The 114,283-nt window shown below is 66.1% G+C and carries 101 protein-coding genes and 1 tRNA gene (1 of these 102 cut by a window edge); 56 read left to right on the top strand and 46 right to left on the bottom strand.

Annotation, left to right across the window (positions count from 1 at the left end; genetic code table 11):
* Positions 1–470: the 5' portion of a translational GTPase TypA gene (typA, locus tag ACE3TH_RS07225; protein ID WP_374598766.1), read on the bottom strand. It extends 1,363 nt beyond the left edge of the window; 470 of the gene's 1,833 nt are visible here — the first part of the coding sequence; the start codon lies at positions 468–470; its stop codon lies off the left edge, out of view.
* A gap of 132 nt (positions 471–602) precedes the next feature.
* Positions 603–2,660 carry an OPT family oligopeptide transporter gene (locus tag ACE3TH_RS07220; protein WP_374598764.1) on the bottom strand — a complete coding sequence of 686 codons (2,058 nt, stop codon included), beginning with the start codon at positions 2,658–2,660 and terminating at the stop codon, positions 603–605.
* 94 nt (positions 2,661–2,754) lie between these two features.
* Between ACE3TH_RS07220 and mutM the strand changes: the two genes are divergently transcribed.
* The 3 genes from mutM to ACE3TH_RS07205 are packed head-to-tail and all read left to right on the top strand — an operon-like array spanning position 2,755 to position 4,602.
* Positions 2,755–3,618, top strand: a complete 864-nt coding sequence (gene mutM, locus ACE3TH_RS07215) for a bifunctional DNA-formamidopyrimidine glycosylase/DNA-(apurinic or apyrimidinic site) lyase (protein WP_374598762.1) — start codon at positions 2,755–2,757, stop codon at positions 3,616–3,618.
* 1 nt (position 3,619) lies between these two features.
* Entirely contained in the window at positions 3,620–4,159 is a 540-nt protein-coding gene (locus tag ACE3TH_RS07210) for a DUF1697 domain-containing protein (RefSeq protein ID WP_374598760.1), read from the top strand.
* Positions 4,159–4,602 carry a hypothetical protein gene (locus tag ACE3TH_RS07205; RefSeq protein ID WP_374598758.1) on the top strand — a complete coding sequence of 148 codons (444 nt, stop codon included), beginning with the start codon at positions 4,159–4,161 and terminating at the stop codon, positions 4,600–4,602. Before ACE3TH_RS07210 ends, ACE3TH_RS07205 begins: the two co-directional genes overlap by 1 nt.
* Positions 4,603–4,605: 3 nt before the next feature.
* Here ACE3TH_RS07205 and ACE3TH_RS07200 read toward each other — a convergent pair whose 3' ends face one another.
* Positions 4,606–5,523 carry an NAD(P)/FAD-dependent oxidoreductase gene (locus ACE3TH_RS07200; protein ID WP_374598756.1) on the bottom strand — a complete coding sequence of 306 codons (918 nt, stop codon included), beginning with the start codon at positions 5,521–5,523 and terminating at the stop codon, positions 4,606–4,608.
* A 115-nt stretch (positions 5,524–5,638) separates the two neighbouring features.
* Here ACE3TH_RS07200 and ACE3TH_RS07195 point away from each other — a divergent pair, with 115 nt between their 5' ends.
* The 7 genes from ACE3TH_RS07195 (at position 5,639) to gyrB (ending at position 14,297) form a co-directional block, all read left to right on the top strand.
* Complete coding sequence (locus ACE3TH_RS07195; RefSeq protein ID WP_374598754.1) at positions 5,639–6,427, top strand: enoyl-CoA hydratase-related protein; 789 nt, start codon at positions 5,639–5,641, stop codon at positions 6,425–6,427.
* 108 nt (positions 6,428–6,535) lie between these two features.
* A complete protein-coding gene (rpsT, locus tag ACE3TH_RS07190) occupies positions 6,536–6,805 on the top strand; it encodes a 30S ribosomal protein S20 (RefSeq protein ID WP_373256991.1) in 270 nt (89 codons plus the stop codon).
* A gap of 472 nt (positions 6,806–7,277) precedes the next feature.
* The gene (gene dnaA, locus ACE3TH_RS07185) at positions 7,278–8,690 is read left to right on the top strand and encodes a chromosomal replication initiator protein DnaA (RefSeq protein WP_374598752.1); all 1,413 of its coding nucleotides are present in this window, start codon (positions 7,278–7,280) and stop codon (positions 8,688–8,690) included.
* A gap of 175 nt (positions 8,691–8,865) precedes the next feature.
* A complete protein-coding gene (gene dnaN / locus ACE3TH_RS07180) occupies positions 8,866–9,984 on the top strand; it encodes a DNA polymerase III subunit beta (protein WP_296165961.1) in 1,119 nt (372 codons plus the stop codon).
* Positions 9,981–10,496, top strand: a complete 516-nt coding sequence (locus ACE3TH_RS07175) for a hypothetical protein (RefSeq protein ID WP_374598750.1) — start codon at positions 9,981–9,983, stop codon at positions 10,494–10,496. The genes dnaN and ACE3TH_RS07175 overlap by 4 nt, the downstream gene beginning before the upstream one ends.
* Before the next feature lie 41 nt (positions 10,497–10,537).
* Positions 10,538–11,668 (top strand): DNA replication/repair protein RecF, encoded by a 1,131-nt coding sequence (recF, locus tag ACE3TH_RS07170; RefSeq protein ID WP_374598748.1) that lies wholly within the window; start codon positions 10,538–10,540, stop codon positions 11,666–11,668.
* Between the two features lie 178 nt (positions 11,669–11,846).
* Positions 11,847–14,297: a DNA topoisomerase (ATP-hydrolyzing) subunit B gene (gene gyrB / locus ACE3TH_RS07165; RefSeq protein WP_374598746.1), complete on the top strand. Its 2,451-nt coding sequence runs from the start codon at positions 11,847–11,849 to the stop codon at positions 14,295–14,297.
* Here the strand turns inward: gyrB and ACE3TH_RS07160 are convergent.
* The 7 genes from ACE3TH_RS07160 to ACE3TH_RS07130 form a co-directional block, all read right to left on the bottom strand.
* Positions 14,294–14,740 (bottom strand): surface-adhesin E family protein, encoded by a 447-nt coding sequence (locus ACE3TH_RS07160; RefSeq protein ID WP_374598744.1) that lies wholly within the window; start codon positions 14,738–14,740, stop codon positions 14,294–14,296. The genes gyrB and ACE3TH_RS07160 overlap by 4 nt on opposite strands.
* A gap of 71 nt (positions 14,741–14,811) precedes the next feature.
* Positions 14,812–16,452, bottom strand: a complete 1,641-nt coding sequence (locus ACE3TH_RS07155) for a TadG family pilus assembly protein (protein ID WP_374598743.1) — start codon at positions 16,450–16,452, stop codon at positions 14,812–14,814.
* Entirely contained in the window at positions 16,452–16,871 is a 420-nt protein-coding gene (locus ACE3TH_RS07150) for a TadE family protein (protein ID WP_374598741.1), read from the bottom strand. The genes ACE3TH_RS07155 and ACE3TH_RS07150 overlap by 1 nt, the downstream gene beginning before the upstream one ends.
* Positions 16,872–17,007: 136 nt before the next feature.
* On the bottom strand, positions 17,008–20,373 hold the full coding sequence (locus ACE3TH_RS07145) for an error-prone DNA polymerase (protein ID WP_374598739.1): 3,366 nt from the start codon (positions 20,371–20,373) through the stop codon (positions 17,008–17,010).
* Positions 20,370–21,944, bottom strand: coding sequence for a DNA polymerase Y family protein (locus tag ACE3TH_RS07140; RefSeq protein WP_374598737.1), 1,575 nt, complete (start codon positions 21,942–21,944; stop codon positions 20,370–20,372). Before ACE3TH_RS07140 ends, ACE3TH_RS07145 begins: the two co-directional genes overlap by 4 nt.
* A complete protein-coding gene (locus tag ACE3TH_RS07135; protein ID WP_374598735.1) occupies positions 21,829–22,623 on the bottom strand; it encodes an ImuA family protein in 795 nt (264 codons plus the stop codon). Before ACE3TH_RS07135 ends, ACE3TH_RS07140 begins: the two co-directional genes overlap by 116 nt.
* Before the next feature lie 139 nt (positions 22,624–22,762).
* Positions 22,763–22,839, bottom strand: a tRNA-Arg gene (locus ACE3TH_RS07130).
* A gap of 161 nt (positions 22,840–23,000) precedes the next feature.
* On the opposite strand from ACE3TH_RS07130, the gene ACE3TH_RS07125 reads away from it, so the two are divergent.
* Complete coding sequence (locus ACE3TH_RS07125) at positions 23,001–24,770, top strand: gamma-glutamyltransferase family protein (protein WP_374598734.1); 1,770 nt, start codon at positions 23,001–23,003, stop codon at positions 24,768–24,770.
* 23 nt (positions 24,771–24,793) lie between these two features.
* Here ACE3TH_RS07125 and ACE3TH_RS07120 read toward each other — a convergent pair whose 3' ends face one another.
* Positions 24,794–25,678 (bottom strand): lipid A-modifier LpxR family protein, encoded by an 885-nt coding sequence (locus ACE3TH_RS07120; protein ID WP_374598732.1) that lies wholly within the window; start codon positions 25,676–25,678, stop codon positions 24,794–24,796.
* A gap of 155 nt (positions 25,679–25,833) precedes the next feature.
* On the bottom strand, positions 25,834–27,795 hold the full coding sequence (locus ACE3TH_RS07115) for a ribonucleoside-diphosphate reductase subunit alpha (RefSeq protein ID WP_374598929.1): 1,962 nt from the start codon (positions 27,793–27,795) through the stop codon (positions 25,834–25,836).
* A gap of 213 nt (positions 27,796–28,008) precedes the next feature.
* Here ACE3TH_RS07115 and ACE3TH_RS07110 point away from each other — a divergent pair, with 213 nt between their 5' ends.
* Positions 28,009–28,746 carry a phosphatase PAP2 family protein gene (locus tag ACE3TH_RS07110; RefSeq protein WP_374598730.1) on the top strand — a complete coding sequence of 246 codons (738 nt, stop codon included), beginning with the start codon at positions 28,009–28,011 and terminating at the stop codon, positions 28,744–28,746.
* Here ACE3TH_RS07110 and ACE3TH_RS07105 read toward each other — a convergent pair.
* Positions 28,743–29,507: a metallophosphoesterase gene (locus tag ACE3TH_RS07105; protein ID WP_374598728.1), complete on the bottom strand. Its 765-nt coding sequence runs from the start codon at positions 29,505–29,507 to the stop codon at positions 28,743–28,745. The genes ACE3TH_RS07110 and ACE3TH_RS07105 overlap by 4 nt on opposite strands.
* A 110-nt stretch (positions 29,508–29,617) precedes the next feature.
* Positions 29,618–30,397: a hypothetical protein gene (locus ACE3TH_RS07100; protein ID WP_374598726.1), complete on the bottom strand. Its 780-nt coding sequence runs from the start codon at positions 30,395–30,397 to the stop codon at positions 29,618–29,620.
* 234 nt (positions 30,398–30,631) lie between these two features.
* Between ACE3TH_RS07100 and ACE3TH_RS07095 the strand changes: the two genes are divergently transcribed.
* Positions 30,632–31,681, top strand: a complete 1,050-nt coding sequence (locus tag ACE3TH_RS07095; protein ID WP_296166774.1) for a ribonucleotide-diphosphate reductase subunit beta — start codon at positions 30,632–30,634, stop codon at positions 31,679–31,681.
* Between the two features lie 18 nt (positions 31,682–31,699).
* On the opposite strand, the gene ACE3TH_RS07090 is transcribed toward ACE3TH_RS07095, so the two are convergent.
* The 5 genes from ACE3TH_RS07090 to ACE3TH_RS07070 all read right to left on the bottom strand — a co-directional run bounded on the left by ACE3TH_RS07090 (position 31,700) and on the right by ACE3TH_RS07070 (position 36,097).
* Positions 31,700–32,458 (bottom strand): molybdopterin-binding protein, encoded by a 759-nt coding sequence (locus ACE3TH_RS07090; protein WP_374598724.1) that lies wholly within the window; start codon positions 32,456–32,458, stop codon positions 31,700–31,702.
* Positions 32,455–33,267 (bottom strand): cytochrome b/b6 domain-containing protein, encoded by an 813-nt coding sequence (locus tag ACE3TH_RS07085; protein WP_374598722.1) that lies wholly within the window; start codon positions 33,265–33,267, stop codon positions 32,455–32,457. The genes ACE3TH_RS07090 and ACE3TH_RS07085 overlap by 4 nt, the downstream gene beginning before the upstream one ends.
* 68 nt (positions 33,268–33,335) lie before the next feature.
* Positions 33,336–33,812 carry a hypothetical protein gene (locus ACE3TH_RS07080; RefSeq protein ID WP_374598720.1) on the bottom strand — a complete coding sequence of 159 codons (477 nt, stop codon included), beginning with the start codon at positions 33,810–33,812 and terminating at the stop codon, positions 33,336–33,338.
* Between the two features lie 105 nt (positions 33,813–33,917).
* On the bottom strand, positions 33,918–35,378 hold the full coding sequence (locus ACE3TH_RS07075; RefSeq protein WP_374598718.1) for a sensor histidine kinase: 1,461 nt from the start codon (positions 35,376–35,378) through the stop codon (positions 33,918–33,920).
* Positions 35,375–36,097 carry a TVP38/TMEM64 family protein gene (locus ACE3TH_RS07070; protein WP_374598717.1) on the bottom strand — a complete coding sequence of 241 codons (723 nt, stop codon included), beginning with the start codon at positions 36,095–36,097 and terminating at the stop codon, positions 35,375–35,377. Before ACE3TH_RS07070 ends, ACE3TH_RS07075 begins: the two co-directional genes overlap by 4 nt.
* Before the next feature lie 119 nt (positions 36,098–36,216).
* Here ACE3TH_RS07070 and rpmH point away from each other — a divergent pair, with 119 nt between their 5' ends.
* Genes rpmH through ACE3TH_RS07045 form a run of 5 tightly spaced genes read left to right on the top strand, consistent with a single transcriptional unit; the run spans position 36,217 to position 40,252 of the window.
* Positions 36,217–36,351, top strand: a complete 135-nt coding sequence (rpmH, locus tag ACE3TH_RS07065; RefSeq protein WP_029414875.1) for a 50S ribosomal protein L34 — start codon at positions 36,217–36,219, stop codon at positions 36,349–36,351.
* Positions 36,352–36,377: 26 nt separating this feature from the next.
* Positions 36,378–36,803: a ribonuclease P protein component gene (rnpA, locus tag ACE3TH_RS07060; RefSeq protein ID WP_374598714.1), complete on the top strand. Its 426-nt coding sequence runs from the start codon at positions 36,378–36,380 to the stop codon at positions 36,801–36,803.
* A 5-nt stretch (positions 36,804–36,808) separates the two neighbouring features.
* Positions 36,809–38,605: a membrane protein insertase YidC gene (yidC, locus tag ACE3TH_RS07055; protein ID WP_374598713.1), complete on the top strand. Its 1,797-nt coding sequence runs from the start codon at positions 36,809–36,811 to the stop codon at positions 38,603–38,605.
* 1 nt (position 38,606) lies between these two features.
* On the top strand, positions 38,607–39,248 hold the full coding sequence (gene yihA / locus ACE3TH_RS07050; protein WP_374598711.1) for a ribosome biogenesis GTP-binding protein YihA/YsxC: 642 nt from the start codon (positions 38,607–38,609) through the stop codon (positions 39,246–39,248).
* 41 nt (positions 39,249–39,289) lie between these two features.
* Entirely contained in the window at positions 39,290–40,252 is a 963-nt protein-coding gene (locus ACE3TH_RS07045; RefSeq protein ID WP_374598927.1) for an alpha/beta fold hydrolase, read from the top strand.
* Positions 40,253–40,515: 263 nt separating this feature from the next.
* Here the strand turns inward: ACE3TH_RS07045 and ACE3TH_RS07040 are convergent, their stop codons facing one another.
* Genes ACE3TH_RS07040 through ACE3TH_RS07030 form a run of 3 tightly spaced genes read right to left on the bottom strand, consistent with a single transcriptional unit; the run spans position 40,516 to position 43,022 of the window.
* Complete coding sequence (locus ACE3TH_RS07040; RefSeq protein WP_374598709.1) at positions 40,516–41,502, bottom strand: LLM class flavin-dependent oxidoreductase; 987 nt, start codon at positions 41,500–41,502, stop codon at positions 40,516–40,518.
* Positions 41,503–41,551: 49 nt separating this feature from the next.
* Positions 41,552–42,490 carry a pirin family protein gene (locus tag ACE3TH_RS07035; RefSeq protein ID WP_374598707.1) on the bottom strand — a complete coding sequence of 313 codons (939 nt, stop codon included), beginning with the start codon at positions 42,488–42,490 and terminating at the stop codon, positions 41,552–41,554.
* A gap of 46 nt (positions 42,491–42,536) precedes the next feature.
* The gene (locus tag ACE3TH_RS07030; RefSeq protein ID WP_374598705.1) at positions 42,537–43,022 is read right to left on the bottom strand and encodes an Lrp/AsnC family transcriptional regulator; all 486 of its coding nucleotides are present in this window, start codon (positions 43,020–43,022) and stop codon (positions 42,537–42,539) included.
* Positions 43,023–43,170: 148 nt separating this feature from the next.
* Here ACE3TH_RS07030 and ACE3TH_RS07025 point away from each other — a divergent pair, with 148 nt between their 5' ends.
* From ACE3TH_RS07025 to ACE3TH_RS06965, 13 genes are all read left to right on the top strand, one after another.
* On the top strand, positions 43,171–44,406 hold the full coding sequence (locus tag ACE3TH_RS07025; RefSeq protein WP_374598703.1) for a 3-methyl-2-oxobutanoate dehydrogenase (2-methylpropanoyl-transferring) subunit alpha: 1,236 nt from the start codon (positions 43,171–43,173) through the stop codon (positions 44,404–44,406).
* Between the two features lie 56 nt (positions 44,407–44,462).
* Positions 44,463–45,530: an alpha-ketoacid dehydrogenase subunit beta gene (locus ACE3TH_RS07020; RefSeq protein WP_374598925.1), complete on the top strand. Its 1,068-nt coding sequence runs from the start codon at positions 44,463–44,465 to the stop codon at positions 45,528–45,530.
* A 1-nt stretch (position 45,531) separates the two neighbouring features.
* Positions 45,532–47,217, top strand: a complete 1,686-nt coding sequence (locus ACE3TH_RS07015) for a 2-oxo acid dehydrogenase subunit E2 (RefSeq protein WP_374598701.1) — start codon at positions 45,532–45,534, stop codon at positions 47,215–47,217.
* On the top strand, positions 47,214–48,611 hold the full coding sequence (gene lpdA, locus ACE3TH_RS07010; RefSeq protein ID WP_374598699.1) for a dihydrolipoyl dehydrogenase: 1,398 nt from the start codon (positions 47,214–47,216) through the stop codon (positions 48,609–48,611). The genes ACE3TH_RS07015 and lpdA overlap by 4 nt, the downstream gene beginning before the upstream one ends.
* A 217-nt stretch (positions 48,612–48,828) precedes the next feature.
* Positions 48,829–48,915 (top strand): potassium-transporting ATPase subunit F, encoded by an 87-nt coding sequence (locus ACE3TH_RS07005; RefSeq protein ID WP_374598924.1) that lies wholly within the window; start codon positions 48,829–48,831, stop codon positions 48,913–48,915.
* A gap of 13 nt (positions 48,916–48,928) precedes the next feature.
* The gene (gene kdpA / locus ACE3TH_RS07000) at positions 48,929–50,632 is read left to right on the top strand and encodes a potassium-transporting ATPase subunit KdpA (protein WP_374598697.1); all 1,704 of its coding nucleotides are present in this window, start codon (positions 48,929–48,931) and stop codon (positions 50,630–50,632) included.
* A 13-nt stretch (positions 50,633–50,645) separates the two neighbouring features.
* Positions 50,646–52,715, top strand: a complete 2,070-nt coding sequence (gene kdpB, locus ACE3TH_RS06995) for a potassium-transporting ATPase subunit KdpB (RefSeq protein ID WP_374598695.1) — start codon at positions 50,646–50,648, stop codon at positions 52,713–52,715.
* A 51-nt stretch (positions 52,716–52,766) separates the two neighbouring features.
* Positions 52,767–53,516, top strand: coding sequence for a TorF family putative porin (locus ACE3TH_RS06990; RefSeq protein ID WP_374598693.1), 750 nt, complete (start codon positions 52,767–52,769; stop codon positions 53,514–53,516).
* 9 nt (positions 53,517–53,525) lie between these two features.
* Positions 53,526–54,101: a K(+)-transporting ATPase subunit C gene (gene kdpC, locus ACE3TH_RS06985; RefSeq protein ID WP_374598691.1), complete on the top strand. Its 576-nt coding sequence runs from the start codon at positions 53,526–53,528 to the stop codon at positions 54,099–54,101.
* Between the two features lie 82 nt (positions 54,102–54,183).
* Complete coding sequence (locus tag ACE3TH_RS06980; protein WP_374598922.1) at positions 54,184–56,787, top strand: DUF4118 domain-containing protein; 2,604 nt, start codon at positions 54,184–54,186, stop codon at positions 56,785–56,787.
* Positions 56,788–56,798: 11 nt separating this feature from the next.
* Positions 56,799–57,488: a response regulator gene (locus tag ACE3TH_RS06975; protein WP_374598689.1), complete on the top strand. Its 690-nt coding sequence runs from the start codon at positions 56,799–56,801 to the stop codon at positions 57,486–57,488.
* A 79-nt stretch (positions 57,489–57,567) separates the two neighbouring features.
* Positions 57,568–58,632, top strand: a complete 1,065-nt coding sequence (locus ACE3TH_RS06970; protein WP_374598687.1) for a substrate-binding domain-containing protein — start codon at positions 57,568–57,570, stop codon at positions 58,630–58,632.
* On the top strand, positions 58,629–58,970 hold the full coding sequence (locus ACE3TH_RS06965; RefSeq protein WP_374598685.1) for a hypothetical protein: 342 nt from the start codon (positions 58,629–58,631) through the stop codon (positions 58,968–58,970). Before ACE3TH_RS06970 ends, ACE3TH_RS06965 begins: the two co-directional genes overlap by 4 nt.
* Here ACE3TH_RS06965 and ACE3TH_RS06960 read toward each other — a convergent pair.
* Entirely contained in the window at positions 58,967–59,224 is a 258-nt protein-coding gene (locus tag ACE3TH_RS06960; RefSeq protein ID WP_292170506.1) for an Lrp/AsnC ligand binding domain-containing protein, read from the bottom strand. The genes ACE3TH_RS06965 and ACE3TH_RS06960 overlap by 4 nt on opposite strands.
* A 68-nt stretch (positions 59,225–59,292) precedes the next feature.
* On the opposite strand from ACE3TH_RS06960, the gene ACE3TH_RS06955 reads away from it, so the two are divergent.
* Positions 59,293–60,096, top strand: a complete 804-nt coding sequence (locus ACE3TH_RS06955) for an alpha/beta hydrolase (protein WP_374598683.1) — start codon at positions 59,293–59,295, stop codon at positions 60,094–60,096.
* Between the two features lie 303 nt (positions 60,097–60,399).
* Positions 60,400–61,074: a bifunctional 4-hydroxy-2-oxoglutarate aldolase/2-dehydro-3-deoxy-phosphogluconate aldolase gene (locus ACE3TH_RS06950; RefSeq protein WP_374598681.1), complete on the top strand. Its 675-nt coding sequence runs from the start codon at positions 60,400–60,402 to the stop codon at positions 61,072–61,074.
* A 42-nt stretch (positions 61,075–61,116) separates the two neighbouring features.
* Here ACE3TH_RS06950 and ACE3TH_RS06945 read toward each other — a convergent pair whose 3' ends face one another.
* From ACE3TH_RS06945 to ACE3TH_RS06935, 3 genes are all read right to left on the bottom strand, one after another.
* Positions 61,117–63,957, bottom strand: coding sequence for a M16 family metallopeptidase (locus tag ACE3TH_RS06945; RefSeq protein WP_374598679.1), 2,841 nt, complete (start codon positions 63,955–63,957; stop codon positions 61,117–61,119).
* A 67-nt stretch (positions 63,958–64,024) separates the two neighbouring features.
* On the bottom strand, positions 64,025–64,873 hold the full coding sequence (locus tag ACE3TH_RS06940; RefSeq protein WP_374598677.1) for a ribokinase: 849 nt from the start codon (positions 64,871–64,873) through the stop codon (positions 64,025–64,027).
* Positions 64,870–65,799 carry a nucleoside hydrolase gene (locus ACE3TH_RS06935; RefSeq protein ID WP_374598675.1) on the bottom strand — a complete coding sequence of 310 codons (930 nt, stop codon included), beginning with the start codon at positions 65,797–65,799 and terminating at the stop codon, positions 64,870–64,872. The genes ACE3TH_RS06940 and ACE3TH_RS06935 overlap by 4 nt, the downstream gene beginning before the upstream one ends.
* A 195-nt stretch (positions 65,800–65,994) precedes the next feature.
* Here ACE3TH_RS06935 and metK point away from each other — a divergent pair, with 195 nt between their 5' ends.
* Together metK and trmB are read left to right on the top strand one after the other, a co-directional pair.
* Entirely contained in the window at positions 65,995–67,185 is a 1,191-nt protein-coding gene (metK, locus tag ACE3TH_RS06930; RefSeq protein ID WP_374598673.1) for a methionine adenosyltransferase, read from the top strand.
* Between the two features lie 82 nt (positions 67,186–67,267).
* Positions 67,268–67,963, top strand: coding sequence for a tRNA (guanosine(46)-N7)-methyltransferase TrmB (trmB, locus tag ACE3TH_RS06925; RefSeq protein WP_374598671.1), 696 nt, complete (start codon positions 67,268–67,270; stop codon positions 67,961–67,963).
* A 6-nt stretch (positions 67,964–67,969) separates the two neighbouring features.
* On the opposite strand, the gene ACE3TH_RS06920 is transcribed toward trmB, so the two are convergent.
* Positions 67,970–68,458 (bottom strand): hypothetical protein, encoded by a 489-nt coding sequence (locus ACE3TH_RS06920; protein WP_374598669.1) that lies wholly within the window; start codon positions 68,456–68,458, stop codon positions 67,970–67,972.
* Positions 68,459–68,647: 189 nt separating this feature from the next.
* Between ACE3TH_RS06920 and rimP the strand changes: the two genes are divergently transcribed.
* The 6 genes from rimP (at position 68,648) to ACE3TH_RS06890 (ending at position 76,583) form a co-directional block, all read left to right on the top strand.
* Entirely contained in the window at positions 68,648–69,193 is a 546-nt protein-coding gene (gene rimP / locus ACE3TH_RS06915) for a ribosome maturation factor RimP (protein WP_374598667.1), read from the top strand.
* 4 nt (positions 69,194–69,197) lie between these two features.
* Positions 69,198–70,937 carry a transcription termination factor NusA gene (gene nusA / locus ACE3TH_RS06910; protein ID WP_374598665.1) on the top strand — a complete coding sequence of 580 codons (1,740 nt, stop codon included), beginning with the start codon at positions 69,198–69,200 and terminating at the stop codon, positions 70,935–70,937.
* Between the two features lie 18 nt (positions 70,938–70,955).
* Positions 70,956–71,627 (top strand): RNA-binding protein, encoded by a 672-nt coding sequence (locus tag ACE3TH_RS06905; protein WP_374598663.1) that lies wholly within the window; start codon positions 70,956–70,958, stop codon positions 71,625–71,627.
* Between the two features lie 78 nt (positions 71,628–71,705).
* Positions 71,706–74,690 (top strand): translation initiation factor IF-2, encoded by a 2,985-nt coding sequence (infB, locus tag ACE3TH_RS06900; RefSeq protein ID WP_374598661.1) that lies wholly within the window; start codon positions 71,706–71,708, stop codon positions 74,688–74,690.
* A 65-nt stretch (positions 74,691–74,755) separates the two neighbouring features.
* Entirely contained in the window at positions 74,756–75,268 is a 513-nt protein-coding gene (locus ACE3TH_RS06895; protein ID WP_374598659.1) for a hypothetical protein, read from the top strand.
* 118 nt (positions 75,269–75,386) lie between these two features.
* The gene (locus tag ACE3TH_RS06890) at positions 75,387–76,583 is read left to right on the top strand and encodes an aspartate aminotransferase family protein (RefSeq protein WP_374598657.1); all 1,197 of its coding nucleotides are present in this window, start codon (positions 75,387–75,389) and stop codon (positions 76,581–76,583) included.
* A 9-nt stretch (positions 76,584–76,592) separates the two neighbouring features.
* On the opposite strand, the gene ACE3TH_RS06885 is transcribed toward ACE3TH_RS06890, so the two are convergent.
* Positions 76,593–77,582, bottom strand: a complete 990-nt coding sequence (locus ACE3TH_RS06885) for a hypothetical protein (protein ID WP_374598655.1) — start codon at positions 77,580–77,582, stop codon at positions 76,593–76,595.
* 163 nt (positions 77,583–77,745) lie between these two features.
* On the opposite strand from ACE3TH_RS06885, the gene argF reads away from it, so the two are divergent.
* On the top strand, positions 77,746–78,660 hold the full coding sequence (gene argF / locus ACE3TH_RS06880) for an ornithine carbamoyltransferase (protein WP_374598653.1): 915 nt from the start codon (positions 77,746–77,748) through the stop codon (positions 78,658–78,660).
* Positions 78,661–78,684: 24 nt separating this feature from the next.
* On the opposite strand, the gene ACE3TH_RS06875 is transcribed toward argF, so the two are convergent.
* Entirely contained in the window at positions 78,685–79,188 is a 504-nt protein-coding gene (locus ACE3TH_RS06875) for a pyridoxamine 5'-phosphate oxidase family protein (protein ID WP_374598651.1), read from the bottom strand.
* A 74-nt stretch (positions 79,189–79,262) separates the two neighbouring features.
* The gene (locus tag ACE3TH_RS06870) at positions 79,263–79,469 is read right to left on the bottom strand and encodes a hypothetical protein (protein WP_374598920.1); all 207 of its coding nucleotides are present in this window, start codon (positions 79,467–79,469) and stop codon (positions 79,263–79,265) included.
* A gap of 243 nt (positions 79,470–79,712) precedes the next feature.
* On the opposite strand from ACE3TH_RS06870, the gene ACE3TH_RS06865 reads away from it, so the two are divergent.
* The 3 genes from ACE3TH_RS06865 (at position 79,713) to ACE3TH_RS06855 (ending at position 84,445) form a co-directional block, all read left to right on the top strand.
* Positions 79,713–82,586 carry a hypothetical protein gene (locus ACE3TH_RS06865; protein ID WP_374598649.1) on the top strand — a complete coding sequence of 958 codons (2,874 nt, stop codon included), beginning with the start codon at positions 79,713–79,715 and terminating at the stop codon, positions 82,584–82,586.
* Between the two features lie 121 nt (positions 82,587–82,707).
* Positions 82,708–83,628, top strand: coding sequence for a sulfite exporter TauE/SafE family protein (locus tag ACE3TH_RS06860; protein WP_374598647.1), 921 nt, complete (start codon positions 82,708–82,710; stop codon positions 83,626–83,628).
* A gap of 10 nt (positions 83,629–83,638) precedes the next feature.
* Entirely contained in the window at positions 83,639–84,445 is an 807-nt protein-coding gene (locus ACE3TH_RS06855; RefSeq protein ID WP_374598645.1) for a TIGR02186 family protein, read from the top strand.
* Here the strand turns inward: ACE3TH_RS06855 and ACE3TH_RS06850 are convergent.
* The 7 genes from ACE3TH_RS06850 to ACE3TH_RS06820 form a co-directional block, all read right to left on the bottom strand.
* Positions 84,432–84,863 (bottom strand): hypothetical protein, encoded by a 432-nt coding sequence (locus ACE3TH_RS06850; protein WP_374598643.1) that lies wholly within the window; start codon positions 84,861–84,863, stop codon positions 84,432–84,434. The two genes, ACE3TH_RS06855 and ACE3TH_RS06850, sit on opposite strands and share 14 nt — an antisense overlap.
* Positions 84,860–85,948 (bottom strand): histidinol-phosphate transaminase, encoded by a 1,089-nt coding sequence (gene hisC, locus ACE3TH_RS06845; RefSeq protein WP_374598641.1) that lies wholly within the window; start codon positions 85,946–85,948, stop codon positions 84,860–84,862. Before hisC ends, ACE3TH_RS06850 begins: the two co-directional genes overlap by 4 nt.
* A gap of 16 nt (positions 85,949–85,964) precedes the next feature.
* Complete coding sequence (locus ACE3TH_RS06840; protein WP_374598639.1) at positions 85,965–86,648, bottom strand: hypothetical protein; 684 nt, start codon at positions 86,646–86,648, stop codon at positions 85,965–85,967.
* Between the two features lie 10 nt (positions 86,649–86,658).
* Positions 86,659–87,708 (bottom strand): DUF2125 domain-containing protein, encoded by a 1,050-nt coding sequence (locus tag ACE3TH_RS06835; RefSeq protein WP_374598637.1) that lies wholly within the window; start codon positions 87,706–87,708, stop codon positions 86,659–86,661.
* Positions 87,709–87,721: 13 nt separating this feature from the next.
* On the bottom strand, positions 87,722–89,569 hold the full coding sequence (gene phnE / locus ACE3TH_RS06830) for a phosphonate ABC transporter, permease protein PhnE (protein WP_374598635.1): 1,848 nt from the start codon (positions 89,567–89,569) through the stop codon (positions 87,722–87,724).
* Positions 89,566–90,360 carry a phosphonate ABC transporter ATP-binding protein gene (gene phnC, locus ACE3TH_RS06825; RefSeq protein WP_374598633.1) on the bottom strand — a complete coding sequence of 265 codons (795 nt, stop codon included), beginning with the start codon at positions 90,358–90,360 and terminating at the stop codon, positions 89,566–89,568. Before phnC ends, phnE begins: the two co-directional genes overlap by 4 nt.
* 139 nt (positions 90,361–90,499) lie before the next feature.
* A complete protein-coding gene (locus ACE3TH_RS06820; protein ID WP_374598631.1) occupies positions 90,500–91,759 on the bottom strand; it encodes a DUF2254 domain-containing protein in 1,260 nt (419 codons plus the stop codon).
* 248 nt (positions 91,760–92,007) lie between these two features.
* Between ACE3TH_RS06820 and ACE3TH_RS06815 the strand changes: the two genes are divergently transcribed.
* Entirely contained in the window at positions 92,008–93,273 is a 1,266-nt protein-coding gene (locus ACE3TH_RS06815; protein ID WP_374598629.1) for a type III PLP-dependent enzyme, read from the top strand.
* A 63-nt stretch (positions 93,274–93,336) separates the two neighbouring features.
* Here ACE3TH_RS06815 and ACE3TH_RS06810 read toward each other — a convergent pair whose 3' ends face one another.
* Positions 93,337–94,512, bottom strand: coding sequence for an acetyl-CoA C-acetyltransferase (locus ACE3TH_RS06810; RefSeq protein WP_374598627.1), 1,176 nt, complete (start codon positions 94,510–94,512; stop codon positions 93,337–93,339).
* A gap of 148 nt (positions 94,513–94,660) precedes the next feature.
* On the opposite strand from ACE3TH_RS06810, the gene ACE3TH_RS06805 reads away from it, so the two are divergent.
* From ACE3TH_RS06805 to ACE3TH_RS06795, 3 genes are all read left to right on the top strand, one after another.
* A complete protein-coding gene (locus ACE3TH_RS06805) occupies positions 94,661–95,377 on the top strand; it encodes a hemolysin III family protein (RefSeq protein ID WP_374598625.1) in 717 nt (238 codons plus the stop codon).
* A 77-nt stretch (positions 95,378–95,454) separates the two neighbouring features.
* Positions 95,455–96,093: a polyhydroxyalkanoate synthesis repressor PhaR gene (gene phaR, locus ACE3TH_RS06800; RefSeq protein WP_374598623.1), complete on the top strand. Its 639-nt coding sequence runs from the start codon at positions 95,455–95,457 to the stop codon at positions 96,091–96,093.
* Positions 96,094–96,096: 3 nt separating this feature from the next.
* The gene (locus tag ACE3TH_RS06795) at positions 96,097–96,450 is read left to right on the top strand and encodes a hypothetical protein (protein WP_374598621.1); all 354 of its coding nucleotides are present in this window, start codon (positions 96,097–96,099) and stop codon (positions 96,448–96,450) included.
* Positions 96,451–96,621: 171 nt separating this feature from the next.
* Here the strand turns inward: ACE3TH_RS06795 and ACE3TH_RS06790 are convergent, their stop codons facing one another.
* Both ACE3TH_RS06790 and ACE3TH_RS06785 read right to left on the bottom strand, forming a co-directional pair.
* Positions 96,622–97,053, bottom strand: coding sequence for a hypothetical protein (locus tag ACE3TH_RS06790; RefSeq protein WP_374598619.1), 432 nt, complete (start codon positions 97,051–97,053; stop codon positions 96,622–96,624).
* Between the two features lie 80 nt (positions 97,054–97,133).
* Positions 97,134–97,862, bottom strand: a complete 729-nt coding sequence (locus ACE3TH_RS06785) for a glycosyltransferase family 2 protein (protein ID WP_374598617.1) — start codon at positions 97,860–97,862, stop codon at positions 97,134–97,136.
* A gap of 114 nt (positions 97,863–97,976) precedes the next feature.
* Between ACE3TH_RS06785 and ACE3TH_RS06780 the strand changes: the two genes are divergently transcribed.
* The 3 genes from ACE3TH_RS06780 (at position 97,977) to ACE3TH_RS06770 (ending at position 102,287) form a co-directional block, all read left to right on the top strand.
* Entirely contained in the window at positions 97,977–99,872 is a 1,896-nt protein-coding gene (locus ACE3TH_RS06780; protein ID WP_374598615.1) for an ArnT family glycosyltransferase, read from the top strand.
* Positions 99,869–100,786, top strand: coding sequence for a hydroxymethylglutaryl-CoA lyase (locus ACE3TH_RS06775; protein WP_374598613.1), 918 nt, complete (start codon positions 99,869–99,871; stop codon positions 100,784–100,786). The genes ACE3TH_RS06780 and ACE3TH_RS06775 overlap by 4 nt, the downstream gene beginning before the upstream one ends.
* 283 nt (positions 100,787–101,069) lie before the next feature.
* Complete coding sequence (locus ACE3TH_RS06770) at positions 101,070–102,287, top strand: RtcB family protein (protein ID WP_374598611.1); 1,218 nt, start codon at positions 101,070–101,072, stop codon at positions 102,285–102,287.
* 40 nt (positions 102,288–102,327) lie between these two features.
* Here the strand turns inward: ACE3TH_RS06770 and putA are convergent, their stop codons facing one another.
* Positions 102,328–105,456, bottom strand: coding sequence for a bifunctional proline dehydrogenase/L-glutamate gamma-semialdehyde dehydrogenase PutA (gene putA, locus ACE3TH_RS06765; RefSeq protein WP_374598609.1), 3,129 nt, complete (start codon positions 105,454–105,456; stop codon positions 102,328–102,330).
* 134 nt (positions 105,457–105,590) lie between these two features.
* Here putA and ACE3TH_RS06760 point away from each other — a divergent pair, with 134 nt between their 5' ends.
* From ACE3TH_RS06760 to ACE3TH_RS06745, 4 genes are all read left to right on the top strand, one after another.
* Complete coding sequence (locus ACE3TH_RS06760; RefSeq protein WP_374598607.1) at positions 105,591–106,676, top strand: glycosyltransferase family 4 protein; 1,086 nt, start codon at positions 105,591–105,593, stop codon at positions 106,674–106,676.
* A gap of 55 nt (positions 106,677–106,731) precedes the next feature.
* On the top strand, positions 106,732–107,082 hold the full coding sequence (locus ACE3TH_RS06755; protein WP_374598605.1) for a ribonuclease: 351 nt from the start codon (positions 106,732–106,734) through the stop codon (positions 107,080–107,082).
* Positions 107,083–107,201: 119 nt separating this feature from the next.
* On the top strand, positions 107,202–107,711 hold the full coding sequence (locus ACE3TH_RS06750; protein WP_374598603.1) for a hypothetical protein: 510 nt from the start codon (positions 107,202–107,204) through the stop codon (positions 107,709–107,711).
* Positions 107,708–108,529 carry a PA-phosphatase gene (locus tag ACE3TH_RS06745; protein ID WP_374598601.1) on the top strand — a complete coding sequence of 274 codons (822 nt, stop codon included), beginning with the start codon at positions 107,708–107,710 and terminating at the stop codon, positions 108,527–108,529. The genes ACE3TH_RS06750 and ACE3TH_RS06745 overlap by 4 nt, the downstream gene beginning before the upstream one ends.
* 14 nt (positions 108,530–108,543) lie before the next feature.
* Here ACE3TH_RS06745 and aguB read toward each other — a convergent pair whose 3' ends face one another.
* The 5 genes from aguB to ACE3TH_RS06720 form a co-directional block, all read right to left on the bottom strand.
* Positions 108,544–109,410, bottom strand: coding sequence for an N-carbamoylputrescine amidase (gene aguB / locus ACE3TH_RS06740; protein ID WP_374598599.1), 867 nt, complete (start codon positions 109,408–109,410; stop codon positions 108,544–108,546).
* Positions 109,410–110,414: an agmatine deiminase family protein gene (locus tag ACE3TH_RS06735; protein WP_374598597.1), complete on the bottom strand. Its 1,005-nt coding sequence runs from the start codon at positions 110,412–110,414 to the stop codon at positions 109,410–109,412. The genes aguB and ACE3TH_RS06735 overlap by 1 nt, the downstream gene beginning before the upstream one ends.
* A gap of 183 nt (positions 110,415–110,597) precedes the next feature.
* The gene (locus tag ACE3TH_RS06730; RefSeq protein WP_374598595.1) at positions 110,598–113,180 is read right to left on the bottom strand and encodes a TonB-dependent receptor; all 2,583 of its coding nucleotides are present in this window, start codon (positions 113,178–113,180) and stop codon (positions 110,598–110,600) included.
* Between the two features lie 166 nt (positions 113,181–113,346).
* Positions 113,347–113,988, bottom strand: a complete 642-nt coding sequence (gene msrA, locus ACE3TH_RS06725; RefSeq protein WP_374598593.1) for a peptide-methionine (S)-S-oxide reductase MsrA — start codon at positions 113,986–113,988, stop codon at positions 113,347–113,349.
* 192 nt (positions 113,989–114,180) lie between these two features.
* A partial coding sequence (locus ACE3TH_RS06720) for a hypothetical protein (protein ID WP_374597933.1) occupies positions 114,181–114,283 on the bottom strand: 103 nt, incomplete at its 5' end.

The following is a 114,283-nucleotide window of genomic DNA, read 5'->3' as shown; positions in this document are numbered from 1 at the left end:
TCCGTCGCGCCGATGGCGGCGAACAGGTCGAAGGCGGCATTGTGGACGCGGTCCGGATCGGCGTGGGCGCGGTCGACCTTGTTGATGCACAGGATGGGCTTCAGGCCCATCTTCAGCGCCTTGGTCAGCACGAACTTGGTCTGGGGCATGACGCCTTCTTCGGCGTCGACCAGCAGGACGCAGCCGTCCACCATGCCCAGGATTCGTTCCACCTCGCCGCCGAAGTCGGCGTGGCCAGGGGTGTCGATGATGTTGATGCGGGTTTCGCCAGCCTCGCCGTTCCACAGCACCGAGGTGGCCTTGGCCAGGATCGTGATGCCGCGCTCGCGCTCCTGATCGTTGGAGTCCATGGCGCGCTCGGTCGTCGCCTCATTGGCTCGGAAGACGCCGGACTGGGCCAGAAGCTGGTCCACCAGCGTGGTCTTGCCGTGGTCGACGTGGGCGATGATGGCGACGTTGCGCAGGTTCATTTGAGTATCACGAATGGGCGGCCGGAACGGAGGGGCCGCTGGGCAGGGGCATAATTGCGGGAAGGCGCGCGCCTCTTAGCGAAGCGCGCGCCGAAAAGCCACCCTATAGCCCGCTTGGGGCGGATTGAAGGCTCAGACCTTGGCCGACTGTCTGCGGACCCACGTATAGAGGGCAAAGGCAAGACCGGCGAAGACCACCAGTCCCGCAATCATGGCGGGCCAGGCCGAGCCCTCTGGCAGCATGGCGAACGGGGCATCATTGCCCGTGCCGACGATGACGCCCGCGGTCATGACCAGGAACAGGCTCTCGCCGACGATCAGGCCCGAAGCCAGAAGCACGCCCATGCGACGGCCGACGTCGGCAAACCGGGTCGTCTTGATCGCCTTGTCGTATATCCAGCCGCACACCGCCCCGATGACCAGCATCGTCGTGACCGCTGCGGGCAGATAGAAGCCGATGCCGACAGCGAGCGGCGGCAGCTTCATCTTGCCCTTGGTGGCGCTGTTCAGAACGATGTCCAGCACAATGATCACCGCGCCGATCACGGCTCCCAGCCCGATCAGGTCCCAGCGCAGATCGCCGCCGATGACCCCGCGCGCGAGGGCCGAGATCAGCGTCGCCTGCGGTGCAGCCAGAGGCTCGTCCGCGATACCCTTGGGTCCGCCCTCGAAGCCGAAGGCGGCGTTCAGCAGGTTCAGGATCAGGGGAATGACGATGGCCCCTGCGCCGACGCCGACGATCAGGGCCGCCTGCTGACGCCAGGGCGTGGCCCCGACCAGTTGGCCGGTCTTCAGATCCTGCAGATTGTCATTGGCGATGACGGCGACGGCAAAGACGATGGCCGTCACGATCAGGGCGAAAGCCACCACCGACGGATCGGCGGGCAGGCCGGCCAGCGCCAGCACGCCCAGCATCAGGACCGAGGCGATGACGATGGCCAGGATCCCCACGCCCGACACCGGGCTGTTGGACGAGCCGATCAGACCGGCCATGTAGCCGCAGATGGCGGCCACGGCGAAGCCGATCAGAATGACATAGATAAGGCCGCCCCCGACCAGCAGCCAGGTCGAGCCGGCCAGCGTCGGATTGCCTTGGGCGAAGAAGGCCAGGATGAAGCCGATGCCGATCAGGCAGGCGACCGACAGACCGGCGACGATGTTGATCGGAATGTCCTGCTCGGTGCGGTCCAGCACCTCGCCGCCCTGACGACGGCGGTTGGCCGCCAGCGCCGAGGTCAGCCCGCCAATCAGCGGACCAGCCAGCTTGATCAGCGTCCAGATCGCGGCCACGCCGATGACGCCCGCGCCCATGAAGCGCACTTCGCGGCTCCAGACGGTCATGGCCAGTTCTTCGGCCGGGGCACCCGGCGGCAGGGTCGTGGCGATGGACGGAATGCCGTTGGCGGTCAGCCAGGCGATGGTGTCCGGGCTGGTCAGGATCGGCACGGCGATGCACCAGGCCAGGATCAGGCCGAACAGCTGCGCCAGGCCGACGCTGAGCCCGATCAGGTGACCGGCCCCCAGAAGCGCGAATTGCATGCCGAAGCCCACGCCGGTCGCTCCGCCACCCAGCGCCGCCGGCAGTTTGATGAAACGCGCCGTCTCGGCGGCGAACACCCGGCCCGCGACCAGAAGGGCATAGCCCGCCGACACCAGCGCACCCGTCACCACGACCCACAGGCCGGCCGCATTTTCACGCACGGCGCTCTCGGTCTGCTCGGCCCCGCGCGAGCCGACGGTCAGCACCTCGGCCGCCGCGACGCCCTCGGGGTAGGGCAGGCCCGCCTCGACGACGAGCGCGCGGCGCAGCGGGATGGAGAAGGTCACGCCCAGCACGCCGCCGAAAACGCAGATCAACACCGACTCCCAGAACGGAAACTCCAGCCACCATCCCACCATGACGAGGCCCGGCAGCACGAAGATGATCGAGCTCATGGCTCCGCCGACCGAGGCGACGGTCTGGACCGTCATGTTTTCCCAGATGGTCGACGTCCTGAACATGCGCAGTATGGCCATCGAAATGACCGCCGCCGGAATGGCCGAGGCGAAGGTCAGCCCGACCTTCAGCCCCAGATAGGTGTTGGCGGCGGTGAACACGACGGCCAGCAGACAGCCCAGTACCAGGGCGCGCAGGGTCAGTTCGATGCGTTTGCCGCCGCTGACGGGCGCGCTCGCGGGTGTGTCTGTCATGGTCGTGGTCCCTCTCCGAACGCGACGTAAACCGAGAATGGTCAGGGTAGCAATCATCCTTCTCCCGCGAATGCAGAGCGGCTATCCCTCTCGCATGCCTGAACTTCCCGAGGTCGAGACCGTCCGCCGTGGGCTGGAGCCCGTGCTGGCCGGGGCGCGCCTGATTCATGTGCGCCAGAACCGGCCCGACCTGCGCTTTCCGTTTCCCGACGATTTCGCGCGGCGGCTGGAAGCGGCGACGGTCCAGCGGATCGACCGCCGGGCCAAATATCTGCTGATGCCGCTGTCGACGGGCGAGACCTGGGTCACCCACCTGGGCATGACCGGGCGCTTTACGCTGGACGGCACACAGCTGGGCGAGTTCGAGGAACCGGCACCCATTTCGGGCAAGCACGAGCACGTCAGCCTGTGTGCCGTGAAGGGCTCGGCCCGCACCCGCATAGGCTTCGCCGACGCCCGCCGCTTCGGATTCATGGGCCTGATCCCCAGCGATGCGGTCGAAGCGCACCCTTGGTTCGACCGCATGGGGCCCGAGCCTCTCGGCAATCATTTCTCCGGCGCGCACCTGGCCGAGGCCTTTCGCAACAAGGCCCAGAACATCAAGGTCAGCCTGCTGGATCAGCGGATCGTTGCAGGCCTGGGCAATATCTATGTGTGCGAGGCCCTGTATCGCGCCCGCATCTCGCCCCTGGTCGCGGCGGGCAAGGTCTCCCGGCCCCGGCTGGAAGTCCTCGCCGCCGTCATCCGCGACGTGCTGAACGACGCCATCGCCGCGGGTGGCGCCACCCTGAGGGACTTCGCCAATGCCGACGGTGGCCAGGGCTATTTCCAGCACCGCTTCGACGTCTATGGCCGCGAGGGCCAGCCTTGTCTCGGTGAGGGCTGCACCGGCACGGTCAAGCGCATCGTCCAGGCCGGACGCTCGACCTTCTACTGCCCGTCCTGCCAGAGGCGCTGAGATGACCCATCGCATCATCCTGTTTCGCGGCATGAACACCGGCGGCGTACGTGCGCCCGTGGACAAGCAGCGCGCCATGGCCGAGGCGATGGGGTTGAAGAACCCGCGAACCCTTTTGGCCAGCGGCAATCTGGTGGTCGAAAGCGGCAAGACTCCCGCCGTTCTGGAGGCCGACATCGAGGCGGCCATGGAAAAGACCTTCGGATTGAAGATCGCCGCCATGGTCCGGACTTCTGAGCAGTGGTCAGACCTGATCGCTGCCAATCCCTTCCCTGCCGAAGCCGCTGCCCATCCGGCCAAGGTCCTGGCCATGGTGATGAAGGATGGGATTAAACCCGGCGCGCTTGAGGCCTGCCGTGAACTGGCTGAGGGTGGCGAGGCGGTCGAGGCCGTGAACGGCGTGCTCTATTTCTGGTTCCCGAACGGGCAGGGCCAGTCGGGCATCTTCAAGAAGGCGACGCCGCGCATGCTGGGCATGGGCACGGGTCGAAACTGGAATACGGTGCTCAAGCTGGTTGAAATGGCCGGAGCGGAGGTCTGATGCGCAAGCTTCATCTCTGGATCAGCCTGATTGTCGGCCTGATCGTCTGGGGCGTCTATTTCGGTCATGTGATCCAGTCGTTCCGGCGCGGCGATCCCGGCAATCTGGCGCTGTGGTTCCTGGGGGCCCTGGCCGTCATCGTCCTGGCCGAGACGGTCGCGACCGGACTGATCGCCTGGCTGTTCCGCCGACGGTCGCGCGCGCTGGACGACGGGCCGACGCTTCAGGCCGCGCTCAAGGCCAGCCATGTCGCCCTGATGATCCTGGTCGCCCTGGTCCTGATCACCGCGGCCGGCCTCGCCGCGGCCAGTCTGTTTGGCTGGACCATGGACCTGTCCGCTGCGCGCACCCAGGTTCTGGCCGCCAATGCCCTGCTGGCCATGGTGGTGGTGGCCGAGCTGTCGCGTGCGGGCCTGACCCTGGCACTCATCCCCCGCCGCTGACGCCTATTTGCGCAGGGCGTGGCCGTCCTGTTCGCGCAGCCAGTTGTGGGCCCTGGTCGCCGCGATCGCGCCGTGGCCCATCGCGACCGTGATCTGGTCCAGCCCCTGCACCACGTCGCCTGCGGCCCACAGCCCCTCGACGCCCGCGCCGAACGGACTGTCCTCCGCCAGGCAGTCACCCTCTCCGCGCCGCGCGCCCAGACGCAGCGCCAGTTCGCTGCGGGGGCGCAGGCCCAGCGCCGGATAAAGGATGTCCACCGTCACCGTCCGGCCCGTCGTCAGATGCACGGTCATGGTGTCCGGCGTGGGCTCCAGCCGGTCCAGCGCGCCGTGCAGCACCGTCACCCCCGCCTGATCCAGCTGCGCCGTCTCGTCCGCTGTCAGCTCGGAGTGGGCCAGCGGCATCAGCGTCACATCGTTCGTATATTGCCGCAGGAACAGGGCCTCGGCCGCGCCATTGGTGTCGGCCCCGATCACGCCCATCTTGCGGTCAGTGCCCTCATAGCCGTCGCAGATCGGGCAGTAGCGCAGCACCCCGTCGGCGATGGCCTTTTCGTGTACCGCATCGGGCAGGTCGACCTCGTTCATCGCCACGCCCGTCGCCATGATCAGGGCCCGCGTCCGCCAGGTCCGGCCCCCGCCGCTCAGCACGAAGCCGTTGCCCGATTGCTGGATATCCTCGACCCGCGCCTCGGCAATCGTCGCGCCATACTCCATCGCCTGACGTTCCATGATCTGCACCAGCGCCTTGCCCGCGATCCCGTCGGGAAACCCCGGCACATTGTGCGCCATCGGCCCGCGCAGCGCCCGGCTGGTCCCGTCGTGCAAGACCAGAACCCGCCGGTGATACCGCGCCAGATACAGCGCCGCCGTCAGGCCCGCGGGCCCCGCCCCGACCACGATCACATCCGGCTGGTCCATCGCGCTTGCCCCCATGCGCACCCTAATGGTCAAGCTGAGGCAAGAGTTCCGACGCCGGGGGTTTCGGCCCGGACCGAGGTCGCGCTAAACCGGGCCAAACGCGGAGCCTGCCCCCATGATCGACACCTATGCCAATCTGCTGATCGAACGCCACGCCGACGGCTATGCGGTGGTCACCCTGAACCGGCCCGAGGCGCTGAATGCCCTGAACTCGGCCCTGTTCAAGGATCTGGCGGACTTTCTCGACGCCATCGAACAGGACGACAGCGTCCGCTGCCTGATCCTGACCGGCAGCGGGGAAAAGGCCTTCGCCGCCGGTGCCGACATCAAGGAGATGGCCGACCAATCCTATGCCCAGATGTACACCGGCAACTATTTCGCCCTGGGCCACGACCGCATCACCCGCTTCAGGAAGCCGATTATCGCGGCGGTCAACGGCTTTGCCCTGGGCGGCGGCTGCGAGCTGGCCATGCTGTGCGACTTCATCGTGGCCTCCGACAAGGCCAAGTTCGGCCAGCCCGAGATTAACCTGGGCGTCGCGCCGGGCATCGGCGGCTCCCAGCGCCTCACCCGCCTGGTCGGCAAGTCCAAGGCCATGGACATGGTCCTGACCGCCCGCATGATGGACGCGGCGGAAGCCGAACGCGCCGGTCTGGCGTCGCGCGTCGTCCCCCACGACACCCTGCTGGACGAGGTCCGCCAGATCGCCGCCAAGATCGCCTCGCAAAGCCCGCTCGCCGTCATGGCCAACAAGGAAATGGTCAACGCCGCGCTGGAGACCACCCTGACCCAGGGCGTCCAGTTCGAACGCCGCCTGTTCCACAGCCTGTTCGCCTTCGAGGACCAGAAGGAAGGCATGGCCGCCTTCGTCGAGAAGCGGAAACCGGTCTTCACGGGGCGCTGAGAGCCGCCTTGCCTCCCCGCGGCCTTTCCGCTATAGCCGCCCGCTCTTGAGGTTCCTGCGCCGGAGACGGACGTTTCCGCAGCGCTTTCGCACGATAGGTTTTGACTGATGGCCAACAACGCCGGCGCCAAGAAGGCGATCCGCAAGATCGCCGCCCGCACCGAAGTGAACAAGGCGCGCCGCACGCGCGTCCGCACCTTCCTGCGCAAGTTCCAGGAAGCCGTTTCGGGTGGTGACGCCGGTGCCGCCAAGACCGCCTTCATCGAGGCCCAGTCCGAGCTGATGCGCGCCGTCTCCAAGGGCGTCGTTCACAAGAATACGGGCTCGCGCAAGGTCGGTCGTCTGGCCGCCCAGCTGAAGAAGATGTCGGCCGCCTGATCCATCGGGCACCGGACGGCCTTTCACGGGCCTGTCATGGTAAAGATGAAGGATTTCAACGGCGAGAGGGCTCAGGCTCTCTCGCCGTTTGCACGTGCGCGGCTAAGCGATTGAGCCCGGAATCGGGTCGCCGGTTATGGTGAACACGGTTTTTTTTCAAGCGGCTTAGGGCTTTAGCGGAGTCAACGATTTTAACTTCAATTCGGTGCGCGAATCAGCGTTGACGCACCCGGCGCGGGGCGTAAGTTTGGGCCTCTGACGCACTTCCATCCCTCACGGATGAAGACGGCGCGAGACCTGATTTCGCGACGGCGTGAGACGCCTTTTCAAGAGTTCGACCCCGCCGTTGAAGCACCGCTTCGAGGGACCGGAGAAGTCGTGCCTTGATCCAGGCGGCTCTGCGAAGCGCGTCCGGTGATGGGTTTTCAATGCGGGTGGCTGACCGATGAGTGGGGGCGTTTTGATGGCGGGGATGACGGATCCGGATCACATCTGGACCGAGGCGGCCAACCGTCTGCGGGCCGAGATCGGCGATGGGCCCTTCAGCTCCTATATTGCGCCGTCGGCCGTGCGGGCCGACGGGGCCGGTCAGTTGATCCTGGTGACGCCGACGGCCTATGCGCGCGACTGGGTACGCAAGAACGCGTTGCGCCGCATGAACGAGCTGTGGCTGGGCCTTGATGGCCTGAACCGCCGTCTGGACGTCCGCTGCCGCGCCGAAATGGGTTCCGTCGCGCCCGCCTCCCAGGTCGCGGCCGGTCGCGCCGAGGGGGCCGCCGTCGTCGCCGCCCCCATCCCCATGCCGACCGTGGCCCCCGTGGCCGATGGCGAGCGCGCCGTCCGCGCCGCCGGCCTGCAGGACCGCCTGACTTTCGACAGCTTCGTGGAAGGGCAGGGCAATGCCTTCGCCCTGGCCATCGCCCGCCAGGCCGCCGCCTGGGCCGACGGCCACTTCAATCCGATCTTCTTCTGCGGCCCCTATGGCTACGGCAAGACCCACCTGCTGAACGCTATCGCCTGGGAGGCCCAGCGCCTGCGCCCTGACGCCAAGGTGGTCTATCTGACCGCCGAACGCTTCCTGTCGACCTTCGTGCGCGCCATGCAGGACCGCTCGACCGCGGCCTTCAAGGAAAGCCTGCGCAGCGCCGACATGCTGTTGATCGACGACGTCCAGTTCGTCGGCGGCAAGGCCTCGACCCAGGAAGAGCTGCTGGCCACGCTCACCTGCCTGATCGAGGACGGCAAGAAGATCGTGCTCAGTGCCGACCGCCCGCCCATGGCCCTGACCGAGATCGAGCCGCGCCTGCGCAGCCATCTGGCCTCGGGCCTGACCTGCCCGGTCGAGCCCGCCGATCGCCAGCTGAAACTGGCCGTCGCCCGCAACCGCCTGCAGGCCCTGGCCCGTCTGGGCGTCGTCTCGGGCGAGGTCCAGGCCGATGTGCTGGAACATCTGGTCGATCGCACCCCCGGCTCGATGCGCGAGCTGGAGGGGGCCGTGAACACCCTGGCCGCCGTGGCCGGTACGCGCCTGTCCACCCTGGGCGTTGACGAGACGCAAGGCTTGCTCGGCTCCGCCCTGCGCGGCGGGCCGGAGCGCCGCATCACCGTCGACGAGATCCAGAAGACCGTCGCCGACCACTTCAGCCTGAAACAGGCCGACCTCTTGAGCGAGCGCCGCACCCGCGCCGTGGCCCGCCCGCGCCAGATCGCCATGTGGCTGTGCAAGCAGCACACGACCCGCTCCTATCCCGACATCGGGCGCCGCTTCGGTGGGCGCGACCACACGACTGTTCTGCACGGCGTGCGCAAGGTCGAGGAACTGATCGCCGCCGACGACCAGATCGCGCGCGACGTCGAGACGCTGACGCGCAAGCTGCGGGGTTAGGGATCAGGTTCCAGGTTCTAGGTTTTAGGGATTGTCCACAGGTGCCCGCGACATCCTCCCTAGAACCTAACCCCTAGCCCCTAGACCCTTCCTTGCTCCCGGCCACCAATCCGCTAGTGTCCAAGGCCCTTATCTTTGCGGCGACGCCTGAGTCGCCGCCGGCGGGCGAGACCACATGCAGCTGACCATCGAACGTTCCGCGCTCCTCAAGGCCCTCGGCCACGTCCAGAGCGTCGTCGAACGCCGGAACACCATCCCCATCCTGTCCAACGTCCTGCTCAGCGCCGGGCGCGACAAGCTGGCCTTCGCCGCCACCGATCTGGACATGGAGATGGTCGACGAGGCCGAGGCCCAGGTCCAGGTCGAGGGTCAGATCACCGCGCCCGCCCACACCCTGTACGAGATCATCCGCAAGCTGCCGGACGGGGCCGAGGTCTCCCTGACCTACAACGGCGACGATCCGCGCCTGACGGTCTCGGCCGGGCGGTCCAAGTTCAACCTGCCGGTCCTTCCCGCGGGCGACTTCCCGGTCATGTCCACCGACACCTCCGGCAGCCGCTTCGCCCTGCCCAAGGAAGACCTGGCCCGGCTGATCGACAAGACCCGCTTCGCCGTCTCGACCGAGGAAACGCGCTACTATCTGAACGGCCTTTATCTGCACACGGTGGCCGAGGCGGGCATTCCCCTGCTGCGCGCCGTGGCCACCGACGGTCACCGCCTGGCCCTGGCCGAGACTCCTGCGCCCGAGGGTGCCGCCGGCAGTCCTGGCGTCATCGTCCCGCGCAAGACTGTCGACCAGGTCCGCCGCCTGCTGGACGACGGCTCCGGCCCGGTCGAGGTGATGGTGTCGCCCCAGAAGATCCGTTTCGAGTTCGGCCAGGCGTCCCTGACGTCCAAGGTCATCGACGGCGCCTTCCCCGACTATATGCGCGTCATCCCCAAGGGGAACGACAAACAGGCCGACATCGACAACGCGGTCTTCGCCTCCGCCGTCGATCGTGTGGCCACTATTTCGGCCGAGAAGAGCCGCAGCGTGAAACTGGCCTTCGATCTGGACCGCGTCACCCTGACCGTGCGCAACATGGAGGCGGGCCAGGGCGTCGAGGAGGTCGAGATCGGCTATTCCGAAGAACCTTTCGAGATCGGCTTCAACGCCCGCTACCTGCTGGACGTCGCCGGCCAGATCACCGGCGAAACCGCCCACTTCAAATTCGCCGACCCGGCTTCGCCTACGCTGGTCCTCGATCCGGGCGATCCCGGCGTTCAGTATGTGCTGATGCCGCTGCGAGTGTGACCGCAGTCGAGGCCGAGGGCGTCGTCGTAAGGGTAGATCGCGGCAAGACTCTGATCTCGCTCTCGATCATGATCGCCCTGGTGCTCTTTCTCGGCGCAAGCCTCTATCCTGTCGCGACTGGTTCAAATGCTGTGGTGTTTGCCGACCTCGGCCGCCCGGTACAGATACTTGTAGTGCTCACGCTCGGCCTGAGCGCCATCTTGATCTCTGCGATTATCGGAGGGCTTGTCGTCAGTCTGTTTCGACCGCCCTATCTGGTGCTGACAGCCGAGGCGATAGAGATATTCGGACTGTTGTCTCGCGCAACCGTAGCCTGGCGGGACATCGAGGCGATCGAGGTCGGCTATGACCGTCGGCGGCATCGGCAGTTTGTCGGCTTCCGCTATCGGCGTGGCGTGGGTCCGCGCGGCTCGACAGATGGGGCCTTGCAACAGGCCATCGGTTTCGGCTGGCCGGGTCGCCCTGAAGACTTCGCAAGCCAGCTCGAAGAATGGCGGCTGCGTTACGGATGATGATCGACGTCTTCGCAATGACAACGTTGTAGGGTCGGCCCTTGATCACCACCCTCACCCTCACCGACTTCCGCTCCTATGCCTCGGCCACCCTGCCGATCCAGGCGGGCACCGTCGTGCTCCACGGACCGAACGGGGCGGGCAAGACCAATCTGCTGGAGGCGCTCAGCCTGTTCACGCCGGGCCGGGGGCTGCGCGGCGCGACAGCGCCCGAGATGGGGCGGCGCGAACCCGGCGAGGCGACCGGTCGGGCCTGGGCCGTCGCCGCGGTGCTGACAGACGGGGAGGGCGAGACCAGGCTGGGCACCGGCGTCCAGTCCGCCGGGGCCGCTCGCCGCATCGTCCGCATCGACGGAGAAACCGCGCCGCCCGGTCGCCTGCTGGATCATCTGCGGCCCGTCTGGGCCACGCCGGAACAGGACCGGCTGTTCTCCGACGCCCGGGCCGATCGGCTGAAGTTTTTTGACCGGCTGGTCTTCGCCGCCGACCCGTCCCATGCCGCCGCCATCTCTGCCTATGAAAAGGCCCTGCGCGAGCGGCTGCGCCTGCTGACCGATGGAGTGGAGGGCGCTCCCGCCGACCCCCTGTGGCTCGACGCCCTGGAGATTCGCCTGGGCGAGGCCGGGGCCCGCGCCGCCCTGGCCCGAGCTGATGCCCTGGCCACGCTCCAGACCGCCATCGACTCCCGCGCCGACCGACCCTTCCCCCAGGCCGATCTGGGCCTGACCGGTGAGGCCGAGCAACTGGCCGCCAGCGGGGCCGAGGCCGACACCATCGCCGCCCATATCCGCGACGGCATGGCCCGCGCCCGCCCGCGCGACGCCGCCGCCGGTCGCTCCCTGTTCGGCCCGCACCGCTCCGACCTGACCGCGCTCCACCGCGAGAAGAACCGCCCCGCCGCCGAGGGCTCCTCCGGCGAGCAGAAGGCCCTGGTCCTGAACCTGATCCTGGCCCAGATCGCGCGCCTGGCCACCGACGCCGCCCCGCCCGTCCTGCTGCTGGACGAGGCCCCTGCCCACCTCGACACGGCCCGCCGCGCCGCCCTGTTCGACGAGATCGAGACCTTGGGCCTGCAGGCCTTCATGACCGGCACGGAGGCCGATCTGTTCGCACCACTGAAGGGCCGCGCGCAGTTTGTCCGAGTGTCTGACGGGCGGTTCGAGGTCGAATAGATCGCTGGAATTGGCTAGGTCCGAACACCCCCGCTTTTCCTCGCAATTCACCCGCAAATTCCTATATATCTCGGGCTGTGGCGCGGATCGGATTCGTGGCCCGAAAACAGTCCGTTCAAGGCGGTTTGGCCGCCGCCTTCAGAGGCCCCGATCAGGGGGCGTTTCACCGACCGATTAGATGACCGAAAACAACGAGACCGCGCGCAACGCCGATACCGCCGAAGAGGCCGCCTACGGTGCCGATTCCATCAAGGTCCTGAAGGGCCTGGACGCCGTTCGCAAACGGCCCGGCATGTACATCGGCGACACCGACGACGGCTCGGGCCTGCACCACATGGTCTATGAGGTGGTCGATAACGCGATCGACGAGGCTCTGGCCGGGCACGCCGATCTGGTTCAGGTCATTCTGAATGCCGATGGTTCGGTCACTGTCACCGACAACGGCCGCGGAATTCCGACCGACATCCACGGCGAAGAGGGCGTCTCGGCCGCCGAGGTCATCATGACCCAGCTGCATGCGGGCGGGAAGTTCGACCAGAACTCCTACAAGGTCTCCGGCGGTTTGCACGGCGTGGGCGTCTCGGTCGTCAACGCCCTGTCGGACTGGCTGAAGCTGAAGATCTATCGCAACGGCAAGCGCCACGAGATGAAGTTCGAGCGCGGCGACACGGTCGAAAGCCTGACCGTCACCGGCGATGCCCCCATCCGTGAGACGGGCGACAAGGCTGGCCAGCCCCTGTCCGGCACCGAGGTCACCTTCTATCCTTCGGTCACCACCTTCAGCCACATCGACTTCGACCTGAAGACGCTGGAGCATCGCCTGCGCGAGCTGGCTTTCCTGAACTCGGGCGTGGTCATCAAGTTGCGCGACGATCGCGGGGCCGAACCGTTCGAGGAAATCCTGCATTACGAAGGCGGCGTCGAGGCCTTCGTGCGCCATCTGGACAAGTCCAAGGCGCCGATCCTGAAGGACGTCATCGTCATCCGCGGCAAGAAGGAGGGGATCGAGCTCGACCTCGCCCTGTGGTGGAACGATAGTTATCACGAGACCATGCTGTGCTTCACCAACAACATCCCCCAGCGGGATGGAGGCACGCACCTGTCGGCTTTCCGGGCCAGCCTGACCCGGGTCATGAGCGGCTATATCGAGGCCGCCGGGGCCGCCAAGAAGGAGAAGGTCTCGGTCTCGGGCGAGGACGCCCGCGAGGGCCTGACCTGCGTCCTGTCAGTCAAGGTGCCAGATCCCAAATTCAGCTCCCAGACCAAGGACAAGCTGGTGTCGTCAGAAGTGCGCCCGGCCGTCGAGGGCCTGTGCACCGAGGGGCTGTCGCAATGGTTCGAGGAACACCCTGCCGAGGCCAAGCAGATCGTCGCCAAGATCATCGAGGCCGCTGCCGCCCGCGAGGCGGCCAGGAAGGCGCGGGACCTGACGCGGCGCAAGACGGCCATGGAAATCTCCAGCCTGCCCGGCAAGCTGGCCGACTGTCAGGAGCGCGATCCGGCCAAGTCCGAACTGTTCATCGTCGAGGGTGACTCCGCCGGCGGTTCGGCCAAACAGGCCCGCAACCGAGAAAACCAGGCCGTCCTGCCCCTGCGCGGCAAGATCCTGAACGTCGAGCGGGCCCGGTTCGACCGGATGCTGTCATCCGACCTGATCGGCACCCTTATCCTGGCGCTGGGCACCGGCATCGGCCGCGACGACTTCAACGCCGACAAGCTGCGCTATCACAAGATCATCCTGATGGCGGACGCCGACGTCGACGGCGCCCATATCCGGACCCTGCTCCTGACCTTCTTCTATCGCCAGATGCCCGAATTGATCGAGCGCGGGCACGTCTACATCGCCCAGCCGCCGCTCTACAAAGTCTCCAAGGGCAAGCAGTCGCGCTACCTCAAGGATCAGGCCGAGATGGACGCCTATCTGATCGAGGAGGGCTCATCGGAGGCCGAACTGGACCTGCCGACCGGCGAGCGTCGCACCGGCATGGACCTGCAGTCCCTGGTGCGCGAGGCCAAGGCGTTCAAGGCGGGCGTCGATCGCCTGTCGCAGCGCGCTCCGGCCTTCGCGATCGAGCAGGCAGCCCTGGCCGGTCTGTTCGATGAGGAGGCGGCCGATCCGGCTCGCGCGGCGGCGCGTCTGAACCTCTATGCCGAGGAAGGCGACGGCGAATGGTCCGGTGCGGCGGGAGCCCAGGGAGCCGTGGTGTTCGAGCGCGTGCGCCGCGCCGTCACCGAACGCATCGTGCTGGAGGAGACCCTGTTGCGCTCGCTGGACGCCCGTCGTCTGGCCGAACGTTCGGTCGCCTTCGACGGCCTGTTCGACCAGCCCTCGATCTATCGTCGCAAGGACAAGTCGGTGACCATCCGCGGTCCGCTGGACCTGCTCGAGGCCGTGCTGGACGCGGGCAAGAAGGGTCTCGCCATCCAGCGCTACAAGGGTCTGGGCGAGATGAACCCCGAACAGCTGTGGGAGACGACGCTGGACGCCAACGCCCGCACCCTGTTGCAGGTCTCGGTCGAGCATCAGGAGGACGCGTCGGACTTGTTCGCCAAGCTGATGGGCGATGTCGTCGAACCGCGCCGCGAGTTCATCCAGGCTAATGCGCTGGACGCGGCCGTGGACGCCTAAAAGTTCGGCAGCACTCGCCCGCCGTCAACAAATGCCTTGATTGAGGGCCAGGTTGGCGGGTCCGCGCGGGCACCCTCACATGCAATTTGTTTCAGGAAATCCGGCAGGGTGTTCGCTCGGGTCTGTTCCCAACTGCCGCCCTCTTCGGGGATGCGGCCTATTTCGGCTCCATCAGTGCCGTATTCGACGATACCGGCAGTTCGCCACTGTCCGGCTCCGCATTTGAATTCATAGGTTTCAACAGAATGGCTGTAGTCCGTAGCCTCGCCGCGACGCGGCACGGTTGCGACAGGCACAACCGTAATCTCGCCCACCGTCGAGACGGCATCCACCTCGACCATAAAGGCATTGTTGGGCGTCCGAGATACGGTGTTCCAATTTTCGGCTACCGCTGGCCCCGCTGAAACCAGCAGAGCCGTTCCAAATGCCAGCGACGCTTTCATGACGATCTCTCCGCTTTCCGAGATATTTGCGCCACATTTTCGCCTTGGCAAGACGTTCACCGCGACAGCGATCAGCCCACCAGATAGGCGGTGCCATGATCAGTCGGGCACCTCGCGCCATGCACCACCACGTCTGCCTCGCCAAAAGACAAACCAAGGGCCTCCAGCACTCTGTTGATCGTGCCATCCAGCGCCGGGCCCAATGGCGAGAGCAAGTTGTTGAGAGATTGAGTCAGATTGCTCAGCCCTAAACCAAGCCCTACGATTTTTACATCCAGATCCATTCGGCTAAGCAGGGAGGATGCCAGGCTGGAAGCAAGCTCGGTGGATTTTACGGTCTGCGGGGTCTGGCTGCCGATCTGCGCGTCGCTGAAAGTCGCAGTTTTGAAACTGCGATCCGCGACCTCAAGGTCTGCCGTCGCCTTGACAACCGCCAGCCCGGCGACATTGACGAGCGAAGCGGACTGAACCACCGGTGCAGACTTGAAGTTGCGCAAGGCCGCGATGTTTGTGGAGCCAATTCTAGCTCTCGCCACACCCGGCCGCACACCGATTTTCACCGACCGTGCGCCTTGGCAATCGATCCGCTCCAGTCGCGCTTCGGACGAGGCCAATTCCACCAGCAAGGGAATTCTGACTTGTGCCAATCCCGACAGGCTGCTTGATGTGCGAGCCTCGACATACAGTCGTGCCTGAGCCGTGCGGATGATGGGTTGACCCGACTTTGCAACGGCCAACCAGGGCGAGCGGTTAGGACGCTCACCGATTGCCAGCCAGACGTCCAGATCGGCTAGCCCAGCCTGTGCTCCCAAATCTAACGCCACCTGACGATCACCGCTAGACAGTTCGAGCATAGCGTTGGTCAGATCTAGGGCCGAAACGCCGACCTCCAATCCACCACGCAGCCCCTGTTCTGCTCCCGCCTCGGCCCCGATCAGTTCACCAATCCGAAAATTCTGTCCATCAGCCGCTTGCGCGAGCCGATTCAGTCCATTGTCGGCACCGTCGGTCAACGACTCCAGAATCCGCAAGGCGGCTCCAGCATCGACCTCCTGACGCAGCAGCGTATCGTAGTCTCCGGCCGTTACGCCCGCATGCGTCGCGAGACTGTCCGTGAATTTCAACAAATCGACATTCGCTTCGGCTAATGCGCGATAGTCCATGATGCTCAGCGATACCTGACTGCCCGTAAGGCCGCTCAGGATTTGATTGGCGAGCCCGCCATCAAGTTTGGCGAGTCTTGAACCAATCGAGAAAGTTGCCATGGGCTGGGTGGAGCGAACCGCCGCGATACCCGTCCGCGATACCTCGACACGAGATCTCCCAAGGACCCATCGTGCGAACCATACCTTTGCCGGCATGACGACTGTAACTTTCGCGGCATTGATGTCGGCATGGCGTGGCCTGAATCTCTGGTCGGGCGCGATGGAAGCGTCTGGCGCATAGCTGCCAAGCATGGTTGTGACCTTCAAGTCCGGTCCGACGTTGGCCACGGCTGTGGCTTGCGCAGCGCTATGAGCGTCGGCCAAATCTCGCGCAGCCGCCAAAGCGCCAAGATCGGCTGCCGTCTGCGCCCTTCTTGCAGAAAGGGCAATCGACCCACCATCAATGATGATCGCAGCAAGCAGGCAGGCGATACCGGCACCGACAGCCGCCATGATGGCAATGCCTCCTCTGCAGTCGATCCACAGGGTCCGAAGCGACCATCGCATCAGTAACCACCTGTTCTTACGACTGCCTCGCGGCGAATCGTCTGCGGGGGTGGTGGCACCAGACCGGCCAATGCCAGCAGGGGGTGGTGGGTGGCATCGTATGTGACGATCACACGTATTGCACTTCCATCGTCGCTCACCGACACATGTAAGGATTCCGGTTCCAGGATTGTGGAGCCGTCCACAGATCCCGTAACCGCAGTACGAGCAAGATCTGCGCGCTCCTCAGCGTTTATGCCCGCTAGCGCGGCGCGAGCGCCCTCTGCCGCGAGGCTCTGAACGCCCTGCGCCATCCACATCCAGCTGCCGTACACAACCGTCGCGATAATCAGAAAGATGAAAAGTGGACCAACCAGCGCAAACTCAACAGCAGCTGAGCCTTGCTCCGATTGATGAGGTAGCGGGTGTCTTGCACGCATGGCTCTCCCCTTTTCATAGAGGTAGAGCTACAACCTCAGCGTTAAATGCACGTAAAGGTCGAAAAATTAAGCGCCGAGCAATGCCCGGTCAGGTTGAGCATGATTGTTCCAGGCTGACCTCGAGCATCAACCTGGTTCAGTGAAAGTCGCGCGATCCAGGCAGTATGCGCGCATTGCGAGGATGGGTGTGGATCGGGCCGCGCGGATACTGTGGCAGGGCGATTTCATCGGCGCGGCTCAGGGTTATCTCGGCGATGTGACCCTCCGATAGCCGGTTCAGTTCGGCGGAACGGTCGAACACCCGGTGAGCCATCAGATGGACCACACCTTCAGGACTTTTCTCGACCACACCTTCCACGCCCATCAATCGAGCGGCCATGACGACCCGGCGGTATTCCTCGAACATCCGTGCCCACAAAACCAGATTGGTCACGCCGGTCTCGTCCTCCAGGGTGATGAAGATGGCATTGCCCTTGCCCGGTCGCTGACGCACCAGAACGACGCCGGCCGTGCGCACCCTGGTGCCGCTTCGTTTCGTCTCCAGTTCGGCGCAGGTCAGCATACTTTCCGCCGCGAAGACTGGCCGTAGGATCGCCATCGGATGAGCCTTCAGCGACAGGCGAGTAGTCTGATAGTCGGCGGCGACATGCTCACCCAGCCGCATACGGGGCAGGCGCGCATCGGCCTCCTCGCCCAGCTCTCGTGCGTCGGCGGCGGCGAACAGCGGCAGCGGCGCGTCGTCTGGCAGGCGCCGCACCGCCCACAGCGCCTCGCGTCGATCCAGCCCGATCGAGCGGAAAGCATCGGCGTCGGCCAGTTTTCGCATCGCCGCTCCCGGTAGGGTCGCGCGTCGGGCAAGGGTCTCCACGCCCTCGAATGCGCGGTCGCGTGCGGCCGTCAGTCGCTCGGCCCATTCCTGCCGGAACCCGTCGATCTGGCGAAAACCCAGCCGCAGTGCCAGCGCCCCCGGCGGCCCTTCCAGCCCGTTGTCCCAGTCGCTGAGGTTGACGTCGATCGGACGGATTTCGACGCCGTGTTCTTGCGCGTCCCTCACGATCTGGGCCGGGGCATAGAAGCCCATCGGCTGCGAATTCAGCAGGGCACAGGCGAAGGCCGCCGGATAGCGGCATTTGATGAATGACGAGATATAGACCAGCTTGCCGAAGCTGGCGGCATGGCTTTCGGGAAAGCCGTAGGAGCCGAATCCCTTGATCTGGTCGAAACAGCGCTGGGCGAAGGCGGTGTCGTAGCCGCGCTCGACCATGCGATTGACCATCCGGCCTTCGTATTTCCAAAGGGTGCCGTCGCCCCGGAACGTGCCCATGGCCTTGCGCAGACCGTTGGCCTCCTTCGGTGAGAACTCGGCGGCGACCATGGCGACCTTCATCGCCTGTTCCTGAAACAGGGGGACGCCCAGGGTCTTGTGCAGCACCTTCTTCAGCTCGTCGGGATCGTGCGGCGGGCCGGGTCGGGAATATTCGGGCTCCTCGATCCCAGCCCGCCTGCGCAGATAGGGATGGACCATGTCGCCCTGGATCGGACCGGGCCGTACGATCGCCACCTGTATCACCAGATCGTAGAAGGTGCGCGGCTTCAGGCGCGGCAGCATGTTGATCTGGGCGCGGCTCTCGACCTGGAACACGCCGATCGAATCGCCCCGGCACAGCATGTCGTAGACGTCGGCCTGCTCGGTCGGGACGGTATGCAGCTCATAGGCCGCATCGTCGTGATCGCGCATCAGGTCCAGCGCCTTCTTGATGCAGGTCAGCATCCCCAGCGCCAATACATCGACCTTCATGAGTCTCAGGTCGTCGATATCGTCCTTGTCCCATTCGATGAAGGTGCGGTCCGGCATGGCGGCATTACCGATTGGGACCATCTCGTCCAGTCGATCCTGGGTCAGGATGAAGCCGCCGACGTGCTGGGACAGGTGACGCGGAAAACCCAGAAGGCGCGTCGCCATCCCGACCGCCCGCATGATCATCGGATTGGCGGGATCGAGCCCGGCCTGTTCGACATGCTTGTCGCCGATCTCGGAGCCCCAGCTGCCCCACTGGCTGGCGGCCAGGCGCGCGGTGACGTCCTCGGTCAGGCCCAGGACCTTTCCGACCTCGCGGATCGCGCTTTTGGGGCGATAGCGGATGACGGTGGCGGCGATCCCGGCCCGATGGCGACCATAGCGGTCGTAAATGTGCTGGATGATCTCCTCGCGCCGCTCGTGCTCGAAATCGACATCGATGTCGGGGGGCTCGCCTCGCTCGTCCGACAAGAAGCGCTCGAACAAGAGGTCGTTCTCGACCGGGTCGACACAGGTGATCCCCAACACGTAGCAGACCGCCGAATTGGCCGCTGATCCCCGCCCCTGGCACAGGATGCCCTTGGAGTTGGCCACGCGGACGATGTCGTGGATGGTCAGGAAATAGGGCGCGAAATCCTGGGCCTCGATGAAGGCCAGTTCCTTGTGCAGCAGGTTCGCGACCTTTGCGGGTATCTCATCGCCATAGCGGGTCCGGGCGAACCGCCACGTCAGGTCTTCAAGCCAGGCCTGCGACGTCCAGCCCGGCGGCGTCGGCTCCTGCGGATAGTTGTAGCTTAGGTCCTTCAGATCGAACCGGACGCGCGCCAGCAGTCGCTGCGTTTCGGCCAGGGCCTCTGGTGCATCGGCGAACAGACGCGCCATCTCGACGGGCGCTTTCAGGTGGCGTTCGGCATTGGCCAGCAGCCGACGCCCCGCCGCCTGAATCGTCACCCCCTCGCGGATACAGGTGAGCACGTCCTGAAGATCGCGTTCCGACGGATCATGATAGAGCACGTCATTCACCGCCAGCAGCGGCACGTCCGTGGCGTGAGCGAGACCCTTCAGTCGTGCCAACCGACGCCGGTCGTCGCCCTGTCGCAACATCGCGGCCGCCAGCCAGACCGATCCAGGGACGGCCGAGTCCAGATCGGTCAGCAAGGGCAGCAAGCCCTCCAGTCGCCGGTCTGGCATGACGATCAGAAGCAGGTCTTGGGGATCGGCAAGCAGGTCGCGCAGGCCGATCTCGCACTGGCCCTTGACCGCCCGTCGGTTGCCGAGGGTCAAGAGCCGTGTCAGCCGCCCCCAGCCCGCCCGAGTCTCCGGATAGGCCACGATGTCGGGGGTGCCGTCGTTGAAGGCCAGACGCGCACCGGTCGCGAGGTGAAAGCCCCTCGCCCGTTCCTTGACGAGGTCCGACAGGGCCGGGTCGTTCATGGGGTCATCAACATAGATGGTCTCGCCGGGCGAGCCGCCGTCTCTGATCTTTTCCGGCGGCGACAACCCCTCTTCACGCAGGGTGTTCAGCGCGCTCCAGGCCCGAATCACGCCCGCGACGGTGTTACGATCGGCCAGTCCGAGACCGGTGTGACCCCTCAGGATCGCCGACAGCACCAGCGACTTCGGATGCGAGGCTCCGCGCAGGAAGGAAAAGTTGCTGGCTGCGACCAGCTCTGCATAGGCGGGCACAGATCGGGGACCGGTCATGCGAACAACCCGTGGATATACCAGCTCGGCTCGCGTTCCTCGCCATAGAGGCCCGCGCGGAACACCCAGAATCGTCGCCCCTGACGATCCTCGAGACGATAGTAGTCCCGCGTGCGGTGACCATGGCCGCGCCACCATTCCGCACTGATCCGTTCGGGTCCTTCGGCACGCACGATCGCATGGGTCACCCGCCGCCAGCGGAAGCGTGCGGGCGGGCCGTCGGGAGCCAGGGAGACGGTCTCGATCGACTGGGGCGGATCGAACATCTGGAACGGGCGCGACGGCGGGGACGCGGGGTCGCGCGCGGGCCAGGCGGTCTGGCCCTGACGTCGTCCGGCCCAGACCAGACGCGCGGCACGTTCGGGCAGATGCGACTCGACGGGCTCGAACCGACCGACAGCTTCGGGGCCGAGCCGCGCGGTCAGACGATCGATCAGCCGGTCCAGATCTTCATGATCCCTTCCCTCGGCCTCGAACCCCGGCTGAACCGGTATCAGAGCCTGCGTGACCGGCACGGTCAGGCGCAGCTGATCGAAGCCGAATCCGGCGTCCAGAGGATTGATCAGGGCCGCCAGCCGCTCCCTGAACAGCCGCATCACGCCTGGCACATCGCGGGTCGCCCGCCCGGTCCGCACCGTGATCCGCCGCGTCACGCCGTCGATCCGGAAGAAGGCCACCGCGAACGCCCGGCCACCCAGACGGCGCTGCTCCAGCCAGGCCATGGCCTCGACCACCAGGTCGCCGATCACCGCCTCGACGTCGGTCATCTCCGTGATCGGCTCGAACAGGATCCGGTCGACGACACAAGGCGGCGGGGGGCGAAGCGGCGTGATCCGCACATCCTCCTGACCCAGGATGCGCGCCAGCCGCACCGGCAGGTCCGTCCCGAAGCGCGCAGCCAAGGGTGCACTCGGTCGATCGTCCAGATCCCCCAGGGTCCGTAATCCCGCCCGCGTAAGAGCTTGATGCTCCCCTTCGTCCAGTTCCAGCGCCGCGATCGGCAGGTCGCGGACAGCTGCCTTGTCCAAGCCGACCGAAACGATTCCACCCGGTCCGAACCGGGCAAGAGCCCGAGCAGCCTGGGGCGTGCCGGCCAGGGCCATGCGGAGGCTCAGGCCGATACGCGCGGCGCGTGTCTCCACCGCTCGGACCAGGCCCGCCTCCCCCCCGAACAGGTGATCACACCCGGTGATGTCCAGGATCAGGCCGTCATCGCCATCGGTTGCCGCCATAGGTGTGAAGCGTCCAAAGTCCTCCAGCACCTGTGCCAGCAGGGTCGCGTCGGCCTCGGGGCGATGCACGACCATGCGCAGGGCGGACGTCCGCGCCTGGGCATCGGCCAGGGTCATCCCCCGCGTCAGTCCCAAGGCGCAGGCCTGAGGGTTCAGCGCGGCGAGCCTGAGCGCGCCTCGGACTTTCTCGACCAGCACGACTGCGGCGGTCGAGCCGTCGTCCTCACCCGGTTCGGCGCAGACCTGCCGCGCTGCCTCGCGCCGCAGCCGATCCGAGGACAGGAACGGAAACCAGATGGCCAGATACCGGCGCGGGCTCGCGGAAGGCCCGGCTCTCACGATCCCACTCCAGCATCCATTCGGTCGGGGGGGACCCCTGTCGACTGCGTGTCAGAGCGGCGACGAAGGCCGGATGTCCCGGAACGCCCGCCTCCAGTTCCATCGAGGGAGCCGTACGAACCGACCAGCGCGTCTCGGCGCTGCTGGGTATGGCTTTGGCCGCCGCGCGCACCATGAAGGCTGTGCCGCCCCCCGCGCGGGCCGCCAAGGACAGACGCCGACTGGCAGTCAGGGTCATGGCCTTCGCCTCGCTCCAGCTGCTCATGAGAACTGCGCCGACCGCTCCACTCTTCAGCGCCTCCTCCCCCGCCGCCAGCAGGCTTGTGGCATCGCGCACCCGTACGATCAGCACGTTTTCTGGATGCAAGCCCCATTCGTGCAGCCCCGACCCATGCAAGTCGCCAGCCTCCTGCGACGCCAGTTTCTGAAATGCCCAGAGCAACGGTCGGTCTCGTGCCGCACGCGACGCCAGACCCAACGCAAAGGCATTCGCGGCCACAGCATCGGCGGCGGTCTCGGCATGAATCTCGTGCAGGCAGTGGAGGCAAGGTCCGGGGTCCAGATATGCATCGACCCTGTCGATCCCGAGCGTAAATCTTTCCGGCTCGCCATCGGTCTCATGACGAGACAGCTTGGCCAGACGAGATTTCAACTGCTCGATCTGAAAGGTCGAAGGCACAAAGCGTTCCTGTTATGTTCTCTTATATGCCTCTCATCCAAGGTCGAGAGTCAAGGTGCTGACCTCAGATTTCAGACGGCCAAATGCCGACGGCTGTTCACTCTGTGAAAGTTGAGATGGGTCACTGATCTGGAAAAAATGGCGCGCCCGGAACGATTCGAACGTCCGACCCTCAGATTCGTAGTCTGATGCTCTATCCAGCTGAGCTACGGGCGCGCATGGCCGCGAACGGCGAGGCGGCTTCCTAGCGGAGGCGGGGGCGGGGGGCAAGGGGTTTGGCGCGGTTTTCGCGGCAAGTTTCCGGCGGGGGGTTTCTAAGCGCCGACGCACGCGCCAAGTTGGGGCGAACCTCCCCCGGTCGCCGCTGCGAGTGCCTGATGCCATCCTCCGTATTCCGACCGTTCAGGCCCCTGGCCGTCGCCGCCCTTATGCTTGGGCTTGCGGCCTGTGCGAGCGACGCCGGGCGGTCCACACAGGATGGTGCCGGGCGGGCCGCGGTCGATGCCGCGCCCGTCGCTCCGGCCATGCCCCAGGCGCGCGGGCCGTTCGTCTCGGCGGCCAATCCGCTGGCGGTCGAGGCGGGCATGAAGATCCTGCGCGAAGGCGGCTCGGCCGTCGATGCGGCCGTGGCGGTGCAGGCGGTGCTGGGTCTGGTCGAGCCGCAGTCTTCGGGTCTGGGCGGCGGGGCTTTCATGATGGTGTTCGACGCAGCGACCGGCGAGGTCACCAGCTATGACGGCCGTGAGACGGCCCCGGCGGCGGCGACGCCCGAGCTGTTCTACGAGAACGGACGCCCGCTGGACTTTGCCGATGCGGTCCTGAGCGGGCGATCGACGGGCGCGCCGGGTGTGGTCGCCATGCTGGGCATGGCGCAGGCCGAGCACGGAGCCTTGCCCTGGAGTGCTCTGTTCGGGGATGCCGAGCGTCTCGCGCAGGAGGGCTTTGTGGTCAGTCCGCGGCTGGCCGCCATGATCGCCCAACCCCGGGGCCAGGCGCGATCCCGTTGGGCCACGGCCTATTTCACCAAACCGGACGGCCAGAGACTGGTGGCGGGCGATACGCTGACAAACCCGGCCTATGCCCGGACGGTGGCGGAGCTGGCGGCGGGTGGACCGGGTGTCTTCTATCGTGGGCGGATCGCCGAGGAGATCGCCGCCACGGTCGCCGAGGGGCCACGCCCGGGGGCGCTGACTACGACCGACATTGCAGACTATCGGCCGATCGAGCGCGGGGCCCTGTGCCGACCCTACCGCGTCTATGTGATCTGCGTACCGCCGCCGCCGTCCAGCGGAGTGGCGGTTCTGCAACTGCTGGCCATGGCCGAGCGGACACCGGCAATCGATGGCGAGGCTGAGGATGCCGAGGCCTGGGTCGCCTTCGCCCAGCTTCAGCGGCTGATGTATGCCGACCGTGATCGCTATGTCGGGGATCCGGCCTTCGTGGGCGTGCCGGTACAGGGCCTGCTGGACGAGGGTTATGTGTCCGAGCGGGCGGCGCTGGCACCGGGGCTGACGGGGGCGGCCGAGCCGGGGACGCCACCTGGCGGGGTCTTCGCCGGGCCCGATGCCACGCGTGAACCGGCGGGTACTTCACATTTCGTGATTGTCGATGCCGCGGGCAATGCGGTCAGCATGACCACGACTGTCGAAAGCCTCTTTGGCTCGGGCCGGATGGCAGCGGGCTTCTTCCTGAACAATCAGCTGACGGATTTTTCGTTCGAGCCGTTGCGCGAAGATGGACAGCCTGCGGCCAATGCGGTGGCGGCGGGCAAGCGGCCGCGTTCGTCGATGTCGCCGGTAATCATCCTTGACCGGCACGGCCGTTTGATTGGGGCGCTGGGATCGCCCGGTGGGTCGTCGATCCTGGCCTATAATGCCAAGGCGCTGATCGCCGTCTTGGACTGGGGCCTGCCGGTCCAGGCGGCGTTCGACCTGCCCAATCTGGTGGCCAAGGGCGACGGGTTCGGCGCGGATACCGAGCGCTTCCCGGCGGCGGTCCGCGACGGCATGGCCGCCGATGGCATCGTCATCCGCCCCAATGCCAGCGAAAACTCCGGCCTGCATGGCGGCCTGTGGCGGCAGGGTGCGGACGGCTGGGGCTGGGACGGCGGCGCGGACAACCGGCGGGAAGGGGTCGTGAGGTTCTAGTGTCTAGAACCTAAACCTCGTACCTATTCCGGCTTGATCGACAGTTGGAACGCGATGACGCCCTCGGACACGTCGGTGTCGACGCCGTTTCCAGCGCGCAGGCCTTCGGTTTCGATTTCGCGATAGACGAGGCCCAGCGAGCCCTGGACGGCGCCCTTGCGCATGGCCACGCCTATGGAGGCGTCGCCCAGGAAATTGCCACTGTCGTGGCTGACGCCCGAGCGGGCATAGTCGCCGTCACGGGTGCGGGCGAAGTTGTAACCGACAGCGCGGCCTGAACCGGCGGCGTAGACATACCAGCGGGGCCGCTCGCCAAAGGCTTCACTACCTTGGGGCACCAGTCGGTCGAGGTTGCGACCAATCTTTAGCGTGGCCCCGGCCTCTGTGGAGTTACCCCGGCTGCCCACGCCGACGCCCACATGCGGCGTCAGGGTGACGTCCAGGCCCGAGCCAGTCTGGCCCAGCGTCTCGGTCCAGCCGCGCACATACGAAACGTCATAGTGTTCGGTATCCCATCCGCCGCGATCCTGAGGACCTGGCGGGACCGGCGCTCCGTCGGCCCGGCGCAGGGAGCCTTCTGTACGCAGGCGCAGCCGATCGTCGAAGCCGCCGCTGGAGAACCAGACGTCACGCTCGGCCACCGCCCGGGGCTCGGCGCGGTCGACGCGTGACACCGCGGCAACCCAGCGTGGCTCGATATCGGTGACGGGGGCGTCGAAGGCGGCGACCGAACCGGTGCGCTCCAGTCGGGTCAGAAGATCAGACACTGTGGTGGGCCGTTCTTCATCCCCGGCAAATGGGTCCGCCAGCCGAACGGTGTCCTGGGCGACAGCAGCGGTCGTCGTAGCCGCGCAAGCCAGGGCGAAGGCCGCAGCGGTCGTCGCTGAAAAGATCGTCGTTTTCCGCATCAACGGGACCTCCCCAGTCCGTTAACGCTTCGACCCTGCACCAAAGGATCTCATTCGCCAACAGACTTCACACGCCACATATCTGGCGGTCGAACGTCGGGGGTGTGGCAGAGTTCCCCTGTGACCGACGTTCGACGGTCGCAGGGATAGTCAGATTACTGACAGGCCAGGCACTCGTCGTAGTCGGTGCGGGCGGCGCTGAAGAGGTCGGGCTGGTTGGGATCGACCTCGGCCTCGGCCTTGTCCTCGGCCCCGGCGAAGGCCGCGCGCTGAACCGATTTGGAGCGCAGGTAGTAGAGCGACTTCACGCCGGTTTCCCATGCCTTCCAGTGCAGCATGTGCAGATCCCACTTGTTGACGTCGCCCGGGATGAACAGGTTGATCGACTGGGCCTGGCAGATTTCAGGCGAGCGGTCGGCCGACAGTTCGACGATCCAGCGCTGGTCCAGTTCGAAGGCGGTCTTGAAGATGCCCTTCTCGTTCTCGTCCAGGGCATCCAGATGCTGAACCGAGCCTTCGTTCTCCAGGATCGAATTCCAGACGGCCTCGGTATTGATGCCCTTTCCGTCCAGCAGACGCTCCAGATAGGGGTTCTTGACCGCGAACGAGCCCGACAGGGTCTTGTGGGTATAGATGTTGGCCGGGATCGGCTCGATGCCCGCCGAGGTGCCGCCGCAGATGATGCTGATCGAGGCGGTCGGGGCGATGGCCAGTTTGTGGCTGAACCGCTCCATGACGCCGCGCTCTTCGGCATCCAGGCAGGGGCCCTTCTCTTCGGCCAGCAGGCGGCTGGCCTTGTCGGCCTCGCGGCGCAGATGCTTGAACAGGCGCATGTTCCACGACTTGGCCATAGCGCTTTCGAACGCCACGCCCTGCGACTGCAGGAAGGAGTGGAAACCCATCAGGCCCAGACCCACCGAGCGCTCGCGACGCGCCGAATAGACGGCGGCCTTCATCTCGGGCGGGGCGCGGGTGATGAAATCCTCCAGGACATTGTCCAGGAAGCGCATGATGTCCTCGATGAAGCGGGGCTCCTCGCGCCATTCCAGGAACATCTCGGCATTGACCGACGACAGGCAGCAGACGGCCGTCCGATCGACGCCCAGGTGATCGCGGCCGGTGTGCAGCATGATCTCGCTGCACAGGTTCGACTGTTTGACCGACAAGCCCAGGTCGCGCTGATGCTGCGGCATCTGGCGGTTCACGGTGTCGGAGAAGATCAGATAGGGCTCGCCGGTCTGCAGGCGGATTTCCAGGATCTTCTGCCACAGGCTGCGGGCGTCGACGGTCTTCATGACCTCCTGGGTCTTGGGCGAGACCAGGTCGAAGGTCTTGCCGTCGCGGACCGCCTCCATGAAGGCGTCGGTGATGTTGATGCCGTGGTGCAGGTTCAGGGACTTGCGGTTGAAGTCGCCCGAGGGTTTGCGGATCTCCAGGAACTCTTCGATCTCGGGGTGGTGAACGTCCAGATAGACGGCGGCCGAGCCGCGACGCAGCGAGCCTTGCGAAATCGCCAGGGTCAGGCTGTCCATCACGCGGATGAAGGGGATAATGCCGGACGTTTGTCCCGCGCCCTTCACCTTCTCGCCGATCGAGCGGACGCCGCCCCAGTAGGTGCCGATGCCGCCGCCGTTGGAGGCCAGGGCCACGTTCTCGTTCCAGACGCTCTGGATGCCGTCCAGGCTGTCGCCGACCGCGTTCAGGAAGCAGGAGATGGGCAGGCCGCGCGCCGCGCCGCCGTTCGACAGCACCGGCGTCGAAGGCATGAACCACAGCCGGGACATATAGTCATAGACGCGCTGGGCATGGCCTGGATTGACGCTCTCGTCGTCGGCGAAGGCCGTCGAAACGCGGGCAAACATGTCCTGATAGGATTCGCCGGGCAGCAGATAGCGATCCTCCAGCGTCTTCTTGCCGAAGTCGGTCAGCAGGTCGTCGCGCGACCGATCGATCTGGATGGAGGGCACGACCGACAGATGGGGTCGACCCGCCTGTTCGGCGAGCGCCCGCGCGTCGATAACCGACTGCAATTCCACTGTCTTAAACGCTTCGCCGCCGGCCATGATCGTATTCGCCCTGAACTTCTGATTGATCGTCAACCGCGCCAAGGACCACATCATCTAGTGGCCCCTTCGCTTCCCCAACCCACATATAGGGCACAGATGGCTAACGAGCCGTCAACGGGGTTGACGATCACTTTCTGGGCGAATCGCATCGATGACAGGGGATGAGCCTGTGGACAGGCCGAGACGACGGCGTGACAGGGCCGGGTCACCAGGATCACGAAACCGTGAGCGGGAACGTCTCGCAAGCGTGACCGTTGGGGCGCCATGACTGCAGACCAGACCGTGACCTTTTTCCGCCGCGCCCTGCGCATCGCCCGTGCCGAGATCGCGGCCGTCAGCGCGCTGTTCATCATCGCCCTGGGCGTCATGACTTTCGTCGAACTGGCGGATGACATGACCGAGGCCGACGGCCAGGCCTTCGACCAGTCCATCCTGAACTGGGTTCAGCCGGTGGCGGGCGAACCGCGCGGACCGTGGTGGATGAAGGAGGCGGCGGCCGACCTGACGTCCCTGGGCGGGATATCGGTGCTGGCCCTGTTCGCGACCATCGCTATCGTCTTTCTGCTGATCCATCGCAAACGACTGTCGGCCTTGCTGCTGGTCGTCGGCCTGGCGGGCGGCGTGGCGCTGAGCGAAGGGTTGAAGGCGATCTTCGAGCGCGAACGGCCCCCTGCGGCCTTTCAGGCGGTTGAGACGATCAATGCCAGCTTCCCGTCGGGCCATGCGCTTCTGGCCACCGTCTTCTATCTCAGCCTGGGCGTCATGCTGACGCGGGCCTTTCCGCGCCGTCACGTGAAGGCCTTCGTGCTGGGCGCGGCCATTGCGATCGCCCTGCTGATCGGCACGACCCGGGTCTACCTGGGGGCGCACTGGGCGTCCGACGTCCTGGCGGGCTGGAGCATCGGTGCAGCCTGGGCCATGGCGCTTTGGCTGGTCGCCTATGCGGTTGAACGCCGACAGATCGCGCATCACTCGCCTTTGCAGGACCAGCCCGCGCCCTAGACTTCGAACACGCGATACGGCGTGTCGCCCAGCGTCTTCAGCACCGGCAGGGCGACGTTATAGACGGGCACCCCCTTGTTGGTCCGCCCCTCGGGCGCGCCGCGATGGGCGTGGCCATGCACGACCAGGCTGACGTTGTCATAGCGGTCGATGGTCTCTGCCAGACGCGACGATCCCAGAAAGGCGTGGATCTCCGGCGGTTCGCCCATGACCGTATCGACCACAGGCGCATAGTGTAGCAGCACCACCGACCGCTCCGTCCGCAGGGACCGGATGGAGGTCTCCAGTACGGTCGCGTCGTCGATCGAGTCTTGCACAAAGGTCTTGACCGAGGCCTCGCCGAACGCGCTCAGCATGTAGCGGCCAAAGCCGCCGACGAATCCCTTGGTGCCGGCAAAGCCGACCCCGCCGATCTCATGGCTGCGCCCGCCCGACAGCATGTGGACACCGGCGTCGCACAGCATGTCCATGACCACATCGGGCTGGCCGCATTCGTGCTCGTGATTGCCCATGACCCCGACCATGGGGATGCGGCACAGGCGCAGGTCGGCGATCAGAGCCTCGACCTCGGCCGTCTTGCCGAAGTTGACCAGGTCACCGCAGAGGCAAAGCACATCCGCGTCGTCGGACACCCGCTCGAACAGGTCGCGATAGTGGGAGGGCCCTTCGCCGACATGCAGATCGCCGACGGCCGCGACGCGCAGGCGTTTAGCCGGTCCGGGCTCCAGACCCGGTTGTGGCGTCTGGGGGTCATCTGCCATGGCGAACATCCGTACTCTCGGCTAGCGGCCCCTCAACCCGGGCGACAGCGTTGCCTGAACCTGAGACGCGCTCAAGCAGCGCGGCTCCGCGAGCCGAGCGATAGCGCACTTCAAATGGGATCATGGCGTTCCTCCAGACCCTTGCCGACAACATCGCCGAAGCCCCATTCGCTGATGTCGGCGATATAGTCGCGCGGGCTGAACAGGCGGCCACGACAGACCTTCACGCGCGGGGCGGGCAGGGCAACCTGGGCCTCCAGCCGCTCGGCCAGTTCGGTCATCAGCCAGGCCGGGATGTTGTCGCGCTCGGTCGGATAGGCGAAGCGGAAGTTCAGCAGGTGCGCCATCAGCACCTCCCAATACAGGTCCATCTGATCCAGCAGCGACTTCCAGTCGATGTTGTCGGCCTGTTTCAGGATCACGTGATTCACGTCCGCACCATCGTAGCGATAGCGGTCCTGGATGAAGACCTTGGACAGGATCAGGGCTGTCGGCGGGGTGATGGTGACCTGATGGCCATAGACGTCGATGGTGTCGTCGCCGAACCAGCTGTCGGATACGGCGATCGTGCCGTTGGACATGGCGAAGATCACGTCGAAGAAATGCTTGTCGTCCTTCCAGACCTTGGCGATCCAGCGCTCGTCCTCGACGTCGGTGCGGTAACCGCGCGCCTGAAAGAAGGCCAGGATCCGGGGGTAGTCCCCGGGCTTGCAGAAGACGTCCAGGTCCTTGGTCGGCCGCTTGATGCCGGTATAGGCCGTCACCGCATAGGTGCCCGATAGCAGAAAGGGGATGCCGCTCTCCTTCAGCAGCTTCAGGCTGTCCTCGTAAAAGGCGACCGCTTCCTTGGGCGGATGAAAGCTGGGATCGAGAACGGTCGTGTCGGACATGGGCAACCCTGGGCGGCGAGGCTTGTCAAACGGCCCCGCCATTGCGGCGGTTCCGGGGACGCTGTCGCACAGACTGTCATCCCCAGGCTTCTCCCCACCAAACTGCGGCGGGAACACCACATCTAGCGGTCGGCGAAAAAGTGATCGCTAAATAGCCGCAATTCGACTTGGCATCATCCGCGTCCCGACGCATGGTCCGGCCCTATTCTTTTCTCCGGTTTCGCGAGTCGCCCGATGAACGCCCACACCATCATCAAGCCTGCCCGCCCCGGCCTGCTGACCCCGTCGGCCGCCTACAAGCCCTTCCGCTATCCGTGGGCCTTCGACATGTGGAAGAAGCAGCAGCAGGTCCACTGGATGCCCGAGGAAGTGCCGCTGGGCGAGGACCTCAAGGACTGGGCCGTCAAGCTGAATGACAAGGAGCGCAATCTGCTGACGCAGATCTTCCGCTTCTTCACCCAGTCGGACATCGAGGTGTCGGACAACTACATGGAAAAATACGGCCGCGTCTTCAAACCCACCGAGGTGAAGATGATGCTGTCGTCGTTCGCGAACATGGAGACCATCCACATCGCGGCCTATGCCCTGCTGCTGGAAACCATCGGCATGCCCGAGAGCGAGTTCGGGGCCTTCATGGAATACGAGGCCATGCGCGACAAGCATGACTTCATGCAGGAGTTCGGGGTCGAAACCGAGGCGGACATCGCCCGGACGCTGGCCATGTTCGGCGGCTTCACCGAGGGGCTGCAGCTGTTCGCCAGCTTCGCCATGCTGATGAACTTCCCACGCTTCAACAAGATGAAGGGCATGGGCCAGATCGTGTCGTGGTCTGTGCGCGACGAGAGCCTGCACTGCGAGGGCATCATCAAGCTGTACCACGCCTTCAACAAGGAGACCGGCGTGGTCACCAAGGCCGTGGCCGACGACATCGTCCAGTGCTGCGAGACGGTGGTGAAGCTGGAGGACAAGTTCATCGACCTAGCCTTCGAGGCCGGCGAGGTTCAGGGCATGACGCCCGAAGACATCAAGAAATACATCCGCTTCATCGCCGACTGGCGCCTGCGTCAGCTGGACCTGCCGGAGCTGTACGGCGGTGGTCGCGAAAACCCGCTGCCCTGGCTTCAGTCGCTGCTGTCAGGCGTCGAACACGCCAACTTCTTCGAGGCGCGCGCCACAGAATACTCAAAGGCGGCGACGCAAGGGTCCTGGCACGGTGCAGACGGCGTCTGGACCGAGTTCGACCGCATGATGGCCCGCCGCGATATGAGTGGCGTGATCGGCTGACGTGATCAGCGGGGGTCGTCAGATCCCCGCGTACCACTCATAGCCGCGGTCTTCCCAATAGCCGCCCTTGCCGCCCCCGATATGGGCGAAGCTTTCGACCGCCTCGATGCGCCGGATATATTTGGCGTGCTTGTAGCCCAGCTGGCGCTCCACCCGCAGACGCAAGGGGGCGCCATGCGGCACCGGCAGGGTCTGGCCGTTCATGGCATAGGCCAGGATGGTCTGGGGATGGCGGGCGTCGATCAGGTCGATGCTTTCGTAATACCGGTCGCCGCCCTCGGTCTGATCCAGGGCGTCGAAGCAGTGGAAGACGATGTATCGGGCCTCGGGCTTCAGGCCCGCCTCGTCCAGCAGGGTTTCCAGCCGCACGCCCGTCCAATCGCCGATGGAGGTCCAGCCCTCGACGCAGTCGTGCTTGGTGATCTGGCTCTGGGCCGGGCGGCTGCGCAGGTCGGCCAGCGACAGCGACAGGGGGCGTTCCACAAGACCGTTGATGACCAGCCGATAATCGGCAAAGCCCCCTGTCTTCAGCGCCACATAGTCCGCCGCCGCCGGATCGATCGAACCGTTGGCGCGAAAGTCGGGCGAGATTTGCGACCGGTCATAGGTGGGGGCCAAGGCCTCGCGCGGGATCAGCAGCCTCTGGGTACGCCGGGTCAGACCCTCGCCCATGCGCCGTGCCTGTTCGGCCAGGCTGATCCGCGCCTGGTCGCAGGCCGACAGAGCCGAGGCCAGCAGGGTCGCGGCCGCTCCGGTCAGCCAGTGTCGGCGGTTCATGCGTGGTCTCCCGCGTCATCCGAGGCCTTGCGACGTCCGCCCGGCCCCGCCACCGATCCCGGCGGCTCTATCACGAACCAGCCCGTGACCATGGCCCGCATGTTGTTGAAAAGCCCCGTCCAGATCACCAGGCCGACATGGATGACGACGAAACCGACGATCAGGATCGCCGAGATGAAATGCAGGGTCCGCGCCGACTGTCGCCCGCCCATGATCTCCAGCAATATGCCGCCGATGGCGTTGAACCCCGGCGACATCGACAGGCCGGTGATCAGCATCATCGGCAGGACGATCGCGATCATGGCCAGATAGGTCAGCTTCTGGATCACATTATAGGTGCGGGCGTGGTCGTCGGTCGGGAAGCGGAACCGCGCATGCTCGACGACCGCAGCGCCGATGCCCTTCAGGTCCGCGGCCGTGGGAGCCAGCCGCCGCCCGAACCGCCGCGTGATCAGCCCGAAGGCCAGATAGATCAGCCCGTTGATCACGAAGATCCAAGCGAACAGGAAGTGATAGTTCCGCGCCTCCGCCAGATTGCGCCCCTGCGGGATCAGCAGCCAGTTCGGCATCTTGGGCGTGCTGACCCAGGGATCGGCGAAGGTCGAGGTCAGGCCCCAGTACAGATGTGGATGCGCCGCCAGGATGTTCAGCCCGCTCATGATCAGCACGACCACCGCCACGACATTCAGCCAGTGGGTGATCCGCACCCAGACGGGATGACGCCAGGTCAGGGTGCGGCCGCGGGTCAGAGTGCGGTCGGTCTTCGCAGACGGCAGGTTGACAGGCGCATCATCTCCATTGTCGGTCATGCTGCGCCCTTCTGCCGTCCAGCAACGGTGTCATGGTAACACCGACTGCGCAATCGAACGACGAAAGGTTACGGCTTGACCCGGCAGTTGCGCCCACCGGCCTGTTCGCAGGCTCGCACACTCTGCTCGTATAAGGCCATATCGCGCTGATAGCGCTCCTGAGCCGCGGCGTTCTCGGCGGCAATGCGGGCGTTGTCGGCTTCGACCCGGGCGGTTTCGGCCTGCCAGGCTTCGCGGGCCGCGTCATTGGAGGCGATGATGGCCGCTTCGGCCTGGGCCGCTGCTTCGTTCTGAGCGACGATTCCGGCATTCAGCTTGCTGGTCGCGGCCACCTCTGCCGGATCTTGGCGGCTGTCGGGGACAGCGCGATAGGTTTCGCCGCGCTGACGTTCCCACTCTTCCGACCCTGGCACGGGCGTGTCGGCAGGGGCGGTGCTTTGGGCAGATGCGGATGTCGGTTTCGTCTGCTGGGCAGAGGCAGGAGCGCCGGTGACGGCGGCGATCACGGCAGCCACGGCGACGATCGATGAAAGCGGACGGGACATGCGGTCTCCTTCAAAACTTGGCTTAAGGTCGGGACAAGCCGGCCCATTGCGCGGGCCTTCGATGGGTCTAAACGCGAACAAGCCTTGCCGGATGCGACGGACGGCTCAATCCGGCAGTCGCAGGGCGAAAATCGTCCCCTCAGGCCCGGTCTGAATCAAATCCAGCGTCCCGCCATGCGCCGTGGCCAGTTCGCGCGAGATGGTCAGGCCCAGACCTGTGCCCTCCGACGCGCGCCCGCTGACGAACGGATCGAAAAGCTGTTCCGAGACCTTGGCGGGAATGCCCGGCCCGTCGTCGGCGATACGGATCAGCCAGCCGTCCGCTTCCTGCACCGCCGTAACCGTCACGGTGCCGCGACGCGGAGGCTTGCGTTTCGCGTCACCCTGGATCGCCTGGCGCGCATTGCGCATCAGATTGACCAGAATGCGGTGCAACTGGTCCGGATCTGCCTGGATAGTGGCGCGAGCGGGCAGGGTCTTGGCCAGCTTCACGCCGTCGGCGCTGAGGCCTGCATCCTCGGCGGCGACGGTGACGGCGGTGGCCAGGGGCACGGCGATGCGCTGAGGCTCCGGCTCCTCGCTGCGGCCATATTCCAGCACATTGCGGGACAGGGCAGCAGCGCGGCCAAGGGCGCGCTCCAGCCGGGGCAGGACGCGAGCCACCTCCGGGTCGGGCGATTCAGCCAGCCGCTCGGACGCCAGCTGGGCCGAGGTCAGCATGTTGCGCAGGTCGTGATTGATCTTGGCCACCGCCTCGCCCAGCGCCACCAGACGCGCGCGGGACCGCAGCGACAATCGCACCTCTTCCTGCATGCGGGCCAGTTCGCGCTCGACGCGGCCGATCTCGTCATGGCGACCGCTGGGCGGCTCGCCTTCGGCCTCGGGATCGCGGGCGAAGCGCTCGATCGAACGTGTCACGCGGCGCAGCGGCTGCAGCACCAGAAAGGCCAGACCGGCATACAGCAAGGCACCAGCCACGATCGAGACCAGCAGTGAAACCAGCAGGCTGTTCAGCAGGAAGGTGCGCAGTTCGGCCTTCAGGGGCTGGGCCAGGGTCACGATCTCGATGAAGTCGCCGGTGCGATAGCGCGGGCGAGCCTGGACCCGGATCGAGCGGTCCGGATGGCCGAACAGGGTCCGCCACGGGTCGATCAGGCGCGAGACCGGCCGGCTCTCGCGCAGATCGATCAGGTCCGGTGTCCGCGACAGGTTCGGAGCCTGCAACAGCAAACGCCGCACGCCCTGGTCGCCGACGACCACCGCCTGCACGCCGCCGATGGCCAGCAACTGTTCGGCTGTGTCGTCTTCCACCGCCGAATAGGGCAGGGCCTCGACGGCGACGGACGCCAATTCGGCCGATTGCAGCCGGTCGGTCAGCCAGCGCTCGTGGAAGCTGGCGACGCTGGGGGTGATGATCAGGATTTCCACCGCCACTGCAAAGGCCATGGTCAACAGCATCAGCCGCCTCGCCAGGGCATCCGGCGGGTTCAGCCCCAGCCGTCGCCTCAGGCCTTCAGGCACCCAGGTCCACAGGCGGGCTGGCGTCTGCGGCGCGACCTCCGTCATGTCGCCGCCTTGCGCCCGAGCGCGCCCTGCAGCGCCTTCAGCGCGACAGGCAGGACGACGGCCAGCACGAAGACACCCGTCATCGGGGCCCAGAACTGGCCGAACAGGGCCTGGAAGTCCGGATCGGGGTCATTGACCAGCAAGGTATTCAGTCGCGCCCCGATCCAGCAATAGATGGTGTGGGCTGGTAGCAGGCCGATCACGGTCGCCAGCGTATAGGGCTTCAGCCGGGCGGAGATGACGCCCGCAGCGATATTGATCATGTGAAACGGCACCACGACCGCCAGCCGGCTGGCCAGCACATACCAGAAGGTGTCCTTGTCTATGGCGGCACAGACTTTCTGCATCAGACCGGCGTCCCGCTCGGCCTTGTCGCGCAGGGACTGGCCGAGGGCCGTGCGGGCGACCGCATAGACGATCAGGGCCCCGATGGTTGCGGCGATGGAAGTGGCCACCCCGCCGACCCACGGCCCGAACAAATAGCCGGCCGTGATAGTCACGAAGAAGACGCCCGGCACCACGCTGGCCGTCAGGATGGCGAAGACGGCCATCAGGATCAGCAGACTGAGGATATAGTTGTCGGCGGTGAAGGCGCGGAACGCCTGGCCGTGGTCACGGATCGTGTCCAGCGACAGATAGCGATTCCAGCCCATGCCGAAGATCAGCGCGATGACGCCGGCCAGCAGGATCAGGGGCAAAAAGCGTTTCAGACGGTCCATCTTCACTCCAAACGCACCGGCATCGGCGTTGACACCGCCAGCCCCTGCGCTTATACGCCCGCCCTTCCCGCGACGGACGCTCTTGTCCGCCGCCAAACACTCAACACTGGGAGCCGACCGTGAAGCGGACCTATCAGCCGTCGCGTTTAGTGCGCAAGCGCCGTCACGGCTTCCGTTCGCGGATGGCCACCAAGAACGGTGCAAAGATCGTTGCGCGTCGTCGCGCCAAGGGCCGTAAGCGCCTGACGGCCTGACCCGTCAGGCGTCCGTCTGCGGACGCATGACCGATTTACCAGATATCGAACGTCTGACTTCGCGGCCCCAGTTTCTGGCGGCCGCGAAAGGCGTTTCAGAGGCCCGTGGTGCCGTGGTGGTCCAGCGGCTGGATCGACGCGACGACGACCCCACCATCCGCCTGGGTTTCACTGCCACCCGCAAGGTCGGTGGCGCGGTCGTACGCAACCGCGCCAAACGCCGTCTGAGAGAGGCCGCACGTGCCTTGGCACCGCAGTTTGGTCGCCCGGGTAGCGACTATGTCTTCATCGCCCGCATGGGCACGGCAAACCGTCCCTGGGACCGTTTGCTTGACGATGTGAAATCGGCGCTTACAAGGCTGGCGACCCCACGGTCGGCGGCGCCGAAGCCAACGACTGCGCCGACCCCGCCCGCGCCCATTCCGCCCGCCACCGCCGGCCAGGATTCCTGATCTCCATGCCTCCCCAGAATAACAGCAAGAACACCATCATCTTCATGGTGATCGCTGGCCTGATGCTCCTGGCCTACAGCTTCTTCGTGATGCAGCCGCAGGCCGAGCGCCAAAGGGCGGAGCGTGCCGCTGCGGAGCAGCAGGCGGCGGCGACGGCGGCATCCGGACCCTCCGGTGCGGCCGCAGCCCCTGTGTTTGTGGAGGATCGTCAAGCAGCCCGAGCCCAGGCCGGACCGCGTGTCGCTATTCGAACCGACACCGTTTCGGGTTCGCTATCCCTGCGCGGGGCGCGCATAGATGATCTGTTCCTGACGCGCTACAAGGAAACTCTGGCCCCGAACTCTCCTTCGGTCGAGCTGTTCCGCCCCGAGGGCATGCGGCACGGTTATCAGGCCCTGTTTGGCTGGGACGGCCCCAATGTCCGCGGCGGTGTGCCCGGCAAGGATACACCCTGGCAGCTGACGCAGGGCACGGAGCTGACGCCCACCACCCCCATTACGCTGACTTGGGATAATGGCGCAGGCCTGCGCTTCACGCGCCGGATCGCCATCGACGACCAGTACCTGTTCACCGTCACCGATACGGTCGCCAACTTCAGCGGTCAGCCGGTACAGATCGCTCCCTGGGGCCGCGTCGAGCGCCGGGGCATTCCCGGCGATCTGGGACGCAACCAGATTCTGCACGAAGGCGGCATCGGCACCTTTGGATCGGAAGGCGACTACGCCACCCAGCAGTTGAAGTATCAGGCCTGGGCCAAGAAGCCGTCGCAGTCCTTCGCCTCCACCGGCGGCTGGATGGGTATGACCGACAAGTACTGGCTGGCTGCCATGATCCCGGCCCAGGACGAAAAGATTGACGCCGGCTTCTTCGTTACCGAACAGGCCAACTACGAGACCCACGCCGTGCTGATGCGCGGCGAGGCCCATACCATCGCCCCCAACGCCCAGATCAGCGAGACAACCCGTCTGTTCGCCGGTGCCAAGCGCAATGAGATCCTGGCCGGTTACGAGAAGTCGCTGGACTTGCCGCGCTTCATCTATGCGATCGACTGGGGCTTTCTGTTCTTCCTGACCCGCCCGATGTTCTTGGTGGTCGAGTTCTTTTTCGGCGTTCTGGGCAACTTCGGCCTGGCCATCCTGGCCCTGACCCTGGTCGTGCGCCTGATCATGTTCCCGCTGGCCAACAAGAGCTACGAGAGCATGTCGCGCATGCGCACCCTCGCGCCCAAGCTGGAGGAACTGAAGAAGAAATATCCTGACGATCCGGCCAGCCAGCAGAAGGAAATGATGGCGCTGTATCAGAAGGAGAAGATCAATCCGCTGGCAGGCTGTCTGCCGCTGCTGATCCAGATCCCGTTCTTCTATGCCGTCTACAAGATGCTGACTGTGACCATCGAGATGCGGCATCAGCCCTTCTTCGGCTGGATCCGCGACCTGTCGGCGGCGGACCCCTCGACCATCTGGAATCTGTACGGCCTGATCCCGTGGGATCCGTCGACGGTGCCGGTGATCGGGACCTTCCTGACGACCAATGCCTCGCTCAGCGTGCTGGCTATCGTCTACGGCCTGACCATGTGGCTGCAGATGGCCATGAGCCCGCCGGCGACCGATCCGATGCAGCGCCGCATCTTCCAGTTCATGCCCGTGGTCTTCACCTTCATCATGGCCACCTTCCCGGCGGGCCTGCTGATCTACTGGGCATGGTCGAACGTGCTGACCATCTTCCAGCAGTACATCATCATGCACCGGCTGAAGACGGAGAACCCGATCGACACCTTCTTCGCCCGGTTCAAGAAGGCCTGATTTGGAAGACTTCACCCTCGAGGAACTGGAGCAGGGCCGCATCCTGTTCGCGCGGCCCGCGACCTTCGTCATGGGGTGCGCCAAGATCGAGCAGTTGCCGGAGCCGGACCTGCCCGAAGTGGCCTTTGCGGGCCGGTCCAATGTGGGCAAGTCCAGCCTGATCAACGGCCTGGTCGGCATGCACAAGCTGGCCCGGGCGTCGAACGAGCCGGGCCGCACGCGCGAGGTCAATTTCTTCGACCTGGACGGCAAGATGCGGCTGGTCGACCTGCCCGGCTATGGCTGGGCCAAGGCGTCCAAGACGACGGTCAAGAAGTTCCAGGACCTGGGCCGCGATTATCTGAGGGGTCGGGTGACGCTGAAGCGGGTCTATCTGCTGATCGACAGCCGTCACGGCCTGAAGAAGGTGGACGACGAGGCTCTGGATGCGCTGGATCTGGCCGCCGTCAGCTATCAGATCATCCTGACCAAGGCCGACAAGCTGAAGAAGGGCGAGGCGGAAAAGGTCCAGGCCGCCACCCTGAAGGCCATCGCCAAACGCCCCGCCGCCTATCCGGCCGTGATCGTCACATCGGCGGAAAAGGGCGACGGCATGCCCGAGCTCCGCGCCGAGATCATGCGCACAACCGGGGCGGTGCTTTAGGGCCCTTGCGGACTGCGCCACGGAGTGGTCGGGTGGCGGCCATGCAAACGCGCCTGATCCAGACCGACACCCTCGCCCAGTCGATCCTGGAGGCTGGCACTGGCCCGCTGGTCCTGTTCATTCATGGCTTTCCCGAGTTGGGCGTCAGCTGGCGTGCGCAGGTCGAGGCCTTTGCGGAGGCGGGCTATCATGCCGTCGCGCCCGACATGCGCGGCTATGGCGGCACCGACAAGCCGGAGGATGTCGCCGACTATTCCATCCTGCATCTGGTCGGGGACATGGTCGCCCTGGTGCGGGCGCTGGGCGAGACTCAATGTGTGGTCGTGGGCCACGACTGGGGCGCGCCGGTGGCCTGGCACTGTGCCCTGTTGCGGCCCGACATGTTTCGCGCGGTGGCGGGTCTGTCCGTGCCGTTCCAGCCGCGGCGCCCGGGGGGTCCCCCGACCCCGGCCATGGCCGCCATCGCCAAGCGGGCGGGACTGGGCGAGCTCTATATCAGCCAGTTCCAGGCACCAGACGCCCACGCCATCTTCGAGGTCGATGTCGCGGCGGGTCTGCGCAAGGGGTTCTATGCCTATGACGGGGCGACGCCGGATGCGAGGCAGTCGACCGGCTTCATTCCGGCGGGTCAGGACTTTCTGTCAACGGTCGCGGACGATGCGACCCTGCCGCCGTGGATGAGCGCCGAGCATTTTCAGGAGTATGTCGACGCCTTTACGAAGGGCGGCTTCAAAGGACCGATCGACTGGTACCGCAGCCTGGACCGCAACTGGGCCCTGACGGCGTTTCTTCAGGATCAGCTCATCCTTCAGCCGGCGCTCTTCCTCGTCGGCGAGCGCGACCCGGTCCGCCACTATGCGGGCCAGCATGAGGCGGGATTGAAGGACTGGGCCCCAGACCTGCGCGGTACGCATGTCCTGGCCGGAGCGGGGCACTGGCTTCAGCAAGAGAGGCCCTCCGAGGTCAATGCGCTGCTGCTGGCGTTTCTGGCCGACCTCGACTGAAGGCGCGGATGGATGCGGACCGCGCTGCGGCAGCCCAGCTTTCTCGCCTCGCGGCAAAAGCGTTTGGCCAGGCGCACGGCCTGACCGCGTGTCGGCAGACGGGCCTTGCAGCCGCGCACCTGAACGACCCAGTGGTCTTCTTCCGGCAGGACTTCATACAGTCGGGGGGCGAGGATGTGTTCCATGCCCGCCAGGATGCGCCCGGCTCGCATAAGGGCGCGATATCGAACAAACGGATGCGCGTAAGGGGCGCGTAAGGCGGCCTAAAGCCTCGCCACCGCCTCGGCCGTGATTTCCAGGCTGCGGATGCGGTCGTTCAGGTCGTAGACCATGCCGGTGACCATGACCTCGTCGACGCCGGTCTGGTTGGCGAAGGCGGCCAGCCGGTCACGCACCGTGTCGCGCCCGCCGATGGCGGCATAGGTCAGGCGGCTCTGCACCGCCGCGATCTGGCGCGGGTCCAGCACGGTGGTGATGTCGTCCACTGGCGGCTTGACCCGGCCCGGCTTGCCGGTGACGACGGCCGCGAACGCCTGCTGCATGCTTGTGGACAGGCGCAGCGCGGCGTCGTCGGTCTCCGCAGCGAAGACGTTGGTCACCGCAAGACTGTGCGGCTGATCGAGCACCTTCGACGGGCGGAAACCGGCGCGATAGGTCTGCAGGGCCTGCATCAGCAATTCGGGCGCGAAATGGCTGGCGAAGGCGAAGGGCAAGCCCAGGTGCGCGGCCAGTTCGGCGCTGAACAGGCTGGAGCCCAGCAGCCAGATCGGCACCTTCGTGCCCGCGCCCGGCCAGGCGGTGACCCGCTGACCCTCCACGGGATCGTCCAGAAAAGCCTGAAGCTCCAGCACGTCGCGCGGAAACTGATCCGCCGCCTCGAAATAGCGGCGCAGGGCGCGGGCCGTCTCGCCGTCCGTGCCGGGCGCGCGACCGAGGCCCAGATCGATCCGGTCGGGATAGAGGGAGGCCAGGGTCCCGAACTGCTCCGCGATCACCAGCGGCGCATGGTTGGGCAACATGATCCCGCCTGAGCCTACGCGGATCGTCTTCGTCGCCCCTGCCACATGGCCGATCACCACGGCGGTGGCCGAGCTGGCGATGCCCGGCATGTTGTGATGCTCGGCCAGCCAGAACCGCTTGAACCCCAGCCGGTCGGCGGCCTGGGCATAGGCAGTGGTTTCCGCGATCGCACGCGAGGCGTCACCGCCCTCCACGATGGGCGACAGGTCCAGCACTGAGAAATCGGTCATGGACGCCAGATCGGGTCGAGGGCGTTGTCAATCAAGACCTACGGGTGGGTCAGACCGGATGTGTAGGCTCAGGCTTTGGAGCGGGCTCCGGCGTTGACGGCTCATTGGGCAGGGGGATGAACTCCAGCGAGTCTTCGTCAGGCAGAGTCATCCGCCCGGCCTTCCAGTCGGCCTTGGCCTGATCCAGACGGGCTTGGCTGGACGAAACGAAGTTCCACCAGATCAGTCGCTCGCCGACCGGTTCTCCACCCAGCACCATGACGCTGGAGGGCCGGATGGCCTTGATGGTTGGTTCGGCGTTCGGCTCCAACACGACCATCTGTCCCTCGTGGAAGGTGCGGTCGCCGACTTCGATCTCGCCCTTGGCGACATAGAGGGCGCGTTCCGAATAGCCGCCTGAACCGACGAAGCTCTTGCCCGGTGGCGGTGCGGTGCGCACGCCCTCGGCTAGTTCCCAGTGGATGTAGAACAGGGGCGACGACGTCTTCACCACCGCCTTGGCCCCGTAGGCCTCGCCCGCCACCAGCCGTGCGAAAAGGCCGTTGTTGTCATAGGTGGGTTGGTCCGCCTCGCCATGGTGGTGAAAGCTGGGATCGACCTCCTCGGCCTCGTCGGGAAGGGCGATCCAGGCCTGCATGCCGTGCATGGGGCCGCCTTGAGCCTTCTTCAGCGGGTCGGTGCGTTCGGAATGTACGATGCCCTTGCCGGCCGTCATCCAGTTCACCTCGCCGGGGCGAATGGCCTGGGTCGCGCCGGTATTGTCCCGGTGCATGATCTCGCCCTCGAACAGATAGGTCAGGGTTGACAGACCGATGTGAGGGTGAGGGCGGACGTTGATCGCCTCTGACCCCGGCGCGAACTCCGCCGGGCCCATCTGGTCCAGAAAGATGAAGGGCCCGACCATCCGGCGGCTGTGGAAGGGCAGCACCCTCCCGACCTCGAAACCGCCCAGATCCTTGCGCCGTGCATCGATCACCATCTCGATCATGTCAGTTCCCTCCGATCTGAAATTTGAGCGGATCCGGGCCGTACTATCAAACGTGCGGGGTCACGATGCCAAGAGGCAGAGTGGTGACGTTCTTCACGCCGCGCGTGACGATGTGGCTTTCGCAGTCCGAGACGATGCCCAGGCTGAGCAGCTTGTTCCTCAAAAACTGGTCGAAGGCATGCATGTCCGAGGTGATGATCCGCAGGACATAATCCTCGCGACCCGTGATGGTGGCGCACTGCACCACTTCGGGCCACTGGGCGACGGCGGCCTCGAAGATGTTCAGGTTTTCGGTGGACGGCAGGCTGAGCTTGACGATGGCATAGACCTCGAAATCCAGGCCCAGCAGGGTGGCGTCCAGCAGGGTGACGCGCTTTCTGATGAAGCCCGTGTCCTCCAGCCGCTTGATCCGGCGCCAGCAGGGCGAGGCCGACAGGCCGACGCGCTCGGCGACTTCGGCGACCGACAGTCCAGCGTCCTGCTGAAGGATATCCAGGATGCGGGCGTCGACGGGATCGAGATCGTCAGCCAATGCGTTTCTCCCATTGTTGTTATAGGGCAATAAAATACCCGTGAACCGCAGAGTGCAAGGTGAAATTGGGCGAGCCTTGGCCAGCGCCCCATGCTAACACGGCAATCACGAGGAAAACGCGGTCGGATCAACCGGACAGCAGGACGGAATGAACAAGCCCAATAGCCAACCCCTGTCGTTGCGCGTGCCGGAGCCTTCGGGTCGTCCGGGCGACCCCACCGACTTCAGTCATCTGAAACTGGACGAGGCCGGAGCCGTCGATCGACCCGAGGTGTCGACCGCGCCCTATGACATGCGCGATCACGCCTTTCGCCTGGTGCGGGTCCTGGACGATCAGGGACAGGCCGTCGGGCCGTGGAATCCGCGCCTGGACGCCGAGACCCTGAAGAAGGGCCTGAAGGCGATGATCCTGACCCGCGCCTTTGACGACCGGATGCACAGGGCCCACCGTCAGGGCAAGACCAGCTTCTATATGAAGTGCACGGGCGAAGAAGCCATCGCGGTGGCGCAGGGCATGATCCTGTCGCGCGAGGACATGGGCTTTCCGACCTATCGCCAGCAGGGCCTGCTGATCGCGCGCGGCTATCCGCTCGCGACCATGATGAACCAGATCTATTCCAACGCCGAGGATCCGATCAAAGGCCGCCAGCTGCCGATCATGTATTCGGCCAAGGACTTCGGCTTCTTCACCATCTCCGGCAACCTCGGCACGCAAGTCCCGCAAGCGGTCGGCTGGGCCATGGCCAGCGCCTACAAGGGTGACGACAAGATCGCCATCACCTGGATCGGCGATGGAGCGACGGCGGAGGGCGACTTCCACAACGCGCTGACCTTCGCCGCCGTCTATCGCGCGCCGGTGATCCTGAACATCGTCAACAACCAGTGGGCCATCAGCTCCTTCCAGGGCATCGCCGGCGGTCTGGAGACGACCTTTGCGTCCAAGGCCATCGGCTATGGCCTGCCCGCGCTGCGGGTCGACGGCAACGACTTCCTGGCCGTCTGGGCCGCGACCCAGTGGGCCGAAGAGCGCGCGCGGACCAATCAGGGCGCGACGGTGATCGAGCTGTTCACCTATCGCGGGGCCCCGCACTCCACCTCCGACGATCCCAGCCGCTATCGTCCCGGCGACGAGCATGAGAAGTGGCCGCTGGGCGATCCGGTCATGCGCCTGAAGCAGCACCTGATCGCCATCGGCGAATGGTCGGACGAAGCCCAGGCCGAGGCGGAGGCCGATGCGGTCGCCCAGGTCCGGGCTGCCGGCAAGGAATCCGAGGCCATCGGCACCCTGGGTCAATCGCGCCCCAGCGTGAAGGAAATGTTCAACGAGGTCTTCGCCACCGAAGACTGGCGCATCGCCGAACAGCGCGGCGAGGTGGGGGTCTGATCATGGCTGAGCAAACCTTCACCGAATCCGACCGCACCGACGGCATCGAGCCCGACATGGTCGATCAGAATGCGGCCCCGAAGTCCGAGGCTCCGGCTTCGGGCGTGCAGCCGATGAACATGATCCAGGCGCTGAATTCGGCGCTGGACGGCAAGATGGCTGAAGACCCGAACGTCCTGTCGTTCGGCGAGGACGCGGGCTATTTCGGCGGCGTCTTCCGCGTCACGGACCAGCTGCAGCAGAAGCACGGCCTGACCCGCAGCTTTGATGCGCCCATCAGCGAATGCGGCATCGTCGCCGCCGCCATCGGCATGGGGGCCTATGGCCTGCGTCCGGTCGTGGAGATTCAGTTCGCCGACTACATCTATCCGGCCTACGACCAGATCGTCAGCGAGGCGGCCAAGATGCGCTATCGCTCGGGCGGTCAGTTCACCAGCCCGATCACCATCCGCAGCCCCTATGGCGGCGGCATCTTCGGCGGCCAGACGCACAGCCAGTCGCCTGAGAGCCTGTTCACCCATATCGCCGGGCTGAAGGTCGTCATCCCCTCCAACCCCTATGACGCCAAGGGCCTGCTGACCGCCGCGATCGAGGACGACGACCCCGTCGTCTTCTTCGAGCCCAAACGCCTCTACAACGGCCCCTTCGACGGCTGGCACCAGAACCCCGTCAGCCCGTGGAAGGCGCAGGACCTGGCTCAGGTCCCGACCGGCAGATATGTCGAGCCGATCGGCAAGGCGCGGGTCATGCGCGAGGGCAGCGACGTCACCATCCTGGCCTATGGCACCATGGTCTGGGTCTCGCTGGCCGGGGCCGAGCATGCGGGCGTGGACGCCGAGGTCATCGACCTGCGCTCGCTGGTGCCGCTGGACATCGAAGCCATCGAGGCCAGCGTGAAGAAGACCGGCCGCTGCGTCATCGTGCACGAGGCACCGAAAACGTCCGGGTACGGAGCGGAGCTGTCGGCCCTGGTGCAGGAGCGGTGCTTCTATCATCTGGAGGCCCCCATCGGCCGCGTCACCGGCTGGGATACGCCCTATCCCCACGCCTATGAGTGGGAATATTTCCCCGGGCCGCAGCGTGTTTCGGATGTGTTGAAAGCCGTCATGTCGGGAGGTCGTTGAGATGGGTCGTTTCGTCTTCAAACTGCCCGACGTGGGCGAAGGCACCGCAGAGGCCGAACTGGTCGCCTGGCACGTCAAGGTCGGTGACATGGTCGAGGAAGACCAGTTGCTGGTCGACGTCATGACCGACAAGGCGACGGTCGAGCTGACCAGCCCCGTGGCCGGCAAGGTGACGGCCCTGCACGGCGAGCCCGGCGTGATGTCGGCGGTCGGCTCGGCTATTGTCGAGTTCGAAGTCGAGGGGGCGGGGAATGCGGCGGAAGCGTCCGAGCCCGCTTCGGCCCCGGTCAGCGCGGCGGAACCTGTTGTTGCCGAACCTGTCGTGTCCGCTGCTCCGGCTGAAAATCCCGCGCCTGCGGCGATGTCCGGCAACTACGTCTTCAAATTGCCCGACGTCGGTGAAGGCACCGCCGAGGCGGAGCTGGTCGCCTGGCACGTCGCGGTCGGCGATGCGGTCGAGGAAGACCAGCTTCTGGCCGAGGTCATGACGGACAAGGCCACGGTCGAGCTGACCAGCCCGGTCGCGGGCACCGTCGCGGCCCTGCATGGCCAGCCGGGACAGCAGATCGCCGTGGGCGGGCCGCTGGTCGGGTTCGATGTCGAGGGCAAGGGGAATGTGGCGGCTGCGCCTGCCCCGGCTCCGGTGCTTGCCCCGGCCCCCTCCACCGCGAAGACGCGGTCCCCCTCCCCCGATGGGGGAGGAACTAAACCGTCTCCGAGTCCTCATTCTCCCCCCGCCGGGGGGAGTACGCGCGAAGCGGGGGAGGGGGGCAAGGCCCGCACTCTCTCTGACCGCAACCAGCGCCCGCTTGCCTCCCCCGCCGTGCGTCAGCGCGCGCGAGACATGGGGATCAATCTGCAGTTCGTGCCGGGCTCGGGCCCCGCGGGCCGGATCGACCATGCCGATCTGGACGCCTTCGTGTCCGGCGCGACGCAGACATCGTCCGTGTCCGGATCATCGGCCTGGACCTATGCGAAGGCCGAGGGCACAACCGAGGTCCGGATCATCGGCCTGCGCCGCAAGATCGCGGAGAAGATGGCCGAGAGCGTGCGGCGCATTCCGCACATCACCTATGTGGAAGAGATCGACGTCACGGCGCTGGAGGAACTGCGCGCGCATCTGAATGCCCAGGCGAAGACGACGGGCAAGGCAAAGCTGAACGTCCTGCCCTTCATCGCCCGCGCCATCGTGGTGGCCCTGCGCGACCAGCCGCAGATCAACGCCACCTATGACGACGAGGCCGGCGTCCTGACCCGGCACGCCGCCGTGCATCTGGGAATCGCCGCCCAGACCCCGAACGGGCTGATGGTGCCGGTGGTGCGTCATGCCGAGGCGCGCGACCCCTATGACACCGCCGCCGAGATCGCGCGCGTGTCGGGCGCGGCCAAGGACGGTTCGGCCAAGCGCGAGGAGCTGTCCGGCTCGACCATCACCATCACCTCGCTGGGCACGCTGGGCGGGGTGGTCCACACCCCGATCATCAACCACCCGGAGGTGGCCATCATCGGCCCCAACAAGATCGCCGAGCGCGTGGTGGTGCGGGACGGCCAGATGGTCGTGCGCAAGATGATGAACCTGTCCTCCAGCTTCGATCACCGCATCGTCGACGGCCACGACGCGGCGGTCTTCGTACAGCGGATCAAGGGCCTGCTGGAGCATCCCGCGACGTTGTGGATGAACGCATGACCCAGACCCTCAAAACCAAAGTCCTCATCATCGGCGCCGGCACCGGGGGCTATGTCGCGGGCATCCGCTGCGGCCAGCTGGGGCTCGACACCATTCTGGTGGACGGCGGCGACGGGCTGGGCGGGACCTGCCTGAACGTCGGCTGTATTCCGTCCAAGGCCATCATCCATGCGGCGTCCAAGTTCGAGACGGTCAGCAAGGCGGCCAATGGCGGCACCCTGGGCATCACCGTGGCGGACCCGGTGATCGACTTTGCCCAGACCGTCGCCTGGAAGGACGGGATCGTCAGAAAGCTGAACGGCGGGGTCGCGGCCCTGCTGAAGAAGGCCAAGGTCAAGGTCGTCAAGGGCTGGGCCCACTTCTCCGACGCCAAGACCTGCACGGTGAAGACGGATGACGGAGACATCGTCATCAGCGCCGAACATGTCATCCTGGCCACGGGGTCCGAGTCGGTCGAGCTGCCCTTCCTGAAGTTCGGCGGCGACGTCATCTCCTCGACCGAAGCCTTGTCGCTCGATGCGGTGCCGGAGCGTCTGGTCGTCGTCGGCGGCGGCTATATCGGGCTGGAGCTGGGCATCGCCTATCGCAAGCTGGGGGCCCAGGTCGCCATCGTCGAAATGGCCGATCGCATCCTGCCGCTCTATGACAAGGCCCTGACCGATCCGGTCGCCAAATGGCTGGAAAAGCACGGCGTCGAACTGCATCTGGGGGCCAAGGCGGGCGGGTTCGGTGATGGTCAGTTGTCGATCACCACGCGCGACGGCACGCCGATGCAACTGCCCGCCGACAAGGTGCTGGTCACCGTGGGCCGCCGTCCGCGCACCAGGGGCTGGGGTCTGGAAAACATGGGCGTGACCATGGACGGGCCGTTCGTGAAGATCGACGACCGCTGCGCCACCAACATGAAAAATGTCTGGGCGGTCGGCGACCTGACCGGCGAACCCATGCTGGCGCACAAGGGCTCGGCCCAGGGTGAGGTGGTGGCGGAAATCATCGCCGGGCATGACAGGCGGTTCGATCCGGTGACCATCGCGGCGGTCTGCTTCACCGAGCCGGAAATCGTGTCCGCAGGTCTGGGGCCGCTGGACGTCGAGGGCCGCGACGACGTCATCACCGCCATGTTCCCTCTGGCCGCCATCGGCCGCGCCCTGGCCATCGAGGCGGGCGAGGACGGCGGCTTCGTGCGCGTGCTGGCATCGAAATCCGATCACCGCCTTCTGGGCATCCAGGCCGTCGGCCAACATGTCGCCGAACTGTCGAACAGCTTCGCACAGATGCTGGAGATGGGCGCGGTGCTGGAGGATGTCGCCGGCGTGATCCACGTTCATCCGACCCTGGGCGAAGCCTTCCACGAGGCCAGCCTGCGCGCCTTGGGGCATGCGATCCACATTTGATGCGGGACCGGGTCGCCGTGAGGAATCCGGCGTCCTTATGTTTTCCTTATGCCGTTGACTGAAATCCATATCGCGCCCTGACGGCCGCGGGTGGTCAAACCCAGCTCTCGTACTGAGCTGGAGGCGTCGGCATGGCCGATCTTATTTTCCTCGGCCTGGGCGGCGGGGCCTTTGTAGCCTTCGCCGCCCTCGCCGTTTTTCTGAAGCGAGTTTGACGATGCTGGTCTCCATCATGTGGGGTGTCGGCGCGATCGTCGTCGCCGGCTACATGGTCGCGGCCCTGCTGCGCCCAGAGCGGTTCTGAAGGAGCCGCCATAATGAACATTCAAGGCTGGGCGGAAATCGCCCTGACGCTGGGCCTGTCCGTGCTGATCGCATGGCCGCTCGGCCTCTATCTGTCGCGCGTCTGGAACGGCGAGCGGACGTGGCTGGACCCCGTGCTGCGGCCCGTCGAAGGCGTCTTCTACAAGGCCTCGGGCGTCGATCCGAAACGCAGCCAGGGGTGGCTGGGCTATGCCGGGGCGCTGCTGGCGTTCAACCTGGCGGGTTTCGTCTTCCTGTATGGCTTGCTGCGTCTGCAAGGCGTCTTGCCGCTGAACCCGCAGGGGTTTGAGGGCGTGTCGCCGCACCTGGCGTTCAATACCGCCGTCAGCTTCGTGACCAACACCAACTGGCAGAGCTATGGCGGCGAGGCGACGATGTCGACGCTGACCCAGATGGTCGGCCTGACGGTCCAGAATTTCCTTTCCGCCGCCACCGGTGCCGCCATCGCGGCCGCCCTGGCACGCGCCTTTGTCGCCAATCGAGGCGAGGGGGTCGGCAACTTCTGGGCCGACATGACCCGCACAACGCTTTATCTGCTGCTGCCCGCGTCGCTGGTCCTGGCGATCGTGCTGGCCGGTCTGGGCGTGGTCCAGACCCTGTCGGCCTCGGTCACCGCGACCGGTTTGGAGGGTGGCGAGCAGACCCTGTCGCTGTTCCCGGTCGCGTCGCAACTGGCCATCAAGCAGCTCGGCATCAACGGCGGCGGCATATTCAACGTCAATTCGGCGCACCCGTTCGAGAATCCCTCGGCCCTGACCAATCTGATCACCGCCGTGTCGATCAACGTCATGGGCTGGGCGGCCTTCTTCGCCTTCGGTCGCAGCGTCCTGGCCAAGAAGGATGTGCGCGCCCTGGTGGTCACCGCCGCCATTCTGCTGGGCGTCTGTACGGCCGGCATCTATGTGGCCGAAAGCCAGCCTGCGCCGGCCCTGGTCGCTGCGGGCATCGAGCAGCCCGTGAACATGGAGGGCAAGGAAACCCGCTTCGGCGTGCCGTCGTCCGTGGCCTGGGCCGGTCCCACGACCGGAGCCTCCAACGGCTCGGTCAACTCCATGCACGGCAGCTATATGCCGCTGTCCGGCGGCATTCAGATGTTCCTGATGCAACTGGGCGAGATCCTGCCGGGCGGCATCGGCTCGGGCATCGCAATCATGGTCGTCATGGCCATGCTGGCGGTCTTCGTCGCTGGTCTGATGGTCGGCCGGACGCCGGAGTATCTGGGCAAGAAGATCGAGGCGCGCGAGATCCAGTACGCCATGATTGCCGTGCTGGTGCTGCCGCTGGCCATCCTGGGTTTCACCGCCGTCGCCGCAATCCTGCCGGAGGCCTTGAAGGGACTGCTGAACAGCGGGCCGCACGGCCTGTCGGAGATGCTGTATGCCTACACATCTGCGGCGGCGAACAACGGCTCGGCCTTTGCCGGTCTGACAGCCAATGCGCCCTGGTGGAACACGACGCTGGGCCTGGCCATGCTGATGGGCCGGTTCGTCCCCGCTGTCGCGGTGCTGGCCATCGCCGGAGCCCTGGTCGTCAAGCCCAAGCTGGCCCCTTCGACCGGCACTCTGCCGACCCACGGGCCGCTGTTCATCGGCCTGCTGATCGGCGTGATCCTCATCCTGGGCGGGCTGCAGTTCTTCCCGGCCCTCGCCCTTGGACCCATTGTCGAGCATTTCCAGATGCTCGGCATGGCGTCCTGATCGGACCTGTTCCATGACACTCGCAAACCCTGAATTGCTGGGCGAAAAGCCCCAGCCCTCGCTGGCTCCCGGCGGCCTGACCGGCTCCATGATCGGCCGGGCCCTGGTCGACGCCGTCGTCAAGCTGAACCCGCGCCATCTGCTGCGCAATCCGGTGATCTTCACCACCTGGATCGTCGCCTTGCTGTCCACCGTCTCGGCCGTGGCCGAGATCACCAGTGGCCAGTCCGCCGGCTTCGCCATCCAGCTGGCCCTGTGGCTGTGGGCCACGGTCCTGTTCGCCAATGTCGCCGAAAGCGTCGCCGAAGGACGGGGCAAGGCGGCGGCGGACAGTCTGCGCGCCACCCGCGTAACGACCAAGGCCAAGCTGATCGTCGATCCCAAGACCGGCACGGTCGTACCGACGGCCGCCAATGATCTGGAGGTCGGCTCGATCATCCTGGTCGAGGCGGGCGACGTGATCGCTTCCGATGGCGAGATCGTCGAGGGCGTGGCTTCGGTCAATGAGGCGGCCATAACCGGCGAGTCCGCGCCGGTGATCCGTGAGGCCGGCGGCGACCGTTCGGCCGTGACCGGAGGCACGACGGTCGTGTCCGACTGGATCAAGGTGCGCATCACCTCGGCCCCGGGCTCGACCTTCCTGGATCGCATGATCGCCATGGTCGAGGGCGCGAACCGCAGAAAGACCCCGAACGAGCTGGCCCTTTCGGTCCTGTTGGCCGGTCTGACGCTGGTCTTCCTGATCGCCGTCGTCACCCTGCTGGGTCTGGGTGCCTATTCGGGCGTGGAGCTGGATCCCATCGTTCTGGGGGCTCTGTTCATCACCCTGATCCCCACGACCATCGGCGGCCTGCTGTCCGCCGTCGGCATCGCCGGGATGGACCGGCTGCTGAAGGTCAATGTCCTGGCCACCTCGGGCCGTGCGGTCGAGGCTGCAGGCGATGTCGATACCCTGCTTCTGGACAAGACGGGCACCATCACCTTCGGCAACCGCATGGCCACCGAGGTGATCCCTGTGTCCGGCATCCGCCCGGAGGTCGCCCTACGTGCCGCCGTGACTGCCTCGCTGGCGGACGAGACGCCGGAGGGCCGCTCCATCGTCGAACTGGGCCGCAACGCCGGGATCGTGGTCGAACAGCAGGAGTGCTCAAAGGCTATTCCGTTCAGCGCCGTGACCCGCCAGTCGGGTCTGGAGGCCGGGACGTCGTCCTGGCGCAAGGGGGCGGTGGACGCCGTGCTCAAGGCGCTGAACCTGACCGAGGCCGCCGTCCCGGCTGAGTTTCGCGCTGCTGTGGACAGGATTGCCCGCTCGGGTGGCACGCCTCTGGCCGTGATGCAGGATGAGGTGCTGGTCGGGGTCATCCATCTGAAGGACGTGGTCAAGCCAGGCGTCAAGGAGCGGTTCGCCGATCTGCGCCGCATGGGACTGCGCACCGTCATGATCACCGGCGACAATCCGGTGACGGCCGCCGCCATCGCGTCCGAGGCGGGTGTCGACGACTACCTCGCCGAGGCCACGCCCGAGGACAAGCTGCGCCTCATCCGTGAGGAACAGGCCAAGGGGCGTCTGGTCGCCATGTGCGGCGACGGGGCCAACGACGCGCCCGCGCTCGCCCAGGCCGACGTCGGCGTGGCCATGCAGACCGGGGCCCAGGCCGCCCGCGAGGCCGGCAACATGGTCGATCTGGACTCCGATCCGACCAAGGTCATCGAGATCGTCGAGGTGGGCAAACAGCTGCTGATCACGCGCGGGGCCCTGACGACCTTCTCCATCGCCAACGATGTGGCCAAGTATTTCGCCATCATCCCGGCCATGTTCGTGGTCGCCCTGCCGGCGCTGGGTGCCCTGAACGTCATGGGGCTGGGCTCGCCTGAAAGCGCGATCCTGTCGGCGGTCATCTTCAACGCCCTGGTCATCGTGGCCCTGATCCCGCTGGCTCTGCGCGGGGTGAAGTATCGCGCTGTCGGGGCGGGCAAGCTGCTGGGCCGCAACCTGATGATCTACGGCATTGGCGGACTGATCGCGCCCTTCATCGGCATCAAGGCCATCGACCTCATCATTACGGGGCTGGGTCTGGCCTGAGCCTGACGCACCACTCAACCTTCTATTTCCAGTATCCAAGGAATTGACCAAATGACCCGCAAGAAACGCCTGAAGGCCTCCGGTTCCAACGACGCCTGGTTCGCCGGTGCCTGTCTGGTGGCCGTGATCGTCTGGGGCGTCGCCTCCAACGCCGATGCGCAGGAAGCCCCCGCATCCACCGGACCAGACGTCGCCTGGAACGTGGCCGTGACCTCCGACTACGTCTTCCGGGGCGTCAGTCAGACCGAGGAAGACCCCGCCATCTCCGGCGGCGTGGACCTGACCTACGGCTCCTTCTACGCCGGGGCCTGGGCGTCCAACGTGTCCTTCGCCGGCGATGACGACACCAATGCCGAGGTCGACCTGTACGGCGGCTTTCGTACCGAGGCGGCGGGCTGGGCGCTCGACATCGGGGCGGTCGGCTATCTCTACACCAACCAGCCGGACAACGCCGACTACGACTATGTGGAGCTGAAGCTGGCCGCTTCGCGCGCCATCGGTCCGGCGACGATCGGTGCCGCCGTCTACTATTCGCCCGACTTCTTCGGCGCGGCCGAGGACGAGGCGACCTATGTGGAGGCCAATGCCGCCTTCAGCCCGGCGGACAAGTGGACGATCGGTGGCGCGGTCGGCCGTCAGTATGTGTCGTCGGACTTCGACTACACCACCTGGAACGTCGGGGCGGCCTATCAGCTGACCGAGAATCTGCCGCTGGACCTGCGCTATCACGACACCGACGAGCACGACTTCGGCGCAGTCTATGACAGCCGCGCCGTCGCCTCGCTCAAGGCCACCTTCTAGGGAACGACGATGGTCAATCAGATTCGCCCTGCGATCGTCATGGTCGCCCTTTTTACCCTTCTGCTGGGTCTGGCCTATCCCTTGGCCGTCACCGGGGTCGCGCAGGGCATCTTTCCGGCCCAGGCCAACGGCAGCCTGGTGCGCGGGGCCGACGGAACGGTCCAGGGCTCGTCCCTGATCGGCCAGTCCTTCACCGAGGCGGGCTATCTGCGTCCGCGTCCGTCGGCGGCCGGTGACGGCTATGACGGTGCCGCCTCGTCGGGCTCCAACCTTGGGCCGCTGAATGAGGACCTGGCCGCGCGGGTCGCCGAAAGTGCCACGACGATCCGGGCCGAGGACGGGGCGGGGGCTATTCCGGCCGATGCCGTCACCACCTCGGCCTCGGGCCTCGACCCGGACATCTCACCGGCCTACGCTCGCCTTCAGGCCCAGCGCATCGCCACGGCGCGTGGCGTACCGGTTCAGGAGGTCCAGAGCGTGATCGAACAGAACACCCACGGTTCGCTGCTGGGCTTCATCGGCCAGCCGACGGTCAATGTGCTGATGACCAACCGGGCGCTTGACGCGCGCTTCCCGGCGACCTGATTTGCCGGAAACGTCTCCGACATCTTCGAACCGCCAGACGCCGGCCTTGCGAAAGCGGGGCCGGCTGAAGGTGTTTCTGGGCATGTCGCCGGGGGTCGGCAAGACCTACGAGATGCTGCGCGCGGCCCGCAAGCGAAAGGCCGAGGGGGACGATGTCGTTGTCGGCGTGGTCGAGACCCACGGACGGCGCGAGACCGAAAGCCTGCTGCGTGGGCTGGAGGTCATGGCGCGCAACCCCATCGACTACAAGTCGCGCGCCCTGATGGAGTTCGACCTCGACGGGGCCATTGCGCGGCGGCCAGGGCTGCTTCTGGTCGACGAATATGCGCATTCCAACGTGCCGGGCAGCCGGCATCCGAAGCGCTGGCAGGATGTCGAGGAGATTCTGGCGGCGGGCATCGACGTCTGGACCACGCTGAACGTTCAGCATCTGGAAAGCCTGTCGGACGTGGTCCTGCGCATCACCGGCGTGCGTCAGCGCGAGACCGTGCCAGACGGGGCCTTGAGCCGCGCCGACGACATCGAATTGGTGGACATCACGCCCGAAGAGCTGCGCAAACGGCTGGCCGAGGGCAAGGTCTATGTGCCGGAGACGGCGCGGCTGGCGTCCGAGAACTTCTTCAAGATCGAAAACCTGACGGCGCTGCGCGAAATGGCCATGCGCCGCGCGGCCCAGACGGTGGACGATCAATTGGTCGCCACCCTGCGCGAAAAGGGGGTGCAGGGCCCTTGGGCGGCTGGCGAGCGGATTCTTGTGCTCGTCGGCGGCGACGGCATGGCGGGCACGCTGGTCCGGGCCGGGCGGCGTCTGTCCGACATGACGATGGATGCGCCCTGGACGGTGGCCCATATCGATAGGCCCAGCGCGACGGCGCATGACGCCGCCCGCGGGGCGCGTCTGTCCGAGGCGTTGAAGCTTGCCGAACAGCTGGGTGGCCGCACGGTGGTTCTCAGCGGCGACGATGTCGTCGCCACCGTCATGGACTACGTCCACCGCAACAACATCACCCAGATCGTGCTGGGCAAGGGTCGCGACAGCCGCTGGAGCGCCTTCATCGGCCGCTCGCTGGCCACCGAACTCTTGCGCTCGTCACAGGGGGCGGCCGTCCACATCATCACCGATCCGGCCATGGCGACCGAAACACCCGCGCCGCGCCGCTGGACGGGGTTCGGCAGCTGGTCGGGCTATGCCATCGGCGCGGCCTTCGTTGGACTGGCGACGGGTCTGGCCCTGATGCTCGATCAGACATTCCAGCGAGTCGACTTGGGGGTGGTCTATCTGTCGGCGGTCCTGGCGGCGGGGGTGCTGTATGGCCTGCGTCCAGCCCTCGTCGCTGCGACCGTGGCCTTCCTGACCTACAACTTCCTGTTTCTGGAGCCGCGTTACAGCTTCGCCATCGGCTCGCCAACGGACATACTCACCCTGCTGGTTTTCTGGGCCGTGGCCCTGGTCACGGGCGCACTGGCGGGACGCGTCCGCGAGCAAGCGCGGCGGGCTCAGCGCCGGGCGTCGGCCGTCTCCGCCCTGCTGGCGGCCAGCCAGACCCTGTCGGCGGCAGAGGGGCACACCCAGACGGCTCGGGTACTGGCCGAACAGACCGCCGCCGCCGCCGGGACGCGGGCGGTCGTGCTGCTGCCGCAGGGCGATGACATCGTCATGGTCGCCCATGCGCCCCACGCCGGCTCTCAGGAGACCGCGACCCTGGGGTCGGCCGCCATGGCCGCCGCCCGCTGGGCCTGGGAGCGGGGCGAGGCGGCCGGGCATGGCACCGGCACCTTACCGCAAGCGAGCTGGACCTTCTGGCCCCTGCAAGGGGTGCGGGGTCGCGCCGGGGTAGCGGGGGTCGCCGCCAACGCGCTTGTGCCGGGATCCGACGAAGAGCGTCTGGTGCTGGCCTTGCTGGACAATGGCGCGGTCGCTCTGGAGCGAGCGCAGCTGGCAGGTGACGCCGTCGAGACCGAAAGCCTGCGCCGCGCCGACCGTTTTCGCGGCGCGTTGATGAATTCGGTCAGCCACGACCTGCGTACGCCCCTGTCGACTGTGCTGGGGGCATCGACCACCCTGATCGACTATGGCGCGACTCTTAGCCCCGAAGTGCGCGCCGACCTGCTGCTGAGTATCCGCGAGGAGGCCGAGCGGCTGAACCGCTATGTCGGCGACCTTCTGGACATGACCCGGCTGGAGGGTGGCGGTCTGAACGTCAAGGCGGACTGGATCGATGTGCGTGACGTGCTGAACGCCGCGGCCGAGCGGGTGTCGCGCCGTCTGCAGGCCCGGACACTGACGCGTGACTTTCCCGCCGACCTCAGCCTGTTGATGCTGGATCAGGGGCTGCTGGAACAGGCGGTCGTCAACATCCTTGAAAACGCCATCGCCTACAGCCCAGACGGCTCGACCATAGAACTGGCGGCCTATGAGGATCGCGGCTCGGTCGTCATCTCCATCGAAGACCAGGGCAAGGGCATCCCGACAGAGGCGCTGGAGCGCGTCTTCGACAAATTCCGCCGCATGGAAGAACCGTCGGATCGAACCCAGGGCGCGGGCCTGGGACTGGCCATCGCCAAGGGCTTCGTAGAGGCGATGGGCGGACGCATCGCCGCCGCCAGTCCGATCATCGACGGCCACGGCACCCGTATCCTGATCAGCCTGCCCAAGGCCATCGCGACCCACCGCGATCTGCTTTAAGGCTCGAAACCATGTCAGCCGTCCGTCCCCGGATACTCGTTATCGATGACGAACCCCAGATCCACCGCTTTCTGTCGCCGGCGCTGGATGCCGCCGGCTATGAGCCCAAGCGGGCCGACAGCGGGCAGGAAGGGCTTCGGGGGATTGCGTTGTGGAGCCCTGATACGGTTGTTCTGGACCTCGGCCTGCCCGACATGGACGGCAAGGATGTGCTGGTCCGAGCACGCGAGTACTACAAAGGACCCATCATCATTCTCTCGGCCCGTGACCGGGAAGCTGAAAAGATCGAGGCCCTGGATCTGGGGGGCAGCGACTATGTCGAAAAACCTTTCGGCGTGGGCGAACTTCTGGCTCGCATCCGCGCAGCCCTGAGGCACACCGCGAGCGCGGCACCCGCCAGGGGACCCGTCGTGATCGGTGACGTTACGATCGATCTCGAGCAAAGGCTTGTGATCCGGCAAGGTCAGGCTGTTCGTCTGACGCCCAAAGAGTACGATCTTCTGGGCCATCTCGCGCGTCACGTCGGCAAATTGGTCGCCCACACCGATCTACTGACGGCCGTTTGGGGTGCCGCCCATGCGTCGGACACCCAGTATCTGCGGGTCGTCATCGGGCAACTGCGCCACAAGCTGGAGATCGACCCCGCGCAGCCGATACTGATCCTGACCGAGCCGGGGGTCGGCTATCGATTGAATGCCTGAGTGATTGCCACTGTGCGCCCTTCGTCCAACCGTCACAATCCTCTGATCTAAGCGCCACGACCCACTCGGAGACGCTTTCATGACCCGCACCCTTCTCGCCGCCGCCTCGGCCGTCGCCCTTCTGGCTCTCGGGGCCTGTGGAGATGGCGGGGCGGGATCGCAGACGGCGCGCTCGGGCATCTGGGCGGCCGGCTCCTCGACCGTCTTCCCGTTCGCCAACCGCGTGGCGGAAAACTTCCAGCGCACGACGGGCGGGGCCTCTCCGCGTGTCGAATCGCTGGGCACCGGCGGCGGCATCCAGGCCTTCTGTCAGGGCATCGGCCCGGCCACGCCCGACATCGCCAATGCCTCGCGCCCGATGAAGAAGTCGGAATACGACATGTGCGTGGCTAACGGCGTCACCGACATCGTCGAGATCAAGATCGGCTTCGACGGCATCGTCATCGCCACGGCGCGGTCGGGCAACAGCTTCAACTTCTCGCTGGACGACCTGTACGAAGGCCTGGCCAAGGAAGTGCCGGGCCCGAACGGGGCCTTCGTCGCCAACCCGGCCACCATCTGGAACATGGCCAACCCCGCCCTGCCGAACCAGCGCATCCAGGTCTATGGCCCGCCGCCCACCTCGGGCACGCGCGACGCCTTCCTGGAACTGGGCATGGTGCCCTCGGCCAAGGCCAATCCGGTGCTGGCGGCCTTGGCGGAGTCCGACGAAGACCGGTTCGAGGCCCTGGCCCAGACCCTGCGCGAGGACGGCGGCTGGGTGGATTCGGGCGAGAACGACAATGCCATCGTCCAGACCCTGACCCGCACCCCCGGCTCGCTGGGCGTGTTCGGCTTCTCCTTCCTGGAGCAGAACCTGGACACGGTGAAGCCCGAGACCATCGACGGCATCGCACCGACCGTCGACACCATCGCAGACGGTTCATACCCCCTGTCGCGCAGCCTCTACATCTATGTGAAGAAGCAGCACGTCGGCGTGACGCCGGGTCTGGAGCAGTTCGTCATAGAGTTCATGAGCGAAGCCTCCGCCGGTCGCGGCGGCTATCTGCAGGACCGCGGCCTGGTGCCGCTGCCGGCGAGCGAGCTGGCTGCCCAGCGCGCGATCGCACAGGGCATGACCGTGATGCAGGCTCCAGCGGAGTGATGCTGGTCGTCGCGGCAATGCTGGGTGTCGTCGGCGTTCAGGAGGCCGCGCCCACGCCCCTGACGCCTTTCCGGGACGTGCCGTGGAGCCGGGCTCCGCAGGTCGAATATCCGGCCGCGGCCCTGTCGCGCGGTGTGGACCGTGGCGTGGTTACGATTGACTGTGCCGTGGAGGCGACAGGCGCGCTGTCGGACTGCAAGACGACGGAGGATCAGCCGGCTGAGCTGGGCTTTGGTCGAATGGCGCTGTCGGCCATGCGTCAGGCCCGGGTAGATACCACACGCTGGACCCAGCCGCGTGTGGCGGTGCGGCTGTCGTTCGTCTCCAGCGAGGCCTAGACCTTCGACGGCAGGAACGGCGAGAAGGTGATGACCGTGAAGGTGTCGCGGATGTGCGGCCGGGTCTGGACCGACTTCGTCACGAAGGTGCCGATGTCCATGTCCTTGGGCAGCTGGAACTTTGCCAGCAGGTCGTACTGGCCCGACGTCGAATAGACCTCCGAGACGTGCTCGACATTGTCCACCATGTCGGCGGCGACATCGTTGGCGTGCCCCAACTCGCATTTGATGAAGACGAAGATGGCGGTCATCATGGCGGTGGTCCCTTGCGCAGCGTGCCGGACCTTTAGCGGATGGCGACGTGACAGGTAAGGGATCAGACGTGATCGATCTGGAGGCCCAGTACAACAATCGGGCTCTCGTACCAGACCATCCGGCGGTGATGCAGGGTTGGCGCGAGCGGGCCGAGACGGTGCTGGGTACGCACCCACCGCGCCCGATCGCCTATGGGGCTGGCGAGCGCGAAGTCATGGACTTGTTCGAGGCGCGGCCTGACGCACCGGTCGCCGTTTTTTTGCACGGCGGCTACTGGCAGGCGCTGGGACGGGAATGGTTCAGCGGCATCGCGCCAGCCCTTCTGGCTCACGGCGTCAGCCTGGCCATTCCATCATACGATTTGGCACCGCAGGTTCGGCTGGGGCGCATCCTGTCGCAGGTACGTCAGGCGGTGGAGGCGGTGCGCGACCTGTCGCCGACACGCAGCCGCCCGGTCGTCTTCGGACATTCCGCCGGGGGGCATATGGCGGCCTGCATGCTGTCCGAGGGGCGGGCCGGTGCCGCCGTGGCGATCAGTGGCGTGTTCGATCTGGCTCCCCTGATCGAGACCAGCCTGAACGCGGCCTTGGGTCTGGATGCCCGGGAGGCGGCGGCCCTGTCGCCCATCCACTGGCCCGTCCCGAACGGATCGACCCCCGGCGGGACGGTGCTGGACTGTGTCGTCGGTGCTGACGAGAGTTTAGAGTTCATCCGCCAGTCGCGCATGATGGCCGATCTGTGGGGGGGCCAGGGTGTCGAGACGCGGTTCGAGACAGTCGAGGGTGCGAACCATTTCACCGTGCTGGAGCCGCTGTTCGACGAGGCCAGCGCGATGACCCGACGCATCGCAAATCTGGCCCGCAACGGTTGACGCGAGCGGCAAACGCCTTTTTTGGAAGAACGCCGGATACCCGACATACCGAACTCCTTCACAGAGACCTCATGTTTCGTGCGCTGCGCCGTCTTGTCCGCCGACTGAAATGCAAACGCCATCGCTGGCGCCCCGACCGGCGCAGACCCGGCATAGAGTTCTGCGACCTGTGCCAGGCGACCCGCAACGAGAAGCCCGGTGCCGCCTGACAGGCGAAACACAAAGTTTGGCGGGCCGGCTTTGACACGACCCGTGCGGTGGTTAAGCAGGTCTGTCCCGAACTCCGGTGGAGCCTGAACGCCGATGCGCCACGACCGTCTGTCCGTCCTGACCGCCCTGGAAGCGCAGGGCATCGCGCCCGTCTTCTATCATCCCGACCGGGACGTCTGTCTGAACGTCATCCGCGCCTGCGCACGGGGTGGCGCGCCGGTGGTGGAGTTCACCAATCGCGGCGACTTCGCCTGCGACCTGTTCGGCGAGATCGCGCGCGAGCTTCAGCAGACCGATCCGCACATCGTCCTGGGCATCGGCTCGGTCGTCGATGCGGGGACTGCAGCCCTGTTCCTGAACCGGGGCGCACGGTTCGTGGTCAGTCCGGGTCTGGTGGAGGAAGTGGCGCGCACCTGCAACCGGCGCATGACCGCCTACTTCCCCGGCTGCGGCTCGGTGAGCGAAATCCTGAAGGCCCAGGAGCTGGGCTGCGAGATCGTCAAACTGTTCCCCGGCGCCAGCGTCGGCGGAGCTGATTTCGTCAAGGCCGTCATGGGGCCCATGCCCTGGACCAAGATCATGCCGACCGGTGGCGTCGATCCGGATGAGGCCTCCATCGCCAAATGGTTCGGCTCGGGCATCGTGGCAGCTGGGATGGGATCGAAGCTGGTGACCGACGCTGCGGTCAAGGCGGGCGACTGGGCCGGGATCGAGGCCAGCGTGCGCCAGACGGTCGAGGCGATCAGGACGTTTCGCTCAGGGACATAGGCCCTCCCCATCGCCGCAGGCGACGGGGAGGACAAGCGGTGCCTACAGCCCCAGCGTCGGGCTGTTCAGATCCAGATCGGCCGCCGGGACGACCACCACATCGGGATGGGCGGCGCGCAGGGCGTCGATGAACATCGCCGACTGGCCGACCACCACGACATAGGCCCCCTCCGCGCTGACGGCCTGGGCCGCCTCGGTCACGGTCTCGGGCGTGTTGGCGCGGATGCGGTCGGGATAGGCTTCGACCTCGCTGAGCGGCAGGCCGTTGGTGACAGCCTCGGCCAGGACCCCGCCCAGACCCCCCGTGGTTTCGGTCGCGCGCGAGAAGCTGCCGGTCAGCCAGGTTTCGCGGTTGGTGACGTCGGTGTCGCTGACCGGCTCGGTCCGCAGGCGGTCGAACTCGGCCAGGACCAGGGCGACGACCTCGGCGGCGCTTTCGTTCTTGGTCTGGGTGGTGGCGGACAGCAGGCCTCCGTCTACGCGTGTCGCCAGCGAGGAATAGGCCCCATAGCTGAGGCCGCGTTTGGCGCGCACTTCCTGGAACAGACGGCCGTTGGAACCGCCGCCGATGATGCTGTTGACCACGCTCAGCGGATGGAAGGCCGGGTCGGCGCGGCGCGGACCACGCACGGCGGCGGCGACGGCTGCCTGACCGGCACCGGGCAGGTCGACCACCACGACGCGGGGTGGGGTCGGGGTGCCGGCGCGGTTGGCCACGACGGGCAGGGCCTCGGCGGGCTTTGTCCAGTTGCCCAGGGTGCGTTCGGCGAAGGCCACGGCCTGATCCGGTGTCATGCCGCCGGTCACGATCATGGCCGCGTTATCGGGCCGCCACCAGCGGGCATGGAAGGCGGCGATCTCTTCGCGTGTCAGCTCCTGCAGCGAATCCGGCGTACCCGTGCTGGGCGCGCCATAGGGGGCAGCCCCGTAGGCCAGTCGGCCCAGAACCAGAGACGCCAGCGGCCCCGGTTGACGCAGATTGACGCGCAGGCCGTTGACCGCCTGGGTCCGGCTGCGGGCCACCTCGTCCTCGGCGAAGGTCGGGCGCATCACGACATCGGCCAGCACCGCACCCGCGGCATCCGCCGAGGCGATGGGCGCAGACAGGAACAGGGTGGTGGCATCCGCCCCGGCCCCGCCGCCGATGTTGGCTCCCAGCGCCTCCAGGGTGCGGGCGATCTCCGGGGCCGTGCGATCTCCGGCGCCTTGCGAGGCCAGGGCGGCGGTCATGGTCGCCAGACCCGGACGCTCCGTCGGATCCGCCGCCGCGCCGCCGCCGATGACCAACTGAACATTGACGATGGGCAGGTCGGTGGACTTGGCGACGATCAGGCGCATGCCGTTCGACAGGGTCCGCTCCACGATCTGCGGCGCGGCGATGGCGCGAACCTCGCCCGGCGCGGGCGGGGCCATGCGCTGACCCTCCGGCAGCAGTTCGTTGGCCGGCAGGATGGCGGGCGGCACGGTCACGAAGGTCGGCATCGGGGCCGGGTTCTCCCAGCTGTCCTCTGCCACACCCGCAGGCCGTGCGCTTTCGTCCTGATAGCGGACCGAGACCCGGGCCTGTTCATCCAGATAGCGGCGGGCCACCCTCTGCACATCGGCGGCGGTGACGGCCTGGATGGCGACCAGATTGGCGTCGGGCGCGCGCGGATCGCCTTCGTCTACCAGCGCCCTGCCCAGGACGAAGGCCCGGCCCGAAGCGGTTTCGCGCTGACGCAGTTCGCTGGAGACGATCTCGGTCTTGGCCTCGGCCAGTTCGGCCTCGGTGACGGGCTCGCTGCGGATACGATCCAGCTGGGCGTTCAGCGCGACCTCGACATCGCCGATGGCCTTGCCTTGGGCAACGATGGCGCTGACGACGATCGAGCCGTCTTCTTCCAGAGTGCTGGACCCCAGGCTGGCGCTTGAGGCCAACTGGCTCTCATAGACGAGGGCCTGATACAGGCGCGAACTGTCGCCGCGTGACATGATGGCCGACAGTACCTCCAGGGCGGCCGCGTCCGGATCGGACGCCTTGACGCCCGGATAGATGGCGGCGACGGCCGGCAGGGGCACATTCGGGGCATAGGCCTCGACCAGCCGCGGCTGGGTGCGGGGCGTTTCCACCGGCCGGGTCATCACCGGCACGGGGCGCGCCGGATTTTCGATGTCTCCGAAATACTGATCGACCCAGGAGTCCAGCTGGGCCTGGTCGAAGTTGCCGGCCACGATCAGGGTGGCGGTAGACGGACGGTAATAGGCTTCGTGAAAGGCGCGGGCGTCCTCGATGACGGCCGAGTCCAGCTCCTCGATCGAGCCGATCACGCTGCGGCGATAGACGCTTTCGTCGAAGGTATTGTCGCCGATCACGAAGGTGCCGAACCGGCCGTAGGGCGGGGCATAGACGCGCTGGCGCAGCTCTTCCTTCACGATGGAGCGTTCGGCGTCGAAAACGGCCTGATCGACCACGGGCCGCGCCATGCGCTCGGCGTGGGTCCACAGCATGGTCTCCAGATACTGGGGCGGGACCGTCTCGTAATAGTTGGTCATGTCCTGGCTGGTGGAGGCATTGCGCGTGCCGCCCGCATTCTCGACCAGGGTCGCGATCTGTCCATAGGGGAGGTTGACCGTCTTACGGCTGAGGATGTGTTCGAACAGATGGGCGAAGCCGCTGCGGCCCTGCGGATCGTCCTTGCCGCCGACGTCATACCAGACCTGGACCGTCACCGTGCCGGCGGTCGGATCGGGCATCGCGTAGACGTCCAGCCCATTGGCCAGTTCGCGGTGATTGTATTCCAGCGGCGGCACCGTGATCGGCGCGGGCGCGCTCTGCGCCCAGGTTACGGCGGGCATGGAGAGGGCGAGCAGCGAGGCTCCCAGCAGCGCGGCGGTGCGTGTCATGTGGCGGTTCCCGATAGGCGTCTCTGAACAGGTGCTAGACCCTATCCCGCGCAACGGCCGGCCCTAGTTACGAACTTGTAATGATCTCCTCGACCTCGTCCCGCGTCGGCAGGGAGGGCTGAGCTCCGGGCCGTGTCGCCGCGATGGCGCCTGCGGCACAGGCGAAGGTCAGGGCGGCTTCGGACGACTGGCCCTCCAGCAAGGCGACGCAGATCGCGCCGACGAAACAGTCGCCGGCACCGGTGGCATCGACCGCCTTGACCTTGGGCGGGGTGGCCGAGGCGATCAGGGCTCCGCGCTGGTACATCTCGGCTCCGCGTGCCCCCAGGGTGACCACCACCCGACCGCCGCCGTGATGCAGCAGGTCGCCATAGAAGGCGGCCTCGCTCTCGTTGACGACAATCAGGTCGGCGCGGCGCAGCAGTTGGTCCGACACCGGTGCGGCGGGGGCCAGGTTGACGCAGACGAAGTCGGTGGCCCGACCGACTGCCGCCTCCACCGTCTCGACCGGCAGTTCCATCTGAAGGATCAGGGGGCCTTCGATACGCGCGGGAAGCTGTTCGGGCATGACCCGGTGATTGGCCCCGGCCGCGACGACGATCTGGTTTTCGCCGTCCGGATCGACGGCGATCAGGGCGACGCCCGTCGGAGCCTCCGCATCGGTCAGCACACCGCCGGTATCGACATCGTCGGCCAGCAGAAGCGCCAGCGCCTCTTCGGCCATACCGTCGCGTCCGACGCGCCCGATCATGCAGACCTGGGCCCCCAGACGTTGGGCCGCCAGCGCCTGATTGGCTCCCTTGCCGCCCGGATGCCGCGCCAGGGTCGCGCCGGTCACCGTCTCGCCGGCCGCCGGCAGGCTGGGGGCCGACGCCACGAAGTCCAGATTGATGGAGCCGACGACAGTGATCCTCAAGTACAGCTCTCCGCGATCAGATCGAAGACGCCGTCGGCATTCACGCCTGTCGCCCAGCGATGCGGTGCCGTCTCGGGATCGACGCGGAATTCCACCGCCGTATGGCCGCGCGTCAGTTCGCTCTGCACCTCCACAGCAATCCGGCAGGGCTTCAGCGTGAACAGGTCCGGGTTCATCAGCCAGGCGACGGGGCAGGGATCATGCAGCGGTGGAGCGTCCCAGCCGACGATCCTCTTCTCCACGTCCTGGGAAAACCGCATCATCGCCGCCGCCGTGTCGCCCCGTGCGGTGCCCAGCGCCGCCAGTCGCGCGATCCGTACATCCGTCGCCCGCACCTGATGGGTCACGTCCAACCCGAACATGACCACCCGACAGGCGCTGCGCAGGACCTCGTCCGCGGCTTCCGGATCGGCCCAGATGTTGAACTCGGCGGATGGCGTGATGTTGCCGCCCTCGCTGCGGGCCCCGCCCATGACGGCAACCGGGCCCAGCCGCTTCTGGATCATCGGCTCCTTGCGAAGGGCATGGGCCAGATTGGTCATCGGTCCCAGGATGGCCAAGGCCACCGAGCCCTCGGGCCGGCTCATGACATTGTCGATGATCGCGTCCACGCCATGCCCGTCCGCGATGCCGCGATCGGGCGTGAACGGCGGCAGATAACCCAGCCCCTCCTCCCCATGGAACTCGCTGGCCCCCGAGGGTTTTCGGCGCAAGGGCCGGTCGGCACCGGGTCGCACCTGCACGTCCTCACGCCCCGCAATCTGGCGCAGCATCAGGGCGTTGCGCGTCGTCTTCTTCAGCGGGACATTGCCTCCCACCGTGGTGACGGCCAGAAGCTCCAGCCGCGCCGATCCGAACGCCAGCATCAGGGCCACGGCATCGTCGACGCCGGGGTCGCAGTCGATGATCAGGGATTGCGTCGTCATGCGGCTGGTTTGAAGCGGGTCGCGCAGATGGGCAAGCCTTGGGTGAGCAGGCGCTCTTGTCCAGAATGCATCCTCGCACCACCTGCAGACGTAACAATGGCTGTCTTGATGCGGTCTGAATGCCGCAGCCTGGGTTGAACATATAAGGATGTCCTTATATGTCTGGCGGCCCGTACGGCCCGACTGGAGTCCGCCTTGTCCCGATCCACCTTCCTGTTCACGTCCGAAAGCGTTTCGGAGGGCCATCCCGACAAGGTCGCGGACCGGATTTCCGATACCGTCGTGGACCTGTTCCTGGCGCGCGATCCCGAGGCGCGGGTGGCGTGCGAAACCCTGTGCACGACCAATCTTGTGGTGCTGGCCGGCGAAATCCGCGGCAAGGGCATCTGGGAGAACGATGCGTGGGTGCCCGGTCTGGAGGCCGAGATCGAGGCTGCCGTGCGGGCCGCCGTGCGCGACATCGGCTATGAGCAGGACAAGTTCCACTGGAAGACTTTCGAGTTCCAGAACCATCTGCATGGCCAGTCGGTGGACATCGCCGTGGGCGTCGACGCCGCCGATAACAAGGACGAGGGCGCGGGCGATCAGGGGATCATGTTCGGTTATGCGTCGAACGAAACGCCCGAGCTGATGCCGGCGACCCTGGCCTACAGCCACGCCATCCTGAAGAAGCTGGCCGAGGTGCGCCATGCAGGCGACACTCTGCTGGAGCCCGACGCCAAGTCGCAGGTTACGATCCAGTATGAGGACGGCAAGCCGGTGCGGGCCACCTCCATCGTGCTGTCGACCCAGCATGCGGCGGGCAAGGCCGATCAGGTCGCGGCCTTCGTCAAGCCGCTGATCCTGGAGGTGCTGCCCGAGGGCTTCACCGACGAGAACACCGTCTGGCACATCAATCCGACGGGCATCTTCGAGATCGGCGGGCCGGATGGGGACACAGGCCTGACCGGGCGCAAGATCATCGTCGACACCTATGGCGGGGCGGCCCCTCATGGTGGCGGTGCCTTCAGCGGCAAGGACCCGACCAAGGTTGACCGTTCGGCGGCCTATGCCTGTCGCTACCTGGCTAAGAACGTCGTGGCCGCAGGCCTGGCCGACCGCTGCACCATCCAGATCAGCTATGCCATCGGCGTGGCCGAGCCCCAGTCGATCCACGTCGACCTGCACCGCACGGGCCGGATCGACGAGAGTGTGCTGGAAAGCGAACTGCTCGGCCTGATCGGCGGGGCCACGCCGCGCGCCATCCGCCAGCACCTGGGTCTGAACAAGCCCATCTATGCCCGCACCGCCGCCTATGGCCACTTTGGGCGCGAGCCGGATGGGGACGGCGGGTTCGGCTGGGAGAAGACGGATCTGGTGGATCAGCTGAAGGCACTGGCGGGCTGAAGGCTGAGCTGCTCAGCCCTCCTCACGCGTTAGCAGCGCGATCACCCTCCCCATGAAGGGGAGGGACAGCTATAGCGCCCCGATGTCCGACCTACCCGACCCTACCCACCGCCCCTTGCGCTCCTTCGGCCGGATCAAGTCGCGGCCGATCAAGCCGAAGCAGGCGGCGCTGTTCGATACGCTGCTGCCGCGCATCGCCATGCCCGATCCGGCGGCGGGGCCGATCAATCCGCAGACGCTGATGCCGGGAGCCGAGGGCGTCTGGCTGGAGATCGGGTTTGGCGGGGGCGAACATCTGGCGACCCAGGCCGGACGTCATCCGGACGTGCTGATGATCGGGTGCGAGCCGTTCCTGAACGGCGTGGCCTCGGTCCTGCGGCATATCGATGAGGGTGGGCTGGAGAATGTGCGCGTCCATGCCGACGATGCGCGGGCGGTGATGACGGCCCTGCCGGACGCATCGTTGGACCGGGTGATGATCCTGTTCCCCGACCCCTGGCACAAGGTGCGGCACAATAAGCGGCGCCTTTTGCAGGATGAGACGGCGACCGAGATCGCGCGACTGCTGAAGCCCGGCGGGGTGGTGCGGTTCGTGACCGACTGGGAGGACTATGCAGGTTGGGCGCTGGAGCGGCTGATGAGAACGCCGGGGCTGGAGCGGGTGCCATCTCCCGATGACGACTGGACCGTACCGTGGGACGACCATGTTACCACCCGTTATGAGGAAAAGCAGCTGGGCGACACTACGCCGCTGTTCATGGAGTTCAGGCGGGTCTGATCGGCTTCAGTCGCGCAGGGCGGCGAAGGTGCGGATGAAGGCGAACTGTTCGTCGGTTTCGGGCACGGGGCGACCGCGCGCCTTGCCGACGCGAAGGACGGCTTCGTCCGGGTCCATGCCGCCGACGATCAGGGCGCAGATCGCCAGGGAAGGCGCGCGGCCCAGACCGGCGCGGCAATGGATCACGATGGCCTGTCCTGCGCGCAGCCGCCGGTCGATGGCCTGGGCCAGCTTGCGATAGGCGGCGACATCGGCGGGCAGGCCGTGGTCGGGAATGGGGAAGTTGTGAAAGCCGACGCCGTGGCGCGCGGCCGCCCCGCCCTCGTCGGCGAGGCCGAGCTTCTGGGCCTCCAAGGGCTCCAGCATGCTGATGACATGATCGACCATGCCGTGCGACAGACCGGCCATCTGTTCGTCGAGGGCCTCGCCCCCGTCGGGCTTGCGCGACACGCCCAGGCGGCCGGTGGTGTTCAGTCCGATCCAGTGGATTTTCATCGGCGCTTTCTGGCGGCGCGGGGCGGGGAAGGCAATCTCTGTCGTCGGCCCGTTGCGAGAAGGGGCTGACAAAGTCTTTCAGGGGGTCTATATGCCACCCTACATCGTTAGACCGGCGTCAAACGGCGTCGTTCCGAGCGGCGGCCCCGGATGGCCCGCCGCTTTTTTATTGCCTGTGAGACCAGAGCCTTGAAGGCCAAGACCGTCGAAGACCGCGCTCTGCTGGAGCTGATCGAACCCGTGGCCGAGAGCCTGGGTCTCGATATCGTGCGCGTGCGGCTGATGGGCGGGACCCTGCGTCGCCGCCTGCAGATCATGGCCGAACGGCCCAGCGACCACGACATCGCGGTCGAGGAGTGCGCCCGCCTGAGCCGCGCGGTGTCCGAGGTGTTCGACGCCGCCGATCCGATCGCGGGCGAATATCTGCTGGAGGTGTCGTCGCCGGGCGTGGACCGTCCGTTGACGCGCCAGTCCGATTTCGATCTGTTCGAGGGCCATGAGGCGCGACTGGAAACCGACCGGATGGTCGAGGGCCGCAAGCGCTTCAAGGGTGTTCTGGCCGGAACCGACGGCGAAAACATCGCCATCGATCTGGACGGTGAGGAGGACACCGCCCTGATCCCCTTCGACTGGCTAGTGGATGCCAAGCTGGTGCTGACCGACGAACTAATGAAGGCGGGGGCTGAAAAGCGCGCCGCCCGCAATGATAACGATACAACCGAGACCGAGGACTAAAGACATGGCTGTTGCCGGCGTTTCCGCGAACCGTCTTGAACTGCTGCAGATCGCCGATGCGGTCGCGCGCGAGAAGAATATCGACAAGGAGATCGTGGTCGAGGCGATCGAGGAGGCGATCCAGAAGGGCGCCAAGTCGCGCTATGGTGCCCACCACGACATCCGCGCCAAGATCGACATCAAGACCGGCGAGCTAAGCCTGACGCGTCACGTCACTATCGTGCCCGACGACTGGCAGCCGGAAGACGAGCTGGAAGAGTTCAACGACAGCGCCATGGTGCGCCTGACCGACGCCTCGAAGCGCGATCCGGAAGCCGAAGTCGGCAAGGAATACATCGAGAACCTGCCGCCGTTCGATTTTGGCCGGGTGCAGACCCAGATGGCCCGCCAGGTCGTCATGGGCAAGGTTCGCGACGCCGAACGCGCCAACCAGTACGAAGAGTTCAAGGACCGCGTGGGCGAGATCGTCAACGGCACGGTCAAGCGCGTTGAATACGGCAATACCGTCGTCGATCTGGGTCGGGGCGAGGGCATCATGCGCCGTAACGACTCCATCCCGCGCGAAGTGTTCAACATCGGCGACCGGATCCGCACCTACATCTATGACGTCCGGGCCGAGGCCAAGGGCCCGCAGGTCATGCTGTCGCGCTCACACCCCGGCTTCATGGCCAAGCTGTTCGCCCAGGAAGTGCCTGAAGTCTATGACGGCGTGATCGAAATCCGCGCCGCCGCTCGCGACGCCGGCTCGCGCGCCAAGATGGCGGTGTTGTCGAACGACAGCTCCATCGATCCCGTCGGGGCCTGCGTCGGTATGCGCGGTTCGCGCGTGCAGGCGGTCGTCGCCGAACTGCAGGGCGAGAAGATCGACATCATCCAGTGGAACAACGACGAGCCGACCTTCATCGTGAACGCTCTGGCCCCGGCGGAGGTGTCCAAGGTTGTGCTCGATGAAGAAGCCGACCGCGTCGAGGTCGTGGTGCCGGACGAGCAGCTGTCGCTGGCCATCGGACGTCGCGGCCAGAACGTGCGTCTGGCCAGTCAGCTGACCGGCTGGCAGATCGACATCATCACCGAAAGCCAGGACTCCGAGCGTCGCCAGAAGGAGTTCGGCGAGCGTACGGCCCTGTTCCAGGAAGCTCTGGACGTCGACGAGGTCATCGCTCAGCTGCTGGTCACCGAAGGTTTTGCCACGGTCGAGGATCTGGCCTTCGTCGAGTCCTACGAAATCTCCGAAATCGAAGGCTTCGACGAGGACACCGCCGAGGAGCTGCAGGCCCGCGCCCGCGACTTCCTGGACCGTCAGGCCGCCGAACTGGACGCCAAGCGCGTCGAACTGGGCGTCGAGGACGCCGTCCTGTCGGTTCCGGGCGTGACCGGTGCCATCGCCGTCGCCCTGGGCGAAGGCGGGGTCAAGACGGTCGAGGATCTGGCTGATCTGGCCACCGACGAAATCCGCGGTGGATACGAGGTCAAGAACGGCGAGCGGGTGAAGGTGCCCGGCGTGCTGGAGAGCTTCAACCTCGCTCAGGAAGAGGCCGAAATGCTGATCCTTCAGGCCCGCGTGGCCGCCGGCTGGATCGATGCCTCCGAACTGCCCCAGCCGCCGGAGCCGGAATACGAGGAAGAGGTCGAATACGCCGAGGGCGAATATGACGCCGACGCTGTGTTCGGTGATGCGCCCGAAGCCGATGCCGATGCCGACGAGGTCCTGGATCAGGACTCCGACGACACGCGCGACGCGTGATGGGAGACCTGACCGTCCATGGGGTTGCGCGACGCGACGATCGATAGGGAACGCCGGGACCTGGTGACGCACCAGGTCATGGACGAGTCTCGTCTGATCCGCTTCGTCGCCGCCCCGGACGGTTCGGTCGCCCCCGACCTTGGGCGCAAACTGCCCGGGCGCGGTCTTTGGGTCGCCGCCGATCGCGCCTCCATCCAGTCGGCGGTGAAGAAGAACCTGTTCAGCCGCGCGGCCAAGGCCCCTTTGAAACCGGCCGCGGATCTGGCCGATACGGTCGAAGGCCTGCTGGTCCGGCGCTGTCTGGATCAGCTGGGTCTTGCCCGGCGCGAGGGCGTGCTTATCTCTGGCTTCGAAAAATCGCTGGCCAATATCCGAGCCGGTAAGGTGGCCTGGATCGTGGAGGCTTCGGACGGCTCTGCCGACGGACGCGGCAAGCTGCTGGCCCTAGCCGCGCACATGTCGCCGCCCCCGAAAGTGTGCGGCACATTCAGCGCCGACGATTTGAGTTTGGCCCTTGGGCTGGAAAATGCGATACATGCCGTCCTGCTGACAGGCGGGCGGGCCGATCGCTGGACCATCGAGGTCGAGCGGCTGGCGGGATTTCGATCGCTGACACCCTTAGACTGGGGCGTCGGAGCGGCTGAGGGCCCGGGCAAGGATTCTGACGGGCGGAGTTCCGTTCCCTCATAGGGGGCGGGGCGACGCGCGGCTTTTTGTGTTTGAACGAGAGGGTGGCGGATGTCCTGCTGCCCCGAGTAAAGCGACCGAATGACTGACGAGAACGACAAGACCAAAGACGGCGCACCGCAGGCTCCGACCGGGACCCCCTCCCAGACGGGACCGCGCGCGCCGCTGAGCCTGAAGCCACGCCAGGCGGGAGCGGTTTCGGCCGGCACCGTCAAGCAAAGCTTCAGCCACGGCCGGACCAAGACCGTGGTGGTCGAGACCAAGCGCCGCGTCGGAGCGACGCCGGGCCATCAGCGTCCGCAGGGCTTCGATGTCGCACGTCCGCGCACGGAGGCCGCTCCGCCGCCGCGTCCGTCTGCTCCGCCTGCGGTTGGGCCGGCCGGCGGTCGCCTGTCTCAAGAGGAGCAGGAGGCGCGTCGCCGCGCCATCGAACTGGCCACCCAGGCCCAGGCCGAAAAAGCCCGCGCCCAAGCCGCTGAACAGGCGCGCCGCGACGCCGCTGCCCGCGAACAGGCCGCCGCCGCCGAACAGGCAGCCAATGCCGCCCAAGCGGAAGCCGCCGCCGCGCGTGCCGCCGCCGAAGCCGCCCGGGCTGAGGCCTCCAAACTAGCGGCCGCCGCGCCTCCACCCGCAAAGCCTGTTGCCAAGCCGGCCGCGCCTGTCGCCGCGGCCCCGACGCCCGCGCCTGCCGCACCGGCCCCGACGCCCGCCCCTGCGGCACCGGCGCGCCCGGCTCCGCCCGCCCGTCCGGTCGTCAACTTCGGCCAGCGCGTGCCCAAAGCTCCCAATCCTTCGCGCGCGCCTGCCGAGCGTCCGGCCTTTGGCGGTCGCTCCGCCCGTGAACAGGCCATGGGCGGCGGCGAAAAGTCCTATTCCGACCGTCCCGCCGCCTCGTCGGGTCGTCCGGCCAAGCCGGCTGAGCCCGTCCGCTATTCGGCCCTAAACCCGCGCCCGGCACCGGGAGCGGCCCGTCCGGGTGGCGCACGTACCGGCCCCGGCGGTCGCCCTGCGCCTAACGCCCCGCCCGCCCAGGCCGAGGTGGCGCGTCCCAGCCGCGCGCCCGGTGGCGGCTTTGCTCGCCCGGTCAGCCGTGAGGACGACCGCGACAAACGCTTCTCCGACGCCGGCAAGGCTGTCAGCCGCACGCGCGGCGAGCCCAAGCGCCGCGAAGGGCGCCTGACCATCTCGGCCCTGGCCGGTGACGGGGATACCGCCGAGCGCATGCGCTCGCTGGCCTCGGTCCGCCGTGCCCGCGAACGCGAGAAGGAAAAGCGCAAGGGTGGCTCTACCGATACGCCGAACCGCCCGCGCGAGGTCGTCATTCCCGACGTCATCACCGTGGGCGACCTGGCCAACCGGATGGCCGTCCGCGGCGTCGACATCGTCAAGTTCCTGATGAAGCAGGGCATGATGATGAAGATCAACGACGTCATCGATACCGACACCGCCGAACTGGTGGCCGACGAATACGGCATGACCGTCAAGCGGGTATCCGAATCCGACGTCGAGACGGGCTTCCTGTCCGACGCCGTGGATGACGAGGCGACGACGCCGCGAGCGCCGGTCGTGGCCATCATGGGTCACGTCGATCACGGCAAGACCAGCCTGCTGGATGCGCTGCGCACCACGGACGTGGCGGCGGGCGAGGCCGGCGGCATCACCCAGCACATCGGCGCCTATCAGGTGAAGACGCCGTCGGGCGAGGCCGTGACCTTCCTGGACACGCCCGGGCACGCGGCCTTCAGCGCCATGCGGACGCGCGGTGCCACCGTCACCGACATCGTCATCCTGGTGGTGGCGGCCGACGACGGGGTCATGCCCCAGACGATCGAGAGCATCCAGCATGCCAAGGCGGCCAATGCCCCGATCATAGTGGCCGTCAACAAGATCGACAAGCCGGACGCCGATCCGCAGAAGGTCGTGAATGAACTGCTGCAGTACGAGATCATCGGCGAGGCCCTGGGTGGCGACACCCAGATCGTCGAGGTTTCGGCCAAGGCCAAGACCAATCTGGACGGCCTGATCGAGGCCATCCTGCTGCAGGCCGAGGTCATGGACCTGAAGGCCGATCCGGAACGCTCGGCCGAAGGCGTGGTCATCGAGGCCAAGCTGGACAAGGGCCGCGGCCCCGTGGCTACCGTCCTGGTCAAGCGCGGCACGCTGAAGCGCGGAGACATCGTCGTGGCGGGCTCGGCCTGGGGCAAGGTTCGCGCCCTCTTGAACGAGCGCAACGAACAGCTGACCGAGGCCGGCCCGTCCGTACCGGTCGAGATCCTGGGTCTGGACGAGGCTCCGTCGCCGGGCGACATCTTCGCTACGGTGGAGAACGAGGCCCGCGCCCGCGAGTTGACCGAATTCCGTGCCCGTCAGAAGCGCGAAAAGGCGACCGGCGGCATCAACCAGGTTAGCCTGGTCGACATGATGGCCAAGCTGGGCACCAAGAAGATCAATGAGCTGCCGATTCTCATCAAGTCGGACGTTCAGGGCTCGGGCGAGGCTATTCAGGGCTCGCTGGAGAAGATGGGCAACGACGAGGTGCGCGCACGCGTCGTCTACTCGGGTGCCGGCGGCATCACCGAAAGCGACGTCCAACTGGCCAAGTCGGCCGGTGCGCCGATCCTGGGCTTCAACGTCCGGGCCTCGAAACAGGCGAAGGATCTGGCCGATCGCGAGGGTGTGGAAATCCGCTACTACTCCATCATCTACGACCTGCTGGACGACATGAAGGGCGTGCTGTCCGGCATGCTGGCTCCGCTGCAGCGTGAAACCTTCCTGGGCAACGCTCAGGTGCTGCAGGTCTTCGACATCTCCAAGACCGGCAAGATCGCCGGCTGCCGGGTGTCCGAGGGTGTGGTCCGCAAGGGAGCCAAGGTCCGTATCATCCGCGACGACGTCGTGGTTCTGGAACTGGGCACGCTCACGACGCTCAAGCGCTTCAAGGACGAGGTCAACGAGGTCCCGTCGGGTCAGGAGTGCGGCATGCACTTCCAGGGCTTCCAGGACATCAAGGCCGGCGACTACATCGAGTGCTTCACGGTCGAAGAGATCAAGCGCACGCTGGACTAGTGACGACAGGACGGAGGCGCGGGGACGTGCCTCCGTTTTGCCTCATGCATTGAGGATTAAGCCTCATGAAACGCCTTCTGATCCCGCTTCTGGCCCTCGTTTCCGTCGCCGGACCGGCGATGGCCGAGACGCGCTACCTGGCGTTCGATGCGTCCAATCGCGTGACCCAGGCCCTGACGCGCGGTGTGACGCTGGAGGCGGACCGGGGACTGTTCGGCGCGATCAGCGTGCGGCGGATCATCTCCACCTCCAACCGCGGCTCCGCCGACATCCGTCGCGGGGGGCCGGATGCCGTACGTCGCGTCCTGCCTGAAGGCTCTCGCGAGACCAGCGTCTATACGATCCGTCCCGAAGGCGGCGGACGCGGCCTCAGCCGTGCGTTGTGTCCCAGTGCCGACGAGGCGTGGCTAGTACTGGGGCGGGTGCGCCTGGGACGGCCCCTGACCCTGCATGCGGTCGGGCGCTGGACCGACGGCACCTACCGACACTGCGTGGAGCTGTCCTATGACTGGCGCGGCGAGTGGGCCATGCCGCCGGCGGCGTCGCCGGATGCCGATGCGGCGGCAGCGAGGCCCTGACAGATCCGGTGGCTGGTGTTGACTATGCCGCCCCTGCGTTCGACAAGGCCTGATCCATTTTTCTAACGGTCCCGTCGCCGCCCGCGCCGGGGCCATCGCGTTTCTGGAGGTCTGTTCCGTGTCCACCGAACATCTGATGGGTGTCTACAACCGTGCGCCGCTGGAGGTGGATCGCGGTCAGGGCGCACGTCTGTGGGCCAAGGACGGGACCGAATATCTGGACTGCGTCATGGGCATTTCGACCAATGCCCTGGGCCACGCCCACCCCGTCCTGATCCAGGCGGTCAAGGATCAGGCTGAAAAGCTGTGGCACGTGTCGAACATCTTCCGCATTCCAGGCCAGGAGGCCCTGGCCGACGCCCTGTGCGAAAAGTCTTTTGCCGATGTGGTCTTCTTCACCAACTCGGGCACGGAAGCCGTCGAGTGCGCGATCAAGACGGCGCGCAAGTACCACTCGGCCAAGGGCAATGCCGAGCGGATCGACATCTATGGCTTCGACGGCAGTTTCCACGGCCGCACCTATGGCGCGATCAACGCCGCGGCCAACCCCAGCTACACCAATGGCTTCGGCCCGCCGATGGAGGGCTTCCACCAGCTGAAGTTCGGCGATCACGACGCGATCAAGGCTGCCATCGCCAATCCCAAGACGGCCGCCATCATCGTCGAGCCGGTCCAGGGCGAGGGCGGTTGCAGGGCCATCCCAGAGGTCTGCCTGCGTGGCCTGCGCGATCTGTGCGACGAGCACGGCGTGCTGATCATCTTCGACGAGGTCCAGTGCGGCATGGGCCGGACCGGCAAGCTGTGGGCGCATGAGTGGGGCGGCATGACCCCAGACATCATGGCCATCGCCAAGGCCCTGGGCGGCGGCTTTCCCATCGGGGCCTGTCTGGCGACGACCGAAGCGGCCAGCGGGATGGTCGCGGGCGTCCACGGCTCGACCTTCGGCGGTAATCCGCTGGCCATGGCCGTGGGTCTGGCGGCGTTCGGCGAAGTCTCGAAGCCCGAGACCCTGGCCAACGTCAACGAGGTCGCCGGCTATCTGAAACAGCAGCTGAACGGGCTGAAGGACCGCTATCCCGATGTTATCGTCGAGGTACGCGGCAAGGGCCTGCTGATGGGCGTCAAGCTGATCCCCAATAACCGCGAATTCATGGGCTGGGCGCGGGACGAGGCGCAGCTGCTGGTGGCAGGGGGTGGCGACAATCTGGTCCGCATCCTGCCGCCCCTGAACCTGACGCTGAACGAGGCGCGCGAGGCGGTCGAGCGGTTCGAAAAGGCGTGTGAGGTCGCGCGCGGCAAGATGGCGGCCACCTGAGGCGCGACTTCAACCGCCTCCGAGATCCTGCCTCACCGAACGGGGCACCTGGCTGGTTGGGCAGTGGGTGTAGCGATCGCCATATTCAACGGTCGAAAAGCTGCCGCGTCCGCTGACGACGATGTCGAAATCTGCGCGGTCGACCGCATCTAGTTCATTGCGGCTGGAGGCCTTTATCCGATAGCGGTCGCCGCCCAGCGCCTCGAAGCCGTCGATGGTGATGGCACCGTCGAACGAGGCCAGGGTGCGCTCGTCGAAATAGCTGATCATGTCGCCACCATCGGCGATGGCCTGGGCACAGGTCTGGCCGATGGCGTAATAGCCCTTCTCTAACGGCGGAAAGGCCAAAGCACCGCCAGACGATGATGCGGTCGAGGCGGTTGATGCGGCCGCCTGGCGACCTTCGTCCGTCAGGGTGCAGATCTGCCCTTTGTCGCTGGTGCCGCCCAGGACGTATTCGCGGCCGTTCCATCGCAGGAACTCGATGCACCCCGCGTCTTCGTCCATGCCGTTGACCATTTCGATGTCGGGCCATGCCAGCCCGGGGCGAGCGTGAAATGCGTAGTGGCCGAAGGTCTCACGGAAGTCGGCGATGGTCCGCCATTCGCCCCCATGTTGCGTCAACAGAGTGATGCGGCGCTGGTTCATGCCATAGCAGTCGTCGCTGTCACTCTTGACCAGAGCATCGGGTCGACCGTCTCCATTCAGGTCCCGGTACTGTTCGATTTCGGCATAGACCGCGTCGCAATCGTCCTCGCTGTCGCGCCACTGGTTGTCGCCTTGCGGTCGGTCGAAACCGGCGGCTGTCATGATGGCCGTCATCTCGTTCTGAGAGACCGCCGGTCCATCCTGGGCGCTGGACGCCGTCGCGCCGCTGTCCGCCGCCGTTTCGGGGTTTGCGCGTGATTCAGAACCGCACGCCATGAGGCCGAAGGTGACCAAACCGATGGCGACGCCACGACCCAACGCCGATCTTTCCGGTGAGCTATGAAAGGTCATGGATGAACCCCTGCATTCACAACAGGGGGAGACTAAACATCGGCGCGCGTCAGTGTCCAGAACACGGCTCGACGAACGCCATGACCTCATATCTCCGGCTTGCCATTCCGCCTGTCTGACAGCATGAACGCGCCGAACCGCCTGATGGCGGGAGGAGTTCATCATGGTGCGCCACTTCCTCGACATCCATCGCCTGTCCTCCGAGGACCTGCGCGCCATCCTTGACGACGCCCATGCGCGCAAGGCCGCGCGCCAGGGCTGGGCCAAGGGGCGCGTCGATGCCGATGCGCCGGCGAAGGATCGCGTGCTGGCGATGATTTTCGAGAAGAATTCCACCCGCACACGCTTCAGCTTCGATGCGGCCATCCGCCAGCTCGGTGGGTCATCGATCATCGCCAATGCGGGAGACATGCAACTGGGGCGGGGCGAGCCGGTCGAGGATACGGCGCGGGTTCTGTCGCGCATGGTCGATGCGGTCATGATCCGGGCCAATGACCACGAGGATGTGGAGCGGTTTGCTCGGGTTTCGACCGTGCCGGTGATCAACGGCCTGACCGACCGGTCGCACCCGTGTCAGATCTTGGCGGACATCCTGACGATCGAGGAACATCGCGGCCCGATCGCGGGCAAGACGGTCGCCTGGGTCGGGGACGGCAACAATGTCTGCCACAGCTTCATGCATGCGGCCGCGAAACTGGATTTCCATCTGCAGGTCGCCTGTCCTGCTGACTATCATCCCGACCTGCACGACCTGGCCAAGGGCGGGGCGCATGTGACCCTGACGAGCGATCCACGCGAGGCGGTCAAGGGTGCCGACGTGGTCGTCACCGACACCTGGGTGTCGATGGGCGACGGCGACTATGAAGACCGGCTTGAGGCGTTCGACGGCTACACCGTCGACGATGCCCTGATGTCAGCGGCCGCGCCTGATGCAGTCTTCCTGCATTGCCTGCCCGCGCACCGGGGGGAGGAAGTCTCCGACGCGGTCATCGATGGCCCGCGGTCGCTGGTGTGGGACGAGGCGGAGAACCGCATCCATGCCCAGAAGGCCGTTCTGGCTTGGTGTTTTGGGGGCTGATCGCAATCAGCCCCCGACGATCCATCAGCGCAGATTGACGTCTGCGACACCACCGGCATCGGGCGTGGTCTTGGTCAGATTGGCCTTTGCAATCTCGTAGAAGAAGCCGACCGGCCCCTTCTTCGACACCCAGACGCGACCGTCGTCGCCGTCGAAGCGCAGCAGGGTCAGATGAGGGTCGTCCTTGCCCTCTGGGTACCAGGCGGCGACGATCGGGTTCCAGTTGCGGTCGATGACGCCCTGGTCGTGGTCGATCGACAGCTTGCCGTGGAAGCAGGCCCACACTTCCTGATCCTTGGAGCCGTAGGTGAACATGGCGTCCTGCGCCTCGCCCGAGACATCGCGGGCCAGATCGGTGTCGTTGCGCGTGAAGAACCAGATGATGCTGGTGTCCTCGTCACGGAAGGCGGTCATGGGCTGGCTGTGGTAGCCGGGCCGGTCCAGTCCCAGCATGCCGGTGTTGGACGACTTCAGGTGTTTCCAAAACTCCGTTTCGGCTTCGGCGGGGGTGAGGGTCTTGTCGCTCATGGCAGGCTCCTGATCGTTCGGGGACGGTCAGGAGAAGGGCCCAGCCCCGCTGATGGTTCCGCGTCGCCGATCCCTCAATAGGTCCTCATCGGCATGCCCATCAGGGCGGCCAGATGGATGGCCAGGATGAAGACGCCGGTCGCCGACAGCAGCATGATGACCCGCCAGGGGATCATGCGCACGCCCTTGCGCGGATCCCAGGGCCGCGCCCCGCGCCAGCCGGCGAAGACCGTCAGGGCGACGGCGGCAGCGATGAGTGCGAGGGTGACGCTCAGGGGCATGCCGGCCAAGTGGCCTGTGAGCCTGCCGTGCGCAAGGGCGCAACACCTTGCCGGACCGTTAATCTTTACGGCGCATTAACCGCATCAGCGCGAGAAATCGTCTGCGTGCGGCGGTGTCCACAAGAAGTTCGTGACGACGCAACATCTAGCGGTTAACCACGCATTTACACCCACGATCTGGACGATTAGCGTTCGACGTGAAGGTGGGGAGACGAATCAGTGAGCGCAGCGGCGCCTTGGAGCGTGAAGGGGATCGAACCCAAGGCCCGTGAGATCGCCAAGGACCTGGCGCGTCGCTCGGGCATGACTCTGGGCGAATGGCTGAACACCATGATCCTGGAGGACGGCGACGACGATGACGGCGTCGTGCCTTTGGCCCGCCGTCCGCATGTCTCCGACACCTATGAGCGCCGTGGGCGCAGCCGACGTCTGGATGACGCCTATGGGTCGGGCGACGAAGGCTGGCAGCGCCTGGGGGCGTCCATCGACGCCATTGCCGCGCGTCTGGAAGCGGCAGAGCGGCGCTCGACCGTGGCCATTCAGGGCGTGGATCAGGCGGTCAGCGGACTGGTCCGCCGTCTCGACGGGCAGGACGCGACGGGCAAGACCTATGCGCGCCGCATCGACGACATCGCCGAGGAGTTGCGCGAGGGCCACCGTCGCCTGCGCAAGTTCGAACAGGAGGTCGGGCCTCAAACCGCCGACGCCTTCGGCAAGATCGAGGCGTCGGTCGGAGCGATCACGGGTCGTCTCTACGACATCGAGGAGCGTCAGCGGGCGGGGACCGAAGACCTGCGTCGGCGCATGGAGGCCATCGAGAAGGCGGCCGGTCCCGGCGTGGGCACCGATCTGCTGGCCCAGGTCGGGGCGCGGCTGGACGAGGCGCAGGCGCGCACGACCGAGGCTCTTCGTGGGCTGGAGCGGTCATTTGCCGGGCTGGACCAGCGCATGCGTGCCGCCGAGGGGCGGGTCGAGCCGGAAGGGGCGCGTGAGGCCGCCCGCTTCGAGAAGCTGGCCGAAACCCTGACCCGTCAGGTCGAGGCCAGCCGTTCGGAAATGATGCGGCGGCTCGACACCGCCGAGACCGAAGGCCGGATCGACCGGATCGAACGCGCCGTCCAGGCCATCGGCGATCAGGTCAAGGCCTCCGAAGAACGCGCCGCCCGCGCAGTCGAGGCCATGGGGCGCGAAGTCCTGAAGATCGCCCAGAATCTGAACGGTCGGGTCGAGGCGGTCGAAGCCGAAGGTGCCGGTCGTCTGGACCGGATCGTCGAGGCCGCCAGCCAGGCCGCGTCCCGCAAGGTCGAGGCAGAGATGGGCGAACTGTCCCACGCCTTGACCCAGACCCTGACGCAATCGCTGGACCAGCGGGTCGAGCGCCGACTGACGGCATCGGACGATCGTCATGCGTTGGCCCTGGAAACCCTGGGCAGCGAGATCACCCGCATCTCCGACCGCCTCAGCGAGCGTATCACCCAGTCCGAGCGCCGCTCCGCCCAGGCCCTGGACGACATCGGCCAACGTCTGAGCGAAAGTTCGGGCCGGATCGAGCAACGCTATGACCGCGCGTCCGGCGAACTGGCCGAGCGCATGCGCCAGTCCGAAGAGCGTACGGCAGCACTGCTGAGCGAGGCGCGCGACACCCTGCTGCGCCGGGTCGAGCCCAAGCCAGCCGTTTCGGCTCCGGTCTATCAGGCCGAGCCCGACTGGCGCACAGCAGCCTATCCCGGTGCCAGCTTCCCGGACGCGGCCTTCCCCGATTCCGATTTCGGCAAGGCGGACTTTGGTGACGTCGAATCGCCCTTCGCCGATCCGATGTTTGAGGATGTGGCCCCAGTGGCGCAGACCGCCTGGACCGATGACGTCGTCGAGGCGGAGGTCCCGGCCTCGATGGCTGCCGAATCTGAGGTCGATGAGCCTGTCGCACCGACGACGGGGACATCGGCCGCCATGGTGTCCGACGACCTGCTGGACGCAGTCCTGCACGGTCCCCTGTCGCAGGATCGGGATGAGGCCCCGGAGGCCGAGGCGCAACAGGTGGCCGAAGCCGAACCTCCGGTCGTGCCGACCTTCGAGAGCGCACCTGCACAGCGACCGACATCGACGCCTTTCGGTCGGGGATTTGGCGGTGCCGATGTGTCGGACGCCCTGGCCGCGACCGCACCTGATATCCTTGACGACGACGTCGACGACTTCGGGACGGATTTCGACGCCGGGACAGACTTCGTCAGCGACCGGACGGTCCGGTCGTCCGACACACGCCAGACCATCAACGCGGCCCGTGCGGCCATGGCCCCGGCCGAGTCGGATGCGCCGCGTTCAGCCTTCGGACTGAAGCGCGGTGGCAAGTCCAGGCTGCAGGAGCGGATGGACAAGCAGTCGGGCGGCACGGTGCGCAAGGCATTGGGGGCCTCGGCCCTGGCCGCGACCCTGACCGTGGCGGGCGTGGTCGCCTATGGTCAGATAACGGGCAACGGCGTCACCATTCCCGGTCTGGACCGGTTCACCGGCGGCGGCGAGACCGTGATGCCGACGGCGGCCCTGGCGATGACCCCGGCGGCCCCGTCAGAGGCCGATCTGGCCCGGGGCGAAACCCTCTATGAAGAGGCGATCGCCAAGCTGGATGCCGACGACGCGACCGGTGTCGACACCCTGAAGCAGGCGGCAGACCTCGGCTTTGGTCAGGCCCAGTTGCATCTGGCGGGCCTCTATCAGGACGGCGGCAAGGGACTGGACATCGATCCGGTCCAGGCCCGGCTCTGGGCCAAGCGCGCGGCCGAGGGCGGCGATGCCCGCGGCATGCATGCCTATGGCATGTATCTGTTTGAAGGCTTCGGCGGCACGCAGGACGGCCCCTCGGCCCTGACCTGGCTGCGTCGCGCAGCCGATCAGGGTCTGGTCGACAGCCAGTATAACGTCGCCAAACTGTACGAGACCGGCGAGAACGGCATCGGTCAGGACCTGTCGGAAGCCTACAAATGGTATCTGATCGCCGCCCGCTCTGGCGACGGCGACGCCCAGGCCTCGGTCGAGCGTCTGAAGGCCACCGTGCCGACCGAGGTTCGCGGCCAGGCCCGTGCGGAGGCCGAACGGTTCCAGGTTGAACCCCTCGGCTAATCCTGGCGGCAGTTATTCCGGGCGCGGCGGGTGGCGGTAAACATCTGACGCGTCTATGCGTTTGAGACCTTCACCGTCGCTTTCGGGCGTTTGATTTCCGTTCCAGCCGAAGGCGCGTCCTTTGGATATCTATCTGCCGATCGCCGAGGTTTCGGTGAACTGGCCGTTCCTGGTTTTGCTGGGGGCGATGGTCGGTTTCGTGTCCGGGCTGTTCGGCATCGGCGGGGGCTTTCTGATGGCCCCCATCCTGATTTTCCTGGGCATACCCCCGGCCGTGGCCGTCGCCAGCCAGGCCAGCCACGTCGTCGCCTCCTCGACGTCGGGCGTCATCAACTACGCCAGCAAGAAGGCCATCGACTTCAAGATCGGCAGCGTCATGGCGGTCGGCGGGGTCCTGGGGGCCCTGCTGGGGGTCGAGATCTTCCGCTACCTGCGCCTGCTGGGGCAGGCGGACCTGGCGGTCGCCCTTTCCTATCTGCTGTTCCTCGGCGCCATCGGGCTGATGATGCTCTACGAAAGCTTGGGGGCCATCCTGCGTCGGGTGCGCGGCGAGGTAGTGCCGCACAAGGAGCGGCGGCGTCCGCTGTGGCTGTATGGCCTGCCGCTCAAGATGCGGTTTCCGCGCTCGGGGCTGTACATCAGCGCCATACCGCCGCTGGGTCTGGGGCTTCTGGTGGGCATTCTTTCGGCCATCATGGGCGTGGGCGGTGGCTTCATCCTGGTGCCGGCCATGCTTTACGTCCTGCGCATGCGCGCCAGCGTGGTGGTGGGGACCAGCCTGTTCCAGATCATCGTCACGACCGCCATGACCACGGTGCTGCAGGCCGGGCGGAACCAGACGGTGGATGTGGTGCTGTCGACGATCCTGCTGTTGGGCGGCGTAGTCGGGGCCCAGTATGGGGCGCGGTGGTCGGCCAAGTTCCGGGCCGAGGAACTGCGGGCCGTGCTGGGGCTGATCGTCCTGCTGGTCGGGATCCAGATGGGCCTGGAGCTGTTCGTGCGGCCTAGCGACCTGTTCGCCTTCGCCCCCGGCGTGAACTGAGGAGGGTGTGATGATCCAGCTGCCGCCGCCACCGCCCGCCGTCGAAGCGCCTGCGCCCTCGGCGTCGGCCGCCACAACCGATCAGGTCCGCGTCGCCGCCGCCTTGACCAATGCCGAGGTGCGGGTCGACTCCAGCTTCCGGGGCGCGTCCATCGTCCTGTACGGCGCGGTTTTCAACCCGACGGACACGCCTGCCGATGTCGTGGTGGTGGTGCGTGGCCCGGATGGTCCGGTCCGTCTGGTCAAGAAGACCCGCAACACCGGCGTCTGGCTGAACAGCCGACCAGTGCTGTTCGAAGGCGCACCCGGCTTCTACATGACGGCGACCAGTCGGCCCCTGTCTGACATCGCAGACTTCGGCCAGCTGCGCCGCGAGGGCATCGGGCTGGATCACCTGCGTATCAATGCACCGGAGGAGAGCCGCACCGTCACCCGCTATGGCGTACGCGACGTGGTCGTCAGCCGTCTGGGCGAGGACTATCTGGACTGGCGCAGGGCCGTGATCCGCCTGCGGGAGGAGGCAGCGCTCTACAACACCGATCCGACCGGGGTCACATTCGTGGACCGCGGCCTGTTCCGCGCCCAGATCGAACTGCCCGCCGTCGCCCCAACCGGCAAGTACGAGGCCGAGGTCTGGCTGTTCCAGGACGGTCAACCCGTCAGCGCGACCGAACTGGACCTGACCGTCGAAAAGGTCGGCATCGAGCGCGACATCTACGAGTTTTCGCAGAACCGGCCCTGGACCTATGGCATCCTGTGCGTCCTGCTGGCCGCCTTTACAGGCTGGGCGGCGAGCCGCGTGTTCAAACGGGACTAGGGCCGCGGCGCGGACGAGTGACAGTCCACCAGAATAACAGACCGGAAGCTGCACCAACCGCGAAGAGCACTACAGCAAACGGGATCATCGCGAGAATATCTGCGATTGGAACTCCGTAGCTTATGCCTACTGATGCCATGTAGGCCGGGTAGGGAACGGCGGCAATAAAGCCGCCCGTGAGCATCGAATAGATCGGCCGCAGGCGAATTCTGGAGCTCAAAAAAAGAAAAACTGGAATACCGATGACGAACGCGCTTGGCATCGCGACCATCAACCCAAATACAAAGGCTGCAAATCCCATAACCAGGGAGACTGTAGCTATCGCTACATACACTGCGATCAAGGCCGACCCGAAGAGCGCGCTACAGAAGAGCCCGAACAAAACGCGCTCATTGCTGATGTCATTCCCGTTGGTCACCCGGCTGCGAACTCGCTCAAGGCATCGATCACCGCCCGGTTCTGATCCTCGGTGCCGATGGTGATGCGCAGGCAGTCCGGCAGGCCGTAGCCGCCGACGGCACGGACGATGATGCCCTTGCTGTTGAGATAGTCGTTGGCAGCGGCGGCCTGACCCGCGTCCTTGAAGCGGACCAGCACGAAGTTGCCCGCCGAGGGGAAGACCTCGAAGCCGAAGCCCTTGATGGCCTGGGTCAGACGGGGGCGCCAGGTCTCAACCAGATCGCGCGAGGCCTGCTGGTGCGCCTCATCGCCGATGGCGGCGGTGGCGGCGTCCAGGCCGGGCACCGAGACGTTGAACGGCAGGCGGATGCGGTCGATGGCCTCACAGATCGCCAGCGGCGCATAGCCGAAGCCGATACGCAGGCCGCCCAGGCCGTGGATCTTGGAGAAGGTGCGGGTGACGACGATGTTGGAGGCGTCGCGAGCCAGGCCGAAGCTGGTTTCCCAGTCCGGCGCGATGACGAACTCGGCATAGGCCTCGTCGACGACCAGGATCACGTCGGCGGGCAGACCCTCATGCAGGCGGCGGATTTCCTCGGCGGTATTGTAGCTGCCGGTCGGATTGGCCGGGCTGGAGACATAAACGATGCGGGTGCGGTCATCGACCTGGGCCAGCAGGGCCTCGGGCGTCGCCTTGAACTCGGGCTCGGGGGCCAGCTTGACCTGGGCCTGATTGGCCAGGGCGCTGATCCGGTAGGCAAGGAAGCCGTACTGGCCGCTGACGATATTGTCCCCGGCCGTCAGATAGGTCTGGTTGAGCAGGGCGAAGACCTCGTCCGAGCCGTTGCCGAAGATGAGCCGCTCAGGCTCCAGACCGTAATGTTCGGCAACCGCATCGCGCAGCTTTCCGGCCCGGCCATCGGGATACAGGTGGATGTTCTTTAGTGCGGCCTCATAGGCGGCGCGGGCCTTCTCGCCAGCCCCGAGCGCATTCTCGTTGGACGACAGCTTCATCGGCTCGGCGACGCCCGCAATGGCCGACTTGCCGCCCACATAGGGCGCGATGTCGAGGATGCCGGGCTTGGGGGCGGGGCTTTGGGGCATGGAGATCCTCGAAAAATCAGAACAGGGGGGCGGCACCGATGATGCCGTGCAAACTGCCCGGCGCGTCGCTCAACCGGTCGTCTTCAGCCTGCACATAGCCCGCCAGGGTGAACAGCTTCAACCCGCCCGCCGCGATCAACGGTGTCGCGGCCAGGCCTGCGGCCGACAGGCTCTCGACGATGCGTGTATCGGCAGAGGGGCTGTCGGTGACCCAGAAGGTGCGGTCGTCGCCGGTGGGGCCGGGCTGGGTCTGCTGAACCATCAGGACGCGTGGCGTGCCATGTCGGTCGTCGGGCAGGGCACTGACGATGCGCAACTTCGGCTCGGCCAGCAGCCTTCCCCACCAGGGCTTGGCGGGGGTGAGGTCCATCAGGGCCCGTGAGCCGGCGCGGACGGCGGCCAGGGCCTGTTCCGGCTCGGCGGCTATACGGGCGCTCAGGCCGAACCGGTCTGCGGCCAGAACCTGAGCCGAGGATCCCCAGACGACCAGTGGCAAGCCCTGCGCGGCGTCGATGCGGCCCAGGACGGCGCGGACAGCGGCGCTCTGGGCGAGTGTCAGACCAGCCAGGGTCTGGCGCACGCTGATGGCCTGGGTATCAGCGCTGGCGGCGGGTGGAGCGACCAGGCGATCGCGCACGGCCTCGGCCACCGCTCGGTCCAGTGCCAGAAGAGCGGTGTCGGTCTGCGGCTCCGTCAGCATCTGACGGGCCTCAAAACAGCTTGGGCGCAGGGGCCAAAGCGAAAGGGCCCAACCAGGTGCGGCCGTCGCGAAAGTCGATGGTCAGTTCGACCGGTTCCTCGCCCCGGGTCGCCTGCTCGGCTCCGGCGGCGACAGCGGCACCCGCTGCCGCGGGACGGTTGACGGCCCCGGTCCGGGAGCCTGCCAGACCGGCGATGGCCTGCATGGGCTGTTCGGCGACGACGGCCAGGGTGCCGGTCAGGCGGCCATTAGCATCGGCAGACAGGGTCTCGCTGGACAGGCGGGCGCGGCTGTCACCGGCACGGATCTCACCCCGCACGGGTGCGAACCGGCCCCCGGCGTCAGTGAAGGCGGCGAAGACGCCGCGCCCGTCAATGGCGCGCAGGTGGCTGGCTCCGATGATGGTGCTTTCCAGATCGAGGCTGAGCTCGCCCTGTCGCGTCGCGCCCTCGACCGGACCGCCTGGACGGCCCTTAGCCTCGACCAGACGGAACAGCACGTCGACAGAGTCGTCGCCTGCCGTCGGTGCCTGGGCCGGACGGGTCTCCAGCTGGATGTGGCGGGCCGAGGCGATGGGGAAGGGTTCGGCACCGGGCAGGGCGGTGAAGGTCGGGCGGATCATCTCGACGCGCAGGTCGGGGAAACGGGCGCGCAGGTCGCTAACACTGAGGCGCAGGCCGTCGCCGTCGATCTTCACCCTGCCCTTGGCGGCGCGGGTCAGGGTCAGGCCGTCGGGCGCGATCATGACCCAGTGGTCGGGGTTCCAGGCATTGGCCTCGGCCACCAGTTCCGGCGCGGCGATGCCGTGGCCGGATGGGGCCAGAATGTCGGCCTGGGGCAGGGCGACCCGAACGCGAAACGGATAGCCGCTGATGTCCGTGCCATCATGTCTGATGGTCCAGCCATCGGCTTGCAGGGCCGCTTCCTGCGCCTCCAGTCGCGTCCGCACCTGATCGGACAGATAAAGCCACCACCCGCTCCAGATCGCCAGCGCGATGCCGACGATCAGGAAGGGGATGATCAGGCCCCGGCGGGAATGGCGGACGACGCGGTCGGTCATGGAATGCGCGGGTCTAGAGCAAGCGCTTGCGCATCGCCTGGGACAGCATGTCGATCAGGGTGACCGCCACGATGATGATGATGGCGATGGTCGAAACCGTCCGATACTCGAAAGCCTGCAGGTTCTCGAACAGGGCTTGGCCGATACCGCCTGCGCCGATCAGGCCCAAGATCGTTGCTGCACGGCTGTTCGATTCAAAACGATACAGAGCGAAACTGGTCCACAGCGGAGCCACCTGCGGGATGACGCCCCAGGTGATCTCATGCAGGCGTCCAGCCCCCGTCGCCTTGACCCCGTCGATAGGGCCTTGGTCGATAGATTCAACGGCTTCAGAGAACAGCTTGGCCAGAACGCCGGCCGTGTTCAGGGCGATGGCCAGCACACCGGCCAGCGGGCCCAGGCCCACAGCGACGATGAACAGGGTGGCGATGACCAGATCGGGGATGGACCGCATGATGTCCATGATCCGACGCACCGGCCAGACCAGCCAGGCAGGCGACAGGTTGCGCGACGCCATCAGGCTGAGCGGCACGGCCAGGAAGACAGCCAGGAAGGTGCCCCACAGCGCGATCTGGACGGTCAGCCACATCAGGCCGACCAGCTGACGCCATTCGCTGAAGTCCGGGTTCAGGAAGTCGCGGCCATAGGTCTGCATGCGCTCCGGATTGGAGAACAGATTGCCGATATTGGGCAGGCCCACCGTGCCAAAGGCGGCGATCAGGATGATCGCGAACCCGCCCCACAACAGGATATCGAGCGACCATGCGGCGGCGGATTTCTCGGGTGGAGACGGAATCTGACCTTCGGCCAAAGCGGCAGGAGCCTTCTTCCTGCGCAAATTCATCACGATCGCGGCAAGCACCAGCAGGCCAATCAGTGCGAACGGACCGAACTGTTTGATCCTCTGCAAGGGACTGACGACTGGAGGCGCGACGTCGGACGGACGGTTTTCACGTCGCGCCTGATCGGCTTTCATCTCCCGGATAGGGTTCAGGTAGCTGTTGTCGGCGGAGCGGAACTGGGAATAGTTCAGTCGGTCCATGACCGCCTTCTGGCGATCCGCTTCAGGGCCAAAGCCCTGGCCGTAGTTGACGAAGAACTCGCGGATCTTGGCTTTCAGTTCGTCGGGAAGGCTGCCGCGCACCAGGATGCCGGACTCCGGAATGGGTGGCGATTCCCAGATGACTTCGATCTGACGCGCGACTTCAGGATTCTGGCGCGTCAGGAAAACGGTGTTGACCGAGTTCGACGTCGCGATGTCGACCTGTCCGTTGGCGACCGCAAAAGAGTTGCCCTGGTGGCTGGCCGATCGCACAGTCGAGAAGCAGGTCGTCGGATTGATGTTCCGTGGGCTGAAGAAATAGGTCAGCGGGGCCAGGGTACCCGACGTGGACTGCGCGTCGCCGATGCCGAAGGTGTATTTCTTGCCGCATGCCGCCACGTCGTCGATCGTGATGCCGGAGCCGCGCTTCACGATCAGAGACGAGACATAGGAATCCTTGCCCTCGACATCGACGGTGCGGGCCACCACCTCGGCTCCGGCCCGGTCGATGGCCTGGACGGCCGGCAGGGCCGAGAACCAGCCGATCTGGGCCTGGTCGGCGCGCATGGCCTCAACCAGGACGGAATAGTTGGAGCCGAAAACCGGCTCGACCGGCACGCCGACGGCGCGCTCCAGATCATCCAGAAGCGGTTGCCATAGCGGGCCGGAGTTGGCCTGACCCTCGGCGGACAGGATGGAGAACACCAGCTTGTCGGGCTGCCGCGACTGTTCGGTCTGGGCGAGGGCGGGCGTCAGGCCCGACAGGAGCATGGCGGCACCGGCCAGAATGCCGGCGGCGAGGCTATGAAGACGGCTCATGCCTTGGCCTCCCAGAACGCATCCTCGAACTCGGGACCGTAGATGTCGATGAGGGTCTTGGTGTCTAGGCCGCTGGAGGGGCCGTCATAGACGATCTTCCCGGCCTTCAACGCCACGACGCGGTTGCAGTAGCGGATGGCGTAATCGACCTGGTGCAGGGTGACGATGACACCCAGGCCGTCGCGCTGATTCAGCTCGACCAGCAGTTCCATGACCTTGCGCGCCGAGACGGGATCAAGCGAGGCGACGGGCTCATCGGCGAGGATCGCCTTGGCCCCCTGCACGATGGCGCGGGCGATGGCCCCGCGCTGCTGCTGGCCACCCGACAGGGTGTTGGCCCGCTGGGCGGCATAGTCTGCCACGCCGACGCGGTGCAGGGCCGCCATGGCGCGGGTCTTGTCTTCCGCCGGCCAGGCACCGGCCAGACCGCGCCAGCCGGGCACGCGCCCCAGGGCCCCCAGCATGACATTGGAAAACAGCGACAGCCGTCCGACCAGGTTGAACTGCTGGAAGATCATGCCCAGCTTCTGGCGCGCGGCGCGCACGGCTCCGGTGGTCGAACCGTTCTTCTGCACCACGGTGCCGAAGACCTCGATCACGCCAGGTCCATTGTCGATCGACTGCAGCCCCGTGATGGAGCGCAGCAGGGTCGATTTGCCCGAGCCGGACGGCCCGATCAGGGCCACCATCTCGCCGGCGGCGACCTCGACGGACACGCCGTTGAGGGCCTTGCGGGCACCGAAGGTCTTGGACACATCCCTGACGGATGCGACGGCGGTGGATGCGGTCATGGATCTCGCTGGAGGCCATTGAACAGGGCGCGCCGCATGGCCCGAAAAGCGGGTGCGAGGCAAGTCTTAATGACATGCCGGGCGCAATGACGTCCAGCGCCCGTGGTCGCGGGGTGACGATCGGTGCCGGTGCCGGCCGTCAGCTCAGGTCGGCGTGCTCGTCGGCGACCGCGCGCGCGATACGGTCGACATCGTCGCCGACCTTCAGACTGGCGCGACTGCGCTCCAACGATACCCGCGCCATGTGGGCGGCCGCCTGCGCCAATTCAGCATCCGGGCTGTGCTTCAACACCACCAGGGCCTTCTGCAACCGGACCGAGGCGGCGACATCCGACGCTCCGAAGCGCGAGATGGGGCCCAGGACGTCATCGAGCAGATCGGATGAGTTCAGCACCGGTGCGCGCAAACGGGAATGACGCACTTCACAAGGTTCTTTTCGCGCCTCGCCCCACCGCTTCAGCAATCGCACGGCGATGCCCGTCACCTGAATGGCCGTACCCGGATCGTTGACGGCGGGCGACAGCGCCTTTCCAGCGATCTCGCCCAGCACGATCAGGCCAAAGCGCACATCCTGGTCGAAGGTCCGGGCCTTGCCGATGGAAATAGCCTGCTGGATGTCAGCCAAAACCTGTTCCGATGGGGTGCCTGAAATCCGAACGAGGACATGTTGATCCGTGACGAAAGTCCCCGGCAGGCAGCTCAGCTGGAGGACAAGGTCGTGGCGCTCGGCCAAATCCTGCAGGCTCGGCGTGTCGATGTTTTGTACATAGCCGGTGGCGGTCGCGCAGAGCGTCTGATCGAAGCGCGCAGCCTCCGTCGGGTCGATCGGACAGGCTCCCAACCGGGGTGCTTCTATGCGGTCGTCCATTGAGGAGGCCGCCTCGCGCTCGATCCGCTCGAGGATATAGCTCATCCGCCCAACCCGACCCAGGTGATCTGTCCAGCGCAGCAGGGTCCAGGCCAGTACCAGGATCAGGGCGAGAGTGCCGAAATAGATGATGGCCCGTCCCTGGGGGCCGTAGTAGGCGGCCTCGACCGCGACCAGGGCGACGATCGAGAACAGAAACCCGCCGATGAAGGTGGACAGAGCGGTCTTTGTGCGTGGGTCGGCCACGACCAGAGCCGTGGCTCTCGGCGTCGCGGAGCCACTGACGGCCGTATAGACACTGACCATGGCTCCCAGCGAGAATGTCGCCACGGCCAGCAGGCTGGACGCCAGTATCGTCAGCAAGGCCTCGACCGCCTCGAACTTGCCGAACCGGTCGGCCGCTTCCGGAGAGACGAGCGGCGCGAGCAGCACGGCTGCCAGCGCCAGCAACACACCGGCGACGCCATAGAGCGTAACCGTCGCCCAGAGCTGGGATGTCAAACGCTTCCAGTAGTACCGCCAGCGGTTCATCGGTGTCCCCCAGGCACGCCATCGCCCTCATGGCTGGGTAACTTGCCCGAACAGCCAAGGTTGCGAAAATCATGTGGGTGCTGATGATTTCGACCGCGCGACCGAGTTAGCAGAAGGCCCTGCCTTCAAAAAACCTCTTTACATGACAGCGCGATATCCCCATATCGCCTGCTCCGGCGGACCCCGTAGGTCCTGTCTGCGCCGCTAACGCCGGTCTGGGTTTAACAATTAGCAGGGGGTTACGTGAATTGCGCACGTACCAATTTCCCCTGGACCTGGTCCGTGAGCGGTCCCCTGAACGTCCCGTCGCCCTCGTGCGGCCGCGTTCGGTTTCCGTAGCGGCGCGCTGGTTCCAGGACAATCTAAAGGCCGACGTCTTCTACGCTGTGAAGGCCAACCCTTCTCGCTGGGTCGTCGAGACCCTGGTCGAGTCGGGCGTCACCGCCTTCGACGTCGCCTCCATCGCCGAGATCGAGCTGGTCCGGTCGGTCAGCGCCGACGCGCGTCTGGCTTTCATGCATCCGGTCAAGAGCCGCGGCGCGATCACCAAGGCCTATTTCGAATACGGCGTCCGCACCTTCTCGCTGGACAGCCATGACGAGCTGGCAAAGATCATCGATGCGACGGGCGGTGCGACCGACCTGAACCTGCTGGTCCGCATGGCGGTTTCGGCTGACGGCGCGGCCTATTCGCTGTCGGGCAAGTTCGGCATCTCGCCGGATCAGGCACCCTCGCTGCTGCTGGCCACGCGTCAGGCGGTGACGGACGGCCTGATGGGCGTCTGTTTCCACGTCGGGTCGCAGTGCATGCGTCCGTCCGCCTATGAGGCCGCCATGGCCCAGGTCGGGCGTGCCATCAGCCGCGCCGGTGTGTTCGTGGACATCGTGGATGTCGGCGGCGGCTTCCCCTCGGTTTATCCGGGCATGGTCCCGCCGGACATGCAGGAATATGCCGACGCCATCCACCGCGGCTTCAACGAAATGCCCGTGTCGGAAACGACCGAGCTGTGGTGCGAGCCCGGCCGGGCGCTGGTGGCCGAATCGTCCTCGGTCCTGTGCCGCGTGGACCTGCGTAAGGGCGACGCCCTTTATCTGAACGACGGGTCCTATGGCTCGCTGTTCGACGCCACCCACAGCCGCTGGCCCTTCCCGACCAAGCTGGTCCGGGATGCCGACGCGTCGTCGGAACTGAAGCCTTTCCGCTTCTATGGCCCGACCTGCGACAGTATCGACCACATGCCCGGCCCGTTCTGGCTGCCGGCCGATGTGCAGGAAGGCGACTTCATCGAGATCGGCATGCTGGGCGCCTATGGCGTGGCCATGTCGACCGGCTTCAACGGCTATGGCGAGCACGACATCGCCGCGGTCGAGGACGCCCCGATGGCCTCGCTGTATGGCCTGGCGCCCCGCTCCATCCCGACCGTGCGCACCACGGCGGAAGAGCAGGCCCGCAAGGTGGTTCGCCTGAGCCGTCCCAAAGGCAAGGCCGGCCAGCGCAAGAAGGCGCGGCGGTAGCACTATGTCGAGGCAGGGACGGGCGCTCAGTCCGGTCCCTGCGTTCGCTTCTCAAGCCTGACCTCAGCCGCGCTCGACGCACATGGCCACGCCCATGCCGCCGCCGATGCACAGGGTAGCCAGGCCTTTCGTTGCGCCTGATCGCTTCATCTCGTGCAGCAGCGTGGTCAGGATGCGCGCGCCGGAAGCTCCAATGGGGTGACCGATGGCGATGGCTCCGCCGTTGACGTTCACCTTGGCCGGGTCGAGGCCCAGTTCCTTGACGACGCAAAGGCTCTGGGCGGCGAAGGCTTCGTTGGATTCGACCAGGTCCAGATCGGCGACCGTCCAGCCCGCCTTTTCCAGCGCCTTCTTCGATGCCGGGATGGGGCCAGTGCCCATGACGGAAGGATCGACCCCGGCGGTGGCATGGCTGACGATGCGGGCCAGCGGCTCCAGCCCGCGCGCCTTGGCCTCTTCAGCGCTCATCAGGACAAGAGCGGCCGCGCCATCGTTCAGGCCGGAAGCGTTGGCGGCGGTGACGCTGCCCTCCTTGGTGAAGGCAGGCTTCAGCTTCTGCATGGCGTCGATGGTCGCGCCGTGGCGGATGTATTCGTCCTTGTCGACGGTGACGTCGCCCTTGCGACCAGGGATGACGACCGGGACGATCTCGGCATCGAACTTTCCGGCCGTCTGGGCCGCCTCGGCCTTGTGCTGGCTGGCCAGGGCGAAATCGTCCTGGGCCTCGCGGCTGATCGACCATGTCTCGGCGATGTTCTCCGCAGTCTGACCCATGTGATAGCCGTTGAAGGCGTCCCACAGCCCATCCTTAATCATGGTGTCGATCAGGCTGACGTCGCCCATCTTGTGGCCGCTGCGCAGGGCCTGGGCATGAGGGGCCTGGCTCATGCTCTCCTGACCGCCGGCGACGACGATCTTCGCATCGCCAAGCGCGATCTGCTGGGCCGCGATGGCGACCGCACGCAGGCCTGAACCGCAGATCTGGTTCAGGCTCCAGGCCGCGGCTTCCTTGCGCACGCCCGCACCCACGGCGGCCTGACGGGCCGGGCCCTGACCGGCGGCGGCCTGGAGCACATGGCCCAGGATCACCTCATCGACCTCGTCGCCCGATACGCCTGCGCGCTCCAGCGCGGCCTTGATGGCGATCTCGCCCAGCTTGGAGGCCGGCAGACCAGACAGGGCCCCCATGAAGGAGCCCACGGGCGTGCGGGCGGCGGAGACGATGACGACGTCGGTCATGAGATTTCCATTCGGGGAGAAAAGACGTGTGGCGCTTGTGCCGCATCGCATCGCCTTCGTCACCTGCGACCCGGTGTGTTCAGCGTGCAGTCACCATGTCGTGACACTGTCACGGAACGAACCCGTCACCCCGTGGCTTGAAGGAGCCATGCTGATGAGACTGAAGCGACTGTTCACCCGGGTCTGCACGCCCGACGATCTCGACATGATCGAGCACTATTTGACGCCCGGCGAGAAATCAGCGGACCTCTGGGTGCATGTGGTGGGTCTGGTTCTCGCCGGTATCGGTGGGATCGTGCTGGCGGTCTTGGCGGCGATCTATTCCGGCATCGGGGCGACGGTGGCGACGGCGATCTATGCGCTTTGCCTGATCGCCATGCTGTCGATCTCCACCGTCTACAATCAGATACGCCCCTGCGCGGCGCGGCCTATCCTGCGTCGGCTGGACGAGGCGGCGATCTTTCTGATGATCGCGGGCAGCTACACGCCCTTCACGACCCAGCGCTTCGAGGGGGCGTGGTCGATCGGGTTTTCGATCCTGGTCTGGGCCATCGCCCTGGGCGGGGTCTTCGCCAAACTGGCCCTGCCGCGGCTGTCGGATGCGGTGTGGAGCGCGGTCTACGTCGGCTTCGGCTGGGTCGCCGTACTGGCGCTGAAACCTATGATGGAGACGGTGCATCCAGTCGCCCTGGGCCTGCTGGTGGCGGGTGGCCTCATCTACACGGCGGGCGTCTTCGTCTTCATCAGCCCTAAGGTGAAGTTCCGTCGCGCCATCTGGCACGGCTTCGTCGTCACAGGTGCGATGACGCACTGGGCGGCGGTTCTGGTGGGTGTCGTCCTGGCCCCGGCGGCTTTGGGCACCTGATCGCACTCGCACACGATTTGGTCAGGTGATTTGCGCTGGCCTTCGCGCTGCGGGATAGTGCGTGCCAGAACAATAAAATGTCAGGGAACGAAAGCGTGGCCGACAAGAAATCCGGGACCGACAAGAACGGCACCGTCATCATCAAGAAGTACGCCAACCGTCGGCTCTATAACACGGCGACCTCGGCCTACGTCACGCTCGAAGACTTGGCCAAGATGGTCCGCGACGGCGTCGAGTTCGTCGTCTATGACGCCAAGACCGACGACGATCTGACCCGCCAGATCCTGACCCAGATCATCTTCGAAGAGGAAAGCCGGGGCGAAGCACTGCTGCCCGTCCAGTTCCTGCGCCAGTTGATCGGCTTTTACGGCGGCCAGATGCAGGGCGTCCTGCCCAGCTATCTGGAGATGTCGCTGGATAGCTTCACCCGCCAGCAGGAGCAGATCAGGGGTCAGTTTTCCAAGGCCTTTGGCGCGACGCCAGGCGCAGGCCTGATGGACGAAGCGGTCAAGCGCAACATGGCCATGTTCAGCGAGGCCATGAAGATCTGGCCCGGCTTTGGTACCGTCATGCCCAAGGCCGCGGCAGCACCGGAAAGCCCACCGCCTGTCACCGATCCCCTGGCCGTGATGCAGCGCCAGATGGAGGAGATGCGCGATCAGCTGGATCGTCTGGCCAAGGCAGGGTCGGGTACGCCCTCGAACAAGGACGGCTGAGGCATGAGCGACGACGTTCGACCCATTTCTGCGGTGCAGCCGCGCGAACGTCGCTCCACTCAGCGTCGGGGCGAGGAGCGCCGGGCCGAGGCGATGCAGCCGCGACGCGAGATCGTGCCGGTCGAACCCGTCGTCGATCACGAACCCAGCCCGGCAAGACCTGCCCCGACATCGCCCATCGATGCCTCGCCGGCCGCCTTTGCCGCCCAGTTATTGGGCCAATCGGGTCAGAAGCGCGGGCTGAAAGGTGGCCCGCCTGTGCTGGGCGCGGCGCGCAACACCTATCTGGGCGCGGAATATTCCGGTCCGTCAGAGCGGCGTCCCAAACCCGGCAAGGCGACCGACACCGACATCTGATCGCGGCACGGTCCTTGCTGGCAGAAGCGGTGAACGCTCATCCGCCGGACACCCGCCATGCTCGCTTTTCTCGCCCGCGCCTTCGACGTGACCGTGGTCGCGGTCCTGTTCGTCGGGTTTTCTTGATTTTGCCCTATCGCCTAGCGGCTAGTTGAGGGCGACTGGGCCGCGTCACCGCCCCGCGCCGAAGTCCAGGTCCTTGCGCGACGAGATGATCGTCACGATGAACCCGGCCAGCACGTCCAGCAGAACCATCGTTCCGATCAGGAAGAAGGTCGAGGTCGCGAACCCGCGCAGCAGCAGGAACTCGACCAGGCAGACGACCAAAAGGATCATCGACAGGGCGTGATTGACGATGGCGATCCGCTGACTGGATGTCGACTTCAGCAGCTCGAAAAACAGCAGCACCAGCGACAGCAAAAGGATCAGATCGCCGGCCCCCACGCTCCAGTCCGCGCCGGAGGCCATGGGGATGGAGAAGATCGGATCGCGCAGGATGGCATCGGCCCCGACGCCCGCGCCGCCATCGCCCATCAGTCCGCTCAGGACCACGATGTTGTAGAGCACTACCGGAATGACCAGCAGCGGCAGGGCGATCAGCATGACAGGCTCCCCGATCAGGGATGCGAGCGCCGCATCCGGAGGTCCTGCTTAACGCAAGGCGGCCCCCTTCGCCATCAACCTCAGAACTCCGAGATCGATCCCGGCTGGCGCGAACGCGACTTCAGCCAGACGACACCCATCAGGTCCGAGATCGAAGCCATCAATCGTCCCCAGTTGGTGTATTTCGACTGGCCGACCTCGCGGTGACGGTGGTCCACGTCCAGATACAGATTCTGATAGCCCTCGCGGATCATCAGGGCCGGCAGATAGCGGTGGATGTGATCGAAATAGGGAAGCCGCAGAAAGACATCGCGGCGAAAGGCCTTCAACCCGCAGCCCGTATCGTCGGCATCGTCGGCCAGCAGTTTCTTGCGGATGCGGTTGGCCCAACGCGAGGCCCAGCGCTTGGCCTCGGTATCCTGACGCTTGGACCGCACGCCGCCGACCAGCCCCACCGTCGCGGGCGACGACGCCAGCAGATCGGCCAGCCGCGGCGCGTCCGCAGGCGGGTTCTGGCCGTCGCCGTCCAGGGTGACCACGATGGGCGCGCGGGCCGCCATGACGCCGGTGCGCACGGCCCGGCTCTGACCCGCATTGGTCGCGTGGCTGAGGACGCGTAGCGTCGGCAAATCGGCCATCAGTGCCCTGAGTTCGCTCAGTGTCTCGTCACGCGAGGCATCGTCCACGAAGACCATCTCGTAGGACCGGCCCTGAAAGGCGGCGGCAATCTCCCGCGCCAGCGGTGCGGCCGCGCCCTGCTCGTTATGCACGGGGACGACGACGGAAATGTCGGGCAGGGCTTCGCTCATGGAACCGTCTCTAGCCGACTTCGGTCGCAGGGGGGAGGGGCAGGACGAATGCTCAAGCTGGTCATCAAGCCGGACGCATGACGAAGGCTCAATGCCCGTGTAAGGACGTTCATCATGACGCGTCCCGATCTCGATCGATACATTGCCGGCTGGCGCGGACCGCTGCTCGCGGCCTTCGTGGCCCTGTTCGCCGGCCTGCCCGTGATGATGCTGCTGCCGCCGCTGGATCGTGACGAAAGCCGCTATGCCCAGGCCACGTCGCAGATGCTGCAGAGCGGCGACTATGTCGATATCCGCTTCCAGGACGAGCCGCGCTGGAAAAAGCCGGTCGGCATCTACTGGATGCAGGCGGTGGCGGTGGCTGCAACGTCAGGCGTCGAGGCGCGGGATATCTCGGCCTATCGCATCCCCTCCCTGCTGGCGGCGATGCTGGCAGCGGCGGCCTGTGCCTGGGCGGGCGCGGCGATGTTTGGTCATCGCGCAGGGTTTCTGGCCGGGGCCATGTTGGGGGCGAGTTTCCTGCTCTCGACCGAGGCGGGCATCGCCAAGACCGACGCCATGCTGTGTGCCGCCGTGACGCTGTCGATGGCGGGTCTGGCGCGGGTTTATCTGGCGCGGCGGGCGGGCGAGACGCCGCTCAGGCCACACAAGCTGATGTTCTGGTTCGGGCTGGGTCTGTCCATCTTGGTCAAGGGACCGGTCGGGCTGATCGTGATTGCCCCTGCCATGTTGACCCTCTCAATCTGGGATCGTGATTTCCGATGGCTGCGCAGCCTGGGCTGGGGCTGGGGCCTGCCGCTCGTGGCACTGCTGGTCGGGCCGTGGGCCATCGCCATCACCATCGCCACTGACGGCGGCTTCTGGCGCGAGGCCATCATGGGCGACCTGGCACCCAAGATCGCAGGTGGGCATGAAAGCCACGGGGCCTGGCCGGGCTATTTCCTGCTGCTGGCCCCGGTCCTGCTCTTCCCGGCCACCCTGATGCTGCCTGCCGCGCTGTCGACCGGCTGGCATCGGCGGGCCGAGCCTGCGGTGCGGTTCCTGGTCTGCTGGCTGGTGCCGGCCTGGCTGATCTTCGAGCTGACGCCGACCAAGCTGGCGCACTATACGCTGCCGACCTTCGGGGCCATCGCCCTGCTGGCCGCCGCCGCCCTGACCCAGCCGATCGGCAAGGTCTCGCGACTTGTCGGGGCAGCCCTGGCGCTGTTCGCCGGTCTGATCGTCGTCCTGATCACCGTCTACGGCCTGACCGAGTTCGGGCGGTCGACCGCCCAGACCTGGGCGACCCTGACCATCGTCTTTGCATCGCTTGCCGCCCTCATCGGAGCCTTCCTTCTGATGCATCGCGCGGCGGTGACCGCCGGTCTGGTCTCGATCGCCATGGGCCTGATCGCCCACGCCGGACTGGCTGGGACCATCCGCCAGCTCAAGCCGCTGGCCATCGCGCCACAACTGGTCGAGGTTCTGGCCAAGGCCGAACTGCTGCCCAGTCAAGGGCGGAACGGCCCAGTCGCCGTCACGGGCTTTCATGAGCCCAGCTTCGTTTTCCTGACGGGCAAGGATACGGAACTGACCGACGCTGCGGGAGCCGCGAAAGCCCTCTCCGAGGGGCGCCCTGTCATCGTTGAAGCGGCCGACGCCGATGCCTTCCGTGTCGCCAGCGCGGCCCTGGGTGTCACCGGGCGCGAGGTCGGCGTGGTGCGGGGTCACAACTATTCGCAGGGCGACGACGTGACCCTGACCGTCTATGCGCCGCCGGTACTGGTGCGCCCGACACTGCGCCGCGCCGCCCCCACGCCGCTGGAGGTCGAGACGACAACCGAGGACGGGGCCGATCCCGCCCTGATCACCGAGGACCCGCCCGAGACGGCGCTGACACCCGCACCCGGCCCGGATGAGCCGCCGGTGATCATCGTGCCCGTGCCCGGACAGGCCCCTGCGCCCGCTTCGACGCCGGCACCGGCTCCTGTATCTGCTACGCCCGCCCCGACTGCCGAGCCTTCCCGGTGAGCCGCCCCATCACCATCGTCGAGGTCGGTCCCCGCGACGGATTGCAGAATGAAAAGGCGGTGCTGGACCCAGCCGTCCGCGCCGATCTGGTCAGGCGGCTGGAGGCCGCAGGTGCGCGTCGGATCGAAGCCGTCAGCTTCGTCCATCCGAAATACGTACCCCAGATGGCCGGGGCAGAAGAGGTCATGGCCGCGTTGCCTCACGAGACCGGCCGCAGCCGTATCGGCCTGGTTTTGAACGGCAAGGGTTATGACCGCGCTCTCGGTACGGCGGTTGACGAGGTCAATGTGGCCATGAGTGCCACCGACGGCTTCGGCCTGAAGAACCAGGGCCTGTCTGTCGATCAGCAGGTCCAGATGCTGGCCGACATCGTCGCGGGCCGGGCCAACGCGAATGGAGCCGCGGGTGCGACGCCGTCCCTGTCGGCGACCCTGTCCTGCGTCTGGGGCTGCCCGTTCGACGGCGAGGTTTCGGTGGATCAGGTGGCCGATCTGGTGGGTCGGATCGCCGCCCTGGGCGTCGCCGAGATTGCTTTGGCCGACACCATCGGCGTCGGCAATCCCTGGGCGGTGACCCGCATGGTCGAGGCCGCCCGAAAGGCCGCGCCGGACTCACGCTTGCGCCTGCATTTCCACGACACCCGCAACACCGGCCTGGCCAATGCCTATGCAGGTGTCGAGGCCGGAGTGGACGTACTGGACGCCTCGGTCGGCGGCATCGGCGGCTGCCCCTTCGCACCGGGTGCCACCGGCAATATCGCGACTGAAGACCTGGTCTATATGCTGGAGCGTGCGGGCTTCTCGACCGGCTATGACCTCGACGCGCTCATCGCCACGGCCCGCTGGATCGGCGAAAAGATTGGCCGGCCGGCTCCGAGCGCGCTGAGCCGGGCGGGCGGGTGGCCGAAGGGCTGAGGGATTTTCGAGCTGGCTTTCTCAACAGGCTTCGGATATCAGCGGCCTCCCGAAAACGAGACGACCATGTTCACCTATCGCTTCAACGCAAGCCTGCCCATGCAGCTCGACCGCCAGCCGGTCGAGGGCAATGGCGCGCGCGTGGAGGGAGTATAGGAACAGAGGTCCATCGACTTCGGTTTTTCCAGCAACCCCTCCCGCCATCGGCCGGAGGGGTTTCTTGTATCCGCAAGGTGCCTGACGGTCGGTCCGGAAGGATCAGACAGAAAAGGAGACGTCGGCCATGCGTGGCTATGACGTGATCGAAAGCCCGGGCGCACCGATCAAGGCGTGGACCCGGGGGGTGCCCATTGAGGATGCGGCGCTGAAGCAACTGAAGAACGTGGCCTCGTTGCCGTTTATCCATAAACACGTCGCAGTCATGCCCGACGTGCACTGGGGCATGGGCGCGACCGTGGGGTCGGTGATTCCAACCGTCGGGGCGATCATCCCGGCCGCCGTGGGCGTGGACATCGGCTGCGGCATGATGGCGGTGCGGACCTCGATCCGCGCCGAGCATCTGCCGGACGATCTGTCCGGCATCCGCTCCGCCATCGAGGCGGCTGTTCCGCACGGCCGGACCGACAATGGCGGGCGAAACGACAAGGGTGCATGGGCCAGCGAGCCGCCGGCTTCGGCGGTCAGCCGCTGGGCGGACCTTAAAGCCGGCTATGATGCCGTGGTGGAAAAACACCCCAAGGCAGCACATCCGCGTGGATTCGGCCACCTGGGCACGCTGGGCACGGGCAACCACTTCATTGAGCTTTGCCTCGATGAGGCGGGCGACGTGTGGGTGATGCTGCACTCCGGCTCGCGCGGGGTAGGAAACCGGTTCGGGACCTATTTCATCGAGCGGGCCAAGCATGAAGCTCGGCGCTGGTTTCTAAACCTGCCGGATCAGGACCTGGCCTACTTTCCGGAAAGCTCGGAGGGCTTCAATGACTACGTCAAAGCGGTGTCGTGGGCTCAGAAGTATGCCCGCGCCAACCGCGAGGTGATGATGGACAGCGTCCTGAACGTGCTGCGCGCGTTCTGGCCGGATCTGGAGACGACGCAGGAAGCGGTGAACTGCCACCACAACTACGTCTCGAAGGAGCGCCATTTTGGCAAGGACGTCTTTCTGACTCGGAAGGGCGCGGTGTCGGCCAAGCTGGATGAGCTGGGCATCATCCCCGGCTCGATGGGGGCGAAATCGTTCATCGTGCGCGGCAAGGGCAATGCAGAGTCGTTCTGCACCTGCTCACACGGTGCTGGTCGGGCGATGAGCCGGACCGAGGCCAAGCGCCGCTTCACGATCGAGGACCACGTCCGTGCCACCGAAGGCGTCGAATGCCGCAAGGACGCTGATGTGATCGACGAAACGCCGATGGCCTACAAGGACATCGACGCGGTCATCGCGGCCCAGACCGACCTGATCGAGGTCGTGCACACCCTGCGTCAGGTGGTGTGCGTCAAGGGATGACGGGAGCCGGTTTCGCGCGAGCGAAGCCGGCTTTCGTCGTTTAGAGATTCAACAGAGCCGGGTCGCCGCCCTGGGCGGAGATGTTGTTTGAGATGGCTTTCTCTGCCGCATAGCGGATCAGGCTGTTGGGGCCGCCCGCCTTGGGTCCGGTGCCGGACAGACCCTCGCCGCCGAACGGCTGGACGCCGACCACGGCGCCGGTCACCCCCCGGTTGATGTAGACATTCCCTGCAGGCACCAGCCGGATGACCTCCTCGGCAAAGGCCTCGATCCGGCTGTGGACCCCCAGCGTCAGGCCATAGCCGCGCGCGGCCAGCTTGCCCGCGACGGTCTTCAGGTCCTTGGAATCGTAACGGTAGACGTGCAGGACGGGACCGAACACCTCGCGCTCCAGGAAGTCGGGCGTCGGGATTTCGGCGATGGTGGGCGCGAACAGGTCGCCCTTGTCGGCACCCTCGGGCAGGGCGGCACGGGCGATGATCTTCGCCTCCTTGCCCAGGCGTTCGACGTGAGCCTCCAGCGCGGCGCGGCTTTCGGCGTCGATGACCGGGCCGATGTCGGTGGCCGGGTCGGTGGGGTCGCCGACGACCTGGGCCGCCAGTGCGCCCTTCAATCCCTCGATCAGGCTGTCGGCCGAATCCTTGGGCGCATAGAGGATGCGCAGGGCCGAACAGCGCTGGCCCGCCGAGCCGAAGGCGGAGTTGATGACGTCGTCGATCACCTGTTCACGCAGGGCGGTGGTGTCCACGAACATGCCGTTCAGGCCTCCCGTCTCGGCGATAAAGGGGATGATCGCGCCGGGCCGGGCCGCGATGGACCGATTGATCGCATAGGCGGTGTCGGTGCCGCCGGTGAAGGCCACGCCATCGACCAGCGGATGCGAGACCAGGGTCGCGCCCACCGTCTCCCCACGCCCGGGCACCAGGGCCAGCAGGTCTGGGTTCAGGCCCGCCTTCTGGAACAGGCGCACGGCCTCGGCGGCGATCAGCGGCGTCTGTTCGGCGGGCTTGGCGAGGACAGCGTTGCCCGCGGCCAGGGCGGCGGCGATCTGGCCGGTGAAGATGGCCAGCGGGAAGTTCCAGGGGCTGATGCAGGCAAAGATGCCGCGACCGTGCAGGACCAGCTGGTTGATCTCTCCGACCGGCCCCTTCAGCTCGCTGCGCCCGCCGAAGTCGCGCTCGGCCAGCATGGCGTAGTAGCGGCAGAAGTCGGCGGCCTCCCGCACCTCGGCCACGCCGTCGTTCAGGGTCTTGCCGGCCTCGCGTGACAGCAGGGCGACCAGACGGTCCATGTCGGCCTCCAGCGCGTCCGCCATGGCGCGCAGGACCGGGGCCCGGCCAGCGCCGCCCCTGCGGTCCCAGGCGACCTGTGCGTTGGCGGCGGCCTGGGCGGCGGCGTCGATATCGGCGGCGGTCGCCTCCGACACATGGCCCAGCACCTGGCTGCGGTCGAAGGGGTTGGTCACGTCCTGCGCGTCCGTACCGGCCAGAAGCTTGCCACCGACGAACGGGCCGGAAGTGAAGCGTTCGCGGTCGACCTTCTCCAGGGCGGCGGCGTGGCGGTCGCGGTCGGCGGCCTGGCTATAGTCGCGGCCCAGCGAGTTCTGGCGGTCCATGTACATGTCCTTGGGGGTCGGAATCTTGGCGTGGCGGTCAGGGTGGGCCTCGACGGCGTCGATGGGGTCGGCGGCGACGGCACCGGCGGGCACCCGCTCGTCCAGCAGGGCGTGCACAAAGCTGGAGTTGGCTCCGTTCTCCAGCAGACGGCGAACCAGATAGGGCAGCAGATCCTCATGCCCACCGACGGGTGCATAGGCCCGCACGGTGACAGCCCCGAAGGTGGCGATGGCGGCGTCGTACAGGGCCTCGCCCATGCCGTGCAGGCGCTGAAACTCGATCTTGACGCCCCGGTCGGCCGCCATCTTGTGCACGGCGGCCAGCGAATGGGCATTGTGCGTGGCGAACTGGCTATAGATGTGCGGCGAGGCCTCGATCATCATCCGGGCACAGACCAGATAGTTCAGGTCGGTCGCCGCCTTGGTCGTGAAGACCGGATAGTCGGTGCGGCCCGCGACCTGGGCGCGCTTGATCTCGGTGTCCCAATAGGCACCCTTGACCAGACGCACCATCAGGCGACGGCCGGATGTGCGAGCCAGCTCGGCCACGCGGGCGATGACCTCGGGACAGCGCTTCTGATAGGCTTGAACGGCCAGGCCCAGCCCGCTCCACGATCCCAGTTCCGGCTCCCGCGCCAGCCTGTCCAGCAGCTTCAGAGACAGGGCCAATCGATCGGCCTCTTCCGCATCCATGGTGAAGTTGATGTCGGCGGCGGCGGCGATCTTCGCCAGCCTGAGGACGCGGGGATAGAGCTCCTCCCAGACGCGCGCCTCATGCGTCGCCTCATAGCGCGGCGACAGGGCCGACAGCTTGACTGAGACGCCGTGGCCGACCTCCGGTCCCTGACCCTTGGCGGTCTTGCCGACGGCGGTAATGGCGTCGGCATAGATGCGCTCATAGCGTTCGGCGTCGGCGGCCGTCCGCGCCCCTTCGCCCAGCATGTCGAAAGAGCACAGCCAGCCCTCGCGGTTGGACCGCTTCAGGGCCGCCTCGATGGTGCGGCCGACCACGAACTGTTCGCCCATGATGCGGACGGCGGCCGCCACGGCCTGTCGGATCACCGGTTCCCCCAGGCGACCGGCCACGCGCTTCAGGAAACCGGGCAGGTCGGTCTTGGCCTGATCGTCGGCATCGACCAGCTTGCCTGTCAGCATCAGGCCCCAGGTCGAGGCATTGACGAACAGGCTGTCGGACTGTCCCAGATGGCTGGCCCAGTCGGCCGATCCGATCTTTTCGGCGATCAGGCGGTCACGTGTGTCTTCGTCGGGCGTACGCAGCAGGGCCTCGGCCAGGCACATCAGGGCCAGACCCTCGCGGGTGCCCAGCGAAAACTCCTGCAGGAAGCTTTCGACCACACCCTGCTTCTTGGCGCTGGCGCGGGCCTGTTCGACCAGGCCTGTGGCGCTGGCCAGCACGGCGGCACGCTCCGCGTCATCCAGCGGCAAGCGCGCGAGATTGTCGGCCACGGCCCGACGCTCGTCGGCGAACTTGCCGTGGTCCAGACTATCCCAGTCCTGCGACAGCGCGGCGGGCGGAATGACGTGTGCGTTCATGGCTGCGCACATATCCCTTCCCCTCACGCGGGGGAAGGTGGCGCGTCATGACGCTCTCTGAGGCGAAGTCTCGCCAAGGGCTCAATCAGGCGCTAGAGGTGGCGACCGATCAACGGCGGAGCCAACCGGCCCATATGCGCATCGTTCTGGCCACCGACGCCTGGGAGCCCCAGGTCAACGGCGTCGTCCGTACCCTGACCCGGACCATCGCGGAATGCCGCGCCATGGGCCATGAGGTCGAGGTCATCGAACCCAGCCAGTTCAAGACCATTCCCTGCCCCACCTATCCTGAAATCCGGCTGGCTCTGGGGGCGGAAGAGGAAATCCGCGAACGCCTGCGCGCCTTCGAGCCCGAGGCCGTCCATATCGCCACCGAAGGTCCCATCGGCATCGCCACCCGGCGTATCTGCGTGGAGTGGAAGCTGCCGTTCACGACTAGCTATCACACCAAATTTCCGGAGTATGTCTCGGCACGGTTCCCGATCCCGGTGCAGGTCGGCTACGCCTATATGAAGTGGTTCCACAAGCCGTCCGGGCGGCTGATGGTGGCGACGCCGACGCTGCGCGACGAGCTGGTGTCGCACGGGTTCCGCAACGTTTCGCCCTGGACGCGGGGCGTGGATACCGAACAGTTCAATCCGGATCTCGACCCCATCTATGCCGAGCTGGGTGGCAAGGACTGGCCACGGCCGTTCTGGCTGAATGTTGGCCGGGTGGCCGTCGAGAAGAATATCGAGGCCTTTCTGTCCACCGACCTGCCGGGAACGAAGATCATCGTCGGCGACGGGCCCGCACGGGCCGAACTGCAGGAGAAATACCCGCAGGCCAAGTTTCTGGGGGCCAAGTTTGGGGAGGATCTGGCGCGATGCTTCCGCGACGCCGACGTCTTCGTCTTCCCCAGCTGGACCGACACCTTCGGCCTGGTGATCCTGGAAGCCATGGGCACCGGCACGCCGGTCGCGGCCTATCCCGCGCATGGGCCTATCGACATCATTCCGGGTTCCAATGCGGGTGTTATCGACGACGACTTGCGCACTGCTTGCCTCGAAGCCCTGAAATGCGATCGCAAGGCCGTACGCGCCTATGCCGAGAAGTTCAGCTGGCGCGCTTCGGCCGAACAATTCGTCGAGAATTTGCAACCGTACCCCGAGCCGGATCGTGGCCGGTTCTGGCGTCGCCTGCGCCGGATCGCGCGGATCAGACGCAAGGTTGCCGCCTGACGGGAACCGTCACGCTGTCATCGCGCTTTGTCGGGAAGATCAAGGAGCGCGCGTGATGAGCGATCAAGAGCCCGACCCCAAGACCCAGACCCACGACGCCATCGAGGCCGACGCGATGGGCGAAAAGCCTGATCTGGGCCGTACGCCCGACGGCATGCGCGATGCTCTGGACCGGGCCTTGTCGGGCACCGACTCGGGCTCCGATACGCGGGCCGGCTCATTGCAGGGCGGTGCGGCATCGGGTTCGGACGACGATCCCGACTCCGATACGATCAACAAAGCCTTGGCGGACCAGGGGCAGGCCTCGGCGGAGCGCAACGCCAGCCGCAAGGCCGATCCGGATCCGGTTAACAATACCGGCGACGACCCATCCGCCAACACAGAAGCGGATGCTGCGACCGGCTGAGCACAGTCGCTGGGTCGTTTTAGGCCTCGCCATCGCAGGAACGTCAAGCTGCCTTGCCGCCGCCGCGCCCATCCGGCACGGTGCAGGCAGCAAGATACAGACCATAGGGACGACAAGGAATGAAGCGCATATTCGCGGTCGGCGTGTTGATGTCGACCCTGATCGGCGCGGGCGGGATACTGGCGGCATGCGGCGACGATGCGCCCAGCAAGGCCCCGGCCAATGTCGAGGTTGCAGCGCCCGCTGACACTCCCCGCGCTCCTGGCGCGACCGAAGCGGACGCTGCCGGGGTCAATGCCCAGCTGGCGGCCCCTGATGCGCCCGCCTTTGCCGTTCTCTATCCCGATGCCACGCTTCTGGGACCTGCAACTCTCGCACGCGGCCCGAGCGGACCCGGCGGGATCCTGGAGTTCACGACGTCGGACACGCCAGAGGCGGTCGTGAGCTTTTACCGCGCGCGGGCCGAGGCGTCCGGCCTGAACACTATCGCTTCCATGAACCAGGGCGGAGCCAGTGCCTATTCCGCCGGTGACGGTGCCAACGGAGCCGGCAAGCTCCTCAGTGTCGTGGCTTCGCCGGGTGAAGATGGGCTGACGAACGTCCAGCTGGACTGGTCTTCCGGGCGGTGAGGCTGGCGGCCACCCGGCTGGCGGCATCCCTGATCGGTGCGGTCTGGCTGGCCGGTTGTACCACGACGACCCTTGGACCGCCTGAGGTCGTGCCGGGATATCTTCACGACGCACAGTTGGCAGGCCTGGCCGCAACAGTTCCCGCACCCGCCGCGCTCGGCAGCAGCGAGCAAGCACAGGACGTGGCCCTGTCCGAGCGGTTGCGCACATTAGAAGACACGGACCGCTGGTGGATGGCCATGGCCCATGCCGAGGTCCGCCCCCCCGAGGCGGCGCAGCATTTCGACTGCCTGCTGGGCACCCGGCTGGCCGCAAAGCCCCGCCCGGCGCTTAATCTGCTGATGGGACGCTTGCTGGCGGATTCCGAGCGACTCACAGTCGACCTTCTCGCACGCCATCCGCGCCTGCGCCTGCGCCCGCTGGCCGCCGACCCGGCGCGACGTGCGTGCCAGCGTTTGAATGAGGCGACGCGGGCCTCAGCGACGTCGTTCCCGGCGTCGGGTGCGGTGGCAGGGGCGGCCTATGGGGCTCTGTTCGCCGACCTGGCTCCTGACCGGGCAGAAGCGGCTCGCCGGATAGGCCGCGAGATCGGCCTGAGCCGCGCGATCTGCGCCACCAACTGGCCCTCGGACGTGCAGACGGGAGCGGCACTGGGGCAGGCCCTTTACGAGGCCGCTGCGTCCCAACCGGACTTTGCTTCCGATCTATCTGCAGCTCGTCTGGAGGTCGCTTCGGCACGTGCCGAAGGCTTGACCAACCCCGGCTGTGCTTCCGAGCACCTGGCTTTGGCACAAGGCAGGGCGGTCGTGGCGGACTGACCCGCCGGTTTGGATCAGGCCGGGCGCGGGCTGGCCAATGACGTGTACAGCTCCGGTCTCCGGTCTCGGAAGAAGCCCCAGGCGGCGCGGTACTGATCCAGAAAATCGAGATCGAAGGTGTGAACCAGCACGCCCTCCTCATCCTTCAACTGCTCGACCAGATCGCCGCGATGATCGGCGATGAAAGAGTGGCCGTAGAAGGTCTGACCCACCTCGGTCACCGTCTCATGGCCGATCCGATTTGCCGCGACCACGGGCGTCACGTTGGAGACGGCATGGCCCTGCATGGCCCGCTGCCAGGGCAGGGCGGTGTCCAGGCTTTCGTCGTGGGGCTCCGAGCCGATGGCGGTCGGATACATCAGGATGTCGGCCCCCAGAAGTGCCATCGCCCGTGCCGATTCCGGATACCACTGGTCCCAGCAGATGCCGACGCCGATCCGGCCGAAGCGGGTATTCCAGACCTTGAAGCCCGTATCACCGGGCCGGAAATAGTATTTTTCCTGATAGCCAGGGCCATCGGGGATGTGGCTCTTGCGATAGATGCCCAAGGCCTCGCCGTCCGCATCGATCATGACCAGCGAGTTGAAATAGTGATGCCCTTCCTTCTCGAAGATCGAGACGGGGACGGCGACGCCGAGTTCCTTTGCCACGGGCTGTAGCTGAACGACCGCCGGATGCTCGCGCCACGGATAGGCAGTCGCGAACCAATGCTCCTCCTGCGACACGCAGAAGTATGGGCCCTGAAACAGTTCGCTGGGCAGGATGACCTGTGCCCCCCGGGACGCGGCCTCGCGGATCAGGCCGATGGTCTTGTCGATATTGGCCTGCATGTCCGTGCCATAGGCCGTCTGGATAGCGGCGACGGAGATCGTGCGGGGCATCAGGCGGGCTCCTGTTGGGAGATGCAGTGGAACGATCCGCCACCCGTCAGGATGTGGATCGACGGCAGAGGGATGATCTCGCGGTCCGGAAACACCGTGGCCAGGCCCTGGCAGGCCAGACCGGCCGCGCGATCGTCGCCATAGGTTGGCACGATCACTGCGCCATTGGCGATCAGGAAGTTCATGTGGCTGGCCGGCACAGGGCGACCGTCGGCATCGGCGACGAAGCCGGGCGAGGGCAGGGGCAGCAGGCGAATTTTTCGACCCTCCGCATCGGTCATCGTCGACAGTGTCCGCGCCAGATCGGCATAGACGTCGTCATTGGGGTCGCCCCGGCCCCAGGCGACAGGGTGAGCCACCACGCCCGGCGCGACAAACCGGGCCAGATTGTCCACGTGCCCGTCGGTGTGATCGTTCAAAAGGCCATCGCCGAGCCACAGCACCTTGCGGGCCCCGATTGCCTCGGCCAGCGCGGCCTCGGCCTTGGCCTCGGTCCAGTCGGCATTGCGGTTGCGGTTCAGCAGGCACTGACGCGTGGTCAGAACCGTCCCCTGCCCATCGTGGTCCAGCGCGCCGCCCTCGAGGACGAAGTCATTCCAGTCCAGCGGAACGTTAGACGCCGCCCCGATCTGGGTCGCGACGGTGTCGTCATGCTCCATCACGAACTCGCCGCCCCAGCCGTTGAACTTAAACGCGGCGGCGCGTGCTGAGCCGGCTTTGAAGATCGGGCCGGTGTCCCTCAGCCAGATGTCGCCGAAAAGTCCGTCCACGACCTCGACATTTTCGACATCCGCGAATCGCGCCTGCGTGTCGGCGAATACCTCGGGGGCCCCAACCATCAGCTTGACCTGCTCGCGTCCCGGTCCGGCCAGAGCACGCACCAGCGCCTCTACCTCGCCCCGAGCGTCCTCCAGATTGCCCGGCCAGTATTCCTCGCGGCTGGGCCAGCCGACCCACATGGCCCGGTGCGGAGCCCATTCGGCGGGGATGGGGGCTTGGGTCATGGCGAAGGCTGATCCTTGAAACATTGGCAGGCGGGCCGAATGCGAACTGCGCCAGATAGACACCACAGCCTGCGACTTCAACTCGCGCGGTCGGCCCGCGATCCCGTGCCAGGCATCGGCGCAAAGAAAAGAGGCGGCCCGTTCCCGGACCGCCTCTGATCGTTCAGCCAGTCTTAGGTTGGCTTAGAAGGCCACCCGCAGGGTCGCCGAGATCGTGCGCGGAGCGCCGACCGAGGCGAAGGGCTGGCTGAAGCCGGGCGTGCCCGGCGTAGCCGAGGCGCGCGTGCCCAGGTTGGCGTAGTACCGCTCGTCGAAGATGTTGTCGGCGTTCACCTGAATGAACGTTCCTTCGTAGCCAAACTGAGCCAGGTCGAAGCGGACGTTGGCATCGACGGTCGTGAAGGCGTCAACCTTGAAGTCGTTGACGTCGGTCACCCAGCGTTCTCCGGTGTACTTGGCCTGGATGCCGGCCTCCAGATACGGGGTGAACTGGTAGCTCGCGCGGGCCGACAGCATCCATTCCGGGGTCTCGACCAGCTCCTTGCCCTTGGTGGCAACGATCTGCGGAACGCCGCCAACGGTGTTGTTGACGTAATCGTCCTGCACTTCGGTGCTGATCCAGGTTGCCGAGGCATACAGGCTCAGGGCCTCTACCGGCGACCAGCCGATAGAGCCTTCTGCGCCGATACGCTCGACATCACCGACGTTGCGATCGACAAACTGACCGAGGTCGTCGTCGAAGGCGCTGACGATACGGTTCTGTTCCTTGTTCGCGAAGACCGAAACCGTGCCGACCAGGGTCGGGTTGGAGTAACGGTAGCCCAAGTCGAAGTTCTGAGCATTCTCGGGCTGAACCGTCGGATTGCCGATCGAGCCGTCGGCGAAGCGGGTCACCCCATAGAGGCTGTCCGTGCGCGGGGCCGACAACGTCTCGGCATAGCTGACATAGACCGAATGTCCCTCACCCCAGCGATAGGATGCACCGAGGTTCGGCAGAATATCGTCGTACTCCACACTACGCGAGTAGGGCGCGATGTACTGGATCGAGTTCAGAGTGGCGCCCGAACCGGTGGTGCGGCCGGCAATGGCCACGTTACCGTTGGTCAGAGTCGTGGAAACGCCGTTGACGAAAGCCGTCGTTGTGGTGGCTTCTGTCGTGCAGAGTACGTTCGAAGAGCGATCCTGCGTCAGGCAGAACTGGTTCAGGTCCCGGCTGAAGAACGGGGCCCGGACGCCGATGTTGATCGTCAGGGCATCGTCCATGAACTGGCCGCGGTATTCCAGCGAGAACTGGTTCAATTCGGCGATCGACAGGCGGTCGCGCGAGCGCAGTTCATAACCATTCAGGTTGACGATACGGTTCTCAACGACGTTGCGGCCACCGAACCAATCGACGAAGCGAGGGTCCGAGGGGTTGGTGCGGTTGATGCGACCGTACAAACCGGTCTGGCGGTGACGCCCGTAGTCCAGCGAATAGGCCGCGCGCAGGCGGTGGTTGTCGTCCAGATCCCAGATCAGCGAGGTGTTCAAACCATAGCGGTGCGTGTTGGTGTTCGACGGTGCCATGACGCGCACGGAGTCCAGCGTGTCCCCGTCACCGTTAAGATCGATCCCACCGGTGGTAAGCGTACCGCGGATCGTACGGTCCGTTTCCGACAGGACGACCTGCTGGGTGCCACCGTTGGCCAAGGTGTATTGGAACGACGGATCGACCGTGAGGACAAGGCCTTCCGCAAGAGTGAAGCGCGACTGACCGCGGACGTTGCCCGTATTGGACGGATTGACGCGCAAGCCCCAGTAGTTGCTGTTGGCGGCAGGATCGACGTCGGCAACGCCGGCACGTCCCGTGAAGCTGGCAGCGTTCGCGCCGACCGCCGGATACGGCAGGTAGGTGTCGTTGAAGTCGATGTCCCATCCGCGCGGATCGGTTTCGATCTGAGGCAGGATGGAGCGCGTTGACGTACCGAGGTTTGGGCCGAGGTAGTTGTTGTTGCGGTTTTCGTTCCAGTGACCCGACAGAGACAGGAAGTCACCGTTGTCGCCCAGCGGCTGGTAGATGCGGGCGTTGAACTGCGTCTTCTGCAGATCGCCGCGGCCCTTGAACTTGTCGTAATCGGTCTTGGACACGGCGAACCAGGCCGAGGTGCCCCACGGACCAAATTCCCCCGAGTTGATCAGGAACATATAGCGGCGATAATCAAAGTCGCCGGCCGAGAACTGGCCCCAGCCGCTGAAATCGGAGGTGGGACGTAGGGTCTGATAGTTGATCACGCCACCGGTGGCTGCGGCGGTCGGGCTGTCGACGTCGGTCGAGCCGGTGTTGACCGAAGCGCGCTCGATCAGTTCCGGGTCCAGCTGCTGATTGGTGTAGGAGGCATAGTTGCCGGTATCGTTCAGCGGGATACCGTCAAACGTCAGCGACACGCGGTTGCCGTCGAAGCCGCGCAGACGGATGTTGCCGCCCGACGAACCGTAGGAGTCGGTGTTGGTGAAGCTGAGGCCCGGTGTCAGGTTCAGCGTCTGCAGGATCGTCTGACCCGGCGTCTGGGTCGAGATGAACTCCTGGCTGATGGTGTTGCGGGTCTTCGAAACCGTTTCGGCGGTCGCCAGACCGTCGATGTTACGAGCGCCGCGCGTGCCGGTCACGACGACTTCGCCCAGTTCGGTCGCGTCTGTACCCGTCGATTGTGCCGAGGCGGCATTGGCCAGGAGCAGGCCGCTGAACAGGGCGGTCGTCGCCCAGAACGCGCGTTTGCGGTTCGTCATTATCATCTATCCCCAGATGGCTCGGGCGAAGGCGCCCAGCGACCGCTGATCGGCCGTATAAATCACGCCCCCTCTAGGACCGGGATGGGAAGCTGCGACGACAGTGGTGTGACAGTGATATGACAGCGACCGGGGGTGGCTGAAGGGTCACACTTCTGTGGATGGTCTAGCGAACCGTCGATCCCCACACGGCACGCAGCCGCGCAGCACGACCACAGAAGCGAGTGTATCCGCCATAGCGCGCAGGATTTCGTCGCGCGAAATCCTGATGATAGGCTTCCGCAGGCCAGAATCTTGCGGCGTCGCGCACCGGCGTTGTGAATGACGCCGTGCCCAAGGCCTGCACGGCCGACCGGCGGGATGCCAGGGCGATCGGTTTCTGGGCGGACGTCGCGAACACCGCCGTCGCATAGGAAGCGCCTTGGTCGCAGAACTGTCCGTCGGGATCCGTTGGATCGATGGTGCGCCAGAAGCGATCTACGAGTTGGCGATAGGTAATGCGTGCTGGATCGAACGTGACCTGAACGGCCTCCAGATGCCCGGTGCCCCCTCGCACCACCTGCTCATAGCTTGGATTAGCAACGCGACCGCCCGCGAATCCAGAGACGGCAGAAACGACGCCTGGCATGGCCTCGAAATTGGCTTCGACCGACCAGAAACAGCCTCCGGCGAAAACCGCGACTTCCCGTCTCCCGCTGTCGCTGGCTTGTGTAGCCGTGGTCGAAGTCGTCGCGCTTTGAGCCGGCTCCCCGGGCGAACAGGCCACCAATGCTGCAGCGGCGATCACGACGGATAGACGAATACTCATGAAGGGCTCCACTAACGGGCATCCACCCTTCTATACGTCGCTCTGAAGCGAGAAGTTTCAAGTCAGCGGATCCAACCGCAAACGACACCGCCCGCCCTCGTTTCCGGGGGCGGGCGGTGGGTAGAGTGGATCGACTGTCCGGTAGGCCGGGAGCCGGAGCCTGTCTTCCGACGGGCCCCGGTCCGTTGTGGCTTACTGGAAGTTGATGCCGATGGTGGCGCGACGGTTCAGCGGCTCGCGCACGCCGTCAGCCGTCGGGCGGGCCAGAGCGGTTTCGCCCTTGCCGTCCAGCGAG

The sequence above is a fragment of the Brevundimonas sp. genome, from assembly GCF_041919755.1.
Taxonomy (GTDB): domain Bacteria; phylum Pseudomonadota; class Alphaproteobacteria; order Caulobacterales; family Caulobacteraceae; genus Brevundimonas.
This window is presented reverse-complemented; position numbering and strand designations above follow the sequence as displayed.

Excerpts from the sequence above, each read along its gene's own strand:
- ACE3TH_RS06835 (WP_374598637.1), bottom strand. The coding sequence starts at position 87,708 with ATGACCGACCGCGTCGTCCGCCATTCCCGCCGGGGCCTGATCATCCCC.
- ACE3TH_RS07210 (WP_374598760.1), top strand. The coding sequence starts at position 3,620 with ATGACCCATCGCATCATCCTGTTTCGCGGCATGAACACCGGCGGCGTA.
- phnE (WP_374598635.1), bottom strand. The coding sequence starts at position 89,569 with ATGAGCCGTCTTCATAGCCTCGCCGCCGGCATTCTGGCCGGTGCCGCC.
- ACE3TH_RS07145 (WP_374598739.1), bottom strand. The coding sequence starts at position 20,373 with ATGACCGGTCCCCGATCTGTGCCCGCCTATGCAGAGCTGGTCGCAGCC.
- ACE3TH_RS07195 (WP_374598754.1), top strand. The coding sequence starts at position 5,639 with ATGATCGACACCTATGCCAATCTGCTGATCGAACGCCACGCCGACGGC.
- ACE3TH_RS06770 (WP_374598611.1), top strand. The coding sequence starts at position 101,070 with ATGCGTGGCTATGACGTGATCGAAAGCCCGGGCGCACCGATCAAGGCG.
- ACE3TH_RS06980 (WP_374598922.1), top strand. The coding sequence starts at position 54,184 with ATGTCGCCGGGGGTCGGCAAGACCTACGAGATGCTGCGCGCGGCCCGC.
- ACE3TH_RS07100 (WP_374598726.1), bottom strand. The coding sequence starts at position 30,397 with ATGTCCGACACGACCGTTCTCGATCCCAGCTTTCATCCGCCCAAGGAA.
- ACE3TH_RS07015 (WP_374598701.1), top strand. The coding sequence starts at position 45,532 with ATGGGTCGTTTCGTCTTCAAACTGCCCGACGTGGGCGAAGGCACCGCA.
- ACE3TH_RS06805 (WP_374598625.1), top strand. The coding sequence starts at position 94,661 with ATGCTGATGAGACTGAAGCGACTGTTCACCCGGGTCTGCACGCCCGAC.
- ACE3TH_RS06785 (WP_374598617.1), bottom strand. The coding sequence starts at position 97,862 with ATGAGCGAAGCCCTGCCCGACATTTCCGTCGTCGTCCCCGTGCATAAC.
- ACE3TH_RS06780 (WP_374598615.1), top strand. The coding sequence starts at position 97,977 with ATGACGCGTCCCGATCTCGATCGATACATTGCCGGCTGGCGCGGACCG.
- ACE3TH_RS07005 (WP_374598924.1), top strand. The coding sequence starts at position 48,829 with ATGCTGGTCTCCATCATGTGGGGTGTCGGCGCGATCGTCGTCGCCGGC.
- ACE3TH_RS06790 (WP_374598619.1), bottom strand. The coding sequence starts at position 97,053 with ATGCTGATCGCCCTGCCGCTGCTGGTCATTCCGGTAGTGCTCTACAAC.
- rpsT (WP_373256991.1), top strand. The coding sequence starts at position 6,536 with ATGGCCAACAACGCCGGCGCCAAGAAGGCGATCCGCAAGATCGCCGCC.
- ACE3TH_RS07070 (WP_374598717.1), bottom strand. The coding sequence starts at position 36,097 with ATGGACCGTCTGAAACGCTTTTTGCCCCTGATCCTGCTGGCCGGCGTC.
- msrA (WP_374598593.1), bottom strand. The coding sequence starts at position 113,988 with ATGAGTATTCGTCTATCCGTCGTGATCGCCGCTGCAGCATTGGTGGCC.
- trmB (WP_374598671.1), top strand. The coding sequence starts at position 67,268 with ATGTCCGACCTACCCGACCCTACCCACCGCCCCTTGCGCTCCTTCGGC.
- aguB (WP_374598599.1), bottom strand. The coding sequence starts at position 109,410 with ATGCCCCGCACGATCTCCGTCGCCGCTATCCAGACGGCCTATGGCACG.
- ACE3TH_RS06935 (WP_374598675.1), bottom strand. The coding sequence starts at position 65,799 with ATGACGACGCAATCCCTGATCATCGACTGCGACCCCGGCGTCGACGAT.
- argF (WP_374598653.1), top strand. The coding sequence starts at position 77,746 with ATGGTGCGCCACTTCCTCGACATCCATCGCCTGTCCTCCGAGGACCTG.
- hisC (WP_374598641.1), bottom strand. The coding sequence starts at position 85,948 with ATGCCCCAAAGCCCCGCCCCCAAGCCCGGCATCCTCGACATCGCGCCC.
- ACE3TH_RS06810 (WP_374598627.1), bottom strand. The coding sequence starts at position 94,512 with ATGACCGACGTCGTCATCGTCTCCGCCGCCCGCACGCCCGTGGGCTCC.
- ACE3TH_RS06950 (WP_374598681.1), top strand. The coding sequence starts at position 60,400 with ATGCGCCACGACCGTCTGTCCGTCCTGACCGCCCTGGAAGCGCAGGGC.
- putA (WP_374598609.1), bottom strand. The coding sequence starts at position 105,456 with ATGAACGCACACGTCATTCCGCCCGCCGCGCTGTCGCAGGACTGGGAT.
- ACE3TH_RS07105 (WP_374598728.1), bottom strand. The coding sequence starts at position 29,507 with ATGGCAGATGACCCCCAGACGCCACAACCGGGTCTGGAGCCCGGACCG.
- yidC (WP_374598713.1), top strand. The coding sequence starts at position 36,809 with ATGCCTCCCCAGAATAACAGCAAGAACACCATCATCTTCATGGTGATC.
- phaR (WP_374598623.1), top strand. The coding sequence starts at position 95,455 with ATGTCAGGGAACGAAAGCGTGGCCGACAAGAAATCCGGGACCGACAAG.
- lpdA (WP_374598699.1), top strand. The coding sequence starts at position 47,214 with ATGACCCAGACCCTCAAAACCAAAGTCCTCATCATCGGCGCCGGCACC.
- ACE3TH_RS06945 (WP_374598679.1), bottom strand. The coding sequence starts at position 63,957 with ATGACACGCACCGCCGCGCTGCTGGGAGCCTCGCTGCTCGCCCTCTCC.
- ACE3TH_RS06875 (WP_374598651.1), bottom strand. The coding sequence starts at position 79,188 with ATGAGCGACAAGACCCTCACCCCCGCCGAAGCCGAAACGGAGTTTTGG.
- ACE3TH_RS07205 (WP_374598758.1), top strand. The coding sequence starts at position 4,159 with ATGCGCAAGCTTCATCTCTGGATCAGCCTGATTGTCGGCCTGATCGTC.
- ACE3TH_RS06960 (WP_292170506.1), bottom strand. The coding sequence starts at position 59,224 with ATGATGACCGCCATCTTCGTCTTCATCAAATGCGAGTTGGGGCACGCC.
- ACE3TH_RS07075 (WP_374598718.1), bottom strand. The coding sequence starts at position 35,378 with ATGACGGAGGTCGCGCCGCAGACGCCAGCCCGCCTGTGGACCTGGGTG.
- dnaN (WP_296165961.1), top strand. The coding sequence starts at position 8,866 with ATGCAGCTGACCATCGAACGTTCCGCGCTCCTCAAGGCCCTCGGCCAC.
- infB (WP_374598661.1), top strand. The coding sequence starts at position 71,706 with ATGACTGACGAGAACGACAAGACCAAAGACGGCGCACCGCAGGCTCCG.
- rnpA (WP_374598714.1), top strand. The coding sequence starts at position 36,378 with ATGACCGATTTACCAGATATCGAACGTCTGACTTCGCGGCCCCAGTTT.
- ACE3TH_RS07110 (WP_374598730.1), top strand. The coding sequence starts at position 28,009 with ATGACTGCAGACCAGACCGTGACCTTTTTCCGCCGCGCCCTGCGCATC.
- ACE3TH_RS06840 (WP_374598639.1), bottom strand. The coding sequence starts at position 86,648 with ATGCTGACGGAGCCGCAGACCGACACCGCTCTTCTGGCACTGGACCGA.
- phnC (WP_374598633.1), bottom strand. The coding sequence starts at position 90,360 with ATGACCGCATCCACCGCCGTCGCATCCGTCAGGGATGTGTCCAAGACC.
- ACE3TH_RS06885 (WP_374598655.1), bottom strand. The coding sequence starts at position 77,582 with ATGACCTTTCATAGCTCACCGGAAAGATCGGCGTTGGGTCGTGGCGTC.
- ACE3TH_RS07160 (WP_374598744.1), bottom strand. The coding sequence starts at position 14,740 with ATGAAAGCGTCGCTGGCATTTGGAACGGCTCTGCTGGTTTCAGCGGGG.
- ACE3TH_RS07080 (WP_374598720.1), bottom strand. The coding sequence starts at position 33,812 with ATGTCCCGTCCGCTTTCATCGATCGTCGCCGTGGCTGCCGTGATCGCC.
- gyrB (WP_374598746.1), top strand. The coding sequence starts at position 11,847 with ATGACCGAAAACAACGAGACCGCGCGCAACGCCGATACCGCCGAAGAG.
- ACE3TH_RS07120 (WP_374598732.1), bottom strand. The coding sequence starts at position 25,678 with ATGCGGAAAACGACGATCTTTTCAGCGACGACCGCTGCGGCCTTCGCC.
- ACE3TH_RS06755 (WP_374598605.1), top strand. The coding sequence starts at position 106,732 with ATGAGCGATCAAGAGCCCGACCCCAAGACCCAGACCCACGACGCCATC.
- ACE3TH_RS07095 (WP_296166774.1), top strand. The coding sequence starts at position 30,632 with ATGAACGCCCACACCATCATCAAGCCTGCCCGCCCCGGCCTGCTGACC.
- ACE3TH_RS07090 (WP_374598724.1), bottom strand. The coding sequence starts at position 32,458 with ATGAACCGCCGACACTGGCTGACCGGAGCGGCCGCGACCCTGCTGGCC.
- kdpC (WP_374598691.1), top strand. The coding sequence starts at position 53,526 with ATGGTCAATCAGATTCGCCCTGCGATCGTCATGGTCGCCCTTTTTACC.
- ACE3TH_RS07200 (WP_374598756.1), bottom strand. The coding sequence starts at position 5,523 with ATGGACCAGCCGGATGTGATCGTGGTCGGGGCGGGGCCCGCGGGCCTG.
- ACE3TH_RS06920 (WP_374598669.1), bottom strand. The coding sequence starts at position 68,458 with ATGAAAATCCACTGGATCGGACTGAACACCACCGGCCGCCTGGGCGTG.
- ACE3TH_RS07035 (WP_374598707.1), bottom strand. The coding sequence starts at position 42,490 with ATGATCGAGATGGTGATCGATGCACGGCGCAAGGATCTGGGCGGTTTC.
- ACE3TH_RS06905 (WP_374598663.1), top strand. The coding sequence starts at position 70,956 with ATGGGGTTGCGCGACGCGACGATCGATAGGGAACGCCGGGACCTGGTG.
- ACE3TH_RS06760 (WP_374598607.1), top strand. The coding sequence starts at position 105,591 with ATGCGCATCGTTCTGGCCACCGACGCCTGGGAGCCCCAGGTCAACGGC.
- ACE3TH_RS07220 (WP_374598764.1), bottom strand. The coding sequence starts at position 2,660 with ATGACAGACACACCCGCGAGCGCGCCCGTCAGCGGCGGCAAACGCATC.
- ACE3TH_RS07115 (WP_374598929.1), bottom strand. The coding sequence starts at position 27,795 with ATGTGGTCCTTGGCGCGGTTGACGATCAATCAGAAGTTCAGGGCGAAT.
- ACE3TH_RS07155 (WP_374598743.1), bottom strand. The coding sequence starts at position 16,452 with ATGCGATGGTCGCTTCGGACCCTGTGGATCGACTGCAGAGGAGGCATT.
- ACE3TH_RS06970 (WP_374598687.1), top strand. The coding sequence starts at position 57,568 with ATGACCCGCACCCTTCTCGCCGCCGCCTCGGCCGTCGCCCTTCTGGCT.
- ACE3TH_RS07040 (WP_374598709.1), bottom strand. The coding sequence starts at position 41,502 with ATGACCGATTTCTCAGTGCTGGACCTGTCGCCCATCGTGGAGGGCGGT.
- kdpA (WP_374598697.1), top strand. The coding sequence starts at position 48,929 with ATGAACATTCAAGGCTGGGCGGAAATCGCCCTGACGCTGGGCCTGTCC.
- ACE3TH_RS07085 (WP_374598722.1), bottom strand. The coding sequence starts at position 33,267 with ATGACCGACAATGGAGATGATGCGCCTGTCAACCTGCCGTCTGCGAAG.
- ACE3TH_RS06730 (WP_374598595.1), bottom strand. The coding sequence starts at position 113,180 with ATGACGAACCGCAAACGCGCGTTCTGGGCGACGACCGCCCTGTTCAGC.
- ACE3TH_RS07025 (WP_374598703.1), top strand. The coding sequence starts at position 43,171 with ATGAACAAGCCCAATAGCCAACCCCTGTCGTTGCGCGTGCCGGAGCCT.
- ACE3TH_RS06795 (WP_374598621.1), top strand. The coding sequence starts at position 96,097 with ATGAGCGACGACGTTCGACCCATTTCTGCGGTGCAGCCGCGCGAACGT.
- ACE3TH_RS06870 (WP_374598920.1), bottom strand. The coding sequence starts at position 79,469 with ATGCCCCTGAGCGTCACCCTCGCACTCATCGCTGCCGCCGTCGCCCTG.
- ACE3TH_RS07150 (WP_374598741.1), bottom strand. The coding sequence starts at position 16,871 with ATGCGTGCAAGACACCCGCTACCTCATCAATCGGAGCAAGGCTCAGCT.
- ACE3TH_RS06855 (WP_374598645.1), top strand. The coding sequence starts at position 83,639 with ATGATCCAGCTGCCGCCGCCACCGCCCGCCGTCGAAGCGCCTGCGCCC.
- ACE3TH_RS06895 (WP_374598659.1), top strand. The coding sequence starts at position 74,756 with ATGAAACGCCTTCTGATCCCGCTTCTGGCCCTCGTTTCCGTCGCCGGA.
- ACE3TH_RS07125 (WP_374598734.1), top strand. The coding sequence starts at position 23,001 with ATGCCATCCTCCGTATTCCGACCGTTCAGGCCCCTGGCCGTCGCCGCC.
- kdpB (WP_374598695.1), top strand. The coding sequence starts at position 50,646 with ATGACACTCGCAAACCCTGAATTGCTGGGCGAAAAGCCCCAGCCCTCG.
- ACE3TH_RS06735 (WP_374598597.1), bottom strand. The coding sequence starts at position 110,414 with ATGACCCAAGCCCCCATCCCCGCCGAATGGGCTCCGCACCGGGCCATG.
- ACE3TH_RS06990 (WP_374598693.1), top strand. The coding sequence starts at position 52,767 with ATGACCCGCAAGAAACGCCTGAAGGCCTCCGGTTCCAACGACGCCTGG.
- mutM (WP_374598762.1), top strand. The coding sequence starts at position 2,755 with ATGCCTGAACTTCCCGAGGTCGAGACCGTCCGCCGTGGGCTGGAGCCC.
- ACE3TH_RS06975 (WP_374598689.1), top strand. The coding sequence starts at position 56,799 with ATGTCAGCCGTCCGTCCCCGGATACTCGTTATCGATGACGAACCCCAG.
- dnaA (WP_374598752.1), top strand. The coding sequence starts at position 7,278 with ATGACGGATCCGGATCACATCTGGACCGAGGCGGCCAACCGTCTGCGG.
- ACE3TH_RS06820 (WP_374598631.1), bottom strand. The coding sequence starts at position 91,759 with ATGAACCGCTGGCGGTACTACTGGAAGCGTTTGACATCCCAGCTCTGG.
- nusA (WP_374598665.1), top strand. The coding sequence starts at position 69,198 with ATGGCTGTTGCCGGCGTTTCCGCGAACCGTCTTGAACTGCTGCAGATC.
- ACE3TH_RS07045 (WP_374598927.1), top strand. The coding sequence starts at position 39,290 with ATGCAAACGCGCCTGATCCAGACCGACACCCTCGCCCAGTCGATCCTG.
- ACE3TH_RS06750 (WP_374598603.1), top strand. The coding sequence starts at position 107,202 with ATGAAGCGCATATTCGCGGTCGGCGTGTTGATGTCGACCCTGATCGGC.
- ACE3TH_RS07020 (WP_374598925.1), top strand. The coding sequence starts at position 44,463 with ATGGTCGATCAGAATGCGGCCCCGAAGTCCGAGGCTCCGGCTTCGGGC.